This window comes from Acinetobacter sp. UBA1496 (genome assembly GCF_002324975.1).
Taxonomy (GTDB): Bacteria; Pseudomonadota; Gammaproteobacteria; order Pseudomonadales; family Moraxellaceae; genus Acinetobacter; species Acinetobacter variabilis.
The window spans coordinates 1-86792 of record NZ_DCRI01000107.1 but is presented as its reverse complement, the minus strand read 5'-3'; the positions used below and the strand labels follow the sequence as shown (position 1 = coordinate 86792).

Sequence of the window (86792 nt, the reverse complement as noted above, 5' to 3'; positions counted from 1 at the left end):
GAAACCTGGTTTTCGATTTGAAGTGCACAAGCACCCGCTTCGATCATTTTCTTAGCTAATAAGTAAGTTGCTTCTTCGTTACCGAAACCAGCGTCGATGTCCGCAATGATTGGCACAACGTGAGTTTGGAAGTTGTCGATTTGTGAAGTGATTTCAGCAGCTTTAGCTGTATCACCAGCGTCTTGAGCTTTTTTAAGTGCGCGGAACAGGTCGTTCAGTTCTTTCGCATCAGCTTGACGTAAGAATGTGTAGATTTCTTCGATCAATGCAGGAACAGAAGTTTTCTCGTGCATAGATTGGTCAGGAAGAGGACCGAATTCTGAACGAAGTGCGGCAACCATCCAGCCAGAAAGGTAGATATAGCGACGTTCAGTTGTACCGAAGTATTTTTTATTCGCAATCATTTTTTGCTGAGCGATGAAACCGTGCCAGCAGCCTAATGATTGAGTGTATTTGCTAGAGTCGGCATCATAAGCAGCCATATCACGACGCATAATCGCCGCTGTATATTTAGCAATGTCTAAACCAGTTTTGAAACGGTTTTGCATTTGCATACGCGCAGCATCTTCAGGACTGATGTCTGCCCAAGTGTTACCGAATTTCGCTTTTAATTCGCGGATTGCATCAATCGCTGTTTGGTATGTAGTCATGATATATTCCTGTATTAATATTAGGATTTTTCTGCAACGAACCGCTCAAATCACACCCTCAATGACTTGTTCAGATTTTCGACGATCCGTTGGGATAGCTAAAGATTAGTGGGCTTCGAAAAATTAATCCAATATTCTGCAAGAATTATCATTATTTATTTAAAAAATATGTAGATGAAAGTCTAATTATATATTGACCAATATTTTATAAGTTATTGTATTTTATATTTTATATTTGAATTTTTAAAATTGAATTTTGTCTAAAACATCAACAAAAAGAGCAAAAAATATTCATTAGACTTAAGTCTTGCAGGACTTTAGCAGCGCTTAATTTCAGCAATTTTTGTCTATTTTCTAAGCCTTAAAACTTGGAACACTTATTTCGAAGGAATTATTTTTCATTTATTTGTGGAAATATTTTTAGTCAAATCTGGCACATTATTTGCTAATTTCCTCTGTTTTGCAGAAATACCTTTCTTTCGTTTTTGGATGCAGCCAGATTTGCTTTCTGCTCTTAAAAATAGAGGAGGATTCAGGCTGGCAAAATCTACAGTGAAAGAGACTCTAAAAAGGTATTTCAGTACAATCAGCTGGGCTTTTTTTCATCAGTTGCGTACACAAGCTATAGTAGTTATGGCATAATCCATATAATTTCATAATTTTATTTTCGGTATTTTTTTTATGAATCTGGAGCGGGTCGATCTTAATCTCCTCATTTATCTTGACGTACTTTTACGTGAAAAAAATGTCACGCGTGCAGCAGAACAACTTGGGGTAACCCAACCTGCGATGAGTAACATTTTACGTCGCTTACGAAATTTATTTAATGATCCCCTCTTAATTCGCTCTTCTGAAGGTATGACTCCAACAGAACGTGCACTAGAACTCCAACCTCGTATCCGCGACGCCTTAGCGGATCTTTCCATGATTCTGGAACCGCGTACCGAGTTCCGTCCTTATACCTCAAATCGTGTCTTCCGTATCATGACTTCAGATTATGCTGAAGCCACACTGGTACCACGCTTGGTGAAAGCATTACGTTCAGAAGCACCGAATGTGGTTCTCGACTTCTTAACGCCAAGTGATGTGTCCTATCGTGACATGGAACAAGGTAAAGTTGATCTGGCGATTAACCGTTTTAATGAAATTCCACAAAGCTTCCACCAGGTACTGGTTTGGCGTGACAGCTTTTCTTGCCTGTTAAATAACAAGCATCCGGCTGCGGGCAACCTGAATCTGAAAAGTTATCTGGATGCACAGCATATCTGGGTATCAAAAACTGGTATGGGCGTTGGCTTTGGGGTAAACCCTGAGAAACAGGCAGGTCTCGGCTGGATTGACCAGGCCCTTGAGCGTATTGGTCAGAAACGTAAGATTTCGGTATTTACCCGTCATTATCAGATGCCCGGTCTTCTGGCTGCCAATGTAGATCTTGTAGCAACATTACCGACCCGTATTGCACGTCTGCAAGCCAAAAACCAGAACTTGCTCATTAAAGACCCACCATTCTATATTCCTGAGTTTGAATTGAAGATGGCGTGGTGTCCTTTATTGCATCATCATCCCGCCCATCGCTGGTTACGCCAGCTGATTCTATATGTAGCGCGTCAGATGATCGAAGAAGAAAATCGTGAATTTTTAATGAATAATTCGCAATTTTCGCATTATTAAATTGAATATTAGCTAAATTGCTCATTTTTAAGCTTATACTCTAGAGACTTGAGTTGCTTTATTTGTACCTCAAGTCTTTTTTTGTGTTAAAAATATTTTTAGCTAGATCATATTAATCCACAGGTGGATTCGTGAGCCTCTTTCAAAACATCGTGATTATCTTATTACTCATCGCGGGGGCCGGTTTTTTATCATTAACAGAAATCGCGCTTGCAGGTGCTCGTAAGGTCAAATTAAAAATTTTGGCTGAATCGGGAGATATTCGCGCTCAAAAAGTTTTAGATTTACAAGAAAACTCTGCTGACTTTTTTGCAGCTTCCCAAATCGGCTTAAACGCCGTTGCCATTTTAGGCGGTATTTTAGGTGAAGGCGCCTTCCGTCCTTATATCATCAATTTACTTTCCAGATTTTATCAAGGTCCCTGGACTGAAACGATTGCGTTCAGCTTATCCTTCACTGCAGTTACTTCATTATTTATTCTGTTTGCGGACTTGATGCCAAAACGTCTGGCCATGATCGCTCCAGAAAAAATTTCTGTCTCGGTAATTAATCCGATTCAGGTATTTATCAAAATCTGTAAACCATTGGCCTGGTTCATCAATGCCATTGCGAACCTGTTATTCCGTTTATTTAAAGTTAATACCATTCGAGATGACAATATTACCTTTGCTGATATTTCTGCGGTAATGGATGCGGGTGCTCAGGCAGGGGTGTTACAGAAACAGGAACATCACTTTATTGAGAACGTGTTTGAGCTTGAAGAACGTAATGTTCCTTCCAGTATGACGACTCGTGAAAATGTGGTGTTCTTTACCTTGAAAGAATCTGAAGCCAGTATTCGCCAGAAACTGGCTGAATTTCCTTACTCCAAGTTCCTGGTCTGTAATGAAAATATCGACGATGTAATTGGATATGTCGACTCCAAAGATATTCTGGTTCGTATTCTGAATAATCAGTCTTTACTTCAGTTGAATGAAAATACCATCCGTACGGTTCTGACCATTCCAGATACGCTAACCTTATCTGAATTACTTGACCGTTTTCGTTCGACCAAGGAAAAGTTTGCAGTCGTTATTAATGAATATGCCTTGGTCGTAGGTGTCATTACCCTTTCCGACATCATGATTACCGTGATGGGCGACTGGGTTACTCCCCTGGAAGAAGACCAGCAGATCATTAAACGTGACAGCAATTCATGGCTGATTGATGGCAGTACGCCTATTGAAGACATCAAACATGCGCTGGAAATTGATGAAATGCCGGATGAAGAGAATTATGAAACTCTGGCTGGTTTTATGATGTTCAAGCTGCGCAAGATTCCACGTCCTGCAGATATTGTGCTACATGCGGGTTATAAGTTTGAAGTTGTCGATGTTGATCATTTCAAGATTGACCAGTTACTGGTTACACGTATGCTGGAAGTGAAAAAACCACCGACAGAAGAATCAGAATAACCTGGTTCTTCTTCAATTTTTTTAAAACTCCAAAAACAATAATAATGAGACTTTTATGAATCTTGCTGCGCTACTCGCCTGTCTGAGTTTTTATTCGGCCTTATATTTATTCTATTTCTTCTTTATGCAAGATCAACAGCCTGTATTTCTGATCATAGCAATTGTGCTTATTTTACTTTCAATCTGGCTGACTCCCTATCCTTATGAACGGCACCGGCAAGGATTTGATTCGACTTTAAGAATAGGCGAATATTTTTATTATCCGCTCATCACTTGGTGGCGGCTGTTTATCCTTCCTATGCACTGGCTACTTTCCCTATTTTATTCTCATTAAAAAAGCACCCGAAGGTGCTTCTTTACATTCAATTCAGCTTAAATTTTTGATAAAAGCGCTTCAAGGACTGCCTGATAATGGATCTGGATATCTTCCTGCAAGATTTTGTAGGCATTATCAAATTGCACCATTGGCCAGCCTTCTTTCCAGAATGGGAAAATATTATGCAGGTCATGAGTCACGACAGCATCTTCACGTAGAATCGCCTGTGCAATCTGCGCCAGTACAAAGGCAGTTTCCGCGCCATCAATCGCCAGGTAATCAATACCACGGGCTTTTAAAATACGGATACGGTCTTTCTTATAACGGATTTTTTTGATTTGTGCTTCATTCAGATTCAGAGCCAGAGAAACCGCTTCAACAAATTTTTCTTCAAATGACTGATTCAATACAACCAACGCCTGCTTATGCGCTTCCTGACGACCCGCTTTACCACTCTGACGAATGACTTCTTTTGCTTCTGTATCTAGCTCATCATTCTTCATGGTTTGAAGGATGTCTAAAATTTCGATGTCGCTTAGCGTCGCAGGAGATTGATCAGTCATAAACTGTCCCTAAAAAATAAATATGCAATGGACTATTTTCGCATAAATCCTTACTAAAAAATTAAAATCTTTAGCTTCAACTCTAATAATTGCAAAATCCGGATCATCTCTATCATTCTTGCGTAAATTGGCTATAGTAGGCGGCAAGTTTCTGATTTACTTTTTATTATGCAAACCAAACAGATTGATCTTTTATTGCAGCAACTTAAACTGCTTTATCCGGCTGCCTTTAAAAGAAATTATCTGTTTTATGGTCAGATCAAAACCAAGGGTATTTTAAGTGATCTCAAGGAACTAATTCCCTGGGTGCTGGCTGCCATGATGTTTGTACCAATTAGCCTGGTTCTCAAAGATGTTTACTCCTCTAAGCTACCAACTGTCCAAGACTTTCAGGCGCAAGCTTATGCGATTCTGACTATTCTGCTATTTCTGATGCTGGTGGTTCCACTGGTGATCAAGCAGATCCGGCACTCTTCTCATTCCCTCTATCAATTTTTAAGACATACACCGATTAAACTCACTGTAGTCATTGTACTGGAAGCGCTGAATCTGGTTTTTCTACAAAGCAGTACGACCATGTGGATTCTATTCTTTTTCGGGATAAGTTTCGGTTTTGTACGGTTCTATAAAGAAAATATGTTCCGCCCTGCTATCAATAGCACTGAACAATATCAACTGCAGCAGTTACGTCGCATCTGTTTCTGGGCTTATCAACAAACCTGGAAACTGCGTCTGAAATTATTTTTTCATTCCAAGCCGACCTCCCCAAATGAAGAATTGAAAAATCAGCTTCAGCACTATGCGGATTTGCATACCCGTTTGTTTAAACTGGAACATGAGCAGTGCAAGAAGATTAAATACATCGATATCGATACTTATCTGGATGAGCACCTGTAAAAAGTTTTTTTTAAACACGTCCTGAAATAGAAAATTACATGACTTCTCACGCTTATCATCCAGCACTATAGAATTAATAGAATTAATTTCTAAATTTAAGCTACTGAATTGCTTGAAAATAAAGCAAACGTATTGAAATTTACTTGCCAAGCTTTATTTCGTCCTCTATTATTGCGCACATGCCCGAGTGGTGAAATCGGTAGACACAGGGGATTTAAAATCCCCCGCCCACAAAGCGTGCCAGTTCGAGTCTGGCCTCGGGCACCATTTTAATTCTGATTAGAATGGTGCAATGAAAAATCTCCAGCATTCAGCTGGTTTTTTTATGCGTGATTATCACCAATAGAATGTGCCCTCCCCATGTCTGCACCCCGTTCTTTTGATCTAGCCAGATTGCAATTACGCCATCCTGATGCATTCTTTTGCAGCCTCAGCTATGGCCGTTATAAATATTTGAACCAGACCACTGATCTATATCTGTATTTACGTATCGGTATTCTGATCATGATCACAGGTTTTTGCTGCCTGTGCTTTTCGCTGCCGTTTTATCCTGACTTTGTCACTTCAAAATATCAGGCGCTCAGTGCTGGTACCGTTGTCATGATTGGCATGCTTTATCCTTATATCTGGCGCGCCCAGTTTCAGGCGAAATACAGTTCTGCCCGCTATGCCAAGCGTTTACAACTCTGCCTGTATATGCAAACCCTGATTGCGATTCTGTCATTTATAAATTATCAGTATTTTCACTCAGCATTTATTACCTTGCCTTGCTTGGCCCTGCTTGCTTTCAGTAGCCTTGTACCAGTTTTAGTCGAGCCTTGTTTTAGAGTTTCGACTCGCAGCACCCTTCTGGTACGTTTGCAGAAAATCCGTCAACTGGCTTACTGGTCTTATCAGCAGTCGCAAAGCAAAGAGCCGGAACCAGTGCCTTATCACAAAGATTTAAAACAGTATTATCTGGATTTACATCATAGCTGCATGCGGGAAGAGCAGAAATTACTGGAAGAAATTCATTATAAAAATTTAAAAGACGTATTTTCAGATCATTAAAAAAAGCCCTGTTTAACAGGGCTTTTTCTACCATTCACGAGTCGCGACCAGCTCTTCCATTTCAACTTCGAAGTATCCCTGTTCCTGTACCACTATCATCATGGCTTCAGCAATATAATCTGCTGCGGTATCATCTAAAGAGGAATCCAGGTCTTCGAACTGCGGCTTCATTTCATTGATTTCTGCCACAGTCGCATTGGCAAACTGATAAATCTCATATTCAGATAAACCAGATTTTATCACCTTTTTGGCAAAACGTTCGATGTGCTGCTTTACTTCAGCAACCAGAATATCGGGATAATATTCATCATCGAACATTGGGAGAAGTAAATCTGCAAACATTACAGGCACTCTAAAACTATAACTAAAAATTAAGCGTGCCCTATATACCATATTGCCGCTTAAAAGCCAAACAGCACGCCGCCTGACATACAATCTAGCCAACAATTAAACTGCGGCTTGCATTGCCTTCCAAACCTTAATCGCATCTGCTGTCGCTTTGACATCATGTACACGTACCATGCAGGCACCTTGTTGAATACTTAGCAAGTGTGCTGCTACTGACCCCACTGCGCGTTCTACGGCTTCTGCTCCACCCAGCACCTGTCCAATGAAGCGTTTACGTGACAACGCCGACAATATTGGATAACCAAGTTGAGTCAGTTTGTACAATTCGTTCAATAGTTTCAGGTTCTGTTCAGCATTTTTGGCAAATCCAAAACCGGGATCAATCATAATATGCTCAGCTTTCACCCCGGCATCTAAAGCATCCTGCACCCGCTGTTTTAATTCCGTAATGACATCAAGCGTGACGTCTTGATACTGATCCAGATTATTCATCGTAGTCGGCTCACCACGCATATGCATGATGATCACCGGAATATTCAGTTCTGCTGCCGTCTCTAACGCTTGTGGACGAGTGAGCGCGCGTACATCATTCCAGATATGTGCACCCGCTTTCACGGCTGCTTTAATCACTTCTGGCTGTGAAGTATCAATCGAGATGATAACATCATGTTTAGATAGTTCTTCTACAACTGGAACCACACGACGAAGTTCTTCTTCAACGTCCACGACTGATGCACCCGGACGTGTAGATTCCCCCCCGATATCAATCACAGTGGCACCATCAGCAATCATTTCCAGGGCTTTTACTACTGCCTCATCTTTCTGATTGTGCAGCCCCCCATCGCTAAAGGAATCCGGAGTCACATTTAAAATTCCCATCACATGCGGCTGAGACAAATCCAGTTTCAAATGACCGAAAGTCCAGATCTGTGGTCGTAGTGGCTTCAGCTGCATGGTTCAATCCTAGTTCACAATAACCCCGGTATTGTCTTATGGAAAGATCAATAAAGCAAAGCTCAATCTATTCAATAGCTAGATTTCAAAATAGTTCTTATTGGAATATTGCATCAGCTTGGATTGCAGTAACGCTTTTACATCAACCCATTCGCTTTTTAAAATACTATAGATATAACTATCTCTGAGTGTCATGCCATCTTTACGCAGCATATGACATCTAATGATGCCATCCTGTTTGGCACCCAGAGCTTCAATAGCTTTTTGACTTTTAAGATTCAGATGATCAGTCCGAAAGCCTACCACGTGAGCATTCAGCTCTTCAAATGCATGCTGCAACAAAAGATATTTACAGACCCGATTTACATAGGTTCGTTGATAAGGTTTGGCATACCAGGTAAAGCCAATTTCAACGCGTGGAATTTCCGGCCTGATATCATGATAACTGGTGGTGCCAATCGCTCGGCCCGAATTCAAATAAATCACGGCAAAAGCCATTCTTTCACCTTTGGACTGCTGTTCAAAAGCTTGGATAAAGTAGTGTTTAAGTTTATGTAGGTAAGGCACCGAATTATATAACACTTCCCCTAAGTCACCTTCGGCACATGCAGTTTCTAAATCTGCAAAATGCTCCCAGCTCAGTGGCTCCAAACGTAGCTGATAAATATCGGATTCCAGAACAGGTAAATTCATTCTTATTTTTACTCATTGATTTTTATGAGTTGACTATAGCATTCAACTAGATATGACAAAATAATAGCCATAAAAAAAACCACCCGAAGGTGGTTTTAATTGTTAACTTAGTTCGCTGGTAATGGCGGAGGAGTCATTGGACCATCAGTCGGTGTTACATCAATCACTGGATTGTCTGAAACATAAACTTTAGGTGGTTTTGGCTCACGACCTTCCATAATGTCACGAATCTGTTCACGATCAATTGTTTCCCACTCAAGTAGCGCTTTCACCATGGCATGGGCAATATCTTTGTTATTTTCAAGGATATCGCGTGCAACCTTGTATTGCTCATCGATGATGCGACGAACTTCCGCATCTACCTGTTGTTGGGTGGCCTCAGAAATCGTACGGGTACCAATGCTACCCATAAATGACTGTTGAGAGTCATCTTCATAGACCATGACGCCTAACTTGTCCGACATACCATATTTGGTCACCATCGCACGTGCCATTTTAGTTGCACGTTCAAAGTCATTCGAAGCACCAGTCGACATCTGGTTAATAAATACTTCTTCTGCGATACGACCACCAAACAGGATTGAAAGTTCATTCAACATCTTGTCTTTATAATGGCTAGTCTGGTCAAACTCAGGCAACTGCCAGGTGACACCCAATGCCCAGCCACGCGGCATGATGGTGACTTTATGCACAGGATCTGTACCTGGAAGCATTTCTGCCACAATTGCATGACCTGCTTCATGGTAAGCCGTAGCACGACGCTCTTCTTCACGAAGTACCATCGATTTACGTTCAGGGCCCATGTACAGTTTGTCTTTCGCATCTTCAAAGTCATGCATATCGACGGTGTTCTTGTTACGACGTGCAGCAAATAATGCCGCTTCGTTTACAAGGTTGGCCAACTGTGCACCTGAGAAGCCTGGTGTACCACGAGCAAGCACTTTGACATCTACACCCGTAGTAGAAGGCAATTTCTTCAAATGTACATTCAGGATTTGCTCACGACCTTTAATATCTGGCAGACCTACCATGACTTGACGGTCGAAACGGCCTGGACGAAGTAAAGCTTTATCCAGTACATCAGCACGGTTAGTTGCAGCGATCACGATAATGCCTTCATTGCCTTCAAAACCGTCCATCTCTACCAGCATCTGGTTCAGAGTCTGTTCACGTTCATCATGACCGCCACCTGTACCTGAACCACGATGACGACCGACTGCATCAATCTCATCAATGAAGATAATACATGGTGCATGGCGTTTTGCCTGTTCGAACATGTCACGTACACGAGATGCACCGACACCGACAAACATTTCAACGAAGTCAGAACCTGAGATACTAAAGAATGGAACTTTTGCTTCACCCGCAATGGCTTTAGCCAGCAGGGTTTTACCTGTACCTGGAGGACCCACCATCAAGACGCCTTTAGGAATAGTCGCACCCAGACGTTTGAATTTTGCAGGATCTTTCAGGAAGTCAACGATTTCGACCACTTCCTGTTTTGCTTCATCACAACCCGCCACATCAGTAAATGTTACTTTGATCTGGTCTTCAGATAGCATTTTCGCTTTAGATTTACCAAAGCTCATTGGGCCATTCTTGCCGCCTGCACCGCCACCCATGTTGCGCATAAAGAACATGAATAACAAAATGATTAGAAGCACAGGGAAACTTGCAATCAGCAATTGCATGAGCAAGCCTTGACGTTGAGGCGCTTCACCTTCAACGACTACATTATTTTTAATCAGGCTTGGCATCAGTTCTGGGTCTTGAACTGCCGGGCGAATGCTTTCAAACTCTGAACCGTTTGATTTTTCACCGCGAATTCTTTCGCCATCAATTGTAACTTGTTTAATTTGGCCAGCATTGACCGCGGCAACAAACTCCGAATAGTTCATTGTAGTCGGTTGATTGCGGTCACTGACGTTGCTGAAGATTAACACCAGCACACCCAGTATCACGAGCCACAATACGGCATTCTTAAAAAGATCGCTCAAAGCTTTATTTCCCATTCCAATCTAATTTGATCATGCCCTCGAAGGGTGACCTTAATCAATAAGCTGCAAATCAATTTGCAATAATGTAAAAACCTACAAAATGCACAATTTTTAACGTGTTGGCAAGTAAACTTTATTTCAAAGCCTTCTTGCGTCCCTGTCCGACCAAAAACACTTCTTTCGAACGGGCACGTGATGCAGCAGGTTTAATCGTCTTCAATACATCAAAACTGTTAACGACTTCTTTACGAAATTCATCAAAACCTGAACCCTGGAATACTTTCACTACAAACTGTCCTTTCGGACCGAGTACCTTGTTGGCAAAATCCAGAGCAAGTTCACATAAATAAATCTGACGTGGTTGATCTACAGCTCTATTACCTGATGTATTGGGGGCCATATCTGAAATTACAACGTCTACTGTGCGTCCGTTTAAAATATTTAACAATTTATCGAATACTTCTTGTTCACGGAAATCGCCCTGCAAGAAAGTCACATCAGGTAGCGCATCCATTTCCAAGATGTCTGATGCAATCACCAGACCTTTGTCACCGACCAGTTTTCCGGCAATCTGGGACCAGCTTCCTGGGGCAGCACCCAAGTCCACTACAGTCATGCCGGGTTTAATAATGCCGTATTTTTCCTGAATTTCTAGCAACTTGTACGCAGCACGGGCACGATAACCTTCTTTTTGTGCTTTTTTCACATAAAAGTCATCAAGATGCTCTCTCATCCACGCACGACTACTTTTAGATAACTTTTGGTTGGTAATGCGTGTTGCCATAACTCTCTAAATAAAAAAAACTTCTAATGATTCATTGTACGTGAAAAACACATTTTTTGCAGTATACATGTGTATCTAAATCTGAGTATTCCGGTGTGATTTGCGATTATTTACAAGTGATTATTTCCTGAGAATTTACAGCGTTTATTTTTCGCTTTTGCTATACTAAGCCGTTTTAAAAATCAGGTTATCTCTCATGGCGTCTTTATCTATTCAGGAACGTAAGCGTTTACGTCAAATTGGACATGCATTAAACCCGGTTGTAATGCTTGGTGACAAAGGCTTAACTGAATCTGTAGTTGAAGAGCTAAATCGTGCCCTTAATGATCACGAACTCATTAAAGTAAAAGTGGTGGCTGAAGACCGTGAAGCACGTGCAGCACTCATTGCTGAACTTTCAGAAACTACAGGTGCTGAAGTGGTACAAACTATTGGTAAAATTGCGCTGCTTTACAAGAAAGCTCCAAAGCAAAACCAGAAGTTATCCAATCTTGTCCGTTTTGCCCATCTTTCTAACTAAGTACAGGATTTATGGCCAGTTACGAACTCAGCGCATTTGATCGCCGTTTTCAGGCAATCTCATTGGTCGGTGCCATCGAACAGCAAAATCCATGCAGCTTGAATGTCGGATTTTGGTTGCGCGATCCCAACCAGTACGTGCTGTGGCCAGAAATGGTTACTGCACATCCCCGTCGTGATTTTTTGTGGGAACAGACCTGCTTTGAAATCTTTATCGGGGTTCAGGGTGAAGATTATTATCGCGAAATCAATCTCTCCCCTTCTCAGGCCTGGCAAGCCTATCAGTTTGAGGAATATCGCTATCCGGAAGATATGCCGCCACCTGCTGCATACGATATCGAACTGAATCAGCTTAAACGCACCCATTATGGTCTGAATGTCAGTCTGGATCTGACCGAGTTTATGGTTGAGCACAAACTTAAATGGGCAGACCTGTTTATTGGTCTGACAGCAGTATTAAAAACCTCACAAGGTGATCAATACTTTGCAATGCAGCACAGCAGTCCAGAAGCAGACTTCCACAATAAACGGGATTGGCTGCATGTCTTTTAATGCAGATTAAAAGCATTTGCTGGATAAAAAAGATATTAAAAAACGTGAGCATTAAAGTCTCACGTTTTTTTATGGGCTTTTCCAGTTCATGCGTTCAAAGCTGGCTGTTATAGCTTGAGGAAAATATTTACCTGTATTTTCATTACATGGATTCAGGTCAATTAGCATTAAATTGATACAACTAGCCTGCTCTCTATACTTAGGGCTGGCTACTTTAATAATAATTTAAATGATATTTAAGCTGATAGACTAAGAGTTCGTTTTAATTGTTTTCGACATTTTAGTGATGTAAGCGGTGATTGTCCTGCACTGATTTTACCGCGGCATAAAAAATTACAGTTAACGTGAAGATGATCAGAATAATCGTTCCAAAAGTTAGTCCAAAGAATCCCAAGCATAACATCATCACACCCAGATAAAGTGCACGCATCAACCAACTTTCCAGATTAAGCATCATAATCAGCGTCAGTAAACCAAGTACACCTGCAAAATAATGCTGCTGCATCGTGACCCCCTTTCATTATTATTGTGAGTCCGTTTGCCTCAAAAAGACAAAGGAGAACGTATCCAGTTCTCCTTTCATGCAATTTAAGTCAGCGTATTCCCTTAATTCTTCAGCTCAGGGCTTTTTTCTGAACTTTCAGCTTTTACCATGGGTTTGACCTTTTTCAGGACCTCAATGGTGCTGTCTTTTGAGCGCTTGAATGTACCAGTCAGATGCTCTTTATGTTTGGTCGAGATCTGGCTGACATCTTCTTTCAGTTCTTTACCCATATTGGATAAGTCTTCAATCACTGCGGTAAATTCGGTTTTGATAAAACTGGTTAATTCAGTCAGTTCTTTTTGCGAACCAAATAACTGCTCTTTCAGAGTATCTATCCGTTGTAACAGATCCTGTTTTAACTGGCGTAACTGTTCCTGCACAGTATCACCCAGCTGTTTCGCTTCGACTTCAAGTTTCTCTTTGCTTTCTTCGATAGTTTCTACCACCTGTTCTTTGGCTTCAGCTGCTACTTTTTCAAGCTGTTCAGTCGTTTCTGAAACCACGGTATTGATCTTTTTCTTGGATTGGGAAGATTTCGCTGCTGTAGTCATGTGTCTTATTCCTATAGTTATATTACGACTCATTCATATTAGTAGTTTTGATAAAAATTAAGATTTGATTTGTTAGACAATTCTTAATTGCTTACATTTTTTTACGTTGTTCGTAAAACAGACTTTCAAGCAAAAAGCAAGCCATTTATCTCATACTTTTGCTGTAAAGCTATTGGACTTGGGGGGTGGTTCTGCGTATAATGCCGTGTTAAGTTCAAGCGAGCAGACATAGGAGGGTAGGTTTAAAAATTAACCTTCCTTTTTTTTCGTCTACTCGCTTTTTTACAGCCTAAATTTCAGGAGCTTTGGTTTGAGCACCCCAGCAATTTTAGCCCTTGCCGACGGAACTATCTTTAAAGGTACTTCAATTGGCGCATCGGGTTGTACGACTGGTGAAGTCGTTTTCAACACTGCCATGACTGGCTATCAAGAAATTTTGACTGATCCTAGTTATGCACAGCAGCTTGTAACGCTGACTTACCCACATATCGGTAACACAGGTTGCAACGAAGAAGACGCTGAATCAGGTCGTATTCATAAAGTATGGGCAAACGGTTTAATTATCCGTGACCTTCCTTTACTACATAGTAACTTCCGTGCGAATCAATCACTTGGTGATTATTTAAAACAGCACAATGTAGTTGCCATTGCTGACATCGACACGCGACGATTAACTCGAATTTTGCGTGATAAAGGTGCACAAAACGGTTGTATCCTTGCGGGTGAAAACATCACTGAAGAAGAAGCAGTCGAAAAAGCACGTGCATTCGGTGGTTTAAGTGGTTTAGACCTTGCGAAAGAATGCTGTGATCCGACCGGTTTCGAATGGACTGAAGGCTCATGGGCACTTGGCAAAGGCTTTACTCAACCTGAACTTAAATTCCATGTGGTTGCATACGACTACGGTGTCAAAACCAACATCTTGCGTATGCTCGCAGACCGCGGCTGTAAATTGACTGTGGTGCCTGCACAAACTCCTGCTGAAAAAGTACTTGCGTTAAATCCAGATGGCGTATTCCTGTCAAATGGTCCTGGCGATCCAGCTGCATGTGACTACGCAATTGAAGCTGTAAAAACAATTGTTGAAACAACTGAAATTCCAGTATTTGGTATCTGCTTGGGTCACCAGATTCTTGCTCTTGCATCGGGTGCTAAAACGGTAAAAATGCCGCACGGTCACCATGGCGCTAACCATCCTGTACAGAACATCGAAACTGGTACAGTGATGATTACTTCTCAAAACCACGGCTTCGCAGTGGATGAAAGCACCTTGCCTGCGGTATTGCGTGTGACTCATCGCTCACTGTTTGATGGTACAAACCAAGGTATCCATCGTACAGACAAACCTGCGTTCAGCTTCCAGGGTCACCCTGAAGCAAGCCCTGGTCCACATGACTGCGCACCATTGTTCGATCATTTCATCGAACTTATCGAAGCATCTAAGAAGTAATTAAGGAAGCATCATGGCTAAACGTACTGACATTAAAAGCATCTTGATCATTGGTGCTGGTCCGATCGTCATCGGTCAAGCATGTGAGTTTGACTACTCAGGTGCTCAAGCATGTAAAGCGCTTCGTGAAGAAGGCTACCGCGTTATTCTGGTGAACTCTAACCCAGCGACCATTATGACCGACCCTGCAATGGCAGATGCGACGTATATCGAACCGATTACCTGGCAGACTGTTGCAGCAATCATTGAAAAAGAGCGTCCAGATGCTGTCCTTCCAACGATGGGTGGCCAGACTGCACTGAACTGTGCCCTTGCACTGGATGCCAATGGTATTCTTGAAAAATACAACGTTGAACTGATTGGCGCGACCAAAGAAGCGATCGAAAAAGCAGAAGACCGTAAACTGTTTGACGAAGCAATGCGTAAAATTGGTCTCGAGTGTCCAAAAGCTGCAATTGCTGAATCTATGGAAGAAGCACTTGAGATTCAAGCGCGCTTCGGCTTCCCTGTGATTATCCGTCCATCATTCACTATGGGTGGTTCAGGCGGTGGTATTGCTTACAACCGTGAAGAATTCCTGGAAATCTGTGAACGTGGTTTCGACCTCTCTCCTACTCACCAGTTATTGATCGATGAATCATTGATTGGCTGGAAAGAGTACGAGATGGAAGTTGTTCGTGACAAAAACGACAACTGTATCATTGTATGTACCATTGAAAACTTCGACCCAATGGGCGTGCACACAGGTGACTCGATCACTGTTGCGCCTGCGCAAACGCTTACAGATAAAGAATTCCAGTTACTACGTAACGCTTCTCTAGCTGTACTTCGTGAAATTGGCGTAGAAACAGGTGGTTCTAACGTTCAGTTCGGTATTAACCCGAAAGACGGCCGTATGGTTGTGATCGAGATGAACCCGCGTGTTTCTCGTTCATCTGCTCTTGCATCTAAAGCAACAGGTTTCCCGATTGCGAAAATCGCAGCGAAACTGGCTGTGGGTTATACGCTTGATGAGTTGAAAAACGACATCACTGGCGGTACAACACCTGCATCATTCGAACCTGCAATCGACTACGTTGTAACCAAAATTCCTCGTTTCAACTTTGAAAAATTCCCACAAGCTGATGCAACTTTGACAACACAGATGAAATCTGTGGGTGAAGTGATGGCCATTGGTCGTAACTTCCAGGAGTCTATGCAAAAAGCGCTTCGTGGTCTTGAAGTGGGCGCTTCTGGTTTTGACGAAAAAATTGAAGTGGGTGCTGAAGGCGCGCGCGACAAAATCTTGCAAGAGCTTAAAGTGCCAGGTCCTGAGCGTATTTGGTACGTGGGCGACGCATTCCGTCACGGCTTTACTTTAGACGAAGTATTCGCTGCAACGAACATTGACCGCTGGTTCTTGATTCAAATCGAAGACATCATCAAAACTGAAAACCAGATCAAAACTTTAGGTTTTGGCGACTTGAACGCAGACAACATCCGTGCATTCAAACGTAAAGGTTTATCAGATCTTCGCATTGCGGACTTGATGGGCATTTCACAAAAACAATTCCGTAAACACCGTTGGAACCTGGGCGTCACTCCAGTTTACAAACGTGTGGATACATGTGCTGCAGAATTCGAATCTGATACTGCTTATATGTACTCAACTTATGATGAAGAGTGTGAATCTAATCCATCTAACCGCGACAAGATCATGGTGATTGGTGGCGGCCCTAACCGTATCGGTCAAGGGATCGAATTCGATTACTGCTGTGTACACGCTGCCCTTGCAATGCGTGAAGACGGCTATGAAACCATCATGGTGAACTGTAACCCTGAAACTGTTTCTACGGATTACGACACATCTGACCGTTTGTACTTCGAACCAATTACACTTGAAGATGTGCTTGAAATCGTACGTATCGAGAAGCCAAAAGGCATTATCGTGCAGTACGGTGGTCAAACACCTTTGAAACTGGCTCGTGCTTTAGAAGAAGCGGGTGCGCCGATCATTGGTACATCTCCTGATGCGATTGACCGCGCAGAAGACCGTGAACGTTTCCAGCAAATGATTCAACGTCTGCAACTTCGTCAACCAAATAACAGCATCGTAAAATCTGCTGAAGAAGGTATGGCTGAAGCATCTAAAGTAGGCTATCCACTTGTTGTACGTCCTTCTTACGTCCTTGGTGGTCGTGCGATGGAAATCGTGTACAACGACGAAGAACTCAAACGTTACTTACGTGATGCGGTTCAAGCATCAAACGAAGCACCTGTTCTGCTTGACCGCTTCCTGGATGATGCAATTGAAGTTGACGTAGACTGCGTATCTGACGGTAAAGACGTAGTAATTGGCGGCATCATGCAGCACATTGAACAAGCAGGTATTCACTCAGGTGACTCAGCATGTTCGATTCCTCCTTATTCTTTGTCTAAAGAGATTCAGGACGAAATGCGTCGTCAGACAATTGCAATGGCAAAAGAACTTGGCGTAATCGGTTTGATGAACGTTCAGTTTGCGGTTAAAGGCAAAGACGTTTACATCCTGGAAGTGAACCCACGTGCATCACGTACTGTGCCGTTCGTTTCTAAGTGTATCGGCGAATCTTTAGCGAAAGTGGCTGCACGTTGTATGGCGGGTCAATCTCTAGAATCTCAAGGATTCACTTCAGAGATTATCCCTGAACACTTCTCTGTAAAAGAAGCAGTGTTCCCATTCAACAAATTCCCTGGTGTTGATCCGATCCTTGGCCCTGAGATGAAATCGACTGGCGAAGTGATGGGTGTTGGTAAAACATTCGGTGAAGCATTTTATAAAGCTGTTCTAGGTGCGAACGAACGTCTACCTGGTCTTCCGACAGAAGGTGAAGTGAAACACGCATTCATTTCTGTACGTGACTCAGATAAACCTCGTGCAGCAGGCATTGCGAAACAATTGATTGACCTAGGCTTCAAGATTCTTGCAACTGATGGTACATTTAAAGTGATTAGCGAAGCTGGTCTTGAATGTGAACGCGTAAACAAAGTAACTGAAGGTCGTCCAAATATTGTGGACCGTATTAAAAACGGCGAAATCCACCTTGTAATCAATACGACTGAAGGTAAAAAAGCGCAGGAAGATTCATTCTCGATCCGTCGTTCAGCGCTACAAGGTAAAGTGTATAACACAACTACCTTGAATGGTGCTGATGCTGTATGCCAAGCTTTAGCAATTAAATTGCCAATGGATGTATATCGTTTGCAAGATTTAACAGTAGGTTAATTCGTTACTGAGAAGTCCCGTCACCTTCTCGGTGGCGGGCTTTTTTTCATTTATAGACTTTCATTTTTATTACTGAGGGACAACTATGCAACGTTATCCTATGACTCCCGAAGGCAAGCTTGCCTTAGAGAAAGAATTACACCAACTGAAAACTGTGGATCGTCCACGTATTACTGCAGCGATTGCAGAGGCACGTGAGCATGGGGATTTAAAAGAAAACGCAGAATATCATGCAGCACGTGAGCAGCAAGGTTTCTGTGAAGGCCGCATTCAGGACATCGAAGGTAAACTGGGTGCTTGCCAAGTCATTGATGTTAAAGAACTGGAGCAAAACGGTCGTGTAGTTTTTGGCGTCACTGTGACTATTGAGAATCTGGACACTGAAGAACGCAAAACTTACAAAATCGTAGGCGATGACGAAGCAGACTTTAAGATCAACAAGATCTCTGTAAACTCTCCGATTGCGCGTGGTCTGCTGGGTAAAAACGAAGGCGACGATGTGAAAATCGTAACTCCACAAGGTGAAGTTGAATACGAAATCGTAAGCGTTGAATATATCTAATTTTAAATAGATATTTTAGGCTGTAAGACCCCTCAGATGAGGGGTTTTTTATTGAACCTAGAAATTTCTATCGGCTTTATTTTAAAAATCCAGACGCCAATGCTTCAAATGCCTGTAAAGCCTGAGGTAAGACCTGTGCAGGTTCCTCACTAGAAGCAACCCACAGTGCTGCATTCATTGCTGCACCATTTAGCAAGACTGCCGCAGCAAGTGCATCGACTGGTTTCAATCTATCTTCAGCCAGTAACTGTTCTACGCATTCACGTGTCGACTGCAGGCATTTACTTTGACTTGGCCAATGTGCGGGATCTCCTAATACTGCCGGACCATCACGTAGCACAATCTGTTGAAACTCAGCATTCAAAGCATTTTCAATATAAGTACGCCCTTCCAACATCAATCCTTCCCATAGATCATCAGGCTGCTCCAGATGTTGCCCGGCATATTCAGCCATTTCTGAATCAATCTGATCGACCACGGCGGCAAACAAGCCTTTTTTATCTCCAAAATGATGGTATAGCGCACCCCGGGTCAGCCCTGCTTCTGCCGTGAGCTTATCCATTGAAGTATCCGCATAACCATATTCAGCAAATGCACGACGTGCGACTTCTATGAGTTTTTTGCGGGTTTCCGCCATTTTTTGTTCACGTACAGACATATGTTGTTTCCATCAGCATTGTGAAAAATTTTAATTGACATACGTCTCGTATGTCAATTATGTTTACATACGATACGTATGTGAAGATCTAAACAGCTTTCTAAAATACGTATAAATTAAAATTGAGCGAGAATTATCATGACTAGAACTGCAATATTTCCCCAAGATCGCCATGCTTTGTATGAACAGCATGGTTATTCTGCTGCCATCAAATCAGAAGATTTATTATTTGTATCCGGTCAGGTTGGTAGCCGTGAAGATGGCAGCCCCGAACCTGACTTTGAGAAACAGGTAGAACGAGCCTTTGAAAACTTGGCTGCTACATTAGATGCAGCTGGCTGTACTTTCGATGATATTGTCGATGTCACAACTTTTCATACTGATCCGGAACGGCAGTTCGAAAGCATCATGAAAGTGAAAAGTCGGATATTTACAGAGAAGCCTTATCCTAACTGGACAGCAGTAGGTGTCACGTGGTTAGCAGGTTTTGATTTTGAAATTAAAGTGATTGCTCGTATTCCTACAGCATCCCCACCAGTCTAATCATTTGCGTTATTCGCAGTCGCTTGAGCGTCTTTTAGATATTATTCAGCAAGTTTAAACACCGATTAGGTATAATTTCTTATTCACTATTTTTTGTATCCCCCTTATGGCTGAAAAGTTAATTAATTCTCCGGTAAATCATTGGTGTGAATTCGAGTTCATTTCTAAAACGGTGAAGAACCCAAATATTCATATCAAAGGGAATTATTCCTACTATTCAGCTTATTGGGATCAGGGTTTTGAGCGTTGTGTAGTGCGTTATTTACATGATAAGCCTGCAACGCCTGAGAAGCCGATTGATCAGCTCTATATCGGCAATTTCGTCTGTTTCGGCGCAGAATGTGTGATTATGATGGGTGGCAACCAGTTACACCGTACCGATTGGATTTCAGCATTTCCGTTCGATACACGTAGTTTTGTGCCTGCTGGGGACACAGTCATTGGTGATGGGTGTTGGATTGGCTCTCGTGCCATGATTATGCAAGGGGTGAAGCTTGGTGAAGGTGCTGTAGTCGCTACAGGTGCAGTAGTCACTAAAGACGTACCGCCTTATGCTGTTGTAGGTGGTGTACCTGCAAAAATTATTAAATACCGCTTCCCACAAGAAGATATTGAAAAACTGCTTTCCCTTAAAATCTACGATATTGATGAAAAGCAGTTTTTAAAAATGCGTGAGCAGTTGCAGACGGATGATGTGAATAAAATTGTCAGTTTTTTTTAAATGCAAATAATCGTATTTATTAAACTTTACGAGCTAAAGCTTCTTCTTTATTGATGATTTCACATTTTGTATCTATATATACTTGCTCTGTTTCACAGTCAATATTGCTATAAACATTACAAGATATATATTGCTCATATGACCTACCGTATATATCTTGATATACGACTTTAAAAAGTCTCGAAAAATCGAATTTCCCTTCTAAAAACTCATATGCGCACTGACCATCAATTTCAAAAGTAATATTGCATGTCTGTGAGTTTTCAAACTTATAAAGTCTTTTTTGAATATCGGGTTGTCCTTTTCGTGATCTAACTATCAAATTCCTAGCAAGTTCTCCCAAATTAGTAATTTTTAATTGAAACTCTATTCTTTTATCTATGTAAGTATCGATAATATTATCATTTTCATCATAAATAGGTTCATCAACTTCATAGTTGTTAGACATATTAAAATCATATTCAAAATATGGTTGAACCTCAAAATGCTTTTGTTTCAACTCTTCTTCATATACTGCAGCTAGACGTGTTTGTTGCTCTACAGAAGCTTGCATTTCCTTTACTTGAGCTAGCAATGCTTTACTACTAGTATTTAATTCTTTCGCTTGCATTTTTAAAGCTTCAGAATTTTGCCTTAAACCTTCGCCTTGTTGGTAAAAACCTGCGACAAGCCAAAAAAATCCAAGTGGTGCAAATGTTCCAGCAATAAAATCCCCTATCGCATTTAGCTCAAGACCCGTTAAAGTTCCTCTTTTTATGATCAATAGGCAAAAAATAAATACGATCCATAAAATAGAAATACTACCAACAATATTTTTAGAGAAAATTTTATCCATATGAAATTTATAAATCTTTTATCAATCTAAAAAGTATATCTATTAGCTTAATAATTTAACAGGCATAAAAAAACCCACTCAATCGGAGTGGGTTTTTCAGAATATGGTGGCTATGACGAGACTTGAACTTGTGACCCCCGCATTATGAGTGCGGTGCTCTAACCAACTGAGCTACATAGCCTTAAACTGTGGGCGCATTATGGGTTTTTCTGTTTAGAACGTCAAGCCCATATTGTGCTGATTGATCAAAATTTGGTGAAGTGAGCCGATAAGCCGGGTTCTGTCGAGAACGATCATTCCTCTAGGCGTACAATCACTCATACGCTCAAGCGACCTACCCGGATCCAGCATGGGCCATGCCTAAAGGATCCCTATTTGGTCTTGCTTCCGGTGGGGTTTACCATGCCATGAACTGTTACCAGTCATGCGGTGCGCTCTTACCGCACCCTTTCACCCTTACCTCCGATTCCGATTGCTCGAAACCATAATGAAGGCGGTCTACTCTCTGCTGCACTTTCCGTCGGCTCACGCCGCCCAGGCGTTACCTGGCACCTTGCCCTATGAAGCCCGGACTTTCCTCCCCTGCTTCAATCACGGAGATCTCCACAGCAGCGATCGTCTGGCTCACTTCGAGCCGCATAGTACCAAATCTGGCGACTAATTGCTTGATGTTTTTTGAGCAGTCAGTTTTTCATACTTGGCCTGAAGCTCCTCACGGGTCTCGGCATGGTTCGGATCAAGCGGGATACAGTCCACAGGACAAAATAACTGGCACTGTGGTTTGTCGTGATGTCCGACGCATTCTGTACACAGGTTTGGGTTAATTTCATAGATGACGTCACCCATGAAAATTGCCTCATTCGGACAGACAGGTTCACAGACATCACAATTGATACATTCATCGGTGATATATAAAGACACTCTACCAACCTTGTTGAAGTTTACGCTCGAAGGCTTCAACCACGTTTGGCGGAACAAACTTGGTCACATCACCTCTTAAACGAGCAATTTCACGCACCAATGTGGATGAAATAAAAGAATATTGCTCTGAAGGGGTTAAAAATACCGCTTCAAAATGAGAATCCAGTTGACGGTTCATGTTGGCCAGCTGGAATTCATACTCAAAATCGGACACTGCACGTAAACCACGCAACACCGCTGTCGCATTCTGCTCGCGGAAGAAGTTCACCAGCAGGCCATCAAATCCTACAAATTCAACATTGTTCAAATGGCTTAATGACGTTTGGGCCAGTTCAACTCGTTCTTCCAGACTAAATACCGGGTTTTTGTGATGTCCGATGGCAATCGCAACTACAACTTCATCAAACATCTTTGCTGCGCGGGTCACCAAATCAATATGGCCATTGGTGATCGGATCAAAAGTTCCCGGATAAATTACACGAGTTTTAGTCATCCATTTGTACTCTGTTTATTGTGTAAGTTTCCATTTTAACAAAATCTTCATTTTTTAGTGAAGAAACTCCATCAATTTAAACACTTCAACTCAATAAAAGTTACGGTACAATAGCTGTAACTTTGGAAGTGTCTGATTATGGCGAAAGCAACTGTAGTTAAAAAAAATAACGGCGGAACGATTGCTCTGAACAAACGTGCCCGTCACGATTATTTTATTGAAGAAAAATTTGAAGCTGGACTTTCCTTGCAAGGCTGGGAAGTAAAATCCCTGCGTGCCGGTCGTATGAGTATTGTGGAGAGCTATATCACCTTTAAAAATGGTGAAGCCTTCCTGTTCGGCGCACAGATTCAGCCTTTACTGAGTGCATCTACCCATGTTGTCCCTGAAGCGACGCGTACCCGTAAACTGCTGCTGAAACGCCGTGAAATTGAAAAACTCATGGGCGCGATCAACCAGAAAGGTTATTCCTGTGTACCACTGGCCTGTTACTGGAAAGGCCCGCATGCCAAGCTGGAAATTGCGTTGGTAAAAGGTAAACAGTTACACGACAAGCGTGCATCTGAAAAAGACCGTGACTGGCAACGTGATAAAGCGCGTATTTTCCATAAATAATGCCAGCAATAAAAAACCTCCAATGAATGGAGGTTTTTTTTACAGATCGAATTAGGCTTTTAGATTCAGACGAGCTAGTGTCAAGGCAATATATTCACCAAACCAGATCGCGGTTTGTAAATCCCCTTCCGGTGGTGTTACTTCAACAGGTGCATTGTCAGATTGGGTCATAAGGCCCAGAAAGCTCGACATACGATTCAGATCGGTAGTGGAACGACCTGTCGGCATTAACGGTAGACCTGACCACAACATGCCATGTTGCATCGCAAACAGATTAATCTGCTGCAAGACAGCCAGCTTGTCCCCACTTAAACCACCACCATTGGTGAAGGCTGCTGCCAGCTTGCCTTGCCAGCTACGTGCCAGCCAGCGCTTGGAAGACTGCTCCATAAACAACTTCATGGCAGAGGTTAGACTACCCATATAGGTTGGACAGCCAAATACAATCGCATCGGCAGCGTCCAGCACCTCCCAATCCACCTGTTCCACATTCATCATATACACCTGGACACCAGTTTTTTGTGCGCCTTCGGCAATGAAGTTTGCCACTTTAGCCGTGTGTCCATAAGGACTGTGATAAACAATCGCAACAGATTGGGAAGATAGGGACATAACAATCAAAAACCAAGAATTTCAATCAAGTTTAACATTTTCATGCTATAAACACGAATGTTGCCATACGTCCGGTTTTGGCTTCACGGCGATAAGAAAAGTATTCATTCGCCTGACGATATGAACACTGATCGCCACCTAAAACAGTCTCAACGCCCTGCTGCTGCAAGATGTAACGCGCTATCGCATACAGATCCGCATAGTATTTTCCGGCCTGTTCCCCTGCCTGAAATGCACTGTCCAGTTCAGGATATTTGGAACAGAAAGCTTCTCTTACTTCTGCGCCAATTTCAAAACAAGGCTGGCTGATGGCCGCACCAAGCCACGCCCAGGTAGGCTTGGTTTGCATCGCGGCAATAGTATTTTCAACGATACCGCCTGCCAGCCCACGCCAACCCGCATGCAGATTGGCCACTTCAGTGCCTTCGGTATTACCCAGCACCACTGGCAAGCAGTCTGCCGTCATCATCATCAAGGCATGGGCCTTGCGCTGTGTGACCAGACCATCACCGATCAGCGCATCGAAAGGCATCTGCTCATTGATGGTATGACAAATGGTGCTATGCGTCTGTGTCATCCAGGTAATTTTGTCCACACCAAAAGGCTGGAAGTCTTTCAACAGCTGGATGCGGTGCTTCTGCACTCGCACCGGATCGTCCTTGACATGCAAAGCCAGGTTAAAGCCGGCCAGTTCTGGCTGGGCTGAAGGCTGTACCTGTTCATGATGAACACGGGTCTGACCCACATAAACGCCTTGAGGCAAACCTTGTACAAATTGCATGTCGCTTCCCTTTTAATGACTGCTAATAGAATGAAAAATTAATAGGCCTTGTTTTCGCTACGCAGCACTTCAACCAGATTGGCGAAGTCTTCTGGCCATGGCGCATTAAAGGTCATTTCTTCTTTAGTGCGTGGATGCTTCAGACCTAGAGTCGCTGCATGCAGTGCCTGACGTTTAAAACCACGCAAGGTGTCATCTAGCAATTGCGAAGCACCGGCTGGCATACGCACACGTGGCATATAGACCTGATCACCCACCAGACCATAGCCCAGGTAGCTAAAGTGCACACGAATCTGGTGCGTACGACCGGTTTCCAGACGTGCCTGAATACGGGTGAAATGCTGGAAGCGTTCTTTCACATTGTAGTGCGTCACCGCTTCCTTACCGCCTGGCAGGACTGCCATTTTCACACGATCAACCGGATGACGTTTAATCGGTTCATCAATGGTACCGCCGGCAATGATGTTGCCATAGACAATCAGGTCATACACACGGTAAACGGTCTTTTTCTCAAGCTGCTTACTAAGCGCAAACTGCGCTTCCAGATTTTTTGCGACAACCAATAGGCCACTAGTGTCTTTATCGATCCGGTGCACTAAACCTGCACGCGCCAGTTCAGAAGATTTCGGATAATGATGCAGCAAAGCATTGACCAGTGTACCAGTCATATTACCTGCACCCGGATGCACCACCATGCCTACTGGTTTGTTAATGACAATGATGTCATCATCTTCATAGACGATATCCAGTGGAATATCTTCAGGCAGACTACGGGTTTGTGCCTCCAGTTCAACGTTTAAAGTCAGGGTTTCAAAACCGTCACTTTTAAATTTTGGCTTAACTGGTTGACCATTCACTAATAAATTGCCGTCTTTGATCCATTGCTTGAGCTTTTCTCGAGAAAAATCGCTCCAGACCATGGCTGCAATCTGGTCGATACGTTGCCCGATATAACTTTCATCCAATTGAAATTGCAACGATAAACGTGTTGCAGTTGCGTCTGAAGTATGGTTATCTGCATCCTCAGAATCTTCAAGTAAATTGAAATCAGTATCAGGGATATTAGAATTGGAAGATTGTGCTTGACTCATTTGCTCATTCAGACAAAAGTGGTTTAATAGTGCAATTGTAGCTCATTGCCCGTATTAACAGAGGAATTTTTATGTCGCTACCACATTATAAAATGACAATGCTTGCTGTGACGTTAGGCATTGCATCGGCAATGGTAGGCTGTAGCAGTAATCCAAAAAAAGAAGTCGTGGACAAAGGTCCAGAATCTAGCGAACAGGTTTATATCCAAAAAGCGCAGAACGCGCTAGATCGCAAACAATATACTGATGCAGCAAAACAGCTCGAAGCACTGGAAACCTATTATCCAACCAGCCAGTATGCACCGCAGGCGCAACTGGAACTGCTCTATGTCAAATTCCAACAAAAAGATTATGAAGGTGCAGTCGCACTGGCAGAACGCTTTATCCGTCTGAATCCGCAACATCCAAATGTCGACTATGCTTACTATGTTCGTGGTGTAGCGAATATGGAGCAGAACTATAATGGCCTGCTGCGTTATACCTCACTAAAACAGTCGCACCGTGATGTGAGCTACCTGAAAGTGGCTTACCAGAATTTTGTCGATTTCATTCGTCGCTATCCATCAAGTACCTATGCTGTAGACGCTGCACAGCGCATGAAGTTTATCGGTCAGGAACTGGCAGAAAGCGAAATGAATGCAGCCCGTTTCAATATTAAGCGTAAAGCATATCTGGCTGCTGTTGAACGTGGTTTATGGGTAATTGAACACTATCCACAAACTCCACAGATTCCAGAAGCGCTGGCAACCGTTGCTTACGGCTATGACAAGGTAGGTGACAAAGCCACAGCACAGCAATATATCGAAGTACTGAAACTGAACTATCCAGGTCTGGTGAATGCTGATGGTACTGTGAACCTGCGTGCAGCACGTAGTGAAGGCAGTTTCTTCAACCGTGCGACTTTGGGTATTTTCGGTAAAGAAGCCAAAACCGTGACCGATACGTCTAGCCAGTCGTCTGAAGTCCAGGCAGAAAAACGCAGTCTGACCAATCGTATGACGTTTGGCCTACTCGATCGTCCTAAAACTAATGAAACTGAGCTACCTGAACCGACTGCTGAATAAGCCAACTGTTACAGGTGCATTTTTGCGAAGGGCAAGTTATCATACTTGCCCTTTTGCATTTTCTGAGCAATGCTTGAACAAATTGTACAAACAGGTTATACCAATTAATTCATCTATAGCGTTGGATGAATCATCCTACTCTTAATTTTCAATGATTTAACACCTAAATAACGCAGCACGAGAAGCTTAGCAAACCATGGCCATTCCTCAACATACGATTGATCAGATTCTCGATCGCACCGATATTGTCGATGTGATTGGTCAATACGTGAAACTAAAAAAAACTGGCCGTACTTATTCCGGCTGTTGCCCTTTCCATCAGGAAAAATCGCCTTCTTTCCACGTGTATCGTGATAAGCAGTATTTCCACTGCTTTGGCTGTCAGGCCAATGGTAATGCCATCCGTTTTTTAATGGATATTGGCAGCCGTAATTTCATTGAAGTGATGAAAGACCTGTCTAGCCAGACCGGGATTGAACTGCCTAAAGATAATAAAGATTCCAACCGCTTAAAATACAAACGCGAAGCCAAACCGAAACCGATTGCAGCACCACCAGCAAAAACTGCGGATACATCTACAAATCCAGCGCCTGAACAGTCTGCTTATTTTGATCCATTTGCTGAAATTCAGGCACCTGAAGCTGAATTTTATACAGATGACCCTTTTGCTGCTTTTGAGCAAATGCCTGCAGCAGAAGCACAAGCAGATGGCAACTTATACGACCTGCTGGAGAATATCGCGCAGTTTTATGAGCGCCAATTACCCAATAGTCCAAGTGCCCAGCAGTATTTTAAACAGCGTGGTCTGACCGCAGAAACGATTGCCTACTGGCGACTCGGGTATGCACCGGAAGACTGGCAACATCTGGAAAAAGCCTTTCCGCAGGATATTGAAGGTCTCAAACTTTTAGGTCTGATTCGTACTAGCGATAGTGGCCGGGATTTTGACCTGCTCCGTGATCGGGTCATCTTCCCGATTCGTGATAGCAAAGGTCGCGTGGTTGGTTTTGGTGGTCGTGCGCTGAATGACGAGATCAAACCGAAATATATCAACTCACCCGATTCAGAAGTTTTCCATAAAAACCAGTTATTGTATGGCCTGTATGAAGGTCGCAAGCAGAAAGCCCAAGACTGGTTAATGGTAGAAGGCTATATGGATGTCATTGCCTTGCAGCAATATGGCATTCATGGTGCAGTAGCTACTTTGGGAACAGCAAGTAATACTGATCACCTAAATATTCTGTTCAAGCAGAATAACCGGATTACCATTGCTTTTGATGGTGATGCGGCTGGACAAAAAGCGGCACGCCGTACTCTGGAAATTGCCCTACCCCTGCTCAATGATGGGCGTGAGCTAAAATTCTTTGTCTTGCCGAATGACCATGACCCAGACTCCCTGATTCGTCGTGAAGGCATTGAAAATTTCCGCCGCCTGCTGGATCAGGCACCGCTACTCTCTGACTTTGTCTTTGCCCATCTCACTCAGAATCATGATATTGCAACGCCTGAAGGTAAAAGTCAGGTGATGGGAGAACTACGTCAGCTAACCGAATTGTTACCCAAAGCTGGCTCATTCCGTTATCTGCTGCAACAGTTCTTTCGGGAAAAACTCGGTTTTAGCCGCAAATGGCAACCCAAAGTTAATAATGATGCATCTCTAAGCTTCAGTACTAAAATTGATGCCGAAGAATATGTCATTGCAATTCTGTTGAATCATCCATATCTGTATATCCATTTTGAACCATTACGCGCATTAGTCAGTGAAGATCAATTGCTATTCAAGATCCTGAATATATTTAATGTGATTTTCGATGAATTGCCGGATGATCCGGAACTGTCGACCTATTATGTACTCGGTGCCTGTGCTGCACATCATCATGAGTTACAGCATATCTTGCAACACGCCAATGTCAGCGATTACACCTCTTCTCCTGAGCAGGCAGACAAACTGGCGGCAGACTTCTCGATCAAGCTGCAATATCAGTGTCTACAACACAAATTAAAATCGAAAAAGTTTAGTAGTATTGCGGAGATGAAAAATCTCAAGATGCGGATTTATGAAATTGATAAAAAACGTTCCATGACCTTGCTCGAAGATTAAAAACCAAGAAATAAAAAAGGCGTTTATTTTAAACGCCCTTTAAATATCGGGAAGTTAACTCAATATCATCTTAATGTTTAACCTTACGGCGATGCTGTACCACGTCCTGTAAACTATTCTGTAGCATTTCAAAATAGCTTGGATCTTCAGCTTTGGCAGCTTCACGCAGCATGATTGAGGTGGGATGCAGAAGTTTTTGGGTCAAACGATGCGAAAATTCGGCCAATACTGTTTCAGCACTTTCACCTTTGGCAATACGTTGCATAGCAGTTGCCAGTTCTTCCTGACACAGGCTTTCCCCATAATCCCGATAAGCATGAATCATACTACCCGCCTTACGCAGCTTCTGCTGAGTGATCAACTCGGTCGCCAGTTGATTAACCATGACTTCCGCTTCGACCGCTGCCTGACGACGCTGCGCCAGGTTTTCATCGATCACGCTTTGCAGATCGTCTACGCCGTAGAGATAAACTCCATCCAGCTTTTCAACTTTTGGATCAATATCACGTGGGACAGCCAGATCGACCAACAGCATTTGCTGGTAACGGCGCTTCTTTAAAGCGGCTTTAACATCCGGATAGTGAATAACTTGATGCAAACTGCCGGTACAACTAGAAATCACATCTGCACGATGCAGGTTTGCTGCCAGCTGATCAAAATCAATAATTTCTACATCTGCACGATGCGCAATTTCCTGCGCCAAATTCTCTGCACGAGCACGAGTGCGGTTACAGATAATGATTTTTCCGACGCCCATTTCTGCCAGATGTTTGGCCACCAGAGTGTTCATTTCCCCGGCGGCTACCACCATCACAGTCAATTGCTCAGGTCGGCTAAATACTTGCAATGCTAATTGTGCGACTGCATAACCCATTGATACTGCATGACTACCGACCGCTGTTTCCGAGCGCACACGCTTGGCCGCATAAAAGGCATATTCAAAGATACGATTCAGGTTTTGCGAAACGGTCTTGGATTCTTTGGCAAGGGAAAGTGCAGTTTTGACCTGTCCCAGAATCTGCGGTTCACCAAGCATCAGGGAGTCGAGACCACTGGCGACACGCATCAGATGAGTGACGGCTTGCGCATTCTCATAGCGATAAACGTGATTCTGCAATTGCTTGGAATCAATACCATTGGTCTGGGCGAGCCAGTTCAGCACCATGTCGACATTGTCCGACATAGCGTAAACTTCAGTCCGGTTACATGTAGACACCACCACCATATCATTCAGTACAGGGTGCTGGCTTTGCTCGGCAAGTAAAATGCTTAACTTTTCAGGGTTAAAAGCAATCTTTTCGCGCAGCTCTACAGAGGCAGTTTGATGGTTGACACCCAATGCAAAGAAAGACATATCAGGTCATCATTTCACTAAATTTATGCTATTGTGCAACATCGGTGTCATAAAAAGCATTACTTGGATAAAGAAAAATTGCGTCTAACAACTAGCCGTATAAACGGCCCTACCATTAAGCAATATTCTACCACATTCTTGCTGGTGGTTAGCATGGCTTCAACTGCTCATCTTTATGCAGCAGAAGCAGTTTACCATGCAAATCAAAATTATGATGCGATAAAACAAAGTATGATAGCCGAGTTCGCACTCGCCTATCGCGATATTCCAAACGCTTTACACAACTATACTGTGCTGGCCATTAAAAGCAATTCCACCGCGGTTAAACAGCGCGCGCTCAATATCGCCCTCGAACATGAAGACCTGAATGCAGCGCTGGATATTTCTACCCACTGGGTCGTCCAAGAACCGCAAGATGTTCCGGCATTATTCTATCTGGCACATATTGCTTTAAAAGCGCATGAGTACGAACTGGCGGCAGAAACGCTAGAAAAGATCCTGAAAATTGATGATAACGCCGATCTGGAAGAAATTCTGGCCGGGATTGCCCCGGATGAGCCAGATGACCGTGAATATTTAATTCAGGCTCTAAGTACCAGTAAAGCTAAAGACAATCCTTCGATTCTGGTGCTGGTCGCCGGTCTGGAAGCACAAAAAGGTCAGTTAGAGCAGGCTCTCAATACCATCAACCGTGCATTAAAAAAACGTCCAAAGTCGACTGGCTATATCCTAATGAAAGCCAATCTGTTGGCAGCATTGGGTAACAATGAGGAAACGCTGAAATGGTACGAGAAGGCCAGTCGCAAACATCGCAACAACATGGATATACGTCTGGCTGAGGTCAAATACCTGATCAAGCTGAATGAAGCTGAAAAGGCCTTACAGAAACTAGAAACGATCCTGAAAAAATCACCACAACACGAAGAAGCGTTGTTTATTGCCGGCTTAACCAGTATTGACCTGCAGCAATATGAACGGGCCGAAAAATATCTGGTGGAGCTCCGTTATTCGGCTCAGTACCAGAATGAAGCCTATTACTATCTGGCGGTCAATGCAGAACGCAAACAACATTATGAAACTGCCAAAGCCTATTACCGCCTGGTGGATGGCAGCCTGTATACGGTCTCACGACGCAATATCATTGCTATCTTTGCCGAGCAGGATAAACTGCATGATGCGCTGCGCTTTCTGACTCAGGAACGGGTCAATTATCCGCAACATGCCAGTTTCCTGTATCTGGCTCAGGCGGATATTTTGAAACGCATGAATAATAAGAACGCAGCGATCCGGATTCTGGAAGAAGCCAGCAAAAACCTGCCGGATGATCCGGAACTGGTCTATGCTCAAGTCTTATTGTTAGATCCACATGAAGATCGTGATCAACTGGATCAGCTGTTAAAAACCCTGCTTAAAATCGAGCCGAATAGTCCAACCTATCTGAATGCTTATGCCTATACGCTGGCTCGTCAAAATCGTCGTCTGGATGAAGCACGGCGCTATGCTGAACAGGCACTGGAATACGCACCAGAACAGGCTTCTATTCTGGATACCTATGGCTACATCTGTTACCTGCAGAATGACTTTGCCACAGCTGCCCAGGTGCTGCTTAAAGCCTATGAATTAAATCCAAGTGCGAAAATTGGTGTCCGTTATGCACGTTCGCTTTATATGAAAGGCGATCTACAACAATTCCATCAAGTGTTACAACAATTACAACAAAACCATCCAAATGACCCAGAATTAAACCAACTTAATTCGCTATTGTTAGCACCACAATCCTGAACGAGTCCATTCTTTTATGCGCAACATAAGTACTTTAGGCTGCTGTTTCCTTGCTTCTACTGCCCTACTCATGAGTGGCTGTCAGCAGATGGTTCAGCAAAAAGCTCCTGTCACGCCATCGGTACAGGCTAAAAACCAGTTCCAGCTGCAAGGTAAAATCGGGGTACGAACACCTCAGCAAAGCGGCAGTGCCTTTTTTACCTGGGTTCAGCAGCAGGAAGAGTTTGATATTGAACTGACTGGTATTTTAGGTGCCGGAAAAACCCAGATTTCAGGTACTCCTGGTCAGGTAACTTTGAATAGTGCCAAAACCGGCCTGATCAAGGCAGCAACAGCAGAAGAATTACTGCAACGTGCAACCGGCTGGCAAGCTCCGATTAGCCATTTAGTCGATTGGGTACAGGCACGTCCCGCGACACAATCTGCCCAGATCCAGAAAGACAGCTCACAGCGTATCAGCCAGATTATTGAACAAGGCTGGACGGTAGACCTCAGTTATAACCAGCAGGCAACTGTTCCAAACCGCTTGATTTTAAAGCAGTCGCTTGAGAATGGGGGTGAAAACCGTATTACAATGGTGATTCAAAACCGTTAACTGGTCTGATGCAAGCCTATGATGATTCGTGTTCCCTCACCTGCAAAACTGAATTTGTTTCTCCATATCACCGGTCGTCGTCCGGATGGTTATCACGAGCTGCAAAGTATCTTTCAATTGATAGATTTGTGTGACTGGCTAGAGTTTGAGCAAACAGATGATCGGCAGATTCAGATTGAAGGTTTGTCCTCAGTCGATCTGGAACAGAATCTCATCTATCGTGCAGCGCAGATTTTGCAGCCTTATGCCAAAGCGCCTTCTGGTCTGATCATTCGACTGGAGAAAAATATTCCTATGGGTGCAGGTCTTGGTGGTGGCTCATCCAATGCCGCAACAACCCTGATTGTGCTGAATCAGTTATGGTATTGTGGCTTAAATTCCGAGCAACTGGCAGAGCTCGGTGTCAAACTGGGCGCGGATGTGCCCATTTTTGTTCATGGTCGCAATGCTTGGGCTGAAGGTATTGGTGAACACTTAACATTCATAGACTTAGATCAAAAACAGTTCATTGTGTTAAAACCTGACTGTTTTATCAGCACTCAACAGCTTTTTTCACAAAAAACGTTGACAAGAGACACGAAGAGCTCTAAATTTTGCGCCTATCAGATAAAGCCATCTGATTTCGGAAATAACTTTGAGCCAGTGGCAAGAAGCCTATATCCAGAAGTCGATGAGGCAATGCAATATCTCGACCAGTTCGGTGTTGCAAAGCTTACAGGTACAGGTGCTTGTGTTTTTATCGAGGTAACTGATGATATGAATGTGACCGACATTCTTGAGAATGCACCATGTAAATCTTACCTGGTGAACAGTCTGCAAGAATCGCCATTACATCATTTCAAGGTTCAATAGGGGTATCGCCAAGTGGTAAGGCACCGGGTTTTGATCTCGGCATCCGTTGGTTCGAATCCAGCTACCCCTGCCATTATTCACCTGTAGATGTACTGTATTAGGGGTATCGCCAAGTGGTAAGGCACCGGGTTTTGATCTCGGCATCCGTTGGTTCGAATCCAGCTACCCCTGCCATCTTACAGTTCATCAAATTTAGGGGCGTCGCCAAGTGGTAAGGCACCGGGTTTTGATCTCGGCATCCGTTGGTTCGAATCCAGCCGCCCCTGCCATTTTCTCGAAAAAAGACAGAACATCATTTGCTGTAAGACTGTTAATTTACCTTGACACAATACCGCAAAAATATTAAAGTTCTGCCGCATTAGGGGTATCGCCAAGTGGTAAGGCACCGGGTTTTGATCTCGGCATCCGTTGGTTCGAATCCAGCTACCCCTGCCATCTACTTCCATACATACCAACCGCCAAGGGTGCTTCATGCCCAATCTTGTCGTTTTTAGTGGAACCGCGCATCCACAATTCGCTCAAAAAGTCGTAAGTCACTTACATATTCCTCTAGGCGCTGCCTCTGTAGGCCAGTTCTCTGATGGCGAAATCGCTGTTGAGATTACTGAAAATGTTCGTGGTAAAGACGTATTCATCGTACAACCTACTTGTGCACCGACCAATGATAACCTGATGGAAATCCTGGTCATGGCTGACGCGTTACGCCGTGCAAGTGCTGGTCGTATTACTGCCGTGATTCCTTACTTCGGTTATGCCCGTCAAGACCGTCGTCCCCGTTCAAGCCGTGTGCCGATTACTGCAAAAGTTGTTGCAGATATGCTGACCACTGTAGGTATTGACCGTGTGGTGATGATTGATCTTCACGCCGACCAGATCCAAGGTTTCTTCGATATTCCTGTAGACAACATCTACGGTACGCCAGCCCTACTTGCTGACTTACGCCAACAACAGCATCATAACCTGATGGTTGTTTCTCCTGACGTAGGTGGTGTAGTTCGTGCTCGTGCTGTTGCGAAACAGATGGGTGATATCGACCTGGCGATCATCGATAAACGTCGTCAAAAAGCGAATGAATCACAAGTGATGCATTTGATTGGTGATGTGAAAGATCGTGACTGTGTGATCGTTGATGACATGGTGGATACTGCTGGTACGCTTTGTAAAGCTGCTGATGCGTTGAAAACTTTCGGTGCCCGCAAAGTGGTTGCTTACGCGACTCACCCAGTATTGTCTGGCAAAGCACTCGAAAATCTGAAAAATTCTGTGATCGATGAGCTGGTTGTGACTGACACCATCCCTCTTTCAGAAGAAGCTTTAGCTCTTGGCAAGATTCGCCAGGTTTCAGTTGCAAGCATGGTTGCTGAAACAATTCGTCGTATCAATAACGAAGAATCTATTAGCGCAATGTTCGATTCTTATCTATAATAGTGCGCTGAATTTCCAAAGCCCTGCCATTTGGCGGGGCTTTCTATCACCGGATCGGTCGCAGGTCCGGTTCATTTAAAACTTAAATAGGATGTCTATCATGGCAAACTTCGTATTAAACGCAGAAGCACGTGAAGTAGCACAGCAAGGGAAAGGTTCGAGCCGCCGCCTTCGTCATGCTGCTAAAGTTCCAGCTATCATCTATGGTGGCGAAGCTGCTCCTGTAGCTGTTTCTCTTGAACTTCGTCAGCTTGTTAAATTCTTAGAAAGCAACTCATTCTTCGAAGAAGTAATCGAAATTGATGTAAACGGTAAAGTTGAAAGCGTTAAAATCCAAGCGTTACAACGTCACCCAGCTAAAAACACTCCAATGCACGCTGACTTCAAACGCGCATAAGTGTTAATGGTGTAGATTAGTGTCAAATATTTCACTGATTGTAGGTTTGGGCAACCCAGGTTCTGAGTATGCTCAAACCCGCCATAATGCAGGCTTCTGGTTTGTAGAACGCCTTGCAGATCAATATGGCATTAGCCTTAAAAAAGACCCTAAATTCAATGGATTCAGCGGTCGTGGCAATATCGAAGGTCAAGACGTCCGTCTCCTTCTACCTACAACATTCATGAACCTTTCCGGTAAAAGTGTTATTCCTTTCGCCAAATTTTACAATATCGCACCCGAATCAATCCTGATTGCCCATGATGAACTGGATATGAATCCAGGCATTATTCGCCTGAAGACTGGCGGTGGTCATGGCGGACATAACGGTTTACGCGATATCGTGCCGCATATCGGTCCGAACTTTCATCGTCTACGCATTGGTATTGGTCACCCAGGTTCTAAAGACCGTGTTTCTGGTCATGTCCTGAGTAAAGCACCAAGCAGTGAACAAGAGTTAATGGACGATGCAATTGCCCATGCACTTGCTCGCGCCAAAATGCTGGTGAACGGTGAAGTACAACAGGCAATGAATCAAATCAATGCTTATAAACCGAACTAAACATTCATAAATTGCTGGACAATTCCGCTTGCCTTGCTGGCCATTTAGGCGCAAAATGCGCAAGCCTACTCACTTATCCAGTGTCGTAGAAATTGATTCAACCATAAGATCAAAGTCTTAGGTCAACTAAGGGGACGCTAGCCATGCTATCTCGTTTATTAAAATGCAAAATTCATCGCGCTTTTGTTACACATGCAGAATTACACTATGAAGGTTCATGTGCAATTGATGGCGTTTTGATGGATCTAGCTGGCATTCGTGAATACGAAGAAATTCATGTTTGGAACGTGACCAATGGTAAGCGTTTTACTACTTATGCCATTCGTGGTGAAGATAATTCAGGGATTATTTCTGTGAATGGTGGTGCTGCGCACCAGGCTGATGTTGGCGATATCGTAATTATCGCAACATTTGGTGATTTCACTGAAGCTGAAGCCAATGCTCATAAACCACGTCTGGTTTATGCCAACCCGGATAACACTGTGAATCACACTGCAAATTGCATTCCGGTACAAGTTGCCTAAGCTGGTTCTACAAGATTCTAAAAAGCTCGCTTCTTGCGGGCTTTTTTTATGGGTTGATTAAAATAAAACTAATTCCCCTGCCACCAGCTTTTTCGGTTCTCACAGTTTAAGGACTTAAGATTTTGATCTACCAGGTCGGCTAACAAAGCTTCTCCATTTTCTTTTAGCTTTAATTCAGCGAATTTGGCATCGCGATAACAAGGCTCAAGTCCTTCGGCAAACATAAAACTGTTGGTAGCCGGATATAAGCCTTCAAAGGTATTCTGCGGATTTTTCAGAATTAATTGCGCTGAGCGTGGCTGATCTAACGCACTTCGATCAAAACTGGATCTGACAACTCTTCCTTTCTCATCAAGCTGTACATAGCTTAGTACACGGGACTGATTTTCGAAATCTTGAATACTGATTTTAGGTTCTGATTGTTCTAATCTCTTCTCCGCTGCTAGTGCACTAAAATGCAGATCATAATTCAGCGCCATATAATCGCCTTGCAGAATTGATCGCGGATCTGCTGGTGCCAGTTCTACATAAATACTTTGGCTATCTCGAAGATGCCATTCATGTTGCGCAATCAATCCACAAAATAAGGCGATACTGAAAATAGCCAGATGCAAAGGAAGAAACTTTTTCATCTTGCCTCTCCTTCCTCATGTTGTAGTTTTGACTCCTTTAAAATATAGGTCAGTAACAAGACCAGTATCCCTGAAGCAAAGATACTAATACTTTTAAACAGAAAGCTTAAACCCAGATTGTAATACAGCATCCATAACCAGAAGATCAGCAATAAAATGGTAAGTGTCTGTATAAGTCGTTGCTGATAAACTACTGCCCATGCCATAAGCAGCATAATGATAAAAATCTCAAAATAGCCCAACAGAATAAGTAAGATGCTAAATACAGGAATTAACCAAAGCCATTTTTCATTAAATTGCTGCCAGTTTTGCCAAATAAAACTCAGTAGTAATAAGCTCGGAAAAACATAAAACAGCAGAACGTGGTCAAAGCTGATCTGCCCGATGCCCTGCCAGTGCTCTAATCCAGTCACCGATTGAACCACGGCTGAACCTGTCAACATAGCGATGATCCAGAGCAGAATACTTTTCTGATAAATTGAGGACTGCCAATATCTAGCGGTTAGGAATAGCCCGATATAAATGACATAGTTCAAGCTTAGAGCAAGCGTGATTACAATATCATCATGCTTAAAAGAGTTCTCTAATGCCAAAACGACAATTGCTAAAGCATGAGCTATCAAGAGTTGTAAGGTCAGAATGAACCAGTGCATCCGTTTGATCACAGTCAGAGCCAGCATCATTAATTGCAACAGCCACACTATAAACAGACTATTGGTGAGCAGTTCCGTATGAATTAATACCGCAGCTTGCCCGCAAACCCAAAGACAATAGGCAAACTGGCGTAAAAATATGGAATTCTTTTGACTTAATAATTTCCAAGCGATACCAATAAAAATGAGACCTAAAACAATTGAAACCGCTTTCCAATAGGTCAGCAATAGGATTGCCAGAATAATCCCAGCAATCCAGGCACCGAGTGCCAAAGGAATGACGGAGAATTTGGTTTGAGGAAATATTTTCTTGAGCGCAAAACTGATCAGCGCAAACCAGCCAAAGATCAGCATTGCCAAGATAAATAAACCAGCTGCTGAATTGGTAAGCCGATCGTCCAACAGTTCAAACAGCCATAGGCTCACACTGGCAGCCAAGCCTGCAATCAATAAAATGGTTTCTAATGCCTGATGCTTACGATAAAAATAAAATGCAGCACCTGCTGGTAGAACAACTGAAGAAGCCAGATAGATCAGCTGAAAATGATGGGTAAACTGCATCATACTGCTGATCGAAATCATGATGATGAATGCAATAAACAGATATCGCAGCAACGGGTAATAACGTATGACAAAGGCAAAACTAATGGCTGTAAGTAGATTCAAAGTCAGTAGATACAACCCTTCTGCCCGTATCATCCAGAAACTTTGTTTAAAGTAAAAATACAATGCCAGCTGAGTGACCACACAAAGCATGGCAAAAATACCGATATTGGATCGATATAGCCACGGCAAGAGTAATACAGCCCAGAGCAGAAATAACTGATAACTATCGGCACCAGTCTGATAGATCTGCCCAATCACAGCCAGACTTAAGCCCAGCATCAGGCCAGACAAGGTATCCAGACTCTGTCTGATCCATTCCCGCTGATTAAAGTAAATACTGGCTATTGCACTACAGACTAAAACCAGCATTGGAATTGCAAGTTGAACCTGATTCGGTAGCATCCACCAGTTCGCAGCCATTAAATACAGCAAACTGACTGCAATCAGCGCAACGCCCAAAATATTGAGATAACGCAAAACCTTTGCATCACAAAACAGCAAGGGAGAAAATGGATTATTATGGATCAGCTCGGTTTTCTTCATTGTCTGAATGATTGATCAATTTCTATTCTTAATAGCAACATAACATGTTTCCAGTTTTTTGCTAAAAGGCTGTAGTAATTCAAATAATCTGTTTTGCTTATCTGAAATTCTGCAAATTCGTGACTGGCCAAACTATACCATCTTTTAAAAACCAGGACTATAATGATCCCACATCGCTTCAGGGCGGGGTGAGATTCCCCACCGGTGGTAATTTCAGGGTAGTAAATCTTTCTATTTCTGAATCAGCCCACGAGCGGTCAATTTCAATTGATCTGCAGATCTGGTGTAAATCCAGAGCCGACGGTATAGTCCGGATGAAAGAAGACGAAAGCAGTACATCCTGTTTTATGCCTGGCATGAAACTGTTTTGCTATAAGCCTATTTTCACTATGTCCTGAAATGTTCAATCGTACTTTTACTTTACGTGAGCGTTTCAATGTCAAGTTTAATTCAACCCGAAATTTTCTTTTCCGCTTTAGCTCCCGCTGAACAGCGCATCCAACAAGCACTCGAAGACATCCGCCAAGGCAGACCTGTTCTGGTGATGGATGACTTTGACCGCGAGAATGAAGCCGACCTCATTGTTGCTGCAGAGACTTTGACTGTAGAAACCATGGCACGCATGATTCGCGATGGTTCCGGTATTGTCTGCCTGTGCCTGACTGATGAACTGGCCAATCATCTAGAACTGCCGCCAATGGTGCAGGATAACTCTAGCCAGTTTAAAACTGCCTTTACTGTAACGATTGAAGCTGCGGAAGGTGTGACGACTGGTGTATCTGCCAAAGACCGTACCACTACGATTAAAGCAGCCATTAAAGACGGTGCTGTCGCCAGTGATCTGAATCGTCCAGGTCATGTCTTCCCTTTACGTGCCCGTGAAGGCGGTGTGCTGACCCGTCGTGGTCATACCGAAGGTACGATTGATCTTGCACGTCTGGCGGGTTTAAGACCTGCCGGTGTTCTGTGTGAACTGACTAACCCAGATGGCACTATGGCTTCTGGCATTCAGGTATTGTCTTATGCACAGACACATCAGCTGACCGTGATCACCATTGATGAACTGGTGCATTACCGCCAGCAGCACAATGTCTAAGGCGTAAAGATAAAAAATCCCGGCTTAAGCCGGGATTTTTATTTTATATAAATATTTTTAGATGAGTACAGATAATATTCCATAGACTGCGACTACCAATAAAATCAAACCGCACAAACCAAGCAAATAAGGATACAGCTTGGATTTAGCAAAGCGTTGAAAGCCTAAATAAACTAATGATAGGGTCAAAAAATCCAGAACAATCCAGCTGATCGTTAGAATTACTAAACTGGAATCTAAGTTTGGAGTAATGCCGATGAACTGCGGGAAAAATGCAGCAAAGAAAATAATATCTTTGGGATTGGAGATCCCCACCAGAAAACCGGTTCGAAATCCTCCCTGTACTGGTTGCAAACCTTGTGAACTGGTTGGACCCTGCCCTTTCCAGACTTCCCGGAAAATCTGGATTCCTAGCCAGGCAATATATAAACAGCCAAGCAGCTTGATGCCATTCAGCCAGTTTTCATTAATGACTAATAAGCCTTTTAAGCTAAAAATAGATAAGGTGATCAATACCAGAGAAGCAAAATTCGTCCCGAAAATGGTCTGTAAAGCATGTTTATAGCCACCTTTCAGTCCAGTACTGGCAACTAGTAGCATAACAGGCCCAGGTGTGGCAATCATGATGACGACGGCCAGACAATAGAGAGCATATTCACTGATATTCACGCCATTTCCTCAGCTATCATGATTTTTTAATAAAAAAGAGGACTTATTCGTCCTCTTCCTGCATCTGAATCAGGTGCTGGCTCATCCCATCCGCCCGTAAAAAGGCCAAGTCATAACTGGCTTTGGCGAGTGCCAGTACCCGACGCTCGAATTCATCCCAAAGCGGACGTACCTGTTTGTAATGAATGCCTAAACCGCTTTCATCAGTAAAATGACGGTTCTTTTCACAGAGTTTCAAGGCATGGTAAAGCTTACGGCCCTTAGTCGCATCTTCACGCAGACGCACCCGTTTAGACAGGACAAATGTTTCCACTTTGGCCAGGTTTGCCATCGGCAGCATCGGGACCAAAATCTGATCTAGCTGTGCATCCAGCCGCTGCCAGACCGCAGTATGTTGATCTGCGTTATAACTGTTCCAGTGAATCACTTCATGATTAAAACGGCGGCAACCACGACAGACCGCATCACCAAATACGGTTGAGCAACGCCCTGCGCAAGGGGTCAAAGATGCAATACGACGATCCGAACTCAAAACTTACTCCAACTGTGCTGCAACTTCCAGCATCTGCATCATTGCATCAAAATCCTGGGTCGGCATGACTATACATGTTCTCCCTATCGATTTGAAGTCCGTTAAAACCCGGCCTTTTACTCGCTTATTCATTCAAATCACGTTAAAATATGCGCCTTTCAAATTATCATGCTACGTTGGAGTATTCCATGAACGCTACTGTAGAACAGCTTGCACCTGTAGAACAGCAAGCGACGACTGGTTGGGTTGTTGCCGCACTTTATCAATTCAAAGAAGTTCAAGACCCTGAGGGTCTGCAACAACGTCTTTTAGACTTGGTAAAAACCATCAACCTTTGCGGTACTCTAATTGTGGCAGGTGAAGGCATTAACGGTACCGTTGCGGGTAACCGTGAAGCCATCGATAAAGTACACCAGTTCCTGCTGGATGAAGGCTTCAACGAAATGGAATATAAAGAGTCGCATAGCTCTGACAAACCATTCCGTAAAATGAAGATCAAGCTGAAAAAAGAGATTGTGACTTTAGGTGTGCCGGTTAAGCCACGTGATCTGGTTGGCCATTATCTTGATCCTAAAGAATGGAATGAGCTGATTGCACGTGATGATGTGATTCTGGTGGATACTCGTAATGATTACGAATATAAAGCCGGTACCTTTAAAGGCGCAATCGATCCGAAAACTGAAACTTTCCGTGAATTCCCTGAATACGTGAAAAAGAATCTGGAACAGCACAAGGACAAGAAAATTGCCATGTTCTGTACCGGTGGTATTCGCTGTGAAAAATCAACTTCTTTATTGCTTCAGGAAGGCTTTAAAGAGGTATATCACCTGAAAGGCGGTATTCTGAAATACCTGGAAGAAACCCCAGCTGAAGAAAGTCTGTGGGAAGGTGAATGTTTCGTATTTGATGGCCGTACTGCGGTTACACATGGTGTGGAAGAAGGTCAAAATACCAAATGTCATGCGTGTGGCTGGCCATTAACACCTGAAGAAGCAGCGCTGCCAAGTTATGAACACGGCGTATCTTGTGTGTACTGCATCGATAAAACCACCGAGAAACAAAAAGAAGGTTTCCGTATGCGTCAATCGCAAATTCTGGCTGCAAAACGTAAACGTCTCTAACTCCAGTTTTGTAACCAAAAATATCTAAGCCCTCTTCGGAGGGCTTTTTATTTACATAAGCATTACATCTGCAATAAAAAACTTACCAATCCCTTACCAAGAACAGCATATTTTTACAGCCAAGCTTGATAGTCTTTATATCACATTACTTTGTTACCATAAGTCTTTCATTATTAATTAATTTTTTAAATGAAAAGGAAAACAAAATGGCCAATTCACTTGCTCGGGATTCAGATAATATTGTTAGATTCCAACCTAAAGAAAATACAAAACTGGAACGTATTACCCAAATGACAGATGAGCTGGAAGCAGAATCACATCTGTTTATTGTGATCTTGGGAACTATCATTGGTGCCATTCTTGCCCTGTTTATCGGCTACCATATTGAGGCTACAGCAGCACATTATTTACTGCTCAGTGCTCTGTCAGTTTGCCTGGCTTACAGCTTACGTAAAGTTTACATTTATACCTTAACCCATAGTTAATCCGCACTTGGCCATTTATATAACTTAACTTTACCCTCTTAAAAATACTGCTTAGGATACAAGCAGTATTCTTTATTTTGCCAATTCTATGAATCTGACTGAATGGATTATTTCTGTCATGGAACAGCTGGGCTACTGGGGCATTGCCCTGCTCATGTTTCTTGACAATGTCTTTCCCCCGATCCCCTCTGAAATTATTATGCCTTCTGCCGGCTATTCCGCTTCTCAGGGAGAATTACTGCTGGTTGGAGTCATTATTGCAGGCAGTATCGGTTCGTTATTGGCAGCGGCATTGCTCTATTGGATTGGCTACAAATTTAACCACGACAGTATTTTCAGATTCATAGACCGATATGGAAAATTCTTGTTTATCAAATCTAAAGACGTGAAAAAATCTCTGGAATGGTTCGAGCAGTATGGACACCGGATTGTATTCTTTGGCCGGATGGTTCCGGCAGTACGTTCCCTCATCAGTATCCCGGCCGGCATGAGCCATATGCCTTTCTGGAAATTCATGTTCTATAGTGGACTAGGTACTGTTATCTGGACCACGTTCCTGGCCTGTGTCGGTTTTTATTTTGGTGAAAATCAGGAATTGATGCACAAAATCTTTAGTCAGGTCAGTTATGTGATTATTGCGATTGTCGTGATCATCGTGGGCTGGGTTTTATACCGTAGACATCAACGTAAAAATCGCCCATCCTGAAGAGACCCCAGCATAAGGAGGCTAAAACGATGTCGCATTATCTTAAATATTTTGCCACCGTTTATCTGACTCTGGTCTTAATAGTCGGCATACTCATCTATGTATTCAATCTGGGCGCCATTCTGATGATTCCTGCCCTGATTGCCTCCGCCTTTCTCAGCGCCCGATACTTTGTGAAAAAAGAACTCCGACTACCCACCCAGGAAGAGAAAAGCAGACTGGTCTGGGGTTCCACGATTATTGCCATGACCTTTGGATTTATCTTTTTGTTTATAGTGATCTGGCTGCATCCACAGACGGAGGAAATCTATAGAAGAATGGCTTATACAGGACGCGGGCCAAACTCGTTCCTGGTGGCTACAAGTATTGCCTTACATGCCTTGCTGTTCCATATCGCCTATAATGGCTATGCGCGTTATAGCTTGAGCAAGCGTACGGGTGCCGATCATAAACCTTAGACTAGGTAATTAACTAGTCCAAACGTTGTACAAAACACCTGAGCTAAAAAAAGCACCTGACGGTGCTTTTTCATGGCGGGGCATGACTTATTCTGGTGTGTGGTACATCAGATATAATTCATTCAAGTTTTCTGGAATCTCTTCTGCAAGCTCATCCATTAACTGACCATTGCGACGGAAAGATTCCATTTGCGGATCTTCTTCATCGATGCCACTGAATACCATAATTGGCAGCGTTAAATCGACCAACTGTTCTTCAAATTCTTCTGTAAACCAGGCTTCTTCGTTCAGGAACATGGCATCTACAAAGCCCACACTCCAGTCACCTAGACTTGATTCGGTATCTGCTTCTTCAATTTCAAATGGGAAAGTGATCCCTTCTTCATTGGCCAAGCTTTGACGGATTGACTCTAACCATGCTTTAACCTGATTGATGATTTCTGCAGGCACTTTTTTCTGGTTGCCTTCAAAAAGCTCATCCATCCATTTGTCAAATTGCGGGCCTACTGCGATAGCACATAAGAAACCATGAGTTGCCGCAAAATCCAGACCATACTCATTTTGGTCGCCATCCAGATATTCACTCAACAGGTCTAAATCTAAAGCACTCATTTAACATCCAAACTTAGAAAACCGAAAGGATTAGCATAGCATTTATTCAGGCTATGCTAAATCTGAATTCGTTAATCTTCGTCGTCAAAGTCGTCATCATCGTCGAAGTCATAATCAAAATCTTTGAGTTCGCGTTCCAGGCGGCGTTGCGAGAGCAGATCATCAATTAAACGACGTTTTTCCAACGACTCTTTCGCACTTAGCTTACTCGATGCCTCATCGAAATTAACATCATCATCACCGTAGCTATCATCTAGTTCAAAATCTGTCGAAGACACTAAAACTACCTCGTAGTGAAAAATGTAAATGGGTCTAGGCGCTATTTATCTTGCCTTTAAAAACTTGTCAAGTTTTATTTATATATTTTGTATGTTTATACTAGTTAGCTCTTGTTTTTCTACAGCATAATTGTGTATTTATTAGCTGGTTAGATAGTGAACGCTTTTTATCCCATGGATGAGGGACGTTTCTAAAATTAGATTGGGAAATACACTTGAAAAGATAAACTTAGACCCAATATCGATATTCAATTGTTATTCAAACATATTTATAAAATCATGCTTGACTGATCAATTCCAAAAACTATTTCAGGTGAATTGTGCTATCATGCACGGTTTTTCACTGCCACAGATTCAACGAAGAGTAAGCAAAGATGAGCGATATGACTTCCCCTACTTCTCAAGTAGCGGCTCTGATTAGCCGAGGCAAAGAACAAGGTTACTTAACCTTCGCTGAGGTTAACGATCATCTCCCGGACTCCATCACAGAAAGCGAACAGATTGAAGACATCATTCAAATGCTGAATGATGTGGGTATTCCTGTCCATGATCGTGCGCCTGAATCTGATGATGCAATGTTCGAGGATACTGCAGAAGCTGCCGATGAAGTTGCAGAAGAAGAAGCTGCGGCTGTACTTGCATCTGTAGAAAACGAACCAGGTCGTACGACTGACCCTGTACGTATGTACATGCGTGAAATGGGTACCGTTGAACTTTTAACGCGTGAAGGCGAAATTAGCATTGCAAAACGCATTGAAGAAGGTATCCGAGACGTTCTTCACTCTATTGCTTACTGGCCGAATGCTGTAGAAGTTGTACTACAAGAATACAAAGATTATGAAGCTGGCGAACGCCGCCTTGCTGACATTCTGTCAGGTTATTTAGACCCTGAATCAGATGAAGAAATTCCAGAAGTACTGGAAGAAGTCGCTGAAATCGAAGAAGACGAAGAAGCAACGACCAAGTCAACCAAAGATGTAAAACTGGATGATGACGAGGAAGATGAAGAGTCTGATAGCGATGACGATTCTGAAGGTGACTCAGGCCCAGATCCAGAAATTGCCAAAGTTCGTTTTGCCGAACTTTCAGATGCCTGGAAAAATACCAAAGCGGTACTGGAAAAACACGGCCGTAACAGCAAAGAAGCAGAAGAAGCACTTCAAGCGCTTGCAACTGTGTTCATGATGTTCAAGTTCACCCCGCGTTTGTTCGATATCATTTCTGAAATGATTCGTGGTACACATGACCAGATCCGTGGTGCAGAACGTGAAGTGATGCGTTATGCCGTCCGTCGTGGCCGTATGGACCGTACCCAGTTCCGTACTACTTTCCCGGGTCAGGAATCGAATCCAGCCTGGTTAGATGAGCAAATTGCGAAAGCGACTGCTGATCAGAAAGCTTATCTGGAAAAAGTACGTCCTGACGTATTGGCCTTCCAGCAAAAAATCGCAGATATCGAAAAAGACCTTGATCTTAAAGTTCGTGACATCAAAGACATTGCCAAACGTATGGCAGTCGGTGAAGCGAAAGCACGTCGTGCCAAGAAAGAAATGGTTGAAGCAAACTTGCGTCTGGTCATTTCGATTGCGAAGAAATATACCAACCGTGGCTTGCAGTTCCTGGATCTGATTCAGGAAGGTAACATCGGTCTGATGAAAGCGGTAGACAAGTTTGAATACCGTCGTGGTTATAAGTTCTCGACTTATGCCACTTGGTGGATTCGTCAGGCGATTACCCGTTCAATCGCGGATCAGGCACGTACCATTCGTATTCCAGTGCACATGATTGAAACGATTAACAAGATCAACCGTGTATCTCGTCAATTGCTTCAGGAAATGGGCCGTGAACCGACACCGGAAGAACTGGGCGAACGTCTGGAAATGGACGAAGTGAAGGTTCGTAAAGTACTGAAAATCGCTAAAGAACCGATTTCGATGGAAACACCAATCGGCGATGATGAAGATTCGCATTTGGGTGACTTCATTGAAGACAGCAACATCACCTCACCAGTGGATGCTGCTACTTCAGAAGGCCTGAAAGAAGCGACTCGCGAAGTACTGGAAAACCTGACTGAACGTGAAGCGAAAGTCCTGAAAATGCGTTTCGGTATCGACATGCCAACGGATCATACTTTGGAAGAAGTCGGTAAACAGTTCGATGTAACCCGCGAACGTATCCGTCAGATCGAAGCGAAAGCTCTACGTAAGTTACGTCACCCTTCCCGTTCTGAACATCTGCGTTCATTCCTGGAAAATGACTAAGATTTAATACAATTTTGGAGACTTGAAATTTCATCTCTCGCCTCCATTTTGTATTGCAATACACCCAAACGCCTGCGCTACGCAGGCGTTTCGAATAGGGGAACTACATGTTAGACCGTACACCATCTCGTGAACTCCGCGAAGATCTTTGGGTTTTTCCAATGGATTACCCAATCAAACTCATTGGCCTTGCAGGTGAAGAACTGCTGAATGCAGTTGTTGAGATTTTTACCAAACATTTCCCTGACTTTGATGGCGATAGCGTAAGCATCACTCCATCTCGTACTGGTAAATATCATTCGATCACTGCTCAGCTACGTTTCCTTGAACTGGAACAGGTTCATGCCGTATATGCTGATCTTGCAGCTTGCCCACTGATCAAGACTGCACTTTAAGATTATTCTGCTCCAACCTTGGCAAATTAAAAGACACGCTTTCGGGCGTGTTTTTTATATGTGTGACCAGCTCACCAACAATTACTACGAATCCCTCCCCTATCCATTGCTGAAATCATTATAATTATTTTCAGTATGATTTAATTTTCTAAGGACGCACACTGTGACAGCTGCGGTTCAAAAACCCTCCCTGATTATCCGTCAATATAATAACCTGACTCCCTACGAAGACCGTTTTCTGGAAATGAAAAGCTTCACGGAAAACCGTGATGAAAATACGCCTGATGAGTTATGGATTTTGCAGCACCATGATGTACTGACCCAAGGTCAGGCAGGCAAACCGGAACATATCCTGATTCCAACTGATATTCCTGTCATTCAAACCGACCGTGGTGGTCAAGTCACTTGGCATGGTCCTGGTCAGCTCGTCGCATACTTTATGTTTGACCTGAATCGTCTGGGTTGGAATGTCCGTAGATTGGTGTCGTATGCTGAAAACCTGATGATCCAGCTCCTAAAAAATCATGGCATTGAAGCCTATGCCAAACCCGATGCTCCGGGCGTCTATGTGAATGAGCGTAAAATTGGTTCTCTCGGCTTCAAGATTCGTAAAGGCCGTAGCTATCATGGCCTGTCTTTAAATATTGATTGCGACCTGACTGGTTTCCATACCATTAACCCTTGCGGCTATGCAGGTCTGGAAATGGTGCGAATTAATGACCTCGTCAGCAATCCGCCAAAGTTTAATGACTTATGTGTTGAAATTATTGAAACTTTAAGCAGCAGCGGTTACTTTAATCAGGTGAACGTCGAGCAAAGATAAAGCCTTTGCATTTTAACAATAAATAAATTAGAGTAATTACTCTAAACAAATAATATCAAGATAGGGATCATCACGTGATTGCGACAAAATCCGTAAAACCCGCTTTGCAGCTTGCCTATGTCAAACTGATGATGGATATCATTGGCCGTGGCCTGGTCATGGCAAGTCAGGTAGACCCAGAAATCAAACAGGAAGTTGCCCAGTTTCCCGCCAATTTCAGGCTTTCAATGAATGTTTTTCCGCATGGCCCGGCCTTCGTTGCCCGGGTCACGGAACAACATCAGCTGGAACTGGTCAAAGACAGCAGCATCAAGCCAGACCTGACCATTACCTTTAAGCATCTGCATCATGCCTTTCTGGTGTTTTCCTTTCAGGAAAGCACGTCTCAGGCCTTTGCCAATGACCGCATGATTGCCAATGGTGATATTTCCTATGCGATCCGTCTGGTACGTTGCCTGAATAAAATGGAAGCGCTGATCTTGCCGAAAATGGTGGCGCAACTGGCAGTAAAAGAATACCCGAATAATCTGAGACTCAAAGATAAAATCATGGAAGCGAGCAGCATCTACTTAAAAGTCGCTCAATCTTATTTGAAACGGAGTGTATAACATGGCAAAACCTTATTATGAATTTTTCTGTCCAGTCAAAGTGATTGCTGGTCATGCCGCGTTAGAACACATTCCTTTTGAACTGGCCACTTTAGGTGCTAAACGTCCACTGATCATTACTGATAAAGGGGTACGTGCCAATAACCTGCTGGCGCCGATTGAAGCTGCTTTTGAATCGACCGATGCCAAAATTGCAGCGATTTTTGATGATGTACCGCCAGATTCTAGTTTAGGTACAGTGCGTAGCGCAGCACAGCTTTATCGTGATCATGATTGCGATGCCATTATTGCTGTTGGCGGCGGTTCAGTGATTGATACTTCAAAAGCGACCAATATTCTAGTCTCTGAAGGTGGTGACGACTTACTCAAATATTCTGGTGCGCATAATCTGCCTAAACCGCTGAAGCCATTTTTCGTAATTCCTACGACTTCAGGAACTGGTTCTGAAGTGACGATGGTTGCTGTGGTATCGGATACTGAAAAGAATTTGAAAATGCCATTCGCATCCTATTACCTAATGCCGCATGCTGCGATTCTGGATCCACGTATGACCCAGACCCTGCCACCGCATCTGACTGCCATGACAGCCATGGATGCGATGACACATGCTGTAGAAGCCTACACGTGTATGGCAGCCAATCCAATTTCCGATGCCTATGCCACAGCTGCAGTGAAAAAGGTCAGTGCCAACCTGTTTAATGTACTCGACAACCCAGCTGATGCTCAAGGTCGTCTGGAGCTGGCTCAAGCCTCTACTATGGCTGGTATTGCCTTCTCCAATTCAATGGTGGGCCTGGTGCACTCGCTTGGACATGCTCTAGGTGCAGTCGCGCATTTGCCGCATGGCCTATGTATGAACCTGTTCCTGCCTTATGTGCTGGAATATAACAAGGAAGTCAATGGTGACAAGATTGCCGAGCTGCTACTACCATTAGCGGGTGCGGATATCTATGCACAGACGCCAGCACACCTACGTGCAGACAAGACCATTGCTACAATTTTAACCATGCGTGATCGAATCTATAGCTTGACCAAATTACCGCGCACATTAAGTGAAACAGGTAAGATTTCTGAAGCACAGCTGGATGAAGTTACTGAAAAAGCATTAAATGATGGTTCCATCATTTACAACCCGAAAGAAGCCAGTTTGGAAGATCTGAAATCTATCTTAAAAAAGGCTTGGTAATTACTGAAAAATAAGCCAATATAGCGAAAAATTTAAGCCTGATGTTTTTTTAGACATCGGGCTTTTATCTTGCAGGAAATCGCTGTTTTTTGCTTCGAATGGCACATTTCGTGCAGGCCTAAATTCAAAAAATAGCTAGTAAAAGCCGTAATTTTAAAGTAGATTGGCGCGCTTTTATAGAAAATTGTAGGGGGGATCGTTCGTCTCAAACGATCCTTATTAAATATGACTGATCCTTGATCAACGATTAAGAGGATAACGCCGTTGACAAATTTCTCTGGGACTCAATCGGCAGCTAAACTGCAAAAAACGCTAGGGCTCTGGCACATCATTATTATTGGTTTAGCTTACATTCAACCAATGACCTTATTTGATACTTTTGGTTTGGTATCTGAAGAAAGTCATTTGCATGTTCCTACTTCTTACATCATTGCCCTGATTGCAATTTTGTTTACATCGATCAGCTATGGTCACATGATTCGCCGTTACCCTTCTTCGGGTTCGGCTTATACCTATGCCCAAAAATCGATTCATCCGAATATTGGCTTTATGGTGGGCTGGTCTTCTTGGCTGGATTATCTGTTATCCCCAATGGTGAACATCATCCTGGCAGTGATCTATCTTGAAGCACTGTTTCCTGATGTGAACCATTGGGTCTGGGTAATCGTACTGACTGCCTTTATGACCGGGGTAAACCTGCGTGGTGCACGCTTCGTGGCGAACTTTAACAGTTTGATCGTACTGGTACAGTTATTGGTGATCGGTATCTTTACCTGGATGGTATTTACCAAACTGCAGGCCGGTTTCAATGCTGATGGTCCGATTACAGCTGAACAGCGTTACCAGCTTTGGAGTCTTGAACCGTTCTGGAATGAACTGACTTCAGTTGGCGCCTTGATTACTGGTGCGACCTTACTGTGCTTCTCATTCACTGGTTTTGACTCTTTAAGTTCTCTGGCAGAAGAAACCAAAGATACTGAAAACACCTTGCCTAAAGCGATTTTCTTGACTGCTTTAATCGCTGGTGTGATTTTCATTATCAGTACTTACTTCATGCAGTTGTACTTCCCTTCTACACCGGGTTCTTACTTCAAGAATATTGCTGAAACTCAGCCAGAAATCCTACTTCTTGTCGGTGGCTCACTGTTCCAGTCTTATGTGCTGACTTTTGCGATCATTACCGTAATGGCGTCTGGTATTTCTGCTCACGCAGGTGTATCACGTCTAATGTATGTCATGGGTCGTGATGGCGTGATCAACAAGAAAATCTTTGGTCATATCAGTCCGAAAAGCTATACGCCAAACTACAACATTCTGATTGTAGGTGCAGTGGCCTTAACTGCTGGCTTCATGGATCTGGATATCGTGATTTCAATGATTAGTTTCGGTGCCTTGACTGCGTTTACATTCGTAAACCTGTCAGTGATTTCACGTTATGCACTGCGTGATGGTCGTACTAAAACCGCAAAAGACATTTTTAGCTTTGTGGTCATCCCGATGCTTGGTTTTATCAGTATCTTTGCGATGTGGCTGGAAATTGAAGAAACTGCACTGAAATACGGTTTATGGTGGGCGATGTTCGGTATTTTGTACCTGGGTTATAAAACCAAGGGCTTTAAGCACCCTGCTCCACAACATAACGAGTTTGAATAATCGATATTGTTCATACTTAAAAAGGCGCTTTATGCGCCTTTTTTTATTTTCTTGGATAATGGACTGGGCTTATTGTAGGCGACAGTCAAAACCCATCTGGGTATTGACCCGGTTATTTTGAAAGCCCAATTTTTCAATAAACAGATCATGATTGGATAATAGTTTCTGATCTTCCGGACTGAGTCGAGCCTTGTTCTTTACCGCCATTTGATACATTTCATTCACCACGCCCTGAAAAATATCACAAACTTCCTGACGTTTGGCTGGTTTCATCTGACGTCCACGCCAAGTCCACTCGAAATCATCACGGCTAAGGATTTTGCCCCATTGCTCAATGCGGCTATTTAAGCGCCGTTGCATCGCTGCCAGCCCTTGGCGGATTTATTCCTGAGTAATGGGCTGAGCTGTATCTTGTGATGATACTGATTGCTGTGGCGCTTCTTGAGCCTGTGTCATCATGCTGGCCAGCAATAACGTACTACAGCTTGCTAAAAACCATCCTTTTTTCTACATTCTCAACAGCTTATCTACAAGATTACCTGAAAGACCAAACATGTACCTGTATCTGTTACATAAAATAAAAAAGCTGCCTTTAGGCAGCTGTTTAAATCGGTACGATGAACTTAAAGCGGTTTAAAACCCTGTTGACGCCAAGCTTCATAGACAATCACAGCTGTTGCATTGGACAGATTCAAGCTGCGTGAATTCTCGGCCATTGGCAGACGAATCCAGTGCTCTTTTGGGAACATCATACGTACATGCTCTGGCAAGCCACGAGTTTCTGATCCCATCAACAAGGCTACAGAACGATTTAGATCTGAGGTATGCGGGGTTTCAAAACCTTTGGTGGTCAGCGGATAAACCGCATCCACACCTACGCCCTTAGTAGCCAGATCGGCCAGACACTCTTCAATATTTTCCCAAATCTGCATATTGGCATATTCATGATAATCGAGACCGGCACGTCTTAGTTTTTTATCATCCAGTTCAAAGCCAAGGGGCTTGACCAAATGTAACTGTGCTCCCGTATTTGCGCATAGGCGAATAATATTACCTGTATTGGCAGGAATTTCAGGTTCATATAAAACAACATGGATCACAGCTTTTCTCTACTTTTGGGAGTTTAGTGGCCATTTAGGACCACTTCAATTTTTCACGTAAACGCACCACTTCACCAATAATGGTCAAGGTTGGTGCCTGAATATGGTGCTCATTCACTTTCGATGCAATATCTTGGAGCGTTCCCACCACCACTTTTTGCTCTGGTGTGGTGCCTTTTGAGACCAAGGCCACTGGCATATCTGGACGCTGACCATGCTCAATCAATTGTGCACAGATTTTTTCCAGTCCCACCAGTCCCATATAAAGTACCAGTGTCTGGTTTTCATAAACCAGTTCATTCCAAGGCAGTTCAGGAGAACCTTCTTTTAAATGACCTGTCAGGAAACGCACGCTTTGTGCATAATCACGATGAGTGAGCGGAATACCAGCATAAGCTGAACAGCCTGAAGCTGCGGTAATGCCAGGCACGACCTGAAAGGCCACGCCAGCAGCAAACAGCTCTTCAATCTCTTCACCGCCACGACCAAAGATAAACGGATCACCGCCTTTTAGACGACAGACTCGCTTGCCTTCGCTGGCATATTTCACCAGTAAGGCATTAATCCCTTCTTGTGGCACCGCATGATTGGACCTCGCCTTACCGACATAGATCTTTTCTGCATCACGGCGACAGAGATCCATAATCGGTGCAGAGACCAAACGGTCATAGATCACCACATCGGCCTGCTGCATCAAGCGTAAGGCTTTTAGCGTCAATAACTCCGGATCACCCGGTCCGGCACCGACCAGATAAACCTCACCTTTTGGCTTTTGCCATTCATTTAAGGCTTGTTCAATCAAACGGTCGGCTTCAGCCAGATTTTCATTAAATACCTGTTCTTTCAAAGGACTGGCATATAAATCTTCCCAGAAGATACGGCGTTCATCGGGATTAGTGATCTTGGCTTTAACTGCACTACGCCACTTACCAGAGAACTCAGCCAGTTTACCCATACCATGCGGAATGGTAGCTTCAAGCTGAGTGCGGATCTGACGAGACAATACTGGTGAAGTACCGTTACTCGCGACTGAAATAACCAGTGGTGAGCGGTCGATAATTGCTGGCACCATGAAACGGCAATGTGGTGGATCATCAACACTGTTGACCAGCACATTTTCAGCTTCACAGTCTTCAAACACCTGACGGTTGACTCCAGCATCATTGGTCGCTGCAATCACCAGACGGTAGGAACGTAGAGGAATTTCAGAATTGAAAGGTGCCTGAACATATTGACCGGCGGTCGCTTGAACAATCTCAAGCAGACTCGCTTCGATCTCAGGTGCAACCACCGAAATGACTGCCCCTGCTTTCTGTAGCAATACCGCTTTACGGTATGCAATATGTCCACCACCGACAATCAGACAAGGTTGCTGTTGCAACTTTAACGAGATTGGAAAGATATCCACAAAATACCTCAAAAAGTTTTAAATCTGACTGTCTAAGCAATTTTCATGCACATTTTGGTGCATACACCGACATTTAGTCGATGTAAGTTGCACCACCCATATACGGACGCAGTACTTCAGGGATCTCAATTGAACCATCAGCACGTTGATAGTTTTCCATGACCGCCAGTAAAGTACGACCTACAGCCAGACCTGAACCATTCAGCGTATGTACGAATTCAGTTTTTTTCTGGTCAGCACGGTAACGCGCTTTCATACGGCGTGCCTGGAAATCCCACATATTTGAGCAAGATGAAATCTCACGATACGTATTTTGACTTGGCACCCAGACTTCAAGGTCATAAGTTTTGCATGCACCAAAGCCCATATCACCGCCACACAGAATGATTTTACGGTATGGCAGACCTAATGCTTGCAAAATACCTTCTGCATGACCAGTTAACTCTTCCAGTGCCTGCATAGAGTCTTCAGGTTTTACAATCTGAACCATCTCAACTTTGTCGAACTGGTGTTGACGGATCAGACCACGGGTATCACGGCCATATGAACCGGCTTCACTACGGAAACATGGGGTATGTGCTGCATATTTCAGTGGCAGACGGTCGGCATCGATGATTTCATCACGCACGAAGTTGGTTACAGGTACTTCAGCCGTAGGGATCAGGTAGAATTCTTTCTCACCTTGCAGCTTGAACAGGTCTTCTTCAAATTTCGGTAACTGACCTGTACCACGTAAAGAATCTGCATTCACCAAATAAGGTACATAGGCTTCGGTATAGCCATTTTTAGTGGTATGCGTATCCAGCATGAACTGAGTGATGGCACGTTGCAGACGCGCTAAAGGACCTTTCAGAACGCTAAACCGTGAACCAGTCAATTTGGTCGCAGTTTCAAATTCCAGACCACCCATCATTTCGCCCAGGTCAGTATGGTCTTTGATTTCAAAGTCAAATTCGCGTGGTGTACCCCATTTCAGGACTTCCACATTGTCATTTTCATCTTTACCTTCAGGTACAGATTCATCTGGCAGGTTTGGAATAGACAGTGATTTTTCTTCTAGTTCAGCTTGCAGCTCAGCCAGTGCAGCTTCAGCAGCCTTGATTTCATCACCAATTGAAGACATGCGTGCCATGATTTCAGAGGCATCGCCACCTGCTTTTTTGATCTGACCCACTTGCTTGGCACCGGCATTACGCTCAGCTTGCAAGGATTCAGTTTTGGATTGAATCTCTTTACGTCGAGCTTCTAATGATGCCCACTCCTCAACATTCAGTTGAACACCACGTTTTGCCAAGGCTAAATTTACAGCCTCAATATTATTTCTAAGTAATTTCGGGTCGATCATAGCCAATCTTTGGATAAGAAAAAAACTGGCTATAGTGTAAGCTCTTAACGTCAAAAAATACAGTGACTGACCTACCGGCTGGAGTTTATTAGCGCAATATTTAAAGGCTTGTTTGAGGCAAAAGCGATAAATATTCAGGCCGGATGATCTCTCTTAATGCTGTATAAGGTACTTTTAATTCTGCCATATCACTGATTGTCTTGTTCAACTCGCCTGCCGGATAAACCAGTACCAAGCCCTGACTGTCAAAATAATAATTATCACTCAGTGCTAGTTTCTGCTGGGTGATTTGATAACGATCCAGCCAGTCTTTATTTGCTTGATATAGAGTCTGTTTCAGTTTTTCATCTGTATTACCGCACATAACCTGATGAAGAGCTAGACGTTTCTTTTGTTTTAGATCCAGATTGACATATTCAGTATGAGATTGGGGCTGTGCTGCACGTTCAGGCTGATGGGCAGTTTTAAATATAAAAGTGGCCAGATGCGCATGCTGATTCAGGTAATTCACCTGAATGGAACGTTGATCAATAAATTTTGGCTGATCCTTTGCTTTAATTTTATTACTGGTCACTTTGCTAAAAGCGACCGGCTCAGTACGCTGAATACGCTCCATGAAGTATTGATCAATCCAACTCATATTGGTATCTACAGTCTGCAAATCAAAGCGCACACAACCTTCGATTTCACACACGACCTGATTGGCATCTTTAACTGGAACTATTTTGGATTGGATTTCTCCTGTGTCTTCTGATTGCGCGGATGTAGTGACTGAAGAGGTTTGAGGCTGACAGGCAAATAGCCCGAGATTCAGACACAAGATACAACCGATCCAGCCTATTTTACATGAAGTCATTTTCATCCTGAGCTCCTAAAATTTTGCAATTTCATTGACTCAACTTTTGTTTATTCTAAAACACCCGAACTTCTAGATATACGCCAACCTTGTAATGACTCCAGATCCATCTCGATCAGGAACAAAAAAAAGCAACCCGAAGATTGCTTTTTTGTTGAGTTGATCTTGATGTTTATTGATCAATAATGTCTGTGCCTTTTGGCGGGGTAAAGTTAAATGTAGATGCCGGAATCGTGGTATTCAGTTTGACATTACTGAATTTAATATTGGTAGTCTGGCCTAATGAATCTTGCAAAATCATCAAGCTAGGCGCTTTGTTCGCACCAAAACTGATAGTCAGGCTTTCAAAAACCCCATCGGTATTTTTCGGATAAAGCGTGTAATAGGTTTTAGCTTTATTCGGCTGAGTTACGCGATAAGATTGCATAATCTGGCTAGTATTGCCGGACAATAATAATGCCGGTGTATTTGCCACTTGATCGTCTAGACTCTGACGCACTGCTTGCTGCAAGTCTGGATCATAGATCCATACGGTTTTACCAGTAGTAGCAATAGTCTGTTTCGACGGGCTTGAAGTTTCCCAGTAGAATTTACCCGGACGCGCCACTTTCATCACACCTTTAAAGGTCTGGTTCATGTGCTGCGCAGTCAAGCCTTTTTTCTGGGTCGCTTTCGGATTCATGACTTTAGTCGTTTGTTCAAAATTTGCAGTTAAGCTACGGATATTGCTGAGCTGTTTCACCAGATTCGCAGTAGCTTGCTGCTCCGTCGCTGCAGTTGCGGCAAATACAGTCGTGCTCATGACAGGTGCCAGTGTCGCCGTACCGATTGTTATGGCACATACAGTTTTACGAAGCATACTCATAATCTCACCTTTTTGTATTTGCATATCGCTATTTATCTAATGACTCATCTTAAACCAATTTCTCAAACTAAGATGATAGAAAATAAGAAGTTTTGTATTGTTATTAATGCAGAATTCCTACTTTTATTCATCATTATGAAGATTCAATAGTGATATTTACATTCGCTGTCACAGCTTTATAAGCCGATAAACCTTCACGCATAAAAAAACCCACAGAAACTGTGGGTCTTTTTTCTATCTCAGCAAATTATGCTTCAACAGATACGTAGCGACGGCCAAATTGACCTTTCACTTCGAATTTTACTACGCCATCAGCAGTAGCAAATAATGTATGGTCACGGCCCATACCTACGTTTTGACCAGCGTGGAATTCAGTACCACGTTGACGAACGATGATGTTACCTGCAGTTACAGTTTGGCCACCGTAAACTTTAACACCTAACATCTTAGGATTCGAATCACGACCGTTCTTAGTCGAACCACCGGCTTTTTTAGTTGCCATGTCTATTTACTCCTAGTAATTAGCCTGAGATACCAGTAATTTTCAACTCAGTGAACCATTGACGGTGACCTTGTTGTTTACGGTAGTGCTTACGACGACGCATTTTGATGATGCGGATTTTGTCGTGACGACCATGGCTAACTACTTCTGCAGTTACTTTAGCGCCAGCTACAACTGGAGCACCGATTTGAATGCTATCACCGTTTACAAGCATAAGTACGTCATCAAACGTAATTGTTGAACCAGTTTCAGCTTTCAATAATTCAACTTTAAGGGTTTCACCCTCAACTACACGGTGCTGTTTACCACCGCTTTGGATTACTGCGTACATAATGTACTCCAAACATGCCCGTGTCGACGTGCCGATAAAGGAATATATCGATCTTAAAACGCGCGCCACTGGGGGTTATACAAGGGCAAAGATTTTAAGGGATATTATAAGAAACAACAAGCCATTTTAAGGAAATAATCATGAACTCCATTATAAAGCCTATAAATCATTAAATTATTCATTCAAAATCAAAGATTAATATTGGATATAATGGCCAAAAAAAGGATACTCAATTCCGAGTTTTCCGGCTGCCTGAGAATGTTTAGAAAAAAACTTTAGCGGAAAGATATTGTTCATTTTTTAAATGTCAAAATTTAGGCTAAACTCAAAGAAGTGCTATAAAAAGCTGATTTTTAGTGGAGTTTGTGCTTTTCTTAGCTTTCACTCATGTTATAAATTGTTAAACTACCCGCTGCGATTTACCAAACTAGAGGTTTTCTTTCACATGGCCATCGACTTTAAGCAAGATATTCTCGCTCCTGTTGCTAACGACTTTGCTGCGATGGACACATTCATTAACGAAGGAATTACCTCAAAAGTAGCGCTGGTGATGGCGGTCAGCAAGCATGTGGTTGAAGCTGGCGGCAAGCGCATGCGCCCAATCATGTGCCTGTTGGCAGCGAAAGCCTGTGGTGCCGTAGAATTGGAACAGCATCGCAAACTGGCAGCCATTATCGAAATGTTGCATACGGCAACTCTAGTTCATGATGATGTCGTCGATGAGTCAGGTTTGCGTCGTGGCCGTCCAACTGCCAATGCCACATGGAACAATCAGACAGCTGTGCTAGTGGGTGACTTCCTGATTTCGCGTGCCTTTGATTTACTGGTCGACCTTAACAATATGACCCTGCTCAAAGACTTCTCTACGGGTACCTGCGAAATTGCCGAAGGCGAAGTTCTGCAACTACAATCGCAACATCAGCCAGAAACCTCAGAAGAAACTTATTTAAGTATTATTCATGGCAAGACTTCTCGCCTGTTTGAGTTGGCGACCGAAGGTGCCGCTATTCTTTCCGACAAGACTGAATTCCGCGAACCATTACGTAAATTCGCTGGTCACTTCGGTAATGCCTTCCAGATTATTGATGACATTCTGGACTATACCTCTGATGCTGAAACCCTAGGTAAAAACATCGGTGATGACCTGATGGAAGGTAAACCTACCCTGCCATTGATTGCTGCCATGAAGAATACAACTGGGGAATCGCATGAAATTATCCGTCGCAGTATTGCAACGGGCGGAACAGATCATTTGGCAGAAGTCATCAAGATTGTAAATGATTCTGGCGCCTTGGATTATTGCCGCCAGCGTGCAACCGAAGAAACAGAAATTGCAATTCAAGCCTTGAATGCACTACCCGATTCAGAGTATCGTCAGGCCCTCGTTAATCTGGCCAAACTGGCTCTTCACCGGATTCAATAGCCGCTTATCTCGCCTATGCATATTAATTTTCTTGATATTTTTCAAAGCATGCAGCATCAGCTTGAACAACCACAAGCGGTGCTGGATGAGAATCTGCTCATCCAACTTGTAGAACGTATACGCCCAGAAGACAGCAGAAATACAGAAGAAATCGAAACAAAATTTAATGCATTTATCCGGGCTTTACTGCTCACTCCCAATGCAGTCTTAACCTTACAAAGTTTCACTTTAAGAATTATCAACCGCTATAAACAAGCCAGTCTGTTTTCCGATACCGGGATTCTTTCTCTGGATGGTTTCTGGAACCAGCTGAATCAGCGGATCGGGGCGCATATCCTGCCGGTGATTCCAGATCATTTACAGCTTCAGGAATTGTTCCGCAAGATTTTCTATTTGCGTACCGATAAATACTGGCTGGATTATTTTGATGAAGCGGATTGGCAGCGACTTTTTGCTGTTGTAAATCAGGGTCATTCCAATCAGGTAGAAAAAACCCGAATCAAAGATCAGATCATTAAAGCACTAACGATTCTGTCCTACCGGGTGAGTGGGATCGGCCTGCATCCTGAATTTATTAATGCCCAGCCTGAGCTCATGGAATATGAATCACCTTTTCTGGTGCAAAACCGTGAGATTATTGAATTTATCCAGGAATATAAAAAACGCTATAACACTGTAGAACTGGTAGATGCGATTACGCCGCCAGATGCTTCTCAAGCTCTGGTCATGCTGGAGCAGTGTCACGATGTTGTCGCCAAAATTCGCCGCTCTACCAAACGGATTGGGGTCAGTGTCAGCCTGACCTATATGCTGGCCTTGCTGGAACAGTGTCTGGAACGGATTGAAATCCTGTTGAATATGGTGCTGGATGACGATGATCTGCGTTATCAGTCCATTGGTCTGTTTATCGCAGATATTACCGAAGCGATTTATAGCGAACGCAGTGTGCGTGCCTTACTGACTACCAATAGTGAACTCCTGGCTTTACAGGTAACTGAAAATGCCAGTAAGACTGGTGAACATTACGTAAGTACCGACAAGCAAGGCTTTTTGGCCATGTACAAATCGGCAGCCGGTGCCGGTATCATCATTGCCTTTATGGCCTCGCTGAAAGTCTTAATGGCGCGTGTCACGATGGCACCTTTAATGCAAGCCTTTAGCTATAGCATGAACTATTCGCTCGGTTTTATGCTCATTCATGTGCTGCACTTTACCGTTGCAACCAAACAGCCAGCGATGACTGCAGCTGCACTGGCTTCTACCGTACAACAGCGTAAGGGTTCGAAAACTGCCCAGATTGCTGAACTGGCTGCACTGATTGTGAATATCATTCGGACCCAGTTTGTCGCGATTCTTGGGAATATTTCAATCGCAATTCCGGTTGCAGCACTGATTGCCCTGATGTGGGAATTTGCCCTACATGAGCCATTAATGACACATGCCAAAGCAGCCAAAACCTTATATGACCTGAATCCATTTACTTCTTTAGCGATTCCTCATGCAGCAGTGGCTGGAGTATGTTTATTCCTGTCAGGCCTATTAGCCGGTTATTTCGATAATATGGCAGTGTATCGGAAGGTCGGTCCTCGTCTAAGAGCTCATGTGCGCCTGTCACAACTGATGGGACAAGAACGTTTGCATCGATTTGCTGACTATATTGAACGTAATCTGGGTGCACTGGCGGGTAATTTTATTTTTGGGGTTATGTTGGGCAGTATGGGTACCATCGGTTTCATTCTCGGCTTGCCTTTAGATATTCGTCATATTGCCTTTGCGTCTGCCAACTTTATCCAAGGACTAATCAATATTAATGGTCCAGATATTGGACTCATTATCATCTCTTTCCTGGGTGTTCTGCTGATTGGTCTGACTAACCTTTTTGTAAGTTTCAGCCTGACCATTATTGTGGCATTACGCGCACGACGGGTGCGTTTCGAACAGTGGAAACCGCTCGCTAAACTGGTCATGACCCATTTCCTGACTCGCCCAAGTGAGTTTTTCTGGCCGCCGAAGCAATCTATTGAAATTGACGAAAATCATACATCCACAAAACTGTAAAATTGCGAGAATATTTGGGCATTTAGGTACAAAATCCCATAAGTAAAAAATGGAATTTGCATAAAATACGCACTCTTGAAAAAAAGTGTACTGACAAGTACACTTTAGCGCAGACAGTTAACCGGCTGAATAACGGTTAAAAGGACAAGGATTTTTGGCATGCATTACTTGTTACTTATTGTCGGAATTTTATTTTTAATTTTCAGTGTGTTATTTCTTGATATTGCAACTTTAAGCCAGTTGGATGTGCTTGCAATTGAATGGATTAGCGGCTATCGCACAGAATTTTTAAATCAAATTAATCAGTCCTTATCAGTGATAGGTGGCATGCCATTTGTATTATTTTTATCCACACTATGGTGTATTTTTCTACTGTGGTATAAAAAGCATGCAAGCGTAATTTTTATATGTATCGGAATTATCGGAGGAATTCTCCTAGGCTGGCTTTTAAAATTCAGTATTGCCCGACCTCGACCAGCAGAGTCTTTTCATCTGGTTGAAAGCTATGGAAGCTCCTTCCCGAGTGCCCATAGCGTCTATGCAGCCTGTCTCGGCTGTCTGGCAGTGTTCATATATCGGCAACATCCCCGACATACCATCATCTGGATGGGTGCAGGTGCATGGATGCTGATTATGGGTATTTCAAGAGTTTATCTAGGTGTACATTTTCCTTCAGATGTCATATCCGGCTGGAGTATAAGTTTTATTTGGATTTCGTTGTGGTATATGGTCTGGATCAGATATTGCACGGCTCACAAATAAAAAAATTTAGATAAGAATCCAATTGAGGTGGAACAATGATGTCTGCAAAGCTTTGGGCTCCCGCCCTGACTGCTTGCGCATTAGCAACAAGTCTTGCACTTGTTGGTTGTAGCAAAGATCCTAAAGAGGGCCAGCAAGCTGGTGCTCAGCAGCAAATGCCACCGACTGAAGTCGGTATTCTTGTTGCACAGCCACAAAGTGTCGAGCAGTCTGTAGAGCTCTCAGGTCGTACAACAGCATTTGAGATTTCTGAAGTACGTCCACAGGCTAGTGGTGTGGTGCTTAAACGCTTATTCACTGAAGGTAGCTATGTCCGTGAAGGTCAGGCGCTTTATGAAATCGATTCAAGCACTAACCGTACTACTGTCGATAATGCTCGTGCTGCGATTGCCCGTGCTGAAGCGAATTTAGGTGTATTGCGTGTTAAAGAAGGTCGTTACCGTCAACTGGTCGGTACCAATGCCATTTCTAAACAGGAATACGATGACATCGCAGCACAGGTCAAACTGGCTGAAGCTGATTTGAATGCAAACCGTGCAACTTTACGTAATGCTGAAATCAACCTGGGCTATTCAACCGTACGTGCACCGATTTCTGGTCAAACCAACCGTTCTTCGATTACGGCGGGTGCGTTAGTGACTGCAAATCAGACAGAACCACTGGTTACAATTCAGCGTCTAGATCCAATCTATGTAGATATCAACCAGTCAAGTGCTGAACTGCTACGCCTGCGTCAACAGCTAAGCAAAGGCAACCTCAACAGCTCAAACAACACCAAAGTGAAGTTAAAGCTTGAAGATGGCAGCATCTACCCTGTCGAAGGCCGTCTTGCATTCTCGGATGCCAGCGTGAACCCTGAAACAGGTACTGTGACTTTACGTGCAGTATTCCCGAACAAAAACCATTTACTTCTGCCAGGTATGTTTGCCACAGCGCAAATCGTGCAAGGCGAAATTCCAAATGCTTTCCTGATTCCACAAGCGGCGTTAACCCGTACGCCTACTGGTCAGGCCATGGCGATGCTGGTGGGTGCTGACAATAAAGTAACTCCACGTCCAGTAACGACAGTCGGTACTCAAGGTAGTAACTGGATCGTAACCGAAGGTCTAAATCCGGGTGATAAAGTGATTGTTGATGGTATTGCCAAGGTAAAACCTGAACAGCAAGTGGTGCCTAAACCCTATCAACCTCAAGCAGCTGCCCCACAAGGTGCTGCTCCTGCTGCGCAACAACCTGCAGCAGATGCAAAAAAGGCAGATGATGCAAAGAAACAACCTGAACAAAAACCTGCTGCAAATGCATAAGGAGTAATGGTTCATGGCTAAATTCTTTATCCATCGCCCGATTTTTGCATGGGTGATTGCATTGGTAATTATGCTGGCGGGTATTTTAACCATCAGCAAAATGCCAATTGCTCAGTATCCGACGATCGCGCCACCAACAGTCACCATTTCTGCGACTTATCCGGGTGCATCTGCAGCGACTGTAGAAAATACAGTAACGCAGATCATCGAGCAGCAGATGAACGGTCTGGATGGCTTGCGTTATATTTCCTCGAACAGTGCCGGTAACGGTCAGGCATCCATCGCCTTAAACTTTGAACAAGGTGTCGATCCTGATATTGCACAGGTTCAGGTACAAAACAAATTACAGTCTGCAACTGCACTGTTACCTGATGATGTACAACGTCAGGGTGTACGTGTGACCAAATCTGGTGCCAGCTTCCTTCAGGTATTAGCTTTCTATTCTCCTGATGGCAGCCTGACTGCAGATGACATTAAAGACTATGTAAACTCAAACATTTCTGAACCTTTAAGCCGTGTGGCCGGGGTTGGTGAAGTTCAGGTCTTTGGTGGTTCTTATGCAATGCGTATCTGGCTGGATCCAGCCAAAATGGCTAGTCTGCAAGTGACTCCAAGTGATGTGGCTCAGGCAATCCGTACCCAGAACGCTCAGGTGGCTGTCGGTCAATTAGGTGGTGCGCCACAAATTGAAGGACAGGTACTGAATGCGACAGTGAATGCGCAAAGTCTGCTGCAAACACCTGAACAGTTCGAAAACATCTTCCTGAAAAATACCACTTCAGGTGCTCAAGTCCGCCTGGGCGATGTCGCACGTGTAGAACTTGGTGCAGACAACTACCAGTTTGATTCTAAATTTAATGGTAAACCGGCTGGCGGTGTTGCGATTAAACTTGCAACCGGTGCCAATGCACTGGATACCGCTGAAGCAGTTGAAGAACGTTTAAAACAGTTACGTCCTAACTATCCTCAAGGGATGGTGGATACACTGGCATTTGATACCACACCATTCATTCAGTTATCGATTGAATCGGTGGTTCATACTCTCATTGAAGCAGTCATTCTGGTCTTCATCGTAATGTTCCTGTTCTTGCAGAACTGGCGCGCAACGATTATTCCAACCATGGCCGTTCCAGTAGTTGTACTGGGTACTTTTGCAATCATTAATATCTTCGGCTTCTCGATCAACACCTTGACCATGTTCGCGATGGTTCTCGCGATTGGTCTGCTCGTCGATGATGCGATCGTTGTGGTCGAGAACGTTGAACGTGTCATGGCTGAAGAGCATCTGGATCCTGTGTCGGCGACTGAAAAGTCGATGAAACAGATCTCTGGTGCGCTGATCGGTATTACCTCTGTACTGTCTGCAGTATTCGTACCAATGGCATTCTTTGGTGGTTCTACAGGTGTTATCTATCGCCAGTTCTCAATCACGCTGGTCACAGCGATGGTTCTGTCGCTGGTGGTGGCCTTAACCTTTACCCCTGCTCTGTGTGCAACCATTCTGAAACAGCATGATCCGAACAAGCCGCAAAGTAACAATCCGGCTGCACGATTCTTCCGCTGGTTTAATCATAGCTTTGACCGTGTTTCTGTGAAATATCAAGGCGGCGTCAATCGTATGACACACCACAAGATTTTCTCCGGTATCATCTATGCGGTGGTGATCGGGATTATTGTGCTGATCTTCCAGAAACTACCTTCTTCATTCTTACCTGATGAGGACCAAGGTGTCGTAATGACGCTGGTACAGTTGCCACCAAATGCAACCTTGGAACGTACCGATAAAGTCATCAATACCATGACAGGCTACTTCCTGGAAAATGAAAAAGATCATGTCCAATCTGTCTTCAGTGTGGCTGGTTTCTCATTCACAGGTGTAGGTCAAAACGCTGGTCTGGCATTTATCAAACTGAAAGACTGGTCTGAACGTACCACACCAGAATCACAGGTCGGTGCAATTATCCAGCGTGGTATGGCACTGAACATGATTGTGAAAGATGCGTCTTACATCATGCCATTACAATTGCCAGCAATGCCTGAACTGGGTGTATCTGCCGGCTTTAACATGCAGTTAAAAGCAGCAAGTGGTCAAAGCCATGAGCAACTTTTGGCAGCGCGTAATACTGTTCTGGGCCTGGCTGCACAAGACAAACGTCTTGCAGGTGTCCGTCCAAATGGTCAGGAAGATAACCCGCAGTACCGTGTGATTGTCGATCATGCACAAGCCGGTGCTTTAGGTGTCAGCATCTCTGAAATTAACAGTACCATGAGCATGGCGTGGGGTGGTTCGTACATCAACGACTTCCTTGACCGTGGTCGTGTGAAAAAAGTGTACGTTCAGGGTGAAGCCAGCTCTCGTATGATGCCGGAAGACCTGAACCAGTGGTATGTTCGTAACAACCGTGGCGAAATGGTACCGTTCTCGGCATTCGCAACGGGTGAATGGACCTATGGTTCGCCTCGTCTAGAACGCTATAACGGCGTATCTGCAATGAACATTCAGGGTACACCGGCACCGGGCGTGAGCTCAGGTGATGCAATGCGTGCGATGGAAGAAATCATTGCCAAGCTTCCTGAAATGGGCATGCAAGGTTTCGACTATGAATGGACTGGTCTGTCTCTGGAAGAACGTGAGTCTGGCGCACAGGCACCATTCTTGTACGCGCTTTCACTGTTGATCGTGTTCCTGTGTCTGGCTGCATTGTATGAAAGCTGGTCAATTCCATTCTCGGTTCTTCTGGTTGTACCATTAGGCATCGTGGGTGCATTACTATTGACCTTTGGCGGTATGATTCTGTTTAAAGACCCGAATCTGTCGAATAACATCTACTTCCAGGTAGCGATTATTGCCGTAATTGGTCTTTCTGCGAAAAACGCAATCTTGATTGTGGAATTCGCCAAAGAGCTGCAGGAACAAGGCGAAGAGTTGTTTGATGCGACCCTGCATGCAGCAAAAATGCGTTTACGTCCAATTATCATGACCACCCTTGCCTTCGGTTTTGGTGTACTTCCACTAGCACTTGCTTCAGGTGCCGGTGCGGGTAGCCAGCACTCCGTCGGTTATGGTGTCCTTGGTGGTGTAATCAGTTCGACTCTTTTAGGTATCTTCTTTATTCCTGTATTCTACGTATGGATTCGAAGTATCTTTAAATACAAACCAAAACAACAAAATCAGGAGTACAAGTCGTAATGCAAAATATATGGTCTATTACAGGTCGTAGCATTGCGGTATCTGCCCTCGCGCTTGCTTTGACTGCATGTCAAAGCATGCGTGGCCCAGAGCCCGTTGCAGAGGCAAATATCCCAAGCAGTTATACCAATGCTTCAGGTACTTCTGTAGCAGAACAGGGTTATAAAGAATTCTTTGCTGACCAGCGCCTGTTACAGGTACTGGACCTGGCATTGATCAATAACCGTGATTTGCGTACTGCCGCATTAAACATTCAGCGTGCCCAACAGGCTTATCAGATTTCTGAAAATGACCGTCTGCCAACCATTGGTGCGAGCGGCAGCGTGTTACGTCAGGACACTGGCAGTAACAACCCGCAAAGCCGTGGCGCTGTGACGACTTATAATGTCGGTCTAGGCGTAACTGCATTTGAGCTGGATTTCTGGGGTCGTGTGCGCAGCTTGCGTGACAATGCACTGGATACTTATCTGGCGACTCAAAGTGCGCGTGATGCGACTCAGATTTCCCTGATCGGTCAGGTGGCCCAAGCATGGCTGAGTTACTCATTTGCCAATGCCAATCTAGCGTTGGCTGAGCAAACGCTGAAAGCCCAGCTTGAATCTTATAACCTGAACAAAAAACGTTTTGATGTGGGTATCGATAGCGAACTTCCGGTACGTCAGGCACAGATTTCTGTTGAAACTGCACGTAATGATGTTGCCAACTATCGCACCCAGGTGGCTCAGGCACAAAACCTGCTAAATCTGCTTGTAGGTCAACCCGTACCGGCCAACCTGTTACCGGCACAGCGTGTTACCCGCATTACCTCTAATGCAGCACTAGGTGCAGGCTTACCAAGTGATCTGCTGATTAACCGTCCGGATGTACGTGCAGCTGAATATCGTCTGTCTGCGGCAGGTGCCAATATTGGTGCTGCCCGTGCGCGTCTGTATCCAACGATCAGTCTGACGGGTTCGGCAGGTTTTGCATCTGCGGATCTGGGTGATCTGTTCAAGTCTGGCAGTTTTGCGTGGTCTGTAGGCCCAAGTCTGGATATTCCAATCTTCGATTGGGGTACACGTCAGGCGAATATCCGTATTTCCGAAACAGATCAACAAATTGCGCTGTCAGATTACGAAAAATCAATTCAGACTGCATTCCGTGAAGTGAATGATGCCCTAGCGGTACGTCAGAATATTGGTGACCGTATTGCTGCTCAACGCCGTCTGGTCGATGCAACTAATACCACTTACCGTCTGTCTCTGGCACGTTTCCGTGCCGGTATTGACAGTTATCTGACTGTACTGGATGCACAACGTGCTTCATATGCAGCAGAACAAGGTTTGTTATTACTTGAACAGGCGAATCTGAACAGCCAGGTTGAACTGTACAAGAGTCTTGGTGGTGGTTTGAAAGTTAATACCTCAGACACTGTACCGTATCGCCCGTCTGTGACCGAACAGCGTCGTGCGAAAGAGACAAAATAAGCCTAACTCCTTTTCAGAAAAGCTCACTTCGGTGGGCTTTTTTATTGCTTTTTTAAAGGAGATTTTCTATCTTCATGATTATATGACTGATTAAGAAGATATCTGCATGTTATTGAGCAATCTGGAATCTGTACCGGGACATACTATTCGCCAGCAAATCGATGTGGTCTATGGCAGTACTGTACGCAGTAAGCATGTTGGACGTGATTTTCTGGCCGGTCTAAAAAATATTGTCGGTGGTGAGTTGACCGCTTATACCGAATTACTGGAAGAATCCCGTCAGGAAGCCATGAACCGGATGATTGAAAAAGCCCGCAGTATGGGCGCCAATGCGATTGTGGGTATTCGTTTTTCTACCTCAAATATTGCCCAAGGTGCTTCTGAACTCTTTGTTTATGGCACAGCAGTCATCGTTGATCCAGTCATGCCTAAACTGCCTGATCCATTTCCACAGGCGAACTAATGCATGGACGGATTGATTATACAGATTGTCATTTTTGCCATTCTGTTCAGCGTGGGTTTCGGTTTTGGTCGCTTTAACGAGCGCAAGCATCTGCAATATCTGGATGAACAGGAACAGCGTTTGGCTTATATCCGGGTCAATAATAGCCGCTTCATCGAATCTACACTCCCCGGTCATATGATCAGCAGCAATGTGGTGATTTCACATGATTACTTTAAATATGCGATTGCTAATGTGCAAAACATGCTAGGTGGTCGTTTGACCAGTTATGAGAGTGTCGTTGAACGGGCACGACGTGAAGCTATAATACGATTAAAACTGGAAGCAGAAAAAATGGGTGCTGACCAGATTATGGGAATCCGTCTCAGTACTACCGAACTTGGCATGCAAGGCGGTATGGTTGAAGTCTTCGCTTATGGCACCGCAATTCAGGCCAAGTAATTATGCTTCTGAAAGCTTTTCTACAAATAAAATTCCATTCAAGTGGTCAATTTCGTGCTGTACAATTCGTGCCGGAAAGCCTTTAAACGACTGAACCACTTCATTTCCCTCTAAGGTAAAATAACGCACCTCAACCTCTTCTGCTCGAGCTACCCTCCCTCTTTGCTCGGGCACACTTAAACAGCCTTCCTCACCCAATACTTGCGTAGCTGAGGCACTGATAATCTCCGGATTGATCATGGTCACAGCATCCATATACGGCGCATCCGGATAACGTAAATTGGGCCGTGATGCGACAATAATAATGCGTTTAGAGACATAAACCTGCGGTGCTGCAATGCCCACGCCCTGACGGTGCTGCATGGTTTCCATCAAGGTGCTGTTAAATTGCCGCAACCAGTCACTGTCAAATTCAGCCTGTGTGACCGGACTGGCAATTAGGGTTAAAACGGCCTCACCTTGCTGTGCCACTGCTAAGGTATTTGTCATCACGCTATCCTGTAATTTTTTCATCTAACTCTATCTTAGAAGGAAAATTACAGAATGAACATCATACTAAAATGAATAAATACGTCTAAAAAAGATAAGCTGTGTTTTAAGTAATATTGTGAACTCCAACTTATTGTTACCTTAAAAACTTCACTTGAAAGGAAAATAATTAATCAAAACATTCCAAATAATTTTATTCATTTAAATTTTAATAAATTTTAGTTTAGATTGAACAAAGAAAGATTGATTATTCAAGAAAATAACCCTTCTTTAAAATCAGTAATCAAGTCATGGATATTAAATAATGGAACGACTACATGAATGCACAACCCTATCTGAGCCGTGCTGACAAACGCACCCTCGGACTATCGTCCCTAGGTGGCGCACTGGAATTCTATGATTTTGTCATTTATGTGTTCTACGCCAAATTGATCTCTGAGCTGTTCTTTCCAAGTACCCTAAGTCCGTTCTGGGCCATGCTGAATACCTATGGTATCTTTGCTGCAGGTTATTTCTTTCGCCCACTCGGCGGTGTGGTAATGGCACATTTTGGGGATTTGATCGGTCGTAAACGTCTGTTCAGTTTATCCATCTTGTTGATGGCGCTACCGACCCTCATGATCGGAATCATGCCGACCTTTGAAAGTATTGGTTATGCTGCACCATTGCTGCTGCTATTGATGCGTGTTGTTCAAGGTATTGCGATTGGCGGTGAAATTCCGGCTGCCTGGACCTTTGTGTCTGAGCATGTGCCTGAAGGCCGAATTGGGATTGCCAATGGCTTGCTGACCGCAGGCCTCTCACTCGGAATTCTACTCGGTGCCCTAATGTCGCTGTTTATTTCCTTACAGTTCACTGAAGCGGAAATCAAAGACTGGGCTTGGCGCGTTCCCTTCATTCTAGGTGGGATTTTTGGTTTTGTGGCACTGTACCTACGTAGTTATTTGAAAGAAACTCCAGTTTTTAAAGCCATGCAGGCGAAAAAAGAACTGGCGAAAGAATTACCGGTCAAGCAAGTGCTGTTAAGCCACAAAACTGCTGTAGGCATCGGGATGTTATTTACCTGGTTCCTGACCGGCTGTGTAGTGGTGTTGATTCTGGCGATGCCAAATTTACTGGTGGCCAGTTTTGGCTTCGAACGTGCTGATGCATTCAAGATGCAAAGTGCTGCAATCCTAATGCAAATGCTCGGTTGCATTATTGCTGGTGTACTGGCTGACCGTTTCGGTGCAGGCAAGGTCATTTTACTTGGCTCTATTTTTGTCGCGGCAATGGCTGGGATTTTTTATCACAGTCTGGGTCATGTTGAAGCGTCAACGGTGTTCATGCTTTACATGTTGCTCGGTCTAAGCTCAGGAACCGTGGGCATGGTTTCTTATAGCATGGTGAAAATGTTCCCGGCACAAATCCGTTTCAGCGGAATTTCATTTTCCTATAATCTGGCCTATGCGATTGCAGGTGGAATCACCTTGCCACTGGTGCAATGGTTGAGCCTATATAGCAATATTGGTGCCCTGTACTATATCTGGACCGTTTGTCTAGTGACTCTCTTCACTGCCCTGCTTTACCGCAGCAAATTTGAAAAAAACAGCCTAAAATAAAAAAGAGCCTGACTCACAGGCTCTTTTTCTAAGCGTGAAAATACGAGCTTAAGCTTTCAGATTCTTGCGTAGCTCATCTTCTACAATGCTGATCTCGATTTCACTGAACTTGCGGATTTCGCCTTCAGCATGTTTTTCCAGCATGCCACCGACCAAAGGCACTTTCACATTCACCGTCCAGTTCAACTGGAACTGAATCTGCTGTTCATCACCTGTAACGGCACGCTGACATTTAGCTTCAATCGGCAGATTGGCACCTAGTTCCACGACTGAAGTCATTTCTTCTAGATTGCTAACATCGGTACGCTGCAAGCGAAACGCATCTTTCAGCAGTTTCTTGGCAATATCTGGGATTTTGACATCCAGATTGTAGGCACGCTTCAGAGTATACAGATGTCCCTGCTTTTCTGAAACCAGAATTTCCATATTTTGAGCAGGGATCCGATGACAAACCGCTTCATGCAAACTGATGTCATTTGCCAGACGTTTAAACTCATCAATCGAAACACCGCGAATAATTGCGTTTACGGTAAACTGGTGGGCCATATCTATTTTCCTTATTTTTATTAGGGGTTATGGACTCAAATTAAGTCAAATGAATCATCTGACAGAGAAGATAAGCTATTTAAGTCAATTTTACATCGGATGTCATTATTTTTTTATTGAGAAAAATTGGCGTTGAGGTCAATATTTCCAGGCAATTTTCGCAGATATACAGGGTCCACAACTGAGTAAAAGCTGAACTTCACGATACTTAATGACCGCATGAAATTCTTCTGCCCCATCATCTAGGCCGGAAGCATACCAGACCGTACCCGCAGGAAATTTCTTTAACCAGCTGGCCTTATAAAAATCAGAAACGGAATCAAACTGTAAATAGTGTTCCGGTTCAGCTTCAACCTGAGTCGCTAAAGCCATAAATTTCTGTAATTGTGCCTGATGAAAATCAATCAGCATGAGGCAGCCCTTCCTTTTGTATGAGGCGATTACATGCCATATAGGTAAGCATAGATGTCATTTACGACTCGTGAGTTTTGACATCATGGCTTAGATCAGATTAAAAATAATATAGATTCACCTCCCCTCATTCAATCCACGTATAAGGATATCCAGCATGCAACAAGGAAAAGTTCAGGTCGAAACCGTGCAGTTTCTGGCAGAAGATGGCTATACCTTAACCGGCAAGCTTTACCGCAGTGAATATGCCAAAGCCAATATTGTCATCGCCTGCGCAACGGGTGTCCCCCAAGCTTTTTACCGGCGCTTTGCCGAATATGCAGCACGAGCAGGTTTTCAGGTACTGACTTTTGATTATCGTGGGGTGGCTGATTCTGCACCCAAACGTTTAAAGAATTTTAAAATGTCCTATTTAGACTGGGGACAATATGATCTCAGCGCTGCGATTGATTATCTGAGCAAAACCGGTCTGGATATTTATATGATTGGCCACTCCTATGGCGGGCAGGCTTTGGGATTAAGTAAATATCATGATCGCATTGAAGCAATGTACTGCTTTGGCACCGGTGCTGGCTGGCATGGTTATATGCCTTTAACTGAAAGAATCAAGGTTCAGGTAATCTGGAATATTGTTTTTCCACCGATGGTAGCGGTGACAGGCTATTTGCCATGGAGTCGTTTAAATATGGGCGCCGACTTACCGCGTGATGTCTATCGTCAGTGGCGCAAATGGTGCAAAAATCCAACCTATTTCTTTGCCGATCCTGAACTGAAAGACCTACATGCCCATTATGCCGCGGTAAAAACACCTATTTATGCCGTAGCCGCACTCGATGATGCCTGGGCCTTACCTAAATCCAGACAAGCCTTTATACAACATTACCGTCAGGCCTCGTTGCATTATATTGATATTCAGGCGACCGATTATGGACTCAAACACATTGGACATATGGGTTATTTCCGTCAGGGCGCAGAACAGCTCTGGGACGAAGTGCTCGCCAAGTTCAGTGAATTACATCAACTCAAAAATGCAGCTTGATTTTAGTCTCTAGGGTATTTAAGCATTTAGCTGCTTAAGCATAACGTGCCTGTTGAATATCGGTTCTGATTTCCTGACGGTGTTCCTCGCCGAAACGGTCGACATGGGCATAAAATACCCCATAACGGCCGACATAATATTCCAGTGACTGATCATAAAAATTCCAGAAAATTGACCATTCGCCTAAATCCATCTGACGGATTTGTGTACCGGTATGCATCGGCATCTTACGGAGCAGTTCCTGCTGTAACTGCTCTGCTTCATTGCGATCCTGAATCTGAACCTGATGTTGGAAAAATAATTGCGCCACATCATCAAACAGTTCCAGCTCATAGGCATCGACCACATGCAATGTTTCCTGAGACTCAGGTTGACTCTCTTCAGTACTGCTGGAAATCGGATCCTCTTTTTCGACACGTTTACTCTTTACATACCGCTGGGTTTTATAGATTTTCATGCCGATAAACCAGGTCGCATACAGTATCAGGGCTAGACATGAAAAAATCAGGAATTTAAGAATCATTGATCATCTCGTGTAGTTAATTTTATTTTTATCACGGTCTGCCAATTCTTGATTTGGCGATCTTCTTCCAACTTAACACAAGTCTATTTTTTGTACAGCAAACTTAAGGATTTTTTTAGATCTTCTTGGATTTTTTTCTTCGGTTGAGCCTTATTTCCCAGTATTCAATTTGAAATAAGGATCTAAAATTTTGTTAAAAATTAGAATGAATCCAGAAAGCCAATATTGATCAGGATAAATAAATCAGACAAATCACTACAGAATCGATCATCAACTCTGGATTCTTTAGCAAATGCACTCAAAAAGCTACACGATTGGTATTTGTTTTTTTGAGCATTTTCCTTCAAATAAAAGGTCCCTCTTTATGGTCGAGTAAATGAATAAAATTATGATTCGTGAAGGGAAGATTCAAGATATACCTCAAATAATTCAGGTCATCCACGACAGTATTCAATCCTGTATTTTGGATCATCAACGTGAAGACAGCGTGATCCAACGCTGGCTGGAGCAGTTTAATCACGCCCAGCTGATTGTGGAAATGCTTTATAACGACTGCTGGGTGTATATTTTAAATGATCAGATTGTCGGCTTTTTGCTGGTCAGTGACACTGGAGAAATCCTGATGCACTATGTGGCTGCACGTTTCCAGCGACTCGGGTTTGGCACCCAGCTTTTTGATCAGATGCACAAATCCTTAGTGCGTAAAAATATCCATAAAATTAAAGTCCAATCGACTCAAACAGCTTTAAGTTATTATCAAAAAAATGGATTTTTCTCACCGAATCATCAATCGGAAAATGAAGAAAATTATCATTTATATAAATACGCTTTTTAAAATTAAAAATTTTTCATGCCATTTTAAGTTGATCTCGCCCTGCTTGCTTAGCCGCGTATAACTGCACATCTGCCGCTTTCATCAGTGCATGAATATCTGGATAGGGATGTGTTTGATCCATCCAGGAAATACCCATGCTGACCGTGACATAAGATTTATCATCTGTTCGATTTAAGTGTTCAAATTGCTGTTCGCGAATCTTGTGCAAGACTTTTTCCAGAAACTCTAAGGCTGCCTGAACAGGTACATCAGTGAGTAGAATCGCAAATTCTTCTCCACCATAACGGGCTAAATACGCGGATTCAGGGAGTACCGTCTGAATGACCTTGACCAGATTCTGTAAAATTTCATCTCCTTTTAAGTGCCCATAATAGTCATTGTAATTTTTAAAATAGTCGACATCGAGCATGGCAAAAATCAGTGTACTGTGTGGATGTTGCTGACAGTATAAAAACTGCTGCTGGATTTGGTCATTTAAAGCACGACGGTTAAAGGCACCCGTCAAAGCATCAATATTCACCTGATGTTCGAGTTTGGCATTCAGTTCACGTAATTGCTCGGTACGTGCTTTGACTTTCTGATCCAGTGAACTGTTCAAGATCATTAATTTATTATTCAGTCGCTCGGTATGGTAGGTTTGATGGGCATAATTACGAGATTGTTGAAACATAATGATCAAGACATACAGGCTGGTCGAAATAAATGACAGATGCACGCTCTCAATTACATTCAGTAATACCAGATAATCATTAAGAAAGGTCACACACAGAAAGATGATGGCAAACAGGTTAGTGAACGAATATTCATCTCCTTGAGAAAGTGTCACATAAAACCCGTAAATAAAATTACCCAGTATCACCAGACCATAGATAACGCTATACAAAGCCAGACGCTCAAAAACTTCTGGTGTGCTAAACAAGGTTACTGCGATATTAAAAATCAGTAATCCCGCACCTACGTAATAAATTGAACGTCGGATATAACGTGGCTTAAACAGGTACATGTAGCTCAGGAAGAATAAGATTGCCAGAAAAGTGAACAGATATTCTAGACGAGCGCCCCATAACCAACTGATTTTACTTACAATGGCGTATGGATGTGGCGCAGAAAAAAGATTATGCAGTGCCAAAAAAATAATAAATAAGCCAAAAATAAATACACTGCGGCTATTTCGCTCCACAGATCCGCGAAACAGGGAAAATAAAATGGTAAATAGTCCTACACCCAGCACTGTGCCACAGACCAAAGCAATACTCAGCATTTGCAACATAAACTGTCGGTTAATGGTCGCAGAGGGGCCAATTTTCAGAGGCTTTTCTAGTCCGCCATGTAAATTAGTATAGTTGGAAACCTGAATACTTAAGGTAAAATATTCATTCTGTGGCACAAAAGATGCGATCTTAGGTGCCTTTTCAGTCACCTGCCCTGTCGGGGTTTTACTGATTTTACCAAAACGCAGCAAGATATCCCCATTTAAATAAATGCTATAAGCACCATACTGACTCGGAATCTGAATCGCTAAACGTTGTCCGATAAATTTTTTGGGAATTTTAAAATGGCTAATAAAAGTGCCATAAGTGGCATTGGTTCCGGTGAGACTCTTGAATGAAGCTGGAAGTTCAACTACTTGTGATTCGAGTTCAGGATCTGGTTGCTCAATGAACTGACGTGGATAGAACTGCCATTTGCCTTGCAACAAGGTGGTACTGTCTTCATCAAATTTTAGTTCGGTGACCTCATTCTGATGAGCTAGGAAATAAGATTCTGGAGCAGCATCATATTGAGCCCACACGATCCGTGTAGTCCCCATCAAAAATATCAGCATCAACCACGATGCCAATATCAGCATAATCCCCCTAAACCTGAGCAAAAAGGCCATCCTGTAGCTACTGTTATTAATTCTAATGTACGTGGAATGTTGGATATTGCCAATGATTTTTCATATAAAAAGCAGGATAACCGACGAGCTATCCTGCTGCTGAATTCCTGACATATTGTACTGTTCAGAAAGTCACATAATATCAGTCACGTGTTTTAACGTCATACAGTTCGATTTCAAAAATCAGGTTGGAATTTGCCGGGATAATGTTCCCCATTTTACGTTCACCATAAGCCAGATGGGCAGGTACGATCAGCTTACGTTTGCCCCCCACTTTCATGCCGATGATACCTTGATCCCAGCCTTTAATCACACGACCAGTGCAGATGACCGTCTCAAAATAATTACCACGATCCAGCGATGAATCAAACTTGGTTCCATCTTCCAGCCAGCCAGTGTAATGCGTGGTAATCAGTGCACCTTTTACCGCTTCTTTACCTTCACCCACCACCAGGTCAATAATTTCTAGTTCTTTGGTCATCGTCAATATCCTTCATTTTGCAAATAGCCCTAGTATAAACACGATTGAGCCAAATTCCTCAGACTTTAGCTCCAATGGATCAAAAGCTGAGTTCCTGAATCTTCTTATCCTGTAATAAATACTGGGTTAATTTCTGGTGATTTTTAGCCGAACCCATCAGGATCCAGCGGCCTGTGATCCGCCGGTCGATTTTTTGCTGGCTGGAATGGATGACTTTTAATTTGTATTGTTTAAACAGTTTTTCATAATGATCCGGCTCATGCTGCTCAAAAGGACAGACAATTTCATAATTACGTTCTTGATTCAGATGCTCAATCCCACGTTGTACATAGACCAGTAGAACCAGTACGGTCAGCACGATCACCGTTGCCCAGACACTTAACAGTTCATAGCCAGCACCAACTGCCATGCCCAGTGCAGCTGTCATCCAGATTGTGGTTGCAGTGGTAATCCCAGAAATCCGGTTATCATCTTTTAAAATCACTCCGGCTCCCAGAAAACCCAGGCCAGTTAAGACATTGGCTGCCAGACGGTCTGGGTTGGCGACGCCGATTTTTAAGGAAATAATAGTAAATAGACAGGAACTCAGACTGACCATGATCATGGTGCGCAGTCCGGCAGATTTACTATGATATTCCCGTTCCGCTCCAATAACCGCACCAATCACGACTGCTAACAGCAAATCATAAAGTTCATGATACATGCTTCGTCCCTGGGACTTATTATTCTCTCCAGATATACGAAATATTGGGGCGAGGACACAAGTCGAAACTTGCATCCTTGTGAGTTGTTATTGTAACTGTTCCCACTCAATTACAGCTTGGGCCTGATCACCGATCAGGGTCCATTCACCATCCATGATATTTAGTTGCAGCTGCATGGTACGTTCACATAACTGTTGTACCGCTTCAGTGCTGGCGGTTGAAATTTTCCAGACCTCAACATTTGACAGCGTTTTTAACTTGGAATTACGTTTATACCATTCATCAACTGAAGAACCATAAGCGACTACTGCGACCTGTTTGCAACGCGCACTGGCTTTCTTGACTTTATCTTCGTCAGGACAACCCACTTCGATCCATTTCAATAATTGGCCAGTCAGGTCTTTTTCCCACAACGCTGGCTCATCAGTCTCAAACAGGTCTTTGGTAAATTCAAGCGCCTCGCCAGCAAAACGTGCATAAGCCAAAACACGCACCATTAGACGTTCAATAGTTTCCGAAGGATGCAATGCCATCGTTAACTGATAGTCTTCATAACGATGGTTATCCATATCGGCAATATTCAGGTCAGCCTTGTAAATCGTTGCTTTAAGCGCCATAACACAATCCTCAAATTTGGCGCCTAGCATATAAGATTTATTGATTTTTTGCTGGACAGATTTCGTCTTATCTAGCTATTTTCTATACACAGATTCGAAGCTATTTTTCCTGCTCAATCCGGCATTGCATTAAAGCAGTTTCAAATTCCAGCCAGTCACGTGAGGTCTGGTAAATCACTTCTACCCGGTTATCAATACCTTCTTCGGCAGACTGATAATTAAACTGTTCAGGATTGAAATTAAAGCTTTTCCAGCCCTGATTGGTATTGAAAATCCCTTTGATTCTGAGCCAGTCCTGCTGCTCACAAAGCAAATCCAGCAGATTATAAAAATCAAACTGCCAGCGTTTCGGCAATTTCCAACCTGCCACCTGATAGCCTTGTGCACTTTCAACATAATGATAAGGCAACTGATGTACGACAGCCAGCACCTCTCCAGATATTTGGCGCTGTTGCTTGAGCAGTGGCTGGATCTGCCGTGGAATACCCTGATAATCCTGTTTGATTTGCTCAATATCCAGCTTTCCGTTTTCTATCATCAGCCAGTGCTGGGCATATGGCTGATACTCAGACTTGAGTTCAGTTAAAGCAGCATGATCAGTTTCAGTCATCAAATCAGCATGGGAAATGACCACAATATTGGCAACTTTCAGCTGATCCGCATACAGGTTCTGATGCGTCCAGTCCCGATCATGTAAACGTGAGCCATCCACCACGGTAACCAAAGATTGCATCTTTAAATGACTCTGCCAATGTGGTTCAGTGAGCTGTTCCAGCAGTTGTCCGGGATGTCCGAGTCCTGTAGGTTCAATAAATAGCCGGTCCGGTTTGGTTTCTGACAATAGCCGGGATAAAGCAATCTGCATCGGCAACTGACTGCTACAACATAAACAGCCACCCAGCAATTCTTTCACTGCATAGCCCTGATCCTGAGGTAGTAATTGCTGGTCGACGCCAATCTGACCAAATTCATTCATCAGCACAGCCCAGACTTCCTGCTCCGGTTTCTGGCTCAGTAAATATTTTAATAAAGTGGTTTTACCGGCACCTAAAAATCCGGAAATGATGTGTACAGGAATAGGCTGCTGAGCGGCAAGAACTTTCAAAATTGATTCTCAAAGATAGAATTAGAAGTAGTAAACCTGACTATTATAGAGCACTGGACTCTTGCAAAAGTGTTCATTTTTTGGATGAGTAAATCCTATTTATCTCAGTGCAAATAAAAATAACAGTTTGTAGTAAGTACTTTTTAGCCCTTAACTGGTGCACTTAAACGCTATATTTGAAATATTTACACACATTTCCAGCTAAAAATTTCCTATACATTTAACAGAAGAAAACAAATTTCCAATGATTGTATTTGCTTGGTTAACAGCTTCGTGCGGCTTTTGTTAATTACTTTGCTCCGTAAAATTTTCATGCTTAGGATGAATTCCTGCCGGATTGATGTGATGGTCATTCGGCAGTTTATAAATGTAATAAAAAGGATGCTCAACATGAAATATGCACAAATCTTACTTGCAACAACGCTTACTGCAGCCGCAGCTACAAGTTTTGCAGCAAACAATACCACTGACACGAAGACCACTGAGGAACAGAAAGTCACTGTAACAACTCAGGAACTTCCTGCAACGAATAACCCAAATCCGAATGTAACCACGGCTGGACCTGCTGACCAGCCTGCTGCGTCTGAAGCTGCTACAGAAGACAAAGATGGTAAAAAAACGACTAAGTCGACATCGACTCGTTAATCAGGTTTAAAGCAACATCTCGTGCAGTAAATCTCCAGTAGGTTCGATCTATGCTGCCGGATGTAGACTGAGGCTGAATCATGCAACTGCGTGATTCAGCTTTTTTATATGTTATAGGCTGTTCACTATAGCCAAAAATGATCATAGGATTCATTCATCTTATGAATAGATTTAAATATTATCATTTATTATCAATAATTTATTAAAATTAAAATCTTTTCAACCAAATCTTTTTGATAGACATGACCTACTATGGACTAGCTTGTTTAGCGCTATTGATTGTTCCTTAATAGTCTCAATCCTGAATGGATTGAATGGACATTCGCTATGAGCAATACAAATTACACCACTGAAGTGGCGATTTTGGGTGCTGGCCCGGTAGGCTTAACGATTGCAAACTACCTGAGCAAACAGGGCGTACAGGTCACTGTAGTTGAACAGCTAGATAGTCTGATCGATTATCCGCATGCCATCGGCATTGATGATGAATCCTTGCGTACTATTCAATCTTTGGGACTGGTTGATCAGGTCTTGCCGCATACCACACCTAATCATGCCATGCGCTTCCTGACACCCAAAGGCCGTTGCTTCGTAGACATTCAGCCACTGACTCGTGAATTTGGTTTCTCCCGCCGTAATGCTTTCATTCAGCCACAAGTAGATAATGTTCTGCTGCAAGGCCTCAAACAATATAAAAAAACTGAAGTACTTTTCTCGCGTCATTTGACTCATTTCAGCCAGGATGCTGAGGGTGCAACTTTAAAGGTTCTAACTAAAGACGGTGGCGAAGAAGTTATACATGCTCAGTACCTGATTGCTTGTGATGGTGGAAACTCTTATGTACGTCGTACCCTCAATATTCCATTTGAAGGTGAAACTGCACCGAACCAGTGGATCGTGATTGATATCGATAATGACCCATTGGCAACCCCACATATTTATCTATGCTGTGACCCGGTACGTCCGTATGTATCGGCTATCCTGCCGCATGGCATTCGCCGCTTCGAGTTCATGGTCATGCCAGGCGAAACTCAGGAAGACCTCAGCAAACCGGAAAATATTGCCAAACTACTATCTAAAGTTTTACCAAATACCGATGGAATCGAAGTGATTCGTCAACGTGTCTATACCCACAATGCACGTATTGCAGATAAGTTCCGTGCTGACCGTATTCTGCTTGCTGGTGATGCTGCACACATCATGCCGGTATGGCAAGGCCAAGGCTATAACAGCGGTATGCGTGATGCCTTTAACCTAGCCTGGAAAGTTGCATTGGTGATCCAGAGTAAAGCAAGTCATGAATTACTGGACTTTTACCAAGTAGAACGTAAGGATCATGCCAAAGCGATGATCGATCTTTCAGTGATGGCAGGCCACGTTCTTGCGCCACCAAAAAAATGGCAAGGCTTTGTTCGTGACGGTATTGCTTACGCATTGAACTATATCAAGCCAATCAAACAGTACCTGCTGGAAATGCGCTTTAAGCCAATGCCGAAGTATCATGATGGTGCCCTGCTGGCCAATACTCAGAAAGACTCTCCAGTCGGCAAGATGTTTATTCAGCCGCAGGTGAAACTGGAGTCTGGTGAAAATATATTACTCGATGAAGTGATTGGCAATGACTTCGCCATCATTGCCTAGGGTGTAAATCCGAAATGGGGTTTAAGCAAGCAAACGATACAACAGTGGAAAAAACTTGGCGTAAGATTTATCCAAGTCATTTCTGCAGTTCAATTGTCTAATCAACATCGTAAGCAATATGAAGATGTGATCACCATTGGTGATATCGGTACGGACATTCGTACCTGGTTCGGTAAGACCAAAGACTCTATCGTCATCCTGCGTCCAGACCGCTTCGTGGCTGCCCTAGCAATTCCTCAATCTATGGAAAGCACAAGTCAGGCGCTATTTAACAAGCTCCATGTCAAATAATTGACCTCAGTCAAAAAACCACGTTACGGCGTGGTTTCCTATTTATAGATGAACATAGAAGCTAAGTTCGGTATTGCTCAAACCATGAAATATCTTTGAGAGAATCACGACGCGCCATCTGCTGTAGGAAAGGTTTAAATTCTTCCAACGGCGGCAAAATTTTTGTACTAATTGCGAAGATCAGACAATAGGCCACATATAAATCTGCAGCAGAAACTTTTTTACCTAAAAGATAAGGCTTGGCCTGCGACAAGCCTCGTTGAAGAAAATCAAATACCGCGGCTTCGTTACCAAAACTTAAACTGGTTCGGACCTTTTCAATCTGTTCTTGGGGTACTAGTAAATTTTTTACATCGATATATTCAGTGAGTGGCCCATGACAGAAAAAGATCCATTTTAAGTAAGCACCACGTTTGGGATCATCTAAAGCGGGTGCCAATCCTTTGTCCTGATACTTATCTGCCAGATAGATGATAATAGCCGCCATTTCTGAAATTACGACGCCTTGATCAACCAGACACGGAACTTTACCCATCGGATTGATCTGAAGATATTCAGGTTGATGCATATCTTTAAAAGGAACTTCCACCTGCTCAAGCTGATCTTCAATCTGCAGTTCTTTAAGTATGGGCAGCAAGGTCATGCCGCGTGACTGAGGGTTGTTATAGAGCTTCATCATTCTGCTTCAACCGATTTCTTATTTTTTGAATTTCAGTATAAAGCGACTTTCTTTTGCAATTAAAAAGCATGTGCTACAGATCATTTCTGTAGCACATTTCATTTATGGAAGATCAATAATTTACTTAAAGAGATCTACACAAAACTTTTCTTTGAGCACTTTCAGAATCAGCTCAATCGCAGGATGCTGGTTATTTTTACGGTAACTGACATAGAGAGCAATCATCGGTAAAGGTTCCAGCGTTTTCTTCACCACAATATTATCGCCGAGTAAAGGAATCACATAAGCGGGTACCAGACTCCAGCCAACCCCCATGCCCACCAGATTGACATTCAGCAGAATATTGGTGGAATACTGCACCACATTCACGTTCAGTTTCGCCTGCCTAAAGAAATCATCAATAATCTTATGCAGCTGTGGTGAGGCCTGTTCATCACTAATCACAAAGTCCTGATTTTCAAACTTCTTGATGCTGACATAAGGCATCTCTGCGACCGGAGAATTTTTCGGCACAATCAGCGTCAGTGGCTCATCAAAAATCTGAACGGATTCAAACTCACCCGACTGATCCCTATAACAGGTAAAGGCAATATCAATACTACCCTGTCTCAGCGCGTTAAACTGTTCTGCATCAGTCAGGCTATGAAACAGTGCTTTCAGTTCAGGAAAATGTGCACGGATATTCGGCATGATATAAGGAAAAATTTTCATTTCCGCGACCGGCACAAAGCCAATATTCAGCTGACCCTTATGTACATGTGCGATCTGACGGGCTGCCTGCACGGCACGTTCTGCATGTTCTAAGCTCAACAGAGCTTCCTTTAAAAAAGCCTTTCCAGCCTCGGTCAGCTCAACCTTGCGGTTATTCCGCTCCAGCAATTGCGCATCCACTTCCCGCTCCAAATCCTTAATCTGCTGACTGAGTGAAGGCTGAACAGTATTCAGTTTTTCAGCTGCCCGGGTGAAATTCAGCTCTTCAGCCACTGTAACAAAATAGCGAAAATGTCTTAATTCCATTTTATTCTTCCGGTAAAAATGCTGAAATCGAAGGGCGTTTCCTAGCGACATATTGACGGTAGATCAATAAAGTGAAAATCACCATCACTGCACAGAACATATAAGTCTTTTCAAAACCGTATTGTGCAATGATCATACCCATCACTACTGAACCCACTGCCAGTCCAATATCAAACAGGGCAAAAAAGGTAGAAATTGCATGGCCCATACGCTGTTTTTCGACAGATTGAAATCGCTAGCGTTTGTAAACATGGAAATAATGAATCGTAACCAATTCCAATAAATACTGCAGACAGCCACATAGTCCACTGACTGGACATGACACTGACGATCATCATGCCAATCGCAAAGAAAATAAAGAAGGATAGATAACTGCACTTGGCCCTTTACGGTCGTAAATTTTGCCCACCCAAGGCCGTACCAACAACATTGAGGCAGCAAAAACAATAAAGAAGATGCCGGTATAGGCCAGTAGCTGCTTGGTTTCACTAAAGAGCGTGATAAAACTCATGATACTGGAGTAAGCAAAAGCCGTAAGCAGAGCCACAAAACTGACCGCCAGCACTTTGACTTCAATAACGTCATGCAGGCTGAATTGTGATTTTTCAGCTATTTTGATCTGAGGTTTTGCTAATTCGGTAATTTTCAGCATGAAGTAAAAGATCAAGCCGATAGAGATAATCACAGCAAGCCAAACAGCACTTTAAAGCTGGTGAACTGAACCACGGTTAAGGCCAGTAATGGACCAAATACCACGCCCAGATTGGTGGACATGACAAAATAGCCCATGCCCTCACCTTTACGAGATTCCGGAATAAACTCATTCGCGACAGGAACGGTGACCGTCGTTAGAATACTGAACCAAACTCCATGTAAGAAACGTACTGCCAATAATGACCACATGCTATCGACCAGCAGATAACTAAAGGCAAACAAGGCAAAAATAACTCCGGCTCCGCGCATTGCCAATTTCTTGCCGAGTTTCTCAATGCTCATGCCTGAAAAAGGTCGAACGGCGATGGATGAAACTAAGAACAGGGTCGAAGCCAAACCTGCTTCTTTGACTGATCCGCCCAGATCTTTCATGATATAAACCGGCAGAATGGTCAGTAAGGCAAAGTAATAGATAAACAGGAACAGATTGTTCAATAAACACAGAAAAAAGGAGCGATTCCATAAGCGCTCAGGACTAGCAGACATAACACGCAACTTTTAAAGCAAATTTAAGAATTGACTAAACTCGGGGAGAAATCAAAGCTGGGCTTAAGGCCATATCTACCAGATTCTGGATATATTGATCATCCGGCATGCGGTTGAAGAAAATGATCTGGTAATGAATCGACCCATATAAAGTGTCCAGCATCAGATCAAAAGGATAATCCGCACGTAATTCTCCACGTTGAATGGCCTGTTGAATCAATTGATGGGTTTGTTTTCGACGTGGTAATAGATATTGCTGAAAAAAGTCTGCAGCCAGCTCCCGATGATTGGCCATAACGACCAGCAAAGCACGGCCTACCGGATGATTAAGCGCCTGAACTAGCAAAGTTAGCTGTTGAACCAGATTACTACGCAGGCTCTGTGAAGCATCCAGTTCAAATACCCCTGCTGTACGCTGCTTGAAAGCATCTAGTACCAATTCAGATTTATGTTTCCACCAGCGGTAAATCGTAGATTTGCCAACCCCTGCCCGTGCAGCCACATCTTCTATAGTTAGCTGATGATATTCACCTTCTGCCAGTGCATCCGAAACTGCCTGCAGAATACTGTGCTGACGCCGTGAACATTTTTCTTCTTCACTCATGCTTAAAACCAAAAAACGAAACGATACGTATCGTTTCATATTAGATTAAAAAAAGAAGCTTAAACCAGAGTTGAATGATTTTCTAGGCAAAAAAAAGGCCTCACATTGAAGGCCTCTTTAATAAGCGAATTAAGTTTAGTACTTAACTATGCGCTGATTTTTTATAGATGCTGCATGAAGGATGATGGTTTTCCTGCAGACGGGCAACTTTACGTTGTTCAGCCGCTTCAAAACGGCAACGTTTCCAGTCATTGTCCAGATTCAGCGGTGGAATCTGTTTAGGCTTACCATTTTCATCAACAGCGACCATGGTAAAGTAGCAACTATTGGTATGGCGTACAGTACGTTTCTGAATATTTTGTGCTTCTACACGAATGCCAATTTCCATGGAAGTACGACCTACATGGTTCACACTTGCCAGGAAAGTCACCAGCTCACCGACATGAATCGGTTCTTTGAAATTTACTTTGTCTACAGACAGGGTTACGACATAACTACCCGAATAGCGACTCGCACAAGCATAAGCAACCTGGTCCAATAATTTCAGAATTGTTCCACCATGTACATTTCCTGAAAAGTTCGCCATATCTGGCGTCATAAGAACCGACATCGTTAACTCTGACTGGTCATCCGATGCTGTTGCAATTTGATCTAAAGGGGCCATCGTTTTCTCTGAACTCTTTGAATGACAATGATATAGACCATTATTATAGCTTTTTTGGTCTAAATAAAATGTTCAATTCGGCAAATAAAACATCATAATTCTTGATATGAAATTTTTCTCCATACAAAAAAAAAGATATTCCTCTGAAGATCCATAAAAATCATCAGAAAGTTATTTTCAGTAACTATAAAATAAACAGGAATTTATCTAACCTGAGTTCGATGAA

The 86792-nt window shown here is 43.3% G+C and carries 88 protein-coding genes, 6 tRNA genes, 1 other RNA gene, 4 pseudogenes and 1 riboswitch; of the genes and pseudogenes, 51 read left to right on the top strand and 48 right to left on the bottom strand.

Annotated elements, in window-relative coordinates:
• A pseudogene (locus tag B3143_RS13790) lies at positions 1 to 650 on the bottom strand (isocitrate lyase); the annotation flags it as partial.
• A gap of 681 nt (positions 651 to 1331) precedes the next feature.
• On the opposite strand from B3143_RS13790, the gene B3143_RS13785 reads away from it, so the two are divergent.
• The 3 genes from B3143_RS13785 to B3143_RS13775 all read left to right on the top strand — a co-directional run bounded on the left by B3143_RS13785 (position 1332) and on the right by B3143_RS13775 (position 4109).
• On the top strand, positions 1332 to 2321 hold the full coding sequence (locus B3143_RS13785) for a LysR family transcriptional regulator (protein ID WP_004784775.1): 990 nt from the start codon (positions 1332 to 1334) through the stop codon (positions 2319 to 2321).
• 131 nt (positions 2322 to 2452) lie between these two features.
• A complete protein-coding gene (locus B3143_RS13780) occupies positions 2453 to 3775 on the top strand; it encodes a hemolysin family protein (protein ID WP_004784777.1) in 1323 nt (440 codons plus the stop codon).
• A 55-nt stretch (positions 3776 to 3830) separates the two neighbouring features.
• On the top strand, positions 3831 to 4109 hold the full coding sequence (locus B3143_RS13775; RefSeq protein WP_262735889.1) for a hypothetical protein: 279 nt from the start codon (positions 3831 to 3833) through the stop codon (positions 4107 to 4109).
• Between the two features lie 38 nt (positions 4110 to 4147).
• Here B3143_RS13775 and B3143_RS13770 read toward each other — a convergent pair whose 3' ends face one another.
• Entirely contained in the window at positions 4148 to 4654 is a 507-nt protein-coding gene (locus B3143_RS13770; RefSeq protein WP_262735888.1) for a hypothetical protein, read from the bottom strand.
• Positions 4655 to 4822: 168 nt separating this feature from the next.
• Here B3143_RS13770 and B3143_RS13765 point away from each other — a divergent pair, with 168 nt between their 5' ends.
• The 3 genes from B3143_RS13765 to B3143_RS13755 all read left to right on the top strand — a co-directional run bounded on the left by B3143_RS13765 (position 4823) and on the right by B3143_RS13755 (position 6601).
• Positions 4823 to 5551 (top strand): hypothetical protein, encoded by a 729-nt coding sequence (locus B3143_RS13765; protein ID WP_262735887.1) that lies wholly within the window; start codon positions 4823 to 4825, stop codon positions 5549 to 5551.
• A 181-nt stretch (positions 5552 to 5732) separates the two neighbouring features.
• A tRNA-Leu gene (locus tag B3143_RS13760) sits at positions 5733 to 5818 on the top strand.
• 93 nt (positions 5819 to 5911) lie between these two features.
• Positions 5912 to 6601, top strand: coding sequence for a hypothetical protein (locus tag B3143_RS13755; RefSeq protein ID WP_262736138.1), 690 nt, complete (start codon positions 5912 to 5914; stop codon positions 6599 to 6601).
• 27 nt (positions 6602 to 6628) lie between these two features.
• On the opposite strand, the gene B3143_RS13750 is transcribed toward B3143_RS13755, so the two are convergent.
• The 5 genes from B3143_RS13750 to rlmE all read right to left on the bottom strand — a co-directional run bounded on the left by B3143_RS13750 (position 6629) and on the right by rlmE (position 11377).
• Complete coding sequence (locus B3143_RS13750; RefSeq protein ID WP_286716554.1) at positions 6629 to 6943, bottom strand: DUF5713 family protein; 315 nt, start codon at positions 6941 to 6943, stop codon at positions 6629 to 6631.
• A 105-nt stretch (positions 6944 to 7048) separates the two neighbouring features.
• Entirely contained in the window at positions 7049 to 7903 is an 855-nt protein-coding gene (folP, locus tag B3143_RS13745; protein ID WP_262736140.1) for a dihydropteroate synthase, read from the bottom strand.
• Between the two features lie 78 nt (positions 7904 to 7981).
• A complete protein-coding gene (locus B3143_RS13740; protein ID WP_286716552.1) occupies positions 7982 to 8596 on the bottom strand; it encodes a GNAT family N-acetyltransferase in 615 nt (204 codons plus the stop codon).
• A gap of 107 nt (positions 8597 to 8703) precedes the next feature.
• A complete protein-coding gene (gene ftsH, locus B3143_RS13735) occupies positions 8704 to 10593 on the bottom strand; it encodes an ATP-dependent zinc metalloprotease FtsH (RefSeq protein WP_034170205.1) in 1890 nt (629 codons plus the stop codon).
• 133 nt (positions 10594 to 10726) lie between these two features.
• The gene (gene rlmE, locus B3143_RS13730) at positions 10727 to 11377 is read right to left on the bottom strand and encodes a 23S rRNA (uridine(2552)-2'-O)-methyltransferase RlmE (protein WP_004784794.1); all 651 of its coding nucleotides are present in this window, start codon (positions 11375 to 11377) and stop codon (positions 10727 to 10729) included.
• Positions 11378 to 11573: 196 nt separating this feature from the next.
• Here rlmE and yhbY point away from each other — a divergent pair, with 196 nt between their 5' ends.
• Both yhbY and B3143_RS13720 read left to right on the top strand, forming a co-directional pair.
• Positions 11574 to 11897, top strand: a complete 324-nt coding sequence (gene yhbY, locus B3143_RS13725) for a ribosome assembly RNA-binding protein YhbY (protein WP_004784797.1) — start codon at positions 11574 to 11576, stop codon at positions 11895 to 11897.
• Positions 11898 to 11908: 11 nt separating this feature from the next.
• The gene (locus tag B3143_RS13720; protein WP_034170177.1) at positions 11909 to 12448 is read left to right on the top strand and encodes a DOMON-like domain-containing protein; all 540 of its coding nucleotides are present in this window, start codon (positions 11909 to 11911) and stop codon (positions 12446 to 12448) included.
• Positions 12449 to 12728: 280 nt separating this feature from the next.
• Here the strand turns inward: B3143_RS13720 and B3143_RS13715 are convergent, their stop codons facing one another.
• Together B3143_RS13715 and B3143_RS13710 are read right to left on the bottom strand one after the other, a co-directional pair.
• Entirely contained in the window at positions 12729 to 12953 is a 225-nt protein-coding gene (locus tag B3143_RS13715; protein ID WP_175967996.1) for a hypothetical protein, read from the bottom strand.
• A 101-nt stretch (positions 12954 to 13054) separates the two neighbouring features.
• Positions 13055 to 13543, bottom strand: a complete 489-nt coding sequence (locus B3143_RS13710) for a hypothetical protein (protein ID WP_175967998.1) — start codon at positions 13541 to 13543, stop codon at positions 13055 to 13057.
• 310 nt (positions 13544 to 13853) lie between these two features.
• Here B3143_RS13710 and carA point away from each other — a divergent pair, with 310 nt between their 5' ends.
• The 3 genes from carA (at position 13854) to greA (ending at position 18799) form a co-directional block, all read left to right on the top strand.
• Complete coding sequence (gene carA / locus B3143_RS13705) at positions 13854 to 14993, top strand: glutamine-hydrolyzing carbamoyl-phosphate synthase small subunit (RefSeq protein WP_005236823.1); 1140 nt, start codon at positions 13854 to 13856, stop codon at positions 14991 to 14993.
• 13 nt (positions 14994 to 15006) lie between these two features.
• Positions 15007 to 18237 (top strand): carbamoyl-phosphate synthase large subunit, encoded by a 3231-nt coding sequence (gene carB, locus B3143_RS13700; protein ID WP_034170174.1) that lies wholly within the window; start codon positions 15007 to 15009, stop codon positions 18235 to 18237.
• A gap of 85 nt (positions 18238 to 18322) precedes the next feature.
• Positions 18323 to 18799 (top strand): transcription elongation factor GreA, encoded by a 477-nt coding sequence (gene greA / locus B3143_RS13695; protein ID WP_005236827.1) that lies wholly within the window; start codon positions 18323 to 18325, stop codon positions 18797 to 18799.
• A gap of 76 nt (positions 18800 to 18875) precedes the next feature.
• On the opposite strand, the gene B3143_RS13690 is transcribed toward greA, so the two are convergent.
• Entirely contained in the window at positions 18876 to 19457 is a 582-nt protein-coding gene (locus B3143_RS13690) for a TetR/AcrR family transcriptional regulator (RefSeq protein ID WP_175968000.1), read from the bottom strand.
• A 138-nt stretch (positions 19458 to 19595) separates the two neighbouring features.
• Between B3143_RS13690 and B3143_RS13685 the strand changes: the two genes are divergently transcribed.
• Positions 19596 to 20000, top strand: a complete 405-nt coding sequence (locus B3143_RS13685; RefSeq protein WP_175968002.1) for a RidA family protein — start codon at positions 19596 to 19598, stop codon at positions 19998 to 20000.
• Positions 20001 to 20106: 106 nt separating this feature from the next.
• Complete coding sequence (locus B3143_RS13680) at positions 20107 to 20721, top strand: CatB-related O-acetyltransferase (protein WP_004784815.1); 615 nt, start codon at positions 20107 to 20109, stop codon at positions 20719 to 20721.
• A gap of 19 nt (positions 20722 to 20740) precedes the next feature.
• Here the strand turns inward: B3143_RS13680 and B3143_RS13675 are convergent, their stop codons facing one another.
• From B3143_RS13675 to coaD, 5 genes are all read right to left on the bottom strand, one after another.
• On the bottom strand, positions 20741 to 21556 hold the full coding sequence (locus tag B3143_RS13675) for a hypothetical protein (protein WP_004784817.1): 816 nt from the start codon (positions 21554 to 21556) through the stop codon (positions 20741 to 20743).
• 104 nt (positions 21557 to 21660) lie between these two features.
• Positions 21661 to 21737 (bottom strand) — tRNA-Met (locus tag B3143_RS13670).
• 72 nt (positions 21738 to 21809) lie between these two features.
• Positions 21810 to 22187, bottom strand: an RNA gene (gene rnpB / locus B3143_RS13665) — RNase P RNA component class A.
• Positions 22188 to 22213: 26 nt separating this feature from the next.
• Positions 22214 to 22477 (bottom strand): YfhL family 4Fe-4S dicluster ferredoxin, encoded by a 264-nt coding sequence (locus tag B3143_RS13660; RefSeq protein WP_034590121.1) that lies wholly within the window; start codon positions 22475 to 22477, stop codon positions 22214 to 22216.
• 1 nt (position 22478) lies between these two features.
• Positions 22479 to 22970 (bottom strand): pantetheine-phosphate adenylyltransferase, encoded by a 492-nt coding sequence (coaD, locus tag B3143_RS13655; protein ID WP_004784820.1) that lies wholly within the window; start codon positions 22968 to 22970, stop codon positions 22479 to 22481.
• 138 nt (positions 22971 to 23108) lie between these two features.
• Between coaD and smpB the strand changes: the two genes are divergently transcribed.
• The gene (smpB, locus tag B3143_RS13650; RefSeq protein ID WP_004784822.1) at positions 23109 to 23585 is read left to right on the top strand and encodes an SsrA-binding protein SmpB; all 477 of its coding nucleotides are present in this window, start codon (positions 23109 to 23111) and stop codon (positions 23583 to 23585) included.
• 51 nt (positions 23586 to 23636) lie between these two features.
• Here smpB and B3143_RS13645 read toward each other — a convergent pair whose 3' ends face one another.
• From B3143_RS13645 to rluD, 3 genes are read right to left on the bottom strand one after another with little or no spacing between them, the layout of a single operon-like run.
• Positions 23637 to 24197 (bottom strand): flavodoxin family protein, encoded by a 561-nt coding sequence (locus B3143_RS13645; protein WP_004784824.1) that lies wholly within the window; start codon positions 24195 to 24197, stop codon positions 23637 to 23639.
• A gap of 40 nt (positions 24198 to 24237) precedes the next feature.
• On the bottom strand, positions 24238 to 24978 hold the full coding sequence (gene pgeF / locus B3143_RS13640; protein WP_004784825.1) for a peptidoglycan editing factor PgeF: 741 nt from the start codon (positions 24976 to 24978) through the stop codon (positions 24238 to 24240).
• Positions 24979 to 25016: 38 nt separating this feature from the next.
• Positions 25017 to 26069: a 23S rRNA pseudouridine(1911/1915/1917) synthase RluD gene (rluD, locus tag B3143_RS13635; protein WP_004784827.1), complete on the bottom strand. Its 1053-nt coding sequence runs from the start codon at positions 26067 to 26069 to the stop codon at positions 25017 to 25019.
• Positions 26070 to 26140: 71 nt separating this feature from the next.
• On the opposite strand from rluD, the gene B3143_RS13630 reads away from it, so the two are divergent.
• Entirely contained in the window at positions 26141 to 27133 is a 993-nt protein-coding gene (locus B3143_RS13630; RefSeq protein ID WP_004784828.1) for an outer membrane protein assembly factor BamD, read from the top strand.
• Positions 27134 to 27329: 196 nt separating this feature from the next.
• The gene (locus tag B3143_RS13625; protein WP_004784830.1) at positions 27330 to 29234 is read left to right on the top strand and encodes a DNA primase; all 1905 of its coding nucleotides are present in this window, start codon (positions 27330 to 27332) and stop codon (positions 29232 to 29234) included.
• Between the two features lie 70 nt (positions 29235 to 29304).
• Here the strand turns inward: B3143_RS13625 and hemA are convergent, their stop codons facing one another.
• A complete protein-coding gene (gene hemA / locus B3143_RS13620; protein WP_286740912.1) occupies positions 29305 to 30588 on the bottom strand; it encodes a glutamyl-tRNA reductase in 1284 nt (427 codons plus the stop codon).
• 78 nt (positions 30589 to 30666) lie between these two features.
• On the opposite strand from hemA, the gene B3143_RS13615 reads away from it, so the two are divergent.
• The 11 genes from B3143_RS13615 (at position 30667) to panD (ending at position 36764) form a co-directional block, all read left to right on the top strand.
• A complete protein-coding gene (locus tag B3143_RS13615; protein WP_004784833.1) occupies positions 30667 to 32370 on the top strand; it encodes a tetratricopeptide repeat protein in 1704 nt (567 codons plus the stop codon).
• A gap of 16 nt (positions 32371 to 32386) precedes the next feature.
• Complete coding sequence (gene lolB / locus B3143_RS13610; protein WP_004784835.1) at positions 32387 to 32965, top strand: lipoprotein insertase outer membrane protein LolB; 579 nt, start codon at positions 32387 to 32389, stop codon at positions 32963 to 32965.
• 21 nt (positions 32966 to 32986) lie between these two features.
• Positions 32987 to 33817 (top strand): 4-(cytidine 5'-diphospho)-2-C-methyl-D-erythritol kinase, encoded by an 831-nt coding sequence (ispE, locus tag B3143_RS13605; protein WP_034590165.1) that lies wholly within the window; start codon positions 32987 to 32989, stop codon positions 33815 to 33817.
• Positions 33816 to 33890, top strand: a tRNA-Gln gene (locus tag B3143_RS13600). Before ispE ends, B3143_RS13600 begins: the two co-directional genes overlap by 2 nt.
• A gap of 26 nt (positions 33891 to 33916) precedes the next feature.
• A tRNA-Gln gene (locus B3143_RS13595) sits at positions 33917 to 33991 on the top strand.
• Positions 33992 to 34011: 20 nt separating this feature from the next.
• Positions 34012 to 34086 (top strand) — tRNA-Gln (locus tag B3143_RS13590).
• A 91-nt stretch (positions 34087 to 34177) separates the two neighbouring features.
• Positions 34178 to 34252, top strand: a tRNA-Gln gene (locus B3143_RS13585).
• A gap of 36 nt (positions 34253 to 34288) precedes the next feature.
• On the top strand, positions 34289 to 35242 hold the full coding sequence (locus B3143_RS13580; protein ID WP_004784839.1) for a ribose-phosphate pyrophosphokinase: 954 nt from the start codon (positions 34289 to 34291) through the stop codon (positions 35240 to 35242).
• A 100-nt stretch (positions 35243 to 35342) separates the two neighbouring features.
• Entirely contained in the window at positions 35343 to 35639 is a 297-nt protein-coding gene (gene rplY / locus B3143_RS13575; RefSeq protein ID WP_004784841.1) for a 50S ribosomal protein L25, read from the top strand.
• A gap of 19 nt (positions 35640 to 35658) precedes the next feature.
• Complete coding sequence (pth, locus tag B3143_RS13570) at positions 35659 to 36240, top strand: aminoacyl-tRNA hydrolase (protein WP_004784843.1); 582 nt, start codon at positions 35659 to 35661, stop codon at positions 36238 to 36240.
• 143 nt (positions 36241 to 36383) lie between these two features.
• Positions 36384 to 36764, top strand: a complete 381-nt coding sequence (gene panD / locus B3143_RS13565; protein ID WP_004784844.1) for an aspartate 1-decarboxylase — start codon at positions 36384 to 36386, stop codon at positions 36762 to 36764.
• Positions 36765 to 36832: 68 nt separating this feature from the next.
• Here the strand turns inward: panD and B3143_RS13560 are convergent, their stop codons facing one another.
• Both B3143_RS13560 and B3143_RS13555 read right to left on the bottom strand, forming a co-directional pair.
• Positions 36833 to 37396: a GDYXXLXY domain-containing protein gene (locus tag B3143_RS13560; RefSeq protein WP_004784847.1), complete on the bottom strand. Its 564-nt coding sequence runs from the start codon at positions 37394 to 37396 to the stop codon at positions 36833 to 36835.
• Positions 37393 to 39198, bottom strand: coding sequence for a DUF2157 domain-containing protein (locus B3143_RS13555; RefSeq protein WP_004784848.1), 1806 nt, complete (start codon positions 39196 to 39198; stop codon positions 37393 to 37395). Before B3143_RS13555 ends, B3143_RS13560 begins: the two co-directional genes overlap by 4 nt.
• A 171-nt stretch (positions 39199 to 39369) precedes the next feature.
• Positions 39370 to 39528: riboswitch (FMN riboswitch) on the top strand.
• Positions 39529 to 39634: 106 nt separating this feature from the next.
• Between B3143_RS13555 and ribB the strand changes: the two genes are divergently transcribed.
• Positions 39635 to 40294 (top strand): 3,4-dihydroxy-2-butanone-4-phosphate synthase, encoded by a 660-nt coding sequence (gene ribB, locus B3143_RS13550; RefSeq protein ID WP_004784851.1) that lies wholly within the window; start codon positions 39635 to 39637, stop codon positions 40292 to 40294.
• A 57-nt stretch (positions 40295 to 40351) separates the two neighbouring features.
• On the opposite strand, the gene B3143_RS13545 is transcribed toward ribB, so the two are convergent.
• Genes B3143_RS13545 through B3143_RS13535 form a run of 3 tightly spaced genes read right to left on the bottom strand, consistent with a single transcriptional unit; the run spans position 40352 to position 41627 of the window.
• Positions 40352 to 40963, bottom strand: coding sequence for a LysE family translocator (locus B3143_RS13545; RefSeq protein WP_004784853.1), 612 nt, complete (start codon positions 40961 to 40963; stop codon positions 40352 to 40354).
• A 43-nt stretch (positions 40964 to 41006) separates the two neighbouring features.
• Positions 41007 to 41495, bottom strand: coding sequence for a DUF1289 domain-containing protein (locus B3143_RS13540; protein WP_004784856.1), 489 nt, complete (start codon positions 41493 to 41495; stop codon positions 41007 to 41009).
• Between the two features lie 3 nt (positions 41496 to 41498).
• Positions 41499 to 41627, bottom strand: a complete 129-nt coding sequence (locus tag B3143_RS13535; RefSeq protein ID WP_262477638.1) for a hypothetical protein — start codon at positions 41625 to 41627, stop codon at positions 41499 to 41501.
• Positions 41628 to 41683: 56 nt separating this feature from the next.
• Here B3143_RS13535 and B3143_RS13530 point away from each other — a divergent pair, with 56 nt between their 5' ends.
• The 4 genes from B3143_RS13530 (at position 41684) to B3143_RS13515 (ending at position 44265) form a co-directional block, all read left to right on the top strand.
• Complete coding sequence (locus B3143_RS13530; protein ID WP_004784858.1) at positions 41684 to 42616, top strand: rhodanese-related sulfurtransferase; 933 nt, start codon at positions 41684 to 41686, stop codon at positions 42614 to 42616.
• Between the two features lie 206 nt (positions 42617 to 42822).
• A complete protein-coding gene (locus tag B3143_RS13525; protein WP_286740911.1) occupies positions 42823 to 43101 on the top strand; it encodes an FUSC family protein in 279 nt (92 codons plus the stop codon).
• Between the two features lie 88 nt (positions 43102 to 43189).
• Positions 43190 to 43807 (top strand): DedA family protein, encoded by a 618-nt coding sequence (locus tag B3143_RS13520; protein ID WP_004784864.1) that lies wholly within the window; start codon positions 43190 to 43192, stop codon positions 43805 to 43807.
• A 29-nt stretch (positions 43808 to 43836) separates the two neighbouring features.
• On the top strand, positions 43837 to 44265 hold the full coding sequence (locus B3143_RS13515; protein ID WP_004784865.1) for an ABZJ_00895 family protein: 429 nt from the start codon (positions 43837 to 43839) through the stop codon (positions 44263 to 44265).
• A gap of 87 nt (positions 44266 to 44352) precedes the next feature.
• Here B3143_RS13515 and B3143_RS13510 read toward each other — a convergent pair whose 3' ends face one another.
• Positions 44353 to 44877, bottom strand: coding sequence for a YecA family protein (locus B3143_RS13510; RefSeq protein WP_004784868.1), 525 nt, complete (start codon positions 44875 to 44877; stop codon positions 44353 to 44355).
• 71 nt (positions 44878 to 44948) lie between these two features.
• Positions 44949 to 45155 carry a PA3496 family putative envelope integrity protein gene (locus B3143_RS13505; protein WP_004784869.1) on the bottom strand — a complete coding sequence of 69 codons (207 nt, stop codon included), beginning with the start codon at positions 45153 to 45155 and terminating at the stop codon, positions 44949 to 44951.
• A gap of 374 nt (positions 45156 to 45529) precedes the next feature.
• Between B3143_RS13505 and rpoD the strand changes: the two genes are divergently transcribed.
• The 6 genes from rpoD to B3143_RS13475 all read left to right on the top strand — a co-directional run bounded on the left by rpoD (position 45530) and on the right by B3143_RS13475 (position 52081).
• Entirely contained in the window at positions 45530 to 47416 is a 1887-nt protein-coding gene (gene rpoD / locus B3143_RS13500; RefSeq protein ID WP_004784872.1) for an RNA polymerase sigma factor RpoD, read from the top strand.
• A gap of 107 nt (positions 47417 to 47523) precedes the next feature.
• Positions 47524 to 47811 carry a YbeD family protein gene (locus B3143_RS13495; RefSeq protein ID WP_004784874.1) on the top strand — a complete coding sequence of 96 codons (288 nt, stop codon included), beginning with the start codon at positions 47524 to 47526 and terminating at the stop codon, positions 47809 to 47811.
• A gap of 163 nt (positions 47812 to 47974) precedes the next feature.
• Complete coding sequence (lipB, locus tag B3143_RS13490; RefSeq protein ID WP_004784876.1) at positions 47975 to 48634, top strand: lipoyl(octanoyl) transferase LipB; 660 nt, start codon at positions 47975 to 47977, stop codon at positions 48632 to 48634.
• 74 nt (positions 48635 to 48708) lie between these two features.
• On the top strand, positions 48709 to 49242 hold the full coding sequence (locus B3143_RS13485; RefSeq protein ID WP_004784877.1) for a hypothetical protein: 534 nt from the start codon (positions 48709 to 48711) through the stop codon (positions 49240 to 49242).
• Position 49243: 1 nt separating this feature from the next.
• On the top strand, positions 49244 to 50428 hold the full coding sequence (locus tag B3143_RS13480) for an iron-containing alcohol dehydrogenase (protein WP_004784880.1): 1185 nt from the start codon (positions 49244 to 49246) through the stop codon (positions 50426 to 50428).
• 264 nt (positions 50429 to 50692) lie between these two features.
• Complete coding sequence (locus B3143_RS13475) at positions 50693 to 52081, top strand: APC family permease (RefSeq protein ID WP_004784881.1); 1389 nt, start codon at positions 50693 to 50695, stop codon at positions 52079 to 52081.
• A 69-nt stretch (positions 52082 to 52150) separates the two neighbouring features.
• On the opposite strand, the pseudogene B3143_RS13470 reads toward B3143_RS13475, so the two are convergent.
• From B3143_RS13470 to rplU, 8 genes and pseudogenes are all read right to left on the bottom strand, one after another.
• Positions 52151 to 52540: pseudogene (locus tag B3143_RS13470) on the bottom strand (hypothetical protein).
• 164 nt (positions 52541 to 52704) lie between these two features.
• The gene (locus tag B3143_RS13465; protein ID WP_004784885.1) at positions 52705 to 53181 is read right to left on the bottom strand and encodes a tRNA (cytidine(34)-2'-O)-methyltransferase; all 477 of its coding nucleotides are present in this window, start codon (positions 53179 to 53181) and stop codon (positions 52705 to 52707) included.
• A 34-nt stretch (positions 53182 to 53215) separates the two neighbouring features.
• Positions 53216 to 54589, bottom strand: a complete 1374-nt coding sequence (gene cysG, locus B3143_RS13460) for a siroheme synthase CysG (RefSeq protein ID WP_004784888.1) — start codon at positions 54587 to 54589, stop codon at positions 53216 to 53218.
• 73 nt (positions 54590 to 54662) lie between these two features.
• Complete coding sequence (gene serS / locus B3143_RS13455) at positions 54663 to 55934, bottom strand: serine--tRNA ligase (RefSeq protein WP_004784891.1); 1272 nt, start codon at positions 55932 to 55934, stop codon at positions 54663 to 54665.
• Between the two features lie 100 nt (positions 55935 to 56034).
• Positions 56035 to 56796 (bottom strand): hypothetical protein, encoded by a 762-nt coding sequence (locus B3143_RS13450; RefSeq protein ID WP_004784893.1) that lies wholly within the window; start codon positions 56794 to 56796, stop codon positions 56035 to 56037.
• Positions 56797 to 56962: 166 nt separating this feature from the next.
• A complete protein-coding gene (gene lolA, locus B3143_RS13445; protein WP_286740909.1) occupies positions 56963 to 57655 on the bottom strand; it encodes an outer membrane lipoprotein chaperone LolA in 693 nt (230 codons plus the stop codon).
• 247 nt (positions 57656 to 57902) lie between these two features.
• Positions 57903 to 58157 (bottom strand): 50S ribosomal protein L27, encoded by a 255-nt coding sequence (rpmA, locus tag B3143_RS13440; protein ID WP_004784896.1) that lies wholly within the window; start codon positions 58155 to 58157, stop codon positions 57903 to 57905.
• Between the two features lie 19 nt (positions 58158 to 58176).
• Positions 58177 to 58488, bottom strand: a complete 312-nt coding sequence (gene rplU / locus B3143_RS13435) for a 50S ribosomal protein L21 (RefSeq protein ID WP_004784898.1) — start codon at positions 58486 to 58488, stop codon at positions 58177 to 58179.
• Between the two features lie 445 nt (positions 58489 to 58933).
• Here rplU and sdsA point away from each other — a divergent pair, with 445 nt between their 5' ends.
• From sdsA to B3143_RS13395, 8 genes are all read left to right on the top strand, one after another.
• A complete protein-coding gene (gene sdsA / locus B3143_RS13430) occupies positions 58934 to 59911 on the top strand; it encodes an All-trans-nonaprenyl-diphosphate synthase (RefSeq protein WP_004784900.1) in 978 nt (325 codons plus the stop codon).
• Positions 59912 to 59926: 15 nt separating this feature from the next.
• On the top strand, positions 59927 to 61969 hold the full coding sequence (locus B3143_RS13425) for a site-specific recombinase (protein WP_034701673.1): 2043 nt from the start codon (positions 59927 to 59929) through the stop codon (positions 61967 to 61969).
• Between the two features lie 159 nt (positions 61970 to 62128).
• Positions 62129 to 62731, top strand: coding sequence for a phosphatase PAP2 family protein (locus B3143_RS13420; RefSeq protein WP_034701676.1), 603 nt, complete (start codon positions 62129 to 62131; stop codon positions 62729 to 62731).
• A 35-nt stretch (positions 62732 to 62766) separates the two neighbouring features.
• Positions 62767 to 64035, top strand: a complete 1269-nt coding sequence (locus B3143_RS13415) for an efflux RND transporter periplasmic adaptor subunit (RefSeq protein ID WP_034170140.1) — start codon at positions 62767 to 62769, stop codon at positions 64033 to 64035.
• Between the two features lie 13 nt (positions 64036 to 64048).
• On the top strand, positions 64049 to 67225 hold the full coding sequence (locus tag B3143_RS13410) for an efflux RND transporter permease subunit (protein WP_005236901.1): 3177 nt from the start codon (positions 64049 to 64051) through the stop codon (positions 67223 to 67225).
• Positions 67225 to 68691 (top strand): multidrug efflux RND transporter AdeIJK outer membrane channel subunit AdeK, encoded by a 1467-nt coding sequence (gene adeK / locus B3143_RS13405; RefSeq protein WP_034701683.1) that lies wholly within the window; start codon positions 67225 to 67227, stop codon positions 68689 to 68691. Before B3143_RS13410 ends, adeK begins: the two co-directional genes overlap by 1 nt.
• Positions 68692 to 68797: 106 nt before the next feature.
• The gene (locus B3143_RS13400) at positions 68798 to 69154 is read left to right on the top strand and encodes a YbjQ family protein (RefSeq protein ID WP_034701686.1); all 357 of its coding nucleotides are present in this window, start codon (positions 68798 to 68800) and stop codon (positions 69152 to 69154) included.
• Positions 69155 to 69157: 3 nt separating this feature from the next.
• On the top strand, positions 69158 to 69595 hold the full coding sequence (locus B3143_RS13395) for a YbjQ family protein (protein ID WP_034701689.1): 438 nt from the start codon (positions 69158 to 69160) through the stop codon (positions 69593 to 69595).
• On the opposite strand, the gene def is transcribed toward B3143_RS13395, so the two are convergent.
• Positions 69596 to 70084: a peptide deformylase gene (def, locus tag B3143_RS13390; protein WP_034701745.1), complete on the bottom strand. Its 489-nt coding sequence runs from the start codon at positions 70082 to 70084 to the stop codon at positions 69596 to 69598.
• 317 nt (positions 70085 to 70401) lie between these two features.
• Between def and B3143_RS13385 the strand changes: the two genes are divergently transcribed.
• Positions 70402 to 71685 carry an MFS transporter gene (locus B3143_RS13385; protein WP_034701692.1) on the top strand — a complete coding sequence of 428 codons (1284 nt, stop codon included), beginning with the start codon at positions 70402 to 70404 and terminating at the stop codon, positions 71683 to 71685.
• 48 nt (positions 71686 to 71733) lie between these two features.
• On the opposite strand, the gene B3143_RS13380 is transcribed toward B3143_RS13385, so the two are convergent.
• Entirely contained in the window at positions 71734 to 72231 is a 498-nt protein-coding gene (locus B3143_RS13380) for a DUF2505 family protein (protein WP_005236909.1), read from the bottom strand.
• 138 nt (positions 72232 to 72369) lie between these two features.
• A complete protein-coding gene (locus B3143_RS13375) occupies positions 72370 to 72642 on the bottom strand; it encodes a hypothetical protein (RefSeq protein WP_034701695.1) in 273 nt (90 codons plus the stop codon).
• A 157-nt stretch (positions 72643 to 72799) separates the two neighbouring features.
• Between B3143_RS13375 and B3143_RS13370 the strand changes: the two genes are divergently transcribed.
• Positions 72800 to 73681 carry an alpha/beta fold hydrolase gene (locus B3143_RS13370; RefSeq protein WP_034701698.1) on the top strand — a complete coding sequence of 294 codons (882 nt, stop codon included), beginning with the start codon at positions 72800 to 72802 and terminating at the stop codon, positions 73679 to 73681.
• Between the two features lie 34 nt (positions 73682 to 73715).
• On the opposite strand, the gene B3143_RS13365 is transcribed toward B3143_RS13370, so the two are convergent.
• The gene (locus B3143_RS13365) at positions 73716 to 74201 is read right to left on the bottom strand and encodes a hypothetical protein (RefSeq protein WP_034701748.1); all 486 of its coding nucleotides are present in this window, start codon (positions 74199 to 74201) and stop codon (positions 73716 to 73718) included.
• Positions 74202 to 74592: 391 nt separating this feature from the next.
• Between B3143_RS13365 and B3143_RS13360 the strand changes: the two genes are divergently transcribed.
• Complete coding sequence (locus B3143_RS13360) at positions 74593 to 75039, top strand: GNAT family N-acetyltransferase (protein WP_034701751.1); 447 nt, start codon at positions 74593 to 74595, stop codon at positions 75037 to 75039.
• A gap of 13 nt (positions 75040 to 75052) precedes the next feature.
• On the opposite strand, the gene B3143_RS13355 is transcribed toward B3143_RS13360, so the two are convergent.
• The 5 genes from B3143_RS13355 to B3143_RS13335 form a co-directional block, all read right to left on the bottom strand.
• Entirely contained in the window at positions 75053 to 76888 is a 1836-nt protein-coding gene (locus tag B3143_RS13355) for a sensor domain-containing diguanylate cyclase (protein ID WP_034701701.1), read from the bottom strand.
• A gap of 172 nt (positions 76889 to 77060) precedes the next feature.
• Positions 77061 to 77399 (bottom strand): FKBP-type peptidyl-prolyl cis-trans isomerase, encoded by a 339-nt coding sequence (locus B3143_RS13350; protein ID WP_286740908.1) that lies wholly within the window; start codon positions 77397 to 77399, stop codon positions 77061 to 77063.
• A gap of 79 nt (positions 77400 to 77478) precedes the next feature.
• Positions 77479 to 78102 (bottom strand): MgtC/SapB family protein, encoded by a 624-nt coding sequence (locus B3143_RS13345; RefSeq protein ID WP_034701713.1) that lies wholly within the window; start codon positions 78100 to 78102, stop codon positions 77479 to 77481.
• A gap of 87 nt (positions 78103 to 78189) precedes the next feature.
• Entirely contained in the window at positions 78190 to 78720 is a 531-nt protein-coding gene (locus B3143_RS13340) for a YaeQ family protein (RefSeq protein WP_034701715.1), read from the bottom strand.
• Between the two features lie 100 nt (positions 78721 to 78820).
• Positions 78821 to 79825: a CobW family GTP-binding protein gene (locus B3143_RS13335; protein WP_034701718.1), complete on the bottom strand. Its 1005-nt coding sequence runs from the start codon at positions 79823 to 79825 to the stop codon at positions 78821 to 78823.
• A 390-nt stretch (positions 79826 to 80215) separates the two neighbouring features.
• On the opposite strand from B3143_RS13335, the gene B3143_RS13330 reads away from it, so the two are divergent.
• Together B3143_RS13330 and B3143_RS13325 are read left to right on the top strand one after the other, a co-directional pair.
• Entirely contained in the window at positions 80216 to 80470 is a 255-nt protein-coding gene (locus B3143_RS13330) for a hypothetical protein (protein ID WP_034170131.1), read from the top strand.
• Positions 80471 to 80797: 327 nt separating this feature from the next.
• Positions 80798 to 82402, top strand: a pseudogene (locus tag B3143_RS13325) (bifunctional 3-(3-hydroxy-phenyl)propionate/3-hydroxycinnamic acid hydroxylase).
• Positions 82403 to 82463: 61 nt separating this feature from the next.
• Here the strand turns inward: B3143_RS13325 and B3143_RS13320 are convergent.
• The 5 genes and pseudogenes from B3143_RS13320 to B3143_RS13300 form a co-directional block, all read right to left on the bottom strand.
• The gene (locus tag B3143_RS13320; RefSeq protein ID WP_034701754.1) at positions 82464 to 83078 is read right to left on the bottom strand and encodes a glutathione S-transferase family protein; all 615 of its coding nucleotides are present in this window, start codon (positions 83076 to 83078) and stop codon (positions 82464 to 82466) included.
• A 123-nt stretch (positions 83079 to 83201) separates the two neighbouring features.
• Entirely contained in the window at positions 83202 to 84098 is an 897-nt protein-coding gene (locus B3143_RS13315; RefSeq protein WP_034701721.1) for a LysR substrate-binding domain-containing protein, read from the bottom strand.
• Position 84099: 1 nt separating this feature from the next.
• Positions 84100 to 85298, bottom strand: a pseudogene (locus tag B3143_RS13310) (MFS transporter).
• Between the two features lie 34 nt (positions 85299 to 85332).
• Positions 85333 to 85902, bottom strand: a complete 570-nt coding sequence (locus B3143_RS13305) for a TetR/AcrR family transcriptional regulator (RefSeq protein ID WP_034701724.1) — start codon at positions 85900 to 85902, stop codon at positions 85333 to 85335.
• 142 nt (positions 85903 to 86044) lie between these two features.
• Positions 86045 to 86566 (bottom strand): acyl-CoA thioesterase, encoded by a 522-nt coding sequence (locus B3143_RS13300; RefSeq protein WP_004784949.1) that lies wholly within the window; start codon positions 86564 to 86566, stop codon positions 86045 to 86047.
• Between the last annotated feature and the right edge of the window lie 226 nt (positions 86567 to 86792).

What these genes read in the sequence shown, in the direction of transcription:
- greA (WP_005236827.1), top strand. Translation starts at nt 18,323, where the DNA reads ATGCAACGTTATCCTATGACTCCCGAAGGCAAGCTTGCCTTAGAGAAA.
- ispE (WP_034590165.1), top strand. Translation starts at nt 32,987, where the DNA reads ATGATTCGTGTTCCCTCACCTGCAAAACTGAATTTGTTTCTCCATATC.
- rplY (WP_004784841.1), top strand. Translation starts at nt 35,343, where the DNA reads ATGGCAAACTTCGTATTAAACGCAGAAGCACGTGAAGTAGCACAGCAA.
- B3143_RS13410 (WP_005236901.1), top strand. Translation starts at nt 64,049, where the DNA reads ATGGCTAAATTCTTTATCCATCGCCCGATTTTTGCATGGGTGATTGCA.
- pgeF (WP_004784825.1), bottom strand. Translation starts at nt 24,978, where the DNA reads ATGCAATTTGTACAAGGTTTGCCTCAAGGCGTTTATGTGGGTCAGACC.
- B3143_RS13710 (WP_175967998.1), bottom strand. Translation starts at nt 13,543, where the DNA reads ATGACTACAGCAGCGAAATCTTCCCAATCCAAGAAAAAGATCAATACC.
- B3143_RS13395 (WP_034701689.1), top strand. Translation starts at nt 69,158, where the DNA reads ATGGACGGATTGATTATACAGATTGTCATTTTTGCCATTCTGTTCAGC.
- rluD (WP_004784827.1), bottom strand. Translation starts at nt 26,069, where the DNA reads ATGAGTCAAGCACAATCTTCCAATTCTAATATCCCTGATACTGATTTC.
- B3143_RS13535 (WP_262477638.1), bottom strand. Translation starts at nt 41,627, where the DNA reads ATGAATAAGCGAGTAAAAGGCCGGGTTTTAACGGACTTCAAATCGATA.
- B3143_RS13775 (WP_262735889.1), top strand. Translation starts at nt 3,831, where the DNA reads ATGAATCTTGCTGCGCTACTCGCCTGTCTGAGTTTTTATTCGGCCTTA.
- B3143_RS13375 (WP_034701695.1), bottom strand. Translation starts at nt 72,642, where the DNA reads ATGCTGATTGATTTTCATCAGGCACAATTACAGAAATTTATGGCTTTA.
- B3143_RS13685 (WP_175968002.1), top strand. Translation starts at nt 19,596, where the DNA reads ATGACTAGAACTGCAATATTTCCCCAAGATCGCCATGCTTTGTATGAA.
- B3143_RS13515 (WP_004784865.1), top strand. Translation starts at nt 43,837, where the DNA reads ATGTCGCATTATCTTAAATATTTTGCCACCGTTTATCTGACTCTGGTC.
- B3143_RS13370 (WP_034701698.1), top strand. Translation starts at nt 72,800, where the DNA reads ATGCAACAAGGAAAAGTTCAGGTCGAAACCGTGCAGTTTCTGGCAGAA.
- B3143_RS13715 (WP_175967996.1), bottom strand. Translation starts at nt 12,953, where the DNA reads ATGCAGCAGCATTATTTTGCAGGTGTACTTGGTTTACTGACGCTGATT.
- carB (WP_034170174.1), top strand. Translation starts at nt 15,007, where the DNA reads ATGGCTAAACGTACTGACATTAAAAGCATCTTGATCATTGGTGCTGGT.
- B3143_RS13345 (WP_034701713.1), bottom strand. Translation starts at nt 78,102, where the DNA reads ATGTATCATGAACTTTATGATTTGCTGTTAGCAGTCGTGATTGGTGCG.
- yhbY (WP_004784797.1), top strand. Translation starts at nt 11,574, where the DNA reads ATGGCGTCTTTATCTATTCAGGAACGTAAGCGTTTACGTCAAATTGGA.
- panD (WP_004784844.1), top strand. Translation starts at nt 36,384, where the DNA reads ATGCTATCTCGTTTATTAAAATGCAAAATTCATCGCGCTTTTGTTACA.
- B3143_RS13400 (WP_034701686.1), top strand. Translation starts at nt 68,798, where the DNA reads ATGTTATTGAGCAATCTGGAATCTGTACCGGGACATACTATTCGCCAG.
- B3143_RS13360 (WP_034701751.1), top strand. Translation starts at nt 74,593, where the DNA reads ATGATTCGTGAAGGGAAGATTCAAGATATACCTCAAATAATTCAGGTC.
- ribB (WP_004784851.1), top strand. Translation starts at nt 39,635, where the DNA reads ATGTCAAGTTTAATTCAACCCGAAATTTTCTTTTCCGCTTTAGCTCCC.
- B3143_RS13770 (WP_262735888.1), bottom strand. Translation starts at nt 4,654, where the DNA reads ATGACTGATCAATCTCCTGCGACGCTAAGCGACATCGAAATTTTAGAC.
- B3143_RS13350 (WP_286740908.1), bottom strand. Translation starts at nt 77,399, where the DNA reads ATGACCAAAGAACTAGAAATTATTGACCTGGTGGTGGGTGAAGGTAAA.
- B3143_RS13755 (WP_262736138.1), top strand. Translation starts at nt 5,912, where the DNA reads ATGTCTGCACCCCGTTCTTTTGATCTAGCCAGATTGCAATTACGCCAT.
- lolA (WP_286740909.1), bottom strand. Translation starts at nt 57,655, where the DNA reads ATGAGTATGCTTCGTAAAACTGTATGTGCCATAACAATCGGTACGGCG.
- rpmA (WP_004784896.1), bottom strand. Translation starts at nt 58,157, where the DNA reads ATGGCAACTAAAAAAGCCGGTGGTTCGACTAAGAACGGTCGTGATTCG.
- B3143_RS13315 (WP_034701721.1), bottom strand. Translation starts at nt 84,098, where the DNA reads ATGGAATTAAGACATTTTCGCTATTTTGTTACAGTGGCTGAAGAGCTG.
- rlmE (WP_004784794.1), bottom strand. Translation starts at nt 11,377, where the DNA reads ATGGCAACACGCATTACCAACCAAAAGTTATCTAAAAGTAGTCGTGCG.
- B3143_RS13785 (WP_004784775.1), top strand. Translation starts at nt 1,332, where the DNA reads ATGAATCTGGAGCGGGTCGATCTTAATCTCCTCATTTATCTTGACGTA.
- folP (WP_262736140.1), bottom strand. Translation starts at nt 7,903, where the DNA reads ATGCAGCTGAAGCCACTACGACCACAGATCTGGACTTTCGGTCATTTG.
- B3143_RS13560 (WP_004784847.1), bottom strand. Translation starts at nt 37,396, where the DNA reads ATGAAAAAGTTTCTTCCTTTGCATCTGGCTATTTTCAGTATCGCCTTA.
- B3143_RS13450 (WP_004784893.1), bottom strand. Translation starts at nt 56,796, where the DNA reads ATGAAAATGACTTCATGTAAAATAGGCTGGATCGGTTGTATCTTGTGT.
- B3143_RS13510 (WP_004784868.1), bottom strand. Translation starts at nt 44,877, where the DNA reads ATGAGTGCTTTAGATTTAGACCTGTTGAGTGAATATCTGGATGGCGAC.
- B3143_RS13580 (WP_004784839.1), top strand. Translation starts at nt 34,289, where the DNA reads ATGCCCAATCTTGTCGTTTTTAGTGGAACCGCGCATCCACAATTCGCT.
- B3143_RS13330 (WP_034170131.1), top strand. Translation starts at nt 80,216, where the DNA reads ATGAAATATGCACAAATCTTACTTGCAACAACGCTTACTGCAGCCGCA.
- B3143_RS13625 (WP_004784830.1), top strand. Translation starts at nt 27,330, where the DNA reads ATGGCCATTCCTCAACATACGATTGATCAGATTCTCGATCGCACCGAT.
- B3143_RS13425 (WP_034701673.1), top strand. Translation starts at nt 59,927, where the DNA reads ATGCATATTAATTTTCTTGATATTTTTCAAAGCATGCAGCATCAGCTT.
- B3143_RS13740 (WP_286716552.1), bottom strand. Translation starts at nt 8,596, where the DNA reads ATGAATTTACCTGTTCTGGAATCCGATATTTATCAGCTACGTTTGGAG.
- B3143_RS13355 (WP_034701701.1), bottom strand. Translation starts at nt 76,888, where the DNA reads ATGCTGATATTGGCATCGTGGTTGATGCTGATATTTTTGATGGGGACT.
- B3143_RS13320 (WP_034701754.1), bottom strand. Translation starts at nt 83,078, where the DNA reads ATGAAGCTCTATAACAACCCTCAGTCACGCGGCATGACCTTGCTGCCC.
- B3143_RS13765 (WP_262735887.1), top strand. Translation starts at nt 4,823, where the DNA reads ATGCAAACCAAACAGATTGATCTTTTATTGCAGCAACTTAAACTGCTT.
- B3143_RS13555 (WP_004784848.1), bottom strand. Translation starts at nt 39,198, where the DNA reads ATGAAGAAAACCGAGCTGATCCATAATAATCCATTTTCTCCCTTGCTG.
- B3143_RS13530 (WP_004784858.1), top strand. Translation starts at nt 41,684, where the DNA reads ATGAACGCTACTGTAGAACAGCTTGCACCTGTAGAACAGCAAGCGACG.
- B3143_RS13420 (WP_034701676.1), top strand. Translation starts at nt 62,129, where the DNA reads ATGCATTACTTGTTACTTATTGTCGGAATTTTATTTTTAATTTTCAGT.
- lolB (WP_004784835.1), top strand. Translation starts at nt 32,387, where the DNA reads ATGCGCAACATAAGTACTTTAGGCTGCTGTTTCCTTGCTTCTACTGCC.
- B3143_RS13300 (WP_004784949.1), bottom strand. Translation starts at nt 86,566, where the DNA reads ATGGCCCCTTTAGATCAAATTGCAACAGCATCGGATGACCAGTCAGAG.
- rpoD (WP_004784872.1), top strand. Translation starts at nt 45,530, where the DNA reads ATGAGCGATATGACTTCCCCTACTTCTCAAGTAGCGGCTCTGATTAGC.
- smpB (WP_004784822.1), top strand. Translation starts at nt 23,109, where the DNA reads ATGGCGAAAGCAACTGTAGTTAAAAAAAATAACGGCGGAACGATTGCT.
- B3143_RS13520 (WP_004784864.1), top strand. Translation starts at nt 43,190, where the DNA reads ATGAATCTGACTGAATGGATTATTTCTGTCATGGAACAGCTGGGCTAC.
- B3143_RS13340 (WP_034701715.1), bottom strand. Translation starts at nt 78,720, where the DNA reads ATGGCGCTTAAAGCAACGATTTACAAGGCTGACCTGAATATTGCCGAT.
- B3143_RS13750 (WP_286716554.1), bottom strand. Translation starts at nt 6,943, where the DNA reads ATGTTTGCAGATTTACTTCTCCCAATGTTCGATGATGAATATTATCCC.
- def (WP_034701745.1), bottom strand. Translation starts at nt 70,084, where the DNA reads ATGACAAATACCTTAGCAGTGGCACAGCAAGGTGAGGCCGTTTTAACC.
- B3143_RS13495 (WP_004784874.1), top strand. Translation starts at nt 47,524, where the DNA reads ATGTTAGACCGTACACCATCTCGTGAACTCCGCGAAGATCTTTGGGTT.
- B3143_RS13305 (WP_034701724.1), bottom strand. Translation starts at nt 85,902, where the DNA reads ATGAGTGAAGAAGAAAAATGTTCACGGCGTCAGCACAGTATTCTGCAG.
- sdsA (WP_004784900.1), top strand. Translation starts at nt 58,934, where the DNA reads ATGGCCATCGACTTTAAGCAAGATATTCTCGCTCCTGTTGCTAACGAC.
- B3143_RS13720 (WP_034170177.1), top strand. Translation starts at nt 11,909, where the DNA reads ATGGCCAGTTACGAACTCAGCGCATTTGATCGCCGTTTTCAGGCAATC.
- B3143_RS13415 (WP_034170140.1), top strand. Translation starts at nt 62,767, where the DNA reads ATGATGTCTGCAAAGCTTTGGGCTCCCGCCCTGACTGCTTGCGCATTA.
- B3143_RS13630 (WP_004784828.1), top strand. Translation starts at nt 26,141, where the DNA reads ATGTCGCTACCACATTATAAAATGACAATGCTTGCTGTGACGTTAGGC.
- B3143_RS13645 (WP_004784824.1), bottom strand. Translation starts at nt 24,197, where the DNA reads ATGTCCCTATCTTCCCAATCTGTTGCGATTGTTTATCACAGTCCTTAT.
- hemA (WP_286740912.1), bottom strand. Translation starts at nt 30,588, where the DNA reads ATGTCTTTCTTTGCATTGGGTGTCAACCATCAAACTGCCTCTGTAGAG.
- rplU (WP_004784898.1), bottom strand. Translation starts at nt 58,488, where the DNA reads ATGTACGCAGTAATCCAAAGCGGTGGTAAACAGCACCGTGTAGTTGAG.
- coaD (WP_004784820.1), bottom strand. Translation starts at nt 22,970, where the DNA reads ATGACTAAAACTCGTGTAATTTATCCGGGAACTTTTGATCCGATCACC.
- serS (WP_004784891.1), bottom strand. Translation starts at nt 55,934, where the DNA reads ATGATCGACCCGAAATTACTTAGAAATAATATTGAGGCTGTAAATTTA.
- adeK (WP_034701683.1), top strand. Translation starts at nt 67,225, where the DNA reads ATGCAAAATATATGGTCTATTACAGGTCGTAGCATTGCGGTATCTGCC.
- B3143_RS13480 (WP_004784880.1), top strand. Translation starts at nt 49,244, where the DNA reads ATGGCAAAACCTTATTATGAATTTTTCTGTCCAGTCAAAGTGATTGCT.
- B3143_RS13675 (WP_004784817.1), bottom strand. Translation starts at nt 21,556, where the DNA reads ATGGATAAAATTTTCTCTAAAAATATTGTTGGTAGTATTTCTATTTTA.
- B3143_RS13380 (WP_005236909.1), bottom strand. Translation starts at nt 72,231, where the DNA reads ATGGCCCACCAGTTTACCGTAAACGCAATTATTCGCGGTGTTTCGATT.
- B3143_RS13690 (WP_175968000.1), bottom strand. Translation starts at nt 19,457, where the DNA reads ATGTCTGTACGTGAACAAAAAATGGCGGAAACCCGCAAAAAACTCATA.
- B3143_RS13525 (WP_286740911.1), top strand. Translation starts at nt 42,823, where the DNA reads ATGGCCAATTCACTTGCTCGGGATTCAGATAATATTGTTAGATTCCAA.
- B3143_RS13680 (WP_004784815.1), top strand. Translation starts at nt 20,107, where the DNA reads ATGGCTGAAAAGTTAATTAATTCTCCGGTAAATCATTGGTGTGAATTC.
- B3143_RS13385 (WP_034701692.1), top strand. Translation starts at nt 70,402, where the DNA reads ATGAATGCACAACCCTATCTGAGCCGTGCTGACAAACGCACCCTCGGA.